At 70.8% G+C, this 112,855-nt stretch carries 102 protein-coding genes and 1 riboswitch (2 of these 103 running past the window's edge); of the genes, 44 read left to right on the plus strand and 58 right to left on the minus strand.

The window, feature by feature from the left end; genetic code table 11:
* Both ABZT93_RS16105 and ABZT93_RS16110 read right to left on the minus strand, forming a co-directional pair.
* A protein-coding gene (locus ABZT93_RS16105; protein ID WP_356104511.1) for an HSP90 family protein crosses the window boundary here: on the minus strand, positions 1-400 show its start. The gene continues 1,457 nt to the left of window position 1, outside the view; only the first 400 of its 1,857 coding nucleotides appear in the window; the start codon lies at positions 398-400; its stop codon lies beyond the left edge, outside the window.
* Between the two features lie 80 nt (positions 401-480).
* A complete protein-coding gene (locus tag ABZT93_RS16110) occupies positions 481-1,461 on the minus strand; it encodes a hypothetical protein (protein ID WP_356104513.1) in 981 nt (326 codons plus the stop codon).
* 331 nt (positions 1,462-1,792) lie between these two features.
* Here ABZT93_RS16110 and ABZT93_RS16115 point away from each other — a divergent pair, with 331 nt between their 5' ends.
* Complete coding sequence (locus ABZT93_RS16115) at positions 1,793-2,200, plus strand: RidA family protein (RefSeq protein ID WP_356104516.1); 408 nt, start codon at positions 1,793-1,795, stop codon at positions 2,198-2,200.
* A 33-nt stretch (positions 2,201-2,233) separates the two neighbouring features.
* Here ABZT93_RS16115 and ABZT93_RS16120 read toward each other — a convergent pair whose 3' ends face one another.
* From ABZT93_RS16120 to ABZT93_RS16140, 5 genes are all read right to left on the minus strand, one after another.
* Positions 2,234-3,970 carry a trehalase family glycosidase gene (locus ABZT93_RS16120; protein WP_356104517.1) on the minus strand — a complete coding sequence of 579 codons (1,737 nt, stop codon included), beginning with the start codon at positions 3,968-3,970 and terminating at the stop codon, positions 2,234-2,236.
* 66 nt (positions 3,971-4,036) lie between these two features.
* On the minus strand, positions 4,037-4,846 hold the full coding sequence (locus ABZT93_RS16125; protein WP_356104520.1) for a carbohydrate ABC transporter permease: 810 nt from the start codon (positions 4,844-4,846) through the stop codon (positions 4,037-4,039).
* On the minus strand, positions 4,843-5,796 hold the full coding sequence (locus ABZT93_RS16130; RefSeq protein ID WP_356104523.1) for a sugar ABC transporter permease: 954 nt from the start codon (positions 5,794-5,796) through the stop codon (positions 4,843-4,845). Before ABZT93_RS16130 ends, ABZT93_RS16125 begins: the two co-directional genes overlap by 4 nt.
* A gap of 20 nt (positions 5,797-5,816) precedes the next feature.
* On the minus strand, positions 5,817-7,064 hold the full coding sequence (locus ABZT93_RS16135; protein ID WP_356104526.1) for an extracellular solute-binding protein: 1,248 nt from the start codon (positions 7,062-7,064) through the stop codon (positions 5,817-5,819).
* Between the two features lie 134 nt (positions 7,065-7,198).
* Entirely contained in the window at positions 7,199-8,218 is a 1,020-nt protein-coding gene (locus tag ABZT93_RS16140; RefSeq protein WP_356104529.1) for a LacI family DNA-binding transcriptional regulator, read from the minus strand.
* A 395-nt stretch (positions 8,219-8,613) separates the two neighbouring features.
* Here ABZT93_RS16140 and ABZT93_RS16145 point away from each other — a divergent pair, with 395 nt between their 5' ends.
* Positions 8,614-12,213, plus strand: a complete 3,600-nt coding sequence (locus tag ABZT93_RS16145) for a LamG-like jellyroll fold domain-containing protein (RefSeq protein WP_356104829.1) — start codon at positions 8,614-8,616, stop codon at positions 12,211-12,213.
* Positions 12,214-12,264: 51 nt separating this feature from the next.
* Here ABZT93_RS16145 and ABZT93_RS16150 read toward each other — a convergent pair whose 3' ends face one another.
* From ABZT93_RS16150 to ABZT93_RS16180, 7 genes are all read right to left on the minus strand, one after another.
* Positions 12,265-14,070, minus strand: a complete 1,806-nt coding sequence (locus ABZT93_RS16150) for an RICIN domain-containing protein (protein WP_356104532.1) — start codon at positions 14,068-14,070, stop codon at positions 12,265-12,267.
* A gap of 32 nt (positions 14,071-14,102) precedes the next feature.
* Positions 14,103-16,226 (minus strand): beta-galactosidase, encoded by a 2,124-nt coding sequence (locus ABZT93_RS16155; RefSeq protein ID WP_356104535.1) that lies wholly within the window; start codon positions 16,224-16,226, stop codon positions 14,103-14,105.
* Positions 16,227-16,254: 28 nt separating this feature from the next.
* Entirely contained in the window at positions 16,255-17,178 is a 924-nt protein-coding gene (locus ABZT93_RS16160) for a carbohydrate ABC transporter permease (protein WP_356104537.1), read from the minus strand.
* Complete coding sequence (locus ABZT93_RS16165; protein ID WP_356104540.1) at positions 17,175-18,050, minus strand: sugar ABC transporter permease; 876 nt, start codon at positions 18,048-18,050, stop codon at positions 17,175-17,177. Before ABZT93_RS16165 ends, ABZT93_RS16160 begins: the two co-directional genes overlap by 4 nt.
* 1 nt (position 18,051) lies before the next feature.
* Entirely contained in the window at positions 18,052-19,437 is a 1,386-nt protein-coding gene (locus ABZT93_RS16170; RefSeq protein WP_356104543.1) for an extracellular solute-binding protein, read from the minus strand.
* Positions 19,438-19,692: 255 nt separating this feature from the next.
* Positions 19,693-20,790 (minus strand): LacI family DNA-binding transcriptional regulator, encoded by a 1,098-nt coding sequence (locus tag ABZT93_RS16175; protein WP_356104546.1) that lies wholly within the window; start codon positions 20,788-20,790, stop codon positions 19,693-19,695.
* A 464-nt stretch (positions 20,791-21,254) separates the two neighbouring features.
* A complete protein-coding gene (locus ABZT93_RS16180) occupies positions 21,255-22,859 on the minus strand; it encodes a metallophosphoesterase family protein (protein WP_356104549.1) in 1,605 nt (534 codons plus the stop codon).
* 270 nt (positions 22,860-23,129) lie between these two features.
* Here ABZT93_RS16180 and purU point away from each other — a divergent pair, with 270 nt between their 5' ends.
* Both purU and ABZT93_RS16190 read left to right on the plus strand, forming a co-directional pair.
* A complete protein-coding gene (purU, locus tag ABZT93_RS16185; protein WP_356104552.1) occupies positions 23,130-24,002 on the plus strand; it encodes a formyltetrahydrofolate deformylase in 873 nt (290 codons plus the stop codon).
* A gap of 32 nt (positions 24,003-24,034) precedes the next feature.
* Positions 24,035-24,826 carry an IclR family transcriptional regulator gene (locus tag ABZT93_RS16190; RefSeq protein WP_356104555.1) on the plus strand — a complete coding sequence of 264 codons (792 nt, stop codon included), beginning with the start codon at positions 24,035-24,037 and terminating at the stop codon, positions 24,824-24,826.
* A gap of 28 nt (positions 24,827-24,854) precedes the next feature.
* On the opposite strand, the gene ABZT93_RS16195 is transcribed toward ABZT93_RS16190, so the two are convergent.
* The 6 genes from ABZT93_RS16195 to betA all read right to left on the minus strand — a co-directional run bounded on the left by ABZT93_RS16195 (position 24,855) and on the right by betA (position 34,920).
* A complete protein-coding gene (locus tag ABZT93_RS16195) occupies positions 24,855-27,293 on the minus strand; it encodes an FAD-dependent oxidoreductase (RefSeq protein ID WP_356104557.1) in 2,439 nt (812 codons plus the stop codon).
* Positions 27,294-27,498: 205 nt separating this feature from the next.
* Entirely contained in the window at positions 27,499-28,464 is a 966-nt protein-coding gene (locus ABZT93_RS16200; RefSeq protein ID WP_356104560.1) for an ABC transporter substrate-binding protein, read from the minus strand.
* A gap of 13 nt (positions 28,465-28,477) precedes the next feature.
* Positions 28,478-30,487 carry an ABC transporter permease subunit gene (locus tag ABZT93_RS16205; protein WP_356104562.1) on the minus strand — a complete coding sequence of 670 codons (2,010 nt, stop codon included), beginning with the start codon at positions 30,485-30,487 and terminating at the stop codon, positions 28,478-28,480.
* Positions 30,487-31,575 (minus strand): glycine betaine/L-proline ABC transporter ATP-binding protein, encoded by a 1,089-nt coding sequence (locus ABZT93_RS16210; RefSeq protein ID WP_356104565.1) that lies wholly within the window; start codon positions 31,573-31,575, stop codon positions 30,487-30,489. Before ABZT93_RS16210 ends, ABZT93_RS16205 begins: the two co-directional genes overlap by 1 nt.
* A gap of 20 nt (positions 31,576-31,595) precedes the next feature.
* Positions 31,596-33,065, minus strand: a complete 1,470-nt coding sequence (locus ABZT93_RS16215) for an aldehyde dehydrogenase family protein (RefSeq protein ID WP_356104831.1) — start codon at positions 33,063-33,065, stop codon at positions 31,596-31,598.
* Between the two features lie 184 nt (positions 33,066-33,249).
* On the minus strand, positions 33,250-34,920 hold the full coding sequence (betA, locus tag ABZT93_RS16220) for a choline dehydrogenase (protein WP_356104567.1): 1,671 nt from the start codon (positions 34,918-34,920) through the stop codon (positions 33,250-33,252).
* Positions 34,921-35,128: 208 nt separating this feature from the next.
* Between betA and ABZT93_RS16225 the strand changes: the two genes are divergently transcribed.
* Positions 35,129-35,875, plus strand: coding sequence for an IclR family transcriptional regulator (locus ABZT93_RS16225; protein ID WP_037710113.1), 747 nt, complete (start codon positions 35,129-35,131; stop codon positions 35,873-35,875).
* On the opposite strand, the gene ABZT93_RS16230 is transcribed toward ABZT93_RS16225, so the two are convergent.
* From ABZT93_RS16230 to ABZT93_RS16270, 9 genes are all read right to left on the minus strand, one after another.
* Entirely contained in the window at positions 35,863-36,990 is a 1,128-nt protein-coding gene (locus ABZT93_RS16230) for an aromatic ring-hydroxylating dioxygenase subunit alpha (protein ID WP_356104570.1), read from the minus strand. The two genes, ABZT93_RS16225 and ABZT93_RS16230, sit on opposite strands and share 13 nt — an antisense overlap.
* A gap of 88 nt (positions 36,991-37,078) precedes the next feature.
* Positions 37,079-38,239, minus strand: coding sequence for an FAD-dependent oxidoreductase (locus ABZT93_RS16235; protein WP_356104572.1), 1,161 nt, complete (start codon positions 38,237-38,239; stop codon positions 37,079-37,081).
* Positions 38,236-38,598: a bifunctional 3-phenylpropionate/cinnamic acid dioxygenase ferredoxin subunit gene (locus tag ABZT93_RS16240; protein WP_037710117.1), complete on the minus strand. Its 363-nt coding sequence runs from the start codon at positions 38,596-38,598 to the stop codon at positions 38,236-38,238. Before ABZT93_RS16240 ends, ABZT93_RS16235 begins: the two co-directional genes overlap by 4 nt.
* A 160-nt stretch (positions 38,599-38,758) precedes the next feature.
* The gene (locus ABZT93_RS16245; protein ID WP_356104574.1) at positions 38,759-39,844 is read right to left on the minus strand and encodes an S-(hydroxymethyl)mycothiol dehydrogenase; all 1,086 of its coding nucleotides are present in this window, start codon (positions 39,842-39,844) and stop codon (positions 38,759-38,761) included.
* Positions 39,845-40,013: 169 nt separating this feature from the next.
* Complete coding sequence (locus tag ABZT93_RS16250) at positions 40,014-42,392, minus strand: excinuclease ABC subunit UvrA (protein WP_356104577.1); 2,379 nt, start codon at positions 42,390-42,392, stop codon at positions 40,014-40,016.
* 54 nt (positions 42,393-42,446) lie between these two features.
* On the minus strand, positions 42,447-42,794 hold the full coding sequence (locus ABZT93_RS16255; RefSeq protein WP_356104580.1) for a VOC family protein: 348 nt from the start codon (positions 42,792-42,794) through the stop codon (positions 42,447-42,449).
* A gap of 63 nt (positions 42,795-42,857) precedes the next feature.
* The gene (locus tag ABZT93_RS16260) at positions 42,858-43,448 is read right to left on the minus strand and encodes a TetR/AcrR family transcriptional regulator (protein WP_356104582.1); all 591 of its coding nucleotides are present in this window, start codon (positions 43,446-43,448) and stop codon (positions 42,858-42,860) included.
* Between the two features lie 24 nt (positions 43,449-43,472).
* Entirely contained in the window at positions 43,473-45,524 is a 2,052-nt protein-coding gene (locus ABZT93_RS16265) for a discoidin domain-containing protein (protein ID WP_356104584.1), read from the minus strand.
* Between the two features lie 157 nt (positions 45,525-45,681).
* The gene (locus ABZT93_RS16270; protein WP_356104587.1) at positions 45,682-47,313 is read right to left on the minus strand and encodes a cellulase family glycosylhydrolase; all 1,632 of its coding nucleotides are present in this window, start codon (positions 47,311-47,313) and stop codon (positions 45,682-45,684) included.
* Between the two features lie 176 nt (positions 47,314-47,489).
* On the opposite strand from ABZT93_RS16270, the gene ABZT93_RS16275 reads away from it, so the two are divergent.
* The 4 genes from ABZT93_RS16275 (at position 47,490) to ABZT93_RS16290 (ending at position 50,692) form a co-directional block, all read left to right on the plus strand.
* On the plus strand, positions 47,490-48,662 hold the full coding sequence (locus ABZT93_RS16275; RefSeq protein WP_356104589.1) for a bifunctional class I SAM-dependent methyltransferase/NUDIX hydrolase: 1,173 nt from the start codon (positions 47,490-47,492) through the stop codon (positions 48,660-48,662).
* Entirely contained in the window at positions 48,659-48,928 is a 270-nt protein-coding gene (locus ABZT93_RS16280; protein ID WP_356104592.1) for a hypothetical protein, read from the plus strand. The genes ABZT93_RS16275 and ABZT93_RS16280 overlap by 4 nt, the downstream gene beginning before the upstream one ends.
* A gap of 67 nt (positions 48,929-48,995) precedes the next feature.
* Entirely contained in the window at positions 48,996-49,382 is a 387-nt protein-coding gene (locus ABZT93_RS16285) for a DUF779 domain-containing protein (protein WP_356104595.1), read from the plus strand.
* Positions 49,383-49,453: 71 nt separating this feature from the next.
* On the plus strand, positions 49,454-50,692 hold the full coding sequence (locus ABZT93_RS16290; RefSeq protein WP_356104597.1) for a phosphodiester glycosidase family protein: 1,239 nt from the start codon (positions 49,454-49,456) through the stop codon (positions 50,690-50,692).
* Positions 50,693-50,694: 2 nt separating this feature from the next.
* Here the strand turns inward: ABZT93_RS16290 and ABZT93_RS16295 are convergent, their stop codons facing one another.
* From ABZT93_RS16295 to ABZT93_RS16315, 5 genes are all read right to left on the minus strand, one after another.
* On the minus strand, positions 50,695-50,889 hold the full coding sequence (locus tag ABZT93_RS16295) for a hypothetical protein (protein ID WP_356104600.1): 195 nt from the start codon (positions 50,887-50,889) through the stop codon (positions 50,695-50,697).
* A gap of 131 nt (positions 50,890-51,020) precedes the next feature.
* Positions 51,021-51,878: a phosphatidylinositol-specific phospholipase C/glycerophosphodiester phosphodiesterase family protein gene (locus ABZT93_RS16300; RefSeq protein ID WP_356104602.1), complete on the minus strand. Its 858-nt coding sequence runs from the start codon at positions 51,876-51,878 to the stop codon at positions 51,021-51,023.
* 181 nt (positions 51,879-52,059) lie between these two features.
* On the minus strand, positions 52,060-53,133 hold the full coding sequence (locus ABZT93_RS16305; RefSeq protein ID WP_356104605.1) for an acyl-CoA dehydrogenase family protein: 1,074 nt from the start codon (positions 53,131-53,133) through the stop codon (positions 52,060-52,062).
* Positions 53,130-54,311 carry an acyl-CoA dehydrogenase family protein gene (locus ABZT93_RS16310; protein ID WP_356104608.1) on the minus strand — a complete coding sequence of 394 codons (1,182 nt, stop codon included), beginning with the start codon at positions 54,309-54,311 and terminating at the stop codon, positions 53,130-53,132. The genes ABZT93_RS16305 and ABZT93_RS16310 overlap by 4 nt, the downstream gene beginning before the upstream one ends.
* Positions 54,308-55,276 (minus strand): NADPH:quinone oxidoreductase family protein, encoded by a 969-nt coding sequence (locus ABZT93_RS16315; RefSeq protein ID WP_356104610.1) that lies wholly within the window; start codon positions 55,274-55,276, stop codon positions 54,308-54,310. The genes ABZT93_RS16310 and ABZT93_RS16315 overlap by 4 nt, the downstream gene beginning before the upstream one ends.
* Before the next feature lie 234 nt (positions 55,277-55,510).
* On the opposite strand from ABZT93_RS16315, the gene ABZT93_RS16320 reads away from it, so the two are divergent.
* Positions 55,511-55,984, plus strand: a complete 474-nt coding sequence (locus tag ABZT93_RS16320; protein WP_356104612.1) for a DNA starvation/stationary phase protection protein — start codon at positions 55,511-55,513, stop codon at positions 55,982-55,984.
* A gap of 33 nt (positions 55,985-56,017) precedes the next feature.
* On the opposite strand, the gene ABZT93_RS16325 is transcribed toward ABZT93_RS16320, so the two are convergent.
* The 3 genes from ABZT93_RS16325 to ABZT93_RS16335 all read right to left on the minus strand — a co-directional run bounded on the left by ABZT93_RS16325 (position 56,018) and on the right by ABZT93_RS16335 (position 59,245).
* Positions 56,018-56,854 carry a prephenate dehydratase gene (locus ABZT93_RS16325; RefSeq protein ID WP_356104614.1) on the minus strand — a complete coding sequence of 279 codons (837 nt, stop codon included), beginning with the start codon at positions 56,852-56,854 and terminating at the stop codon, positions 56,018-56,020.
* A gap of 61 nt (positions 56,855-56,915) precedes the next feature.
* A complete protein-coding gene (locus tag ABZT93_RS16330) occupies positions 56,916-58,565 on the minus strand; it encodes a phospholipid carrier-dependent glycosyltransferase (RefSeq protein WP_356104617.1) in 1,650 nt (549 codons plus the stop codon).
* Between the two features lie 107 nt (positions 58,566-58,672).
* Positions 58,673-59,245: an XRE family transcriptional regulator gene (locus ABZT93_RS16335; protein ID WP_356104619.1), complete on the minus strand. Its 573-nt coding sequence runs from the start codon at positions 59,243-59,245 to the stop codon at positions 58,673-58,675.
* A 64-nt stretch (positions 59,246-59,309) separates the two neighbouring features.
* Here ABZT93_RS16335 and ABZT93_RS16340 point away from each other — a divergent pair, with 64 nt between their 5' ends.
* The 5 genes from ABZT93_RS16340 to ABZT93_RS16360 all read left to right on the plus strand — a co-directional run bounded on the left by ABZT93_RS16340 (position 59,310) and on the right by ABZT93_RS16360 (position 63,999).
* Positions 59,310-60,257: an NAD(P)/FAD-dependent oxidoreductase gene (locus tag ABZT93_RS16340; RefSeq protein WP_356104621.1), complete on the plus strand. Its 948-nt coding sequence runs from the start codon at positions 59,310-59,312 to the stop codon at positions 60,255-60,257.
* 29 nt (positions 60,258-60,286) lie between these two features.
* Positions 60,287-61,825 (plus strand): ATP-dependent DNA ligase, encoded by a 1,539-nt coding sequence (locus tag ABZT93_RS16345; protein ID WP_356104624.1) that lies wholly within the window; start codon positions 60,287-60,289, stop codon positions 61,823-61,825.
* Positions 61,822-62,280, plus strand: a complete 459-nt coding sequence (locus ABZT93_RS16350) for an NUDIX domain-containing protein (RefSeq protein ID WP_356104626.1) — start codon at positions 61,822-61,824, stop codon at positions 62,278-62,280. Before ABZT93_RS16345 ends, ABZT93_RS16350 begins: the two co-directional genes overlap by 4 nt.
* 71 nt (positions 62,281-62,351) lie before the next feature.
* A complete protein-coding gene (locus ABZT93_RS16355; protein WP_356104628.1) occupies positions 62,352-63,737 on the plus strand; it encodes an NADP-dependent succinic semialdehyde dehydrogenase in 1,386 nt (461 codons plus the stop codon).
* Positions 63,738-63,762: 25 nt separating this feature from the next.
* Positions 63,763-63,999, plus strand: a complete 237-nt coding sequence (locus ABZT93_RS16360) for a DUF6213 family protein (RefSeq protein WP_356104631.1) — start codon at positions 63,763-63,765, stop codon at positions 63,997-63,999.
* Between the two features lie 76 nt (positions 64,000-64,075).
* On the opposite strand, the gene ABZT93_RS16365 is transcribed toward ABZT93_RS16360, so the two are convergent.
* A complete protein-coding gene (locus ABZT93_RS16365) occupies positions 64,076-65,302 on the minus strand; it encodes an acyl-CoA dehydrogenase family protein (RefSeq protein ID WP_356104633.1) in 1,227 nt (408 codons plus the stop codon).
* 172 nt (positions 65,303-65,474) lie between these two features.
* Here ABZT93_RS16365 and ABZT93_RS16370 point away from each other — a divergent pair, with 172 nt between their 5' ends.
* Entirely contained in the window at positions 65,475-66,119 is a 645-nt protein-coding gene (locus tag ABZT93_RS16370) for a TetR family transcriptional regulator (RefSeq protein ID WP_356104635.1), read from the plus strand.
* Positions 66,120-66,174: 55 nt separating this feature from the next.
* On the opposite strand, the gene def is transcribed toward ABZT93_RS16370, so the two are convergent.
* Entirely contained in the window at positions 66,175-66,729 is a 555-nt protein-coding gene (def, locus tag ABZT93_RS16375) for a peptide deformylase (RefSeq protein ID WP_356104637.1), read from the minus strand.
* A gap of 112 nt (positions 66,730-66,841) precedes the next feature.
* On the opposite strand from def, the gene ABZT93_RS16380 reads away from it, so the two are divergent.
* The 4 genes from ABZT93_RS16380 to ABZT93_RS16395 all read left to right on the plus strand — a co-directional run bounded on the left by ABZT93_RS16380 (position 66,842) and on the right by ABZT93_RS16395 (position 71,112).
* The gene (locus tag ABZT93_RS16380; protein ID WP_356104640.1) at positions 66,842-68,080 is read left to right on the plus strand and encodes a MurT ligase domain-containing protein; all 1,239 of its coding nucleotides are present in this window, start codon (positions 66,842-66,844) and stop codon (positions 68,078-68,080) included.
* Positions 68,081-68,094: 14 nt separating this feature from the next.
* Positions 68,095-68,823, plus strand: a complete 729-nt coding sequence (locus tag ABZT93_RS16385) for a glutamine amidotransferase (RefSeq protein ID WP_356104643.1) — start codon at positions 68,095-68,097, stop codon at positions 68,821-68,823.
* Positions 68,824-69,020: 197 nt separating this feature from the next.
* A complete protein-coding gene (locus ABZT93_RS16390; protein ID WP_356104645.1) occupies positions 69,021-70,046 on the plus strand; it encodes a 6-phosphofructokinase in 1,026 nt (341 codons plus the stop codon).
* A 115-nt stretch (positions 70,047-70,161) separates the two neighbouring features.
* Positions 70,162-71,112, plus strand: a complete 951-nt coding sequence (locus tag ABZT93_RS16395) for a cytochrome c oxidase assembly protein (RefSeq protein ID WP_356104647.1) — start codon at positions 70,162-70,164, stop codon at positions 71,110-71,112.
* Between the two features lie 115 nt (positions 71,113-71,227).
* Here the strand turns inward: ABZT93_RS16395 and ABZT93_RS16400 are convergent, their stop codons facing one another.
* Entirely contained in the window at positions 71,228-71,548 is a 321-nt protein-coding gene (locus tag ABZT93_RS16400; protein WP_356104834.1) for a hypothetical protein, read from the minus strand.
* Between ABZT93_RS16400 and ABZT93_RS16405 the strand changes: the two genes are divergently transcribed.
* The 3 genes from ABZT93_RS16405 to ABZT93_RS16415 are packed head-to-tail and all read left to right on the plus strand — an operon-like array spanning position 71,432 to position 74,669.
* Positions 71,432-72,622 carry a DUF6777 domain-containing protein gene (locus ABZT93_RS16405; RefSeq protein WP_356104836.1) on the plus strand — a complete coding sequence of 397 codons (1,191 nt, stop codon included), beginning with the start codon at positions 71,432-71,434 and terminating at the stop codon, positions 72,620-72,622. The genes ABZT93_RS16400 and ABZT93_RS16405 overlap by 117 nt on opposite strands.
* Before the next feature lie 27 nt (positions 72,623-72,649).
* Positions 72,650-74,479, plus strand: a complete 1,830-nt coding sequence (locus ABZT93_RS16410; protein WP_356104649.1) for a protein kinase — start codon at positions 72,650-72,652, stop codon at positions 74,477-74,479.
* Between the two features lie 13 nt (positions 74,480-74,492).
* The gene (locus tag ABZT93_RS16415) at positions 74,493-74,669 is read left to right on the plus strand and encodes a hypothetical protein (protein WP_356104652.1); all 177 of its coding nucleotides are present in this window, start codon (positions 74,493-74,495) and stop codon (positions 74,667-74,669) included.
* 3 nt (positions 74,670-74,672) lie between these two features.
* Here ABZT93_RS16415 and ABZT93_RS16420 read toward each other — a convergent pair whose 3' ends face one another.
* The 4 genes from ABZT93_RS16420 to ABZT93_RS16435 are packed head-to-tail and all read right to left on the minus strand — an operon-like array spanning position 74,673 to position 78,712.
* Positions 74,673-75,878 (minus strand): histidine kinase, encoded by a 1,206-nt coding sequence (locus ABZT93_RS16420; protein ID WP_356104653.1) that lies wholly within the window; start codon positions 75,876-75,878, stop codon positions 74,673-74,675.
* 13 nt (positions 75,879-75,891) lie between these two features.
* Entirely contained in the window at positions 75,892-77,604 is a 1,713-nt protein-coding gene (locus ABZT93_RS16425) for a cation acetate symporter (protein WP_356104655.1), read from the minus strand.
* Positions 77,601-77,960 (minus strand): hypothetical protein, encoded by a 360-nt coding sequence (locus ABZT93_RS16430; RefSeq protein ID WP_031051946.1) that lies wholly within the window; start codon positions 77,958-77,960, stop codon positions 77,601-77,603. The genes ABZT93_RS16425 and ABZT93_RS16430 overlap by 4 nt, the downstream gene beginning before the upstream one ends.
* A gap of 2 nt (positions 77,961-77,962) precedes the next feature.
* Entirely contained in the window at positions 77,963-78,712 is a 750-nt protein-coding gene (locus ABZT93_RS16435) for a LytTR family DNA-binding domain-containing protein (RefSeq protein WP_356104658.1), read from the minus strand.
* 77 nt (positions 78,713-78,789) lie between these two features.
* On the opposite strand from ABZT93_RS16435, the gene ABZT93_RS16440 reads away from it, so the two are divergent.
* The 7 genes from ABZT93_RS16440 (at position 78,790) to ABZT93_RS16470 (ending at position 87,288) form a co-directional block, all read left to right on the plus strand.
* Positions 78,790-79,275, plus strand: coding sequence for an Lrp/AsnC family transcriptional regulator (locus tag ABZT93_RS16440; RefSeq protein WP_356104661.1), 486 nt, complete (start codon positions 78,790-78,792; stop codon positions 79,273-79,275).
* Positions 79,276-79,429: 154 nt separating this feature from the next.
* Positions 79,430-80,242, plus strand: a complete 813-nt coding sequence (ddaH, locus tag ABZT93_RS16445; RefSeq protein ID WP_356104663.1) for a dimethylargininase — start codon at positions 79,430-79,432, stop codon at positions 80,240-80,242.
* Positions 80,239-81,459 carry an ornithine--oxo-acid transaminase gene (gene rocD, locus ABZT93_RS16450; RefSeq protein ID WP_356104666.1) on the plus strand — a complete coding sequence of 407 codons (1,221 nt, stop codon included), beginning with the start codon at positions 80,239-80,241 and terminating at the stop codon, positions 81,457-81,459. The genes ddaH and rocD overlap by 4 nt, the downstream gene beginning before the upstream one ends.
* Before the next feature lie 105 nt (positions 81,460-81,564).
* Positions 81,565-84,009, plus strand: a complete 2,445-nt coding sequence (locus ABZT93_RS16455) for a SpoIIE family protein phosphatase (protein WP_356104669.1) — start codon at positions 81,565-81,567, stop codon at positions 84,007-84,009.
* 63 nt (positions 84,010-84,072) lie between these two features.
* Complete coding sequence (locus ABZT93_RS16460; protein WP_356104671.1) at positions 84,073-85,314, plus strand: SpoIIE family protein phosphatase; 1,242 nt, start codon at positions 84,073-84,075, stop codon at positions 85,312-85,314.
* 157 nt (positions 85,315-85,471) lie between these two features.
* Complete coding sequence (locus ABZT93_RS16465) at positions 85,472-86,191, plus strand: lysophospholipid acyltransferase family protein (RefSeq protein ID WP_356104673.1); 720 nt, start codon at positions 85,472-85,474, stop codon at positions 86,189-86,191.
* A 74-nt stretch (positions 86,192-86,265) separates the two neighbouring features.
* Positions 86,266-87,288 (plus strand): NAD(P)-dependent oxidoreductase, encoded by a 1,023-nt coding sequence (locus tag ABZT93_RS16470; RefSeq protein WP_356104838.1) that lies wholly within the window; start codon positions 86,266-86,268, stop codon positions 87,286-87,288.
* Positions 87,289-87,333: 45 nt separating this feature from the next.
* On the opposite strand, the gene ABZT93_RS16475 is transcribed toward ABZT93_RS16470, so the two are convergent.
* The 8 genes from ABZT93_RS16475 to ABZT93_RS16510 all read right to left on the minus strand — a co-directional run bounded on the left by ABZT93_RS16475 (position 87,334) and on the right by ABZT93_RS16510 (position 94,411).
* Positions 87,334-88,947, minus strand: a complete 1,614-nt coding sequence (locus tag ABZT93_RS16475; protein WP_356104675.1) for an alpha/beta hydrolase — start codon at positions 88,945-88,947, stop codon at positions 87,334-87,336.
* Between the two features lie 128 nt (positions 88,948-89,075).
* Positions 89,076-89,852: an urease accessory protein UreD gene (locus ABZT93_RS16480; RefSeq protein ID WP_356104677.1), complete on the minus strand. Its 777-nt coding sequence runs from the start codon at positions 89,850-89,852 to the stop codon at positions 89,076-89,078.
* On the minus strand, positions 89,840-90,517 hold the full coding sequence (gene ureG / locus ABZT93_RS16485) for an urease accessory protein UreG (protein ID WP_356104680.1): 678 nt from the start codon (positions 90,515-90,517) through the stop codon (positions 89,840-89,842). The genes ABZT93_RS16480 and ureG overlap by 13 nt, the downstream gene beginning before the upstream one ends.
* 106 nt (positions 90,518-90,623) lie before the next feature.
* Positions 90,624-91,298 (minus strand): urease accessory UreF family protein, encoded by a 675-nt coding sequence (locus ABZT93_RS16490; RefSeq protein ID WP_356104683.1) that lies wholly within the window; start codon positions 91,296-91,298, stop codon positions 90,624-90,626.
* A gap of 13 nt (positions 91,299-91,311) precedes the next feature.
* Entirely contained in the window at positions 91,312-93,033 is a 1,722-nt protein-coding gene (locus tag ABZT93_RS16495; RefSeq protein WP_356104687.1) for an urease subunit alpha, read from the minus strand.
* Positions 93,026-93,337: an urease subunit beta gene (locus tag ABZT93_RS16500; protein WP_190050893.1), complete on the minus strand. Its 312-nt coding sequence runs from the start codon at positions 93,335-93,337 to the stop codon at positions 93,026-93,028. The genes ABZT93_RS16495 and ABZT93_RS16500 overlap by 8 nt, the downstream gene beginning before the upstream one ends.
* Before the next feature lie 9 nt (positions 93,338-93,346).
* Complete coding sequence (locus ABZT93_RS16505; protein WP_010355509.1) at positions 93,347-93,649, minus strand: urease subunit gamma; 303 nt, start codon at positions 93,647-93,649, stop codon at positions 93,347-93,349.
* A gap of 132 nt (positions 93,650-93,781) precedes the next feature.
* On the minus strand, positions 93,782-94,411 hold the full coding sequence (locus tag ABZT93_RS16510; RefSeq protein WP_356104692.1) for a TetR/AcrR family transcriptional regulator: 630 nt from the start codon (positions 94,409-94,411) through the stop codon (positions 93,782-93,784).
* A 123-nt stretch (positions 94,412-94,534) separates the two neighbouring features.
* Here ABZT93_RS16510 and ABZT93_RS16515 point away from each other — a divergent pair, with 123 nt between their 5' ends.
* Entirely contained in the window at positions 94,535-95,521 is a 987-nt protein-coding gene (locus ABZT93_RS16515; protein ID WP_356104695.1) for an ABC transporter permease, read from the plus strand.
* Between the two features lie 72 nt (positions 95,522-95,593).
* Here ABZT93_RS16515 and ABZT93_RS16520 read toward each other — a convergent pair whose 3' ends face one another.
* Entirely contained in the window at positions 95,594-95,872 is a 279-nt protein-coding gene (locus ABZT93_RS16520; protein WP_356104697.1) for a type II toxin-antitoxin system Phd/YefM family antitoxin, read from the minus strand.
* Between the two features lie 73 nt (positions 95,873-95,945).
* Between ABZT93_RS16520 and ABZT93_RS16525 the strand changes: the two genes are divergently transcribed.
* The 3 genes from ABZT93_RS16525 (at position 95,946) to ABZT93_RS16535 (ending at position 97,929) form a co-directional block, all read left to right on the plus strand.
* A complete protein-coding gene (locus ABZT93_RS16525) occupies positions 95,946-96,581 on the plus strand; it encodes an ATP-dependent Clp protease proteolytic subunit (RefSeq protein WP_356104700.1) in 636 nt (211 codons plus the stop codon).
* A 7-nt stretch (positions 96,582-96,588) separates the two neighbouring features.
* Complete coding sequence (locus tag ABZT93_RS16530) at positions 96,589-96,894, plus strand: hypothetical protein (protein WP_356104702.1); 306 nt, start codon at positions 96,589-96,591, stop codon at positions 96,892-96,894.
* 346 nt (positions 96,895-97,240) lie between these two features.
* Positions 97,241-97,452: riboswitch (cyclic di-AMP (ydaO/yuaA leader) on the plus strand.
* A gap of 3 nt (positions 97,453-97,455) precedes the next feature.
* Positions 97,456-97,929, plus strand: coding sequence for a C40 family peptidase (locus ABZT93_RS16535; RefSeq protein ID WP_356104705.1), 474 nt, complete (start codon positions 97,456-97,458; stop codon positions 97,927-97,929).
* Between the two features lie 347 nt (positions 97,930-98,276).
* On the opposite strand, the gene ABZT93_RS16540 is transcribed toward ABZT93_RS16535, so the two are convergent.
* On the minus strand, positions 98,277-98,735 hold the full coding sequence (locus ABZT93_RS16540; RefSeq protein WP_356104707.1) for an ATP-binding protein: 459 nt from the start codon (positions 98,733-98,735) through the stop codon (positions 98,277-98,279).
* Between the two features lie 214 nt (positions 98,736-98,949).
* Here ABZT93_RS16540 and ABZT93_RS16545 point away from each other — a divergent pair, with 214 nt between their 5' ends.
* On the plus strand, positions 98,950-99,810 hold the full coding sequence (locus tag ABZT93_RS16545) for a helix-turn-helix transcriptional regulator (protein WP_356104709.1): 861 nt from the start codon (positions 98,950-98,952) through the stop codon (positions 99,808-99,810).
* A 9-nt stretch (positions 99,811-99,819) separates the two neighbouring features.
* Complete coding sequence (locus tag ABZT93_RS16550; RefSeq protein WP_031039795.1) at positions 99,820-100,041, plus strand: DUF397 domain-containing protein; 222 nt, start codon at positions 99,820-99,822, stop codon at positions 100,039-100,041.
* Between the two features lie 40 nt (positions 100,042-100,081).
* Here the strand turns inward: ABZT93_RS16550 and ABZT93_RS16555 are convergent, their stop codons facing one another.
* Positions 100,082-101,209, minus strand: coding sequence for an 8-amino-7-oxononanoate synthase (locus tag ABZT93_RS16555; protein ID WP_356104712.1), 1,128 nt, complete (start codon positions 101,207-101,209; stop codon positions 100,082-100,084).
* Positions 101,210-101,357: 148 nt separating this feature from the next.
* Here ABZT93_RS16555 and bioB point away from each other — a divergent pair, with 148 nt between their 5' ends.
* From bioB to bioD, 3 genes are read left to right on the plus strand one after another with little or no spacing between them, the layout of a single operon-like run.
* Positions 101,358-102,572: a biotin synthase BioB gene (gene bioB / locus ABZT93_RS16560; protein ID WP_356104715.1), complete on the plus strand. Its 1,215-nt coding sequence runs from the start codon at positions 101,358-101,360 to the stop codon at positions 102,570-102,572.
* Positions 102,565-103,851, plus strand: coding sequence for an adenosylmethionine--8-amino-7-oxononanoate transaminase (locus ABZT93_RS16565; RefSeq protein WP_356104717.1), 1,287 nt, complete (start codon positions 102,565-102,567; stop codon positions 103,849-103,851). The genes bioB and ABZT93_RS16565 overlap by 8 nt, the downstream gene beginning before the upstream one ends.
* Position 103,852: 1 nt before the next feature.
* Complete coding sequence (gene bioD, locus ABZT93_RS16570; protein WP_356104720.1) at positions 103,853-104,569, plus strand: dethiobiotin synthase; 717 nt, start codon at positions 103,853-103,855, stop codon at positions 104,567-104,569.
* Positions 104,570-104,619: 50 nt separating this feature from the next.
* Here the strand turns inward: bioD and ABZT93_RS16575 are convergent, their stop codons facing one another.
* Positions 104,620-106,842: a LuxR C-terminal-related transcriptional regulator gene (locus tag ABZT93_RS16575; RefSeq protein WP_356104840.1), complete on the minus strand. Its 2,223-nt coding sequence runs from the start codon at positions 106,840-106,842 to the stop codon at positions 104,620-104,622.
* Between the two features lie 118 nt (positions 106,843-106,960).
* Between ABZT93_RS16575 and ABZT93_RS16580 the strand changes: the two genes are divergently transcribed.
* Both ABZT93_RS16580 and ABZT93_RS16585 read left to right on the plus strand, forming a co-directional pair.
* A complete protein-coding gene (locus ABZT93_RS16580; protein WP_356104723.1) occupies positions 106,961-107,647 on the plus strand; it encodes a triacylglycerol lipase in 687 nt (228 codons plus the stop codon).
* 85 nt (positions 107,648-107,732) lie between these two features.
* Positions 107,733-108,422 (plus strand): class I SAM-dependent methyltransferase, encoded by a 690-nt coding sequence (locus ABZT93_RS16585; protein ID WP_356104726.1) that lies wholly within the window; start codon positions 107,733-107,735, stop codon positions 108,420-108,422.
* Here the strand turns inward: ABZT93_RS16585 and ABZT93_RS16590 are convergent, their stop codons facing one another.
* Both ABZT93_RS16590 and ABZT93_RS16595 read right to left on the minus strand, forming a co-directional pair.
* A complete protein-coding gene (locus ABZT93_RS16590; protein WP_356104728.1) occupies positions 108,423-108,797 on the minus strand; it encodes a fic family toxin-antitoxin system, toxin component in 375 nt (124 codons plus the stop codon).
* Positions 108,794-109,027, minus strand: a complete 234-nt coding sequence (locus ABZT93_RS16595; RefSeq protein WP_356104731.1) for an antitoxin — start codon at positions 109,025-109,027, stop codon at positions 108,794-108,796. Before ABZT93_RS16595 ends, ABZT93_RS16590 begins: the two co-directional genes overlap by 4 nt.
* A 159-nt stretch (positions 109,028-109,186) precedes the next feature.
* Between ABZT93_RS16595 and ABZT93_RS16600 the strand changes: the two genes are divergently transcribed.
* The 3 genes in view from ABZT93_RS16600 to ABZT93_RS16610 are tightly spaced (at most 49 nt apart) and all read left to right on the plus strand, a layout consistent with a single transcriptional unit that may run on beyond the window.
* Positions 109,187-109,990, plus strand: coding sequence for an ABC transporter ATP-binding protein (locus ABZT93_RS16600; RefSeq protein WP_356104735.1), 804 nt, complete (start codon positions 109,187-109,189; stop codon positions 109,988-109,990).
* 4 nt (positions 109,991-109,994) lie between these two features.
* Entirely contained in the window at positions 109,995-112,562 is a 2,568-nt protein-coding gene (locus ABZT93_RS16605; protein ID WP_356104738.1) for an FtsX-like permease family protein, read from the plus strand.
* 49 nt (positions 112,563-112,611) lie between these two features.
* A protein-coding gene (locus ABZT93_RS16610; protein WP_356104740.1) for an LLM class F420-dependent oxidoreductase crosses the window boundary here: on the plus strand, positions 112,612-112,855 show its beginning. It continues 662 nt past the right edge of the window; the window shows 244 of its 906 coding nt (coding positions 1-244); its start codon is at positions 112,612-112,614; the stop codon falls past the right edge of the window.

A 112,855-nucleotide genomic window follows, 5' to 3' on the forward strand; every position in this document is an offset into this window, starting at 1 on the left:
GGATCTCGTCCGCGACCAGGAAGCAGGAGAGCAGACCGATGCCGAACTGGCCGATGAAGTCCGCGCGTTGCTCGGCGATCCGCTCGGCCCGCTTGCTGCTGCGGCCGATGGTGGCGAGGAAGGTGTGCACGTCGGCCTCGGTGAGACCGACGCCGTCGTCCTCGACACGGACCACGGAGCCGTCGGCGTACAGGCGGATGCCGAACGCGTCGGCGGGGGCGCCCGGTTCGAGGCCGTGCCGGGCGGTCAGCGCGTCCACCGCGTTCTGGAGGAGCTCGCGCAGGTAGACCCGCGGGCTGGAGTAGAGGTGGTGGGAGAGGAGATCGACCAGGCCGCGCAGGTCCACTTGGAAGGTGCGGTCGGCGGTGGCGTGGTCGGCGGAGTCGTGACGCAGAGGCATGGGGCAGTCCGGGGAGAAGGGAACGGCGAGGGTGGACGATGGTCCGGCCGCGATGGGCGGGAACCGGGTGGCCTTCGAGCTCAGAAAGCCTTGCGGAAGCGTGCGTATGCCGTCTGGGGGTCCGCCATGAAGGCCCACGGCCACTCGGTGAAGACACCCTCCAGTTCGCGGAAGACATTGGAGGCCGTGCTGCTGCCCGCCAGCGACAGGGCCATGGCGAAGATGTTGTAGTCGCCCTGCCAGCCCAGGCGGCGCTCGTACGCGTGGTGAAGGATGCTGCGCTCCGCGGCCTCCCTCAACTCGGCTCGTATCTGGGGGTGTTGCAGGCAGTCACGGTCTTCCGACTCCACCCACTCCTCGATGTGGGCCATGGCGATCACACAGCCGAGGCGGTGTCCGTCGGGCGCGGCGGCGTAGGCCTTGCGGGCGAACGCCCGGGCCTGGCCCGGCTCACCGCCCCAGCGGGGCTGGAGCTGGGACACCCACTCGATGTGGGTCTCCAGGTCCAGCGGGTCGCGGCGCAGGGCTGCGTCGCGTCGGGTCTGATTGACCGCGGGGCCGAGCGACATACCGCGACCCGAGGTGAGGAGGCGGCGCCACGGGGTGATCCACTCGGGCCGCAGCTCGGCGGCTTCGAGCAGGTGCTCCTCGGCGATCTCCAGCCGCTCGTGGAAGATCCGCCACTGATCCCGCGTGACGTCCACGGCGCGGGCGGACGTACGGGCCTCCCAGCCCCAGCTGATGTGACGTGTCCCGGATATCAGCAGGGCCGTCGCCCGGTGCTCCTTGTCCTCCTCGACGGCCCGGCCGATCCAGTCCTGCACCCCGTCCAGGTCGGCGAGTTGGCCGAGCACCGCGTGGTCACGGCCGAGATCGAAGGGGGCCAGGGCCTCCTTGACCGCCTCCCAGTCACCGGCATCAGCCGCTTCCACCAGCGCGAGCACCCGTGTGTCCCCGAGGGCGCGCAGCGGGTACGTCCCGTTCTTCTGTCTGCGCGGGACGGGCAGGGCGTACGGATCCCCCGGTCTCTCCGCATCCCTGCCGAACAGCTTGCCGAACATGCCGCGCCCTCCCCTGGTCCCGCGTGATCGTCCGTGCAGCATAAACGGCCCCACTGACACCGCTTCCACAGAGTTTCCACCCGCGCTCCACCGGCGATCGCGGCCCCCACGCCGCCCCGGATCGCGGGGTGCGCTCTCCAGAACCCCCATGATCAACAGTCGGCAGGTCACAGATCCGCGTCCCTGACAGAGCTCTGAGCTGCTGGGTCACCATGGGGTTCCCCGGTCACGGAAAAGTGCGTTCTTCCTTGTCATCGGGGACTCTCCTACGGTTTCCCAGTAACCAGAAGAAACCACGGGCTCGTGATGCCCGCTCATGGAGGCACAGAAAATGGCCATCAGCTTGCTGAACCCCGTCGGACTGCCGGAGATCGACGTCTACCGGCAGGTGGCGGTCGCGTCCGGTACGAAGCTGGTCTTCGTCGCCGGGCAGGTCGCCTGGGACGCCGAGGGCCGCACCGTCGGTGCGGGTGACCTCGCCGCTCAGGTCGAGCAGAGCTACCTCAACGTGGGCACCGCCCTGGCCGCGGCCGGCGGTTCCTTCGACGACGTGGCGAAGCTGAACTTCCACGTCGTCGACTGGACGCCTGACAAGATGCCCCAGCTCCTGGAGGGGATCTCGCGGGCGGCCGCGAAACTGGGGGTCACGCCGGTCCCGCCGGCCACGCTGTTGGGCGTCGCGGCACTCGACGTCCCCGACCACCTGGTCGAGATCGAGGCCACCGCGGTCCTCGACTGAATCAGCGACCCGTCGCTGATTGACTGATCGCTCTCACCGGCCCTCTCGCTGTGCGTGGGCCTCGGTGAGGAGGAGGTAGGCCGCCGCCGTCCATGTGTAGGCGCGGTCGCGCAGGCCCGTTCCGGTCAGGGCGTCGAAGTTCTCCGCGAAGCCGTGCTTCTCGCACAGGGCGCGGAAGCGGGCGCTGATCTCGTCCGCCAGCCGGTGGTGGCCGCCGCGGCGCAGGCCGTCCTCGACGAGGATCGTGGCGGGGGCCCAGATCGGGCCGCGCCAGTAGCCGTCGGGGAGGTAGTGCGGCGAGGTCGGCAGCTCGGTGGCCAGGCCGTGCGGGGTCAGATGGGCCTCGATCCGGCCGGCCAGTACATCGCTGATGTCGTCCGGAAGATACTCGCCCAGCGCGATCGGCATCAGGTCGAGCAGGCCGGCCGTGCCCCAGGTGTCGCCGCTGTCGACGCCCTGGGCGACGAACCGGTCGCCCGTCCAGAGCTGGTCGAGCATCGCCTGCTGTGTCTCCTCGGCGGCCCGCGTCCACCGCCGGGCGTCCTCCGGTCTTTCCAGGTGCGCTGCCAGGTCGGCGAGTTCACGCAGTTGGAGGGTGAGGAAGGCGGCCAGGTCCGCGGTGACGACCACGCGTTCGGGGTCGAAGGTGGTGGCGTTGTCCCAGCCGCTGTCGTTGCCGTGCTGGTAGTGCGGCAGGGCGGCGCCGGGGGCGCGCCGGGCGGTGAGCCAGAACTCCGTCCAGCGTTCCAGCCTGTCGTAGGTCGCGGCCAGTTCGGCGCGGTCGGGGGGCGTGGGCAGCCTGCGTCGCAGATGGCCGAACGCCCAGCCGTGGATGGGCGGTTTGACGAAGTTACGGAGCACCTCGGAGTGGGTGACCGAGTCGGGCAGCGCCCCGGTGTCGTCCTGGTGGTCGAAGGGCAGCTGGAACTGGTCCCAGGCCAGTTCGGGGCAACCGGGGGCCAGGGCGAGGGCGTTGAAGCAGTGGTCCCAGCTCCAGACCTTGTCCATCCAGTGCTTGGACATCAGGACTCCTGCCCGGGCGACCAGTCCGGCCGGGCGTACGGTCGCCGACCACAGGACGTAGGCGGCGAGTTCGGCGGCCGGGGTGGCGGCGGAGCGCCACGGGGCCACGGTGTCGGCGAAGTCCGCGAAGGAGTTCCGCGCGGCCTCGACGACCTTGCCGAAGGCCGCCGTCGACCCGTACGGAGGGCGAGCGGTGTCGAGTTCCTCGACCGCGATCTCCCATCCGCCGTCCGCGTCGGCCGCGACGGTGACACCGCGGTCTGCACTGCCCAGCGCCTGACTGCCGAACACGTCGGCCACCGTGCCGGAGAGCAGGGTGATCCGGTAGCGGCTTCCGGTCTCGTACGAGGTGAACACGTAGGCGTCGGCGGCCGGTTCGCGGTAGAAGTACGTCCCGCTGAACGGGGTCAGCGTCCGGGCCGCCGCCGAGATCCGCAGCGGCGCACCGGCGCCGCGCAGTCGTACGGTGTCCGGCGTCTCGTAGGTGAGCTCCACGCGCCCGGCCGGGCCGGTCCAGGTGAGCAGGCCCGGTGTTGCCTCGATCTGGGTCTCGGCCCGCTCGCCCGTCGCGGGGTCCAGGGGGACGAGGCGCAGGACGGCGTGCATGCCGTTCTGGTGCGAGACGAGGTGGAGGTCCTCGGCGCGGGTCCTCTCCGCGAGCACGGGAGAGATGCCGAACCAGGAGCCGTGCGTGCTGAACGGGATGTCGTGGACGGAGAAGGCCGGGCCCAAGCGGTCGGCGGTCATGAAAGCGGCACTCGTTTCTCGAGCAGGGATCGTGGGGGATCGTCGGGGCTGGGTGGGCCGTGGACGTCAGCCCTTGACGGCGCCGGCCGTGACTCCGGCGGCGACGTAGCGCTGGGCGAGGACGAGGATGACGGCGGCCGGCAGGGAGGCGACGGCGGCGGTGGCCATGATGGCGTTCCACTGCTGGTTGTTGTTGCCGATGTAGTGGTAGATGCCGAGGGTGATCGGCTCGTGGGCGCCGCCGTTGACCAGGGTGCTGGCGAAGATGAAGTCGGACCAGGACCACAGGAACGCGAACAGCGACACGGTGACCACGGAGTTGCGGCTCATGGGCAGCACGACCGACCAGAAGGTGCGCAGGGGCCGGGCCCCGTCCATCTGTGCGGCCTGGAGGAGTTCGCCGGGGATGCCGGACATGAACGCGGTGAAGATGAGCACCGCGAAGGGCACGGCCAGGGTGGAGTCGGCGACGATCAGTCCGGGCACCGACTGGAGCAGTCCGAGCTGGAGGTAGATGGCGTAGAAGCCCATCGCCATGATGATGCCGGGGATCATCTGGGCGGCCAGCAGGACGAAGCTGAGGATTCCGCCGCCGCGCGGGCGCAGTTTGGCCAGGGCGAAGCCGGCGGGGGCGGCCAGGGCCACGGTCAGGACGACGGTGCCCAGGCCGATGACGAGGCTGGTGCCCAGGTAGGGCAGCTGCTGGTCGAGGACGGCCCGGTAGCCCTCCAGGGTGGGGTGGGCGGGGAACAGGTCAGGCGGGCTCTTGCGCATGTCCTGGTCGCGGGTGAGGGACACGTTGAGCATCCAGTACACCGGGAAGAGCATGATGCCGGTCAGCAGCAGACCGACGGCGGTCTTCAGCCCCTTGCTCATGACAGTGCCTGCTTTCGCTGGACCCGCACATAGAGCAGGCCGAAGACCAGGGCGGCGAGCACGAGCAGGTTGCCGACGGCGGCGCCGGGACCGAAGGCGGGCAGCAGGTTGCCGAAGCCGAGCTGGTAGGACCAGGTGGCGAAGGTGGTGGAGGAGTCGGCCGGGCCGCCCTTGGTCATGATCCAGATGATGTCGAAGACCTTGAGTGTGTAGACGAGGCCCAGCAGGAGGGTGATGGCGGAGACCGGGCGCAGCAGCGGGAAGGTGATGCTCCAAAAGCGCTGCCAGGCGTTGGCGCCGTCGAGGGCGGCCGCCTCGTGGAGGCTGGCGGGGATGGACTGCAGGCCGCTGTGGAGCACGACCAGGTTGAAGGGGACGCCGATCCAGATGTTCGCGATGATCACCGAGGCGAGCGACCAGGACGGCGACGTCAGCCAGTTGACCGGGGCGACGCCGACGGCGTGCAGGACGGCGTTGACGATGCCGGAATCGCTGTTGAGCATCCACGACCAGGTCGACGCCGACACGATCAGCGGCAGCAGCCACGGCACCAGGAACAGGGCCCGCAGGGTGGCGGAGAGCCGGAAGTGCTGGTGGAAGAAGACCGCCAGCGCCAGACCGATGGCGTACTGGAAGACCAGGCACACACCGGTGAACACCACGGTGTGCCACAGGGCCGGTGCGAAGGTCGGGTCGTCGAAGACCGTCCGGTAGTTCGCCAGGCCCGTGAACGGCGCGTCGCCCCGCACGAACGACCGCACGGTGTAGTTGCGCAGGCTCAGGTCGATGTTGCGGTACAGCGGATAGGCGTAGAACAGGACGAGGTAGAGGGTCACCGGGGCGAGGAAGGCCCAGGCGGCCCACTGCGGGGAGGCGGGACGGCGCCGCTCCTTGGGGGCGGCGCCTTCGGAGTCCGTCCGCGGGCGCGGTACTTGTGTCGTCTGAGTCATCAACTGGGACCGGACCATGCCTACTTGACGGCGGACTGGGCGTCGGTCAGCGCGTCCTTCGGGGACTTGGAGCCGCTGAGCGCGGACTGGACGGCCTTCCACATCTGCTCGGAGATCTTGGGGTACTTGGTGCCCAGGTCGTCGCTGGTGCGCCCCTTGGCGGCCTTGACCGCGGCGACCCACGGCTTCAGCTCGGCGTTCGCGGCCACCTGCTTGTCCTGGACCTCGGTGGTGGGGGCCACATAGGACAGGGTGGTGTCGGTGTCGTACAGGTTCTGGGTGCTGGTCAGGCAGGTCGCGAGCTTCTGGGAGGTGGTGTAGCGGCCGGTGTCGTCCTGGACCGGGAGGGTGACGAACTCGCCGCCGGTCGGGGCGGCCGCGCTGCCGCCCGAGGCGCCGGGTATCGGGAGCACGCCGTACTCGAAGCCGGCCTTCTTGGCGTTGGCCAGCTGCCAGGTGCCGTTCTCCGCGAAGGCGTAGTCGCCGGTCGCGAACTCCTGCCAGCTGGTCGTCTGGGTGTTGTTGAGCACCGAGTTGGGTGCGTAACCGCCCTTCACCCAGTTCTTCCACAGAGTGAGCGCCGACTCGCCCTGCCCGGAGTCGAGTTGGGTCAGTTTCGCGCCCGCGCCCCAGAACCACGGCAGGAACTGGAAGCTGCCCTCCTCGGTGCCGATCGCGGAGAACGTGATGCCCTTCTTGCCGGCCTTCTTCACCTTTTCCAGGGCCGCCGTCAGCGACGCCCAGTCCTTGACCGAGGCGACGTCCACGCCCGCGTCCTTCAGGACCTTCTTGTTGTAGTAGAGGGCCAGGGTGTTGGCGCCGATCGGGGTGCCGTACGTCTTGCCGCCCGACTGGCCGGCCGCGAGGAGGTTGGGGTCGACCTTCGAGGTGTCCAGCTTGTTGTCGTCGGTCGTGGTGAGGACGCCCGCCTCGGCCAGGGTCGAGACGACCGGGTTGTCGACGATGAGGATGTCCGGGGAGTTGCCCTGCTGGGCCGCCAGCAGGGCCTTGTTGGTCAGGTCGCTGGTGTCGAAGCCGGTCCGCTTGACCTTCACACCCGCCTGCGTGCCGCACTTGTCCAGCAGGTTCGTCCAGGCCGAGCCCTTGGCGAACTGCGGGTACGGGTCCCAGACGGTGTACGTCTTGCTGTCGGCGCCCTCGGTGCCGCTGCTGCCCGAGCCGGAGCCGCAGGCGGTGACACCGGTGGCGACGGCCAGGGAGACCAGGACCGCGGCGGTCGGACGGCGTCGTCCGGAGAAGCTGTTCATGGCGGGTTCCTTCGGTTCGGGGCATGCGGGTGCCGCGGCGGGGGGGTCGCGCGGAGCAGAGGGCACCGCGAACACGCCGTCGGGTACCGGGTGTTCGGGCGTGAAGCGGTGTGACGCGTGCTCGGGGGAGCTGATCAGGTCTGCGGGACCCCCGCGGGCCCGGTGCTGGCACGCAGTGAGATCGGTGGGGTGAGGAGGTGCTGCCGGGGCGGCGCGTCGGTGTGGTCCAGCCGCTCCACGAGCAGGTCGACGGCGAGCCGGCCCATCTCGGCCGCCGGTACGTCCGCCGCGGTGAGCTGCGGGGTCACCGTCTCCGCCCAGCGGTTGGCGACGACCCCGGTGACGGAGAAGTCGCGCGGCACATGGCGGCCCGCGTGTGCGAGCCCCCGGTAGAGACCGCCGAGTGCTGCCTCGTTCAGGGTGACCAGGGCCGTGGTGGCCGGGTCGTCGTGCAGGATCCGTTCCACGCAGGCCTGGCCCGCGGCGGCGTCGTCCGCGCAGCAGTACGTGCGGACCGTCAGCCCGCGTTCGGCCGCGGCCTTGGTGAAGCCGTCCAGGCCGCGGTGCGCGGACTCGTACCCGGTCCTCAGGAGCTGTTCGGGCCGGTTGACGAAGGCGACCCGGCGGTGGCCGAGGTCCGCGAGGTGATGGACGCAGGCCGCCGCCAGCGCGGTGTGGTCCAGGGCGACGTACCAGCTGTCCTCGGGGTGGGCGGTGCGGCCGATGGCGACGGCGGGGAAGCCGAGCGCGGCCAGGTGATCGGCCCGGTCGTCCTCCAGCCGGATCTCCATGAGGATCGCCCCGTCGACCCGCCGCTCCCCCAGCAGCCGCTGGAAGGAGCGGTCGCTGTCGACGCCGCTGGGCGACAGCAGCACGTCGTAGTCGTAGGCCGCGGCGGCCTCCACCACGCTGCCGATGAAGTCCAGCTGCATGCCCGTGTAGTGGTTCCCGGCGGGCGGGAAGACCAGACCGAGGGTGCTGGTCCGGCCGTTGGCCAGGGCGCGGGCGCTGGCGCTGGGCTGGTAGCCCAGTTCGTCGACGATCCGCTGGATCTTCCGGCGCGTGTCCTCCGAGACCGGGCGCTTGCCGCTCAGCGCGTAGGACACGGTGCTGCGCGAGACACCGGCCCGCCGGGCGATCTCACCGATGTTCACGGCGACTCCTTGGGACGGGCGACCGGCTTGTCGAACCGGTTCGCGTGGAAGTGAACGTAGGAACTGCCCGGGCGCCTGTCAATACTCTCGCCGTAATCGCCGACAGGGGCCGGGGGAGGGCGAGATCCCTGTGTCGAAGGGATTGCTGGCCCGATGTCCCGGTGCTAGCTTCGCCGAACCGGTTCGGCGCGGTCGCCCATCGCGGCACTCTCGCCGCGCGCCGTCGTAGAGCCGCCCCACCCCCTCCCCTACACACGCCTCCTCCCCCTGCACCCGCCTGGATCGAATCGGTTCGACGGCGACCCGAGGCGGGCCGACCCGCACCCGTTACGACGATTGAGGACGTATCCATGTCATCCGCTGACAGATCCACGCGCCGCCGGGCGCCGGCCGCCATGGCGCTGGCCCTCGGCGCGGGCCTGCTGGCCGCGCCCGCCGTGCCCGCGCACGCGGCGGAGACGCCTGGGCCCGCCGCCCGCTACACCTTCGATCAGGACGACCTGGCCTCCGGGAAGATCACGGACAGTTCCGGCAACGGTCTGACGGCGAGCCTGGTGAACGCCGCGACGGCCCAGTCCGTGGCGGGCACGGACGGCGGCAAGGCGCTGGCCCTGCCCGGCGGGGCCCCCACCTCCGACGGCGCCTACGTCCGTCTGCCCCGCGAGGTGGTCGGCGACGCGAGCGACCTGACCGTCTCCGCCCGGGTGAAGTGGAGCGGCGACAAGTCGTCCTGGCAACGGATCTTCGATCTGGGCACGGACACCACCAAGTACCTCTTCAGCACCCCGTACAACGGCAACGGGCTGTTCCAGACCTCCGTGACCACCGGCGGAGGCGGCGCCGAGACCCAGGTCCGCGGATACGCGGCGCTGCCCGCGGACGCGTGGCGGACGGTCACCGTCACCCTCGACACCTCCGCGGGCCGCCTCACCACCTATCTCGACGGCGTGGCGGTCTCCTCCGCCGCGACCGCCATCAAGGCCAAGGACCTGCTGAGCGGTTCGGCCACCGCCGCCGGCTACATAGGCAAGTCCCTCTACCCCGACCCGCTGCTCAAGGGCGCCGTCGACGACTTCGCCGTGTGGCACTCGGCGCTCAGTGCCGAGCAGGTGGCCGGCCTGGTCGGGGCGGTGCCGACCCTCCAGGACCTCTCGAAGACGTCCTTCGACGTCCGTACGACCGACGGGACCGCCCCGGCCCTCCCGGCCGCCGTCCGCGCCACCTTCTCCGACGGCTACGACCGTGACACGCCCGTCGTCTGGGACGCCGTACCGCCGGAGAAGTACGCCCGCCCGGGGACCTTCACGGTGGCCGGAACCGCGGCCGGACGGGCGGTGCAGGCGACCGTGACCGTCGTGCGTGAGGGGCAGCTCACCGTCGACCTCGGCTCGGACACCGGCGCGTTCCACGGCGGCGCCTCCGGCACGCTCTACGGCGTGTACGGGCCGGACGTCCCCACCAACAACCTCATCGAGGGCATGGGTCTGCGCACGGTCTCCACCAAGGCCCAGGACGGCCCGCAGCACCCCGGCGCCGACGCGCTGGACGTGGTCAAGCCGCTCGCCGACTCCACCGACGGCGATGTCTACATCTACATGACCGACATCCACCGCGGCTTCCCGTACGAGTGGCCCGGCAGCACCCCGCAGGAGAAGCTCAAGCTCTACGAGGAGAAGATCGGCAAGCAGGTCGACCAGGTCCTGAAGCTGCCGAAGCAGTACCAGGACAACATCGTCTTCGTGCCGTTCAACGAGCCCGAGGGCAACATGTTCGGCACCGGCGAGTGGAGCTACGACAAGGTCAGCTGGCTGAACGACCCGGCCGACTACTTCGCCGCCTGGGACTCCGCGTACCGGCTCATCAAGGGCAGGATGCCCGACGCGCGTATCGCCGGCCCCAACACCAGCGTCCTGTACGACCAGGTGAAGGGTTTCCTCACGCACACCCTGGCCGCGGGCACCCTCCCGGACGTGATCACCTGGCACGAGCTGAGCCACCCGGAGGCGGTGCGCGCGAGCGTCGCCAAGTACCGGGTGTGGGAGAAGGAGTTGTTCAAGGGCACCTCTCGTGAAGGCACCCGACTGCCCGTCAACATCAACGAGTACGCCTTCAACTACCACACCTCCGTCCCCGGCCAGATGATCCAGTGGGTCTCCGCGATCGAGGAGTCCAAGGTGGACGCCGACATCGCGTACTGGAACATCGACGGCAACCTCTCCGACTCCGCGGTGCAGTCGAACCGCGGCAACGGCCAGTGGTGGCTGCTGAACTCGTACGCCTCGATGAGCGGGCACACGGTGTCGGTGACCCCGCCGTTCCCGGGCGAGAACTACACCATGCAGGGCGTGGCCACGCTGGACGAGAAGAAGAAGCAGGCCCGGCTGATCTTCGGCGGCTCCACCGGCAAGGGGCACATCACCTTCGCGGGCGTCCCGAAGAAGCTCTTCGGCAGGAACGTGCACGCCTGGGTGCGGGAGATCGAGTGGAGCGGACAGGTCGGCGACAACTCCGGTCCGAAGCTGCTCACCGAGACGAACCTGAAGGTCGCGGACGACGGCACGGTCACCGTCGACTTCGGTGACGGCGCGCTGCCGAAGCTGAAGGAGTCCTCGGCGTACGAGATCGTCCTCAGCCCGGCCGGGAAGGCCGCGAAGACCCAGTCCCCGCCGGTGCGTTGGCAGGGCTCCTACGAGGCGGAGGACGCCGCCCACACCGGGTCCGGCTACTCGAAGAACGGCCCGGAGGGCTCCACCTCCGACGTGTCGAAGTTCTACACGTCCGGCGGCTACGACGTGGGCGGGCTGCGCACCGACTCGGACGTGACGCTCGACTTCACGGTGGACGTCCCCGAGGACGGCACCTACGACCTGAGCGTCTTCGCCAACTCCCTCAACACCTTCGACAAGGTGAAGGAGCAGGGCCCCACCAATGTCTTCCTGCGGGTGGACGGACAGGCCGGCAGCGAGCAGCAGCTGTATCTGCCGCTCGGCTACAAGTGGGTGGTGTGGGACCACACCGACACCAAGGTGAAGCTCACCAAGGGCAAGCACACCCTGACGCTCGCCGCGAAGAGCCTGGACGGCAAGCGCGTGACGAAGGGGGACGCGATCGTCGACCGCCTCACGCTGTCCCTGCCCAGTGCCTCGGCGGGCACACAGGTGTACGAGGGCGAGCTGGCCTGGCTCGGCGGAGGGGCACAGCCCGTCTACAACCTGCCGGGCTCGGGCTCGGGCGCGGCTCGGCTCGCCAAGGGCCAGAGCGCCACGTTCTGGGTCTACTCCCCCGCCGACCGTGAGGCCACCCTCGACGTCGAGACCCTCGGCGGTACCGGCGCCCGGCTCTCCGTCAACGGACACGACGTCCGGCGCCTGGCCAAGGACCGCAGCCGCGTCGCGGTCTCCCTCTCCGGTGGCGTGAACAAGGTGACGGTTACCGGCGGTTCGTCCACCACCCTCGTCGACCGTCTCACGGTCACGCCGAGCGAGGGCGCGCTGAAGGCCCGTACGTACGAGGCACAGGACGCCGTGCTCGCGGGCTCGGCCACACTCACCCCGCTCCCTCTGGCCACCGACGGCACGGCGATCACCGGCGTCGGCGGCGACCCGGGCAACACCAACACGGCCACGTTCACCGTCACCGCGGACCAGGCCGGCCTGTACGCGCTGCGGATCCGCTACTCCAACCCGGAGCAGTCGGAGGCCACCCACTACAACCCGGATCCGCTGGCCCGCCACGCCGACATCACCGTCAACGGCGGGGAGATGCGGCGGGTCGGCTTCCCGCACAGCTTCCACCAGGACAACTTCTGGGAGCTGACCGTCCCGGTCACCCTGAAGAAGGGACAGAACACGATCAGCTTCCGCTCCGAGGAGCTGCCGAACTTCGACGGCACGACGTACGCCTCGGACACCTTCCCCGGAGTGCTGCTCCGCTCCCGGTACGCGCCGCTGATCGACCGGATCGCCGTGGCGCCGTACGCGCGGGAGGTGCGGTGAGCTGAACCGTACCGGCGGCGCCTCGGGGCGCCGCCGGTACCCGGCCGGGGTTCAGCCGGCCGGGACGAGCCGCCAGTCCTGCGAGCCGTCGATGACGGAGTTCTGGAGGGTCAGCGGCGCTCCCGCGGACGCACCCGTCAGATACACGCTGGTGTTCTTGACCGCTTGGAACCTGTAGTAGCCGTCGGCCGTACTGACGAGGTTCCAGCTTCCCGTCGGGCTGTTGTCGACCCACTGGCCGATCCGCTGCCCGACGGTGGCGTTCCCCGTCCAGATGGCCGCCGCGCGGCCGCCCGACTTGTTGAGCAGGGTCGTGCCGCCGTTCGGCTCGGTCACCACGTGCCAGTACTGGGTGTCCTTGTTCGCCGGCGCGCCCGCGTTCTCCAGGTCGACGTCGGGCACGTCCCCGTTGCCGATGTTCGCGTCGTTGGTCTTGTTGCCGGTGCCGATCACCTGCCCGGTCTTCCGGTTCACCAGTTGGTAGTAGGTGCCCTGGGTGCGGCCCAGGTCGACCTCGGCGTAGGCGATCGTCGAGGTGTCCTGGTTGTTGAGGATCGCGATACGGCCGGTCCCGGCGACGTACTGGAGGTCGCGGCTGTAGCCCGCTCGCGAGGTGGTCTGGTATTCCTTCCACACCCCGGTGCTGCTGCCGCTGTCGTTGACCCAGACGTTGCCGCTGCCCGCCGCGTTGTAGACCAGGCGCCCGTCGGGAAGCCTGATGATCACCGGGCTGCCGCCGGTCGCGAGCGGGTGCGAAGCGGTGTCGACCGGCAGGGAGGTGACCGCGCCCGAGGAGCCGGAGCGGAACTTCAGCGGGTCGGTGGCGAGCGCGTACCGGACGTTCGCTCCGCCGCCCCAGTACTCGTACGTCAGCAGCCACTTGCCGTCGGACGTGGGGACGACGTTGGTCATGCCGGGCCGTCCGCCGCCGATCTCCGTCTTGCCGCCGCCCATGTCCTCGCTCAGTCCCGCGACGTCGACGACGGGTGAACTCCAGCTCGCGCTGGAGCCGTTCCAGGTCCGGTGGGCGAGGATCTGTCCGTGCGAATCGGTGGCGGTGGCGTTCGCGGGGTCCGGTATCGGGGCTCCGGTGGTGGGGTCGACGCCGAGGTAGTCGTTCTCGTCGGAGTAGAAGCAGACGAGTTGGCCGCTGTAGACCATCAGGTAGGGCTCCCAGAGGGGGTCCACCTGCTTGTTGGTGTTGGCGGCCGAGATGTTCTGGCCGACCGCGCCCGCGCTGCCACCCTGCCAGCCGCCGGTGGCGATGACGTTGACGACCTTCCAGGTTCTGCCCTCGTCGGTGCTGGAGTACAGGGCGATCGCCAGATCCTTGCGGTCGCCGTCGTTGGAGGGCGTCCAGTTCGGGTCGGCGGCCTTGTGCTCCTTGTAGTAGTAGTCGTCGCCCGACACGACACTCGCCAGCAGCAGGGTGCCGGCCTGCAGGTTTCCGACGGTCTGCGGGAGCGTGTAGAGGTACGCGTTGGTCCAGTTGCTGGTGTACTTCGCGTACTTGGGGTCGGTGGAGAGGTAGGCCGGGGCCTTCACCTCCGACAGCGGTTGCCACGACGTGCCGCGGTCGTCGCTCTTGTAGACCGGCAGGGTCTCTCCGTCGGCGCTTCCCGACTGCGGTACGACGGTCGCCTTCTCGAAGGTCGCGACCAGACGTCCGCTCGGCAGTTGCGCCGACTTGGGGTAGACGGCGCAGTTGCCCCGCCCCTTCAGGCAGGGTTCGCTGCCGAGCTGGTAGAGGATTCCTCCGGTCGGGTTGTACGCGTGCGCGCTGCTCAGGGGGATCGCCGCCAGCGCGGTTGCCGCGGCGAAGGTGCCCAGTGTCTGTCCCAGCCGTCTTCTCTGCATTGCCTCTCCTTTGAGGGTGCCCACGGGGGTGCTCAGCTGTTCGCGGTGACGAGCACGCGCACGTCCCAGGCGCCGAGCTCCAGTTCGGCTCCGGCGGTGACGGGGGCGTCGTTCAGGACGTCGGTCAGGTCCACGGGAGCGACGACACAGACCGGCTCCCAGCTCCAGTTGTGGACGATGTGCACGCGCCGCCCGTCGGACGCGGTGCCGGTCGTCGCGGTGACGGTGACCGGGAGGTCCTGCCAGCCGTGGCCGGCCGAGGGTGCCAGCCACTGCGCCAGTCCTCGGGCCAGGGCGCGGTCCGGGACCGTGCCGACGCAGGTGACGCGGCCCTCGCCGTGCCGACGGGTGGTGATCGCGGGCCAGTTCCCGAAGTGCGGGTGCCGGTAGCCGGCGAGCACCTCGGCGTCGGTGACGGTCAGGGCGTCGGCCCAGTGGGTCGCCGTCGCGCCCTCCGGCAGCTCCAGGGGGCCCACGGAGTGCACGGGGACGCCCCGCGCGAGGTTGCTGAACTCGTCGTACGACACCCCCGCGGCCTCGGTGAGGCGTCCCGGCGCCTTCTCGTGCCGGGCGCGGGCCTCGTGGTCGGCGTATCCGGTGCGCGGGCCGAGGACGAGGTGACCGCCGGCGTGGGCGTAGGCGGCGAGCCGGTCGAGGGTGGCGTCGTCGGCGATGTACAGCGCGGGGACGACCAGTACCGGGTGGCGGCGGGCGGTCTCTTCCGGTGTCGTGTCCTCGTGCAGTTGCCGGGCGTGCACGATCCGTACCTGGCGGCCGGACTCGAAGGCGCCACGGTAGAAGGGGTCGAAGATGCGGTGGTAGGCGGCCGGGTCGGGGTTGCCGTCGGGGGTGGCCAGCGGGGGGTGCTTCTGCATGAGCCACTTGCTGGGCGTCGAGTAGACCATCGTGACGTCGGCGTCCGGCTCGAGTCCGGCGACGAGCGAACCGGCCTTCGCGAACTCGGCGCCCAGGCGGGCGAGTTCGGCGTAGGTGCGGCCCGGCTGTCCGCTGTGCGGGAGGACTCCGCCCCAGTAGGTCTCGGCGCCGAAGCGCAGGGTCTGCCACTGCCAGTACTCGATCATCCGGGCGCCGCGGGCCACGTGCGCCCACGCGGCCTGGCGCCACTGGCCGTCGTAGCCGGGCCGGTTGTCCCAGGCGAAGCCGATGGAGTTCGCGTTGGTCTCGGTGACGAGGAAGGGCTCCTGGCGGGAGGAGAACATCCAGTCGGCGGTCTGGTACATCGACCAGACACCGGTGGTCTTCCAGCGCTGTTCGTGCTCGTCGGGTGTGGGGTCGGGCAGCAGGAGGCCGTCCTGCATGTCGTAGTACGGGTTGCCGGAGGCGATGTCGAGCCGGGCCGCCAGCTCGTCGTCCGCGACGCCCTGGCGGGTGTAGGAGATGCAGGTCGTGACGAACTGCCCGTCCAGCGCGTACTCGCGGACGATGTCCGCCTGCCAGCCGATGAACTCGGTGACCTGCCGGGCCTGGAACTCCCGCCAGGCCACGTCGTACTGGGGCTGTTCGTTGCCGTCCGGGGTCCACAGGTCGGCCCATGTGGACAGGCGGTGCGACCAGTAGACCAGCCCCCACTCGCGGTTGAGGGTCTCGACGTCGCCGTACGTGGCGCGCAGGTGGTCCACGAACCGCTGGAAGACGCCGTGGTTGTGGAAGAGGTGCAGGCCCGGTTCGTTGTCGACCTGCCAGCCGATGACCGCCGGGTGGTCGGCGTACCGGGCGACGATCTTCCGGATGATCCGCTCTGCATGGAAGCGGAACGCGGGGTGGGTGAAGTCCACCTCCTGCCGGGCGCCCCAGCCGATGCGCTCGCCGGTGCGCCGTTCGCCGGTGATCTCCGGGTACTGGCGGGCCAGCCACGGCGGCACGGCGTAGGTCGGGGTACCGAGGATGACGGAGATGCCCCGCTCGTGGGCGCCGTCGAGGACCGGCTGGAGCCAGTCGAGATCGAAGCGGCCGTTCTCGGGCTCCCAGGTCGACCAGACCGACTCGCCCACGCGGATCACGGTGAAGTTCGCCTCGGCCATGAGGTCGAGGTCGGTCTTCAGCCGTTCGTCGGGCCGCAGGCCGGGGTCGTAGTCGGGCGTGTACTCGTGGTAGTACGCGGCGCCGAACAGGACGTGGGCGGGCAGGACCGCCATCGTTGAACCTCCAGGAGAACAGGGGGAGTTACTGCTTGACGCTGCCGGTCGCCAGGCCGCTCTGCCAGTAGCGCTGGAGCACCAGGAAGGCGATGACGAGCGGCACGATCGAGATCAGGGAGCCGGTGACGACGAGCGGGAGCATGTCGCTGCCGGCGCCGGCGCCGCCGTTCTGGGCCTGCGCGGCCCAGGACGAGAGGCCGACCGTGACGGGGTACAGATTCGGGTCGTTGAGCATGATCAGCGGCAGGAAGTAGTTGTTCCAGGTCGCCACGAGCGTGAACAGCAGAACGGTCACCAGGCCGGGGGCCAGCAGTCTCAGGGCGATCCGGAAGAAGATCCGGGCCTCCCCCGCGCCGTCGATGCGGGCGGCCTCCAGGAGGCTGTCCGGGACGGCGTCGGCCGCGTAGACACGCATCAGGTAGAGGCCGAAGGGGTTGACCAGCGAGGGCAGGATGATCGCCCACGGGGTGTTGACCAGGCCGACCTTGGCGAACAGCAGATAGGTCGGGATCGCCAGGGCGGTCGCCGGGACCATGATGGCGCCGAGCACGAGGTTGAAGGCCAACCGGTCGCCGCGGAAGCGGAACTTGGCGAAGCCGTATCCGGCGGCTGCCGCGAGCAGGGCGGCGCCGAGCGCGCTGACGACCGCGTACAGGACGGTGTTGAGCAGCCAGTGCACGAAGACGCCGTCGTCCTGGGTGAAGGTCGCCTTGATGTTCGTCAGCAGCTGCGGGGCGTGCGAGAACCACAGGCCGAAGCTGTCGAACAGGTCCTGGGTGCTCTTGGTCGAGGCGACCAGCAGCCAGCACAGCGGGAGCAGGAAGTAGGCCAGGGCCGCGAGCATGGCGATCGTCAGCGGGGTGCTGCGGCGCCGGGCGGCGGGCCGGTGCCGTACGGGTGCGGCCGGGGCCTTCGCGGCCACCGGTGGCTGCCGCAGAGTGGTCGTCATGCGGACCTCCTGCGGTTCGCGGTCAGGAGTACGACGTAGGAGGCGATGACGATGACCAGGCCCAGGAGGAAGGAGACCGTCGCCGCGTAGTTGAGCTGGTCGCCGGTGAACGCGAGGGAGTAGGCGTAGAGATTGGCGGTGTAGGAGCTGCTGATGACGTCCGGGGCGATGGCCATCAGCAGCTTGGGCTCGTTGAACAGCTGGAAGCTGCCGATCACCGAGAACAGCAGGGTGAGGAGCAACGCCGGGCGCAGCGCGGGCAGTTTGATGGACCGGGCGATCCGCCAGGCGCCCGCCCCGTCCATGGCGGCCGCCTCGTACAGGTCGTGCGGGATGGTCCGCAGGGCCGCGTACAGGATGATCATGTTGTAGCCGACGAACTCCCAGGTCACGATGTTCGACAGGCTGCCCAGCATCCAGCCGCCGCTGAGGAAGTCCGGGGCCGGCAGGTCCAGTCTCCGGCTCAGTTGCGCGAAGGGGCCGAAGTCGGGGCCGTAGAGGTAGCCCCACATCAGGGCGGCGACCACGCTCGGGACGGCGTACGGCACGAAGATGCCGAGCCGGATCACGCGGGCCAGGCGCAGCAGGCCGCTGTCGAGGGCGAGGGCGAACGCCAGGGCCAGCAGCAGCATCAGCGGGACCTGGAGCAGGAAGAACAGGGCCACCCGGCCGACGCCGTGCAGGAGGAGGGGGTCCTTGAGGGCGGTGACGTAGTTGTCGAGACCGACGAAGACGGTGCCGCCGACCAGGCGTTGCTGGAAGAGGCTGAGGTAGGCGGCGTAGCCGAGCGGGGCGAGGAAGAGCAGCAGGAAGAGGATCAGGAAGGGGGCCACGAACAGCGGCCCGGCCCTCCTTGACCGAACGGCGGCCATTTCACGCTCCCTTGAGGGTGAAGCCCTGCTTCTTGGCGTATGTCGTCAGGCGCGACTGCCACTGACCGAGCGCGGCGGTCGTGTCGGACTTGTCGGCGAGGGACTTGCCGACGGTCTCGGTCCAGTCGGTGGCCGCCTGGTCGAGGAAGGGCGGCCACTGGAAGGAGGGCGAGACGGTGTCGCCGATGTCGGCGAAGACCTGGTTGACCTTCTGGCCGCCGTAGAACGCGGGCGCCTCTCCGGTGAAACTCGCGTCGGTGAGCAGGGACTTGGTGGCCGGGAAGAAGAACTGCTTGGTGGCGAACAACTTGGCGCTCGCCGGGTCGCTGTTGAGGAACTGGGCGAACTGGGCCGCCGCTATGGGGTTCTTGGTGGAGCGCATGGCCGCGGTGGTGGAGCCGCCCCAGTTGCCGGAGGCGGGCTTGGCGGCGTCCCACTGCGGCAGCGGGGCCGCGCGCCAGTTGCCCGCGGTGGACTTGGCCGAGCCGGACAGGAAGGCCGGGCCCCAGGCGGCGGTGAGCCAGGTGGCGTACTTGCCCTTGGTGAAGCCGGCGTACCAGGCGTCGACGAAGTCGGGGTCGGTGCTGATGACGCCCTCCTTCGCGAGCCCGCCCCAGTAGGCGGCGAGCTTCTTGGAGACGGCGTCGTCGACGTCGATGGTCAGGGTGCTCTTGCCGGAGGTGGCGTAGGGCTTGGCGCCCGCCTGCCACAACAGGCCGTGCCAGGCGGCGGGTTCGTTGGCCGCGAGGTTGGTGAGGTAGACGTCCGGGTCCGCCTTGTGGAGCTTGCGGGCCGCGTGGGCGAACTCGTCCCAGGTGGTGGGGACCTCGATGCCGTGCTTGTCGAAGATGTCCTTGCGGTAGAGCATCCCCATCGGGCCGGTGTCCTGGGGGATCGCCCAGACCTCGCCGTCGGGGCCGCTGACCTGTCCCCAGGTCCAGTCGACGAACTTGTCCTTGAGGGCCGAGGCGCCGTACGGGCTCAGGTTCAGCAGGCTGTCGGTGATGGTGAAGGTGGGGATGGCCTGGTACTCGATCTGCGCCAGGTCCGGGGCGCCGCTGCCGGCCTTCAGGGCGGTGCGCAGCTTGGTGTAGTGCGTGACGCCCTGACCGGCGTTGACGACCTTGACCTTGATCGCCGGGTACTTCTTCTCGAAGAGGGCGACCTCCTGCTGGATGTCCGGGACCCAGGTCCAGAAGGTCAGCTGGGTCGGCGTCTTCATCGCCTTGTCGATGTCGGCCTGGCCGACCGGCTTCGTGGAGCCGGCGGAACCACCCGAGTCACCGCCACCGCAGGCGGTGAGCGCGGCACCGAGGGACACCGCTCCGGTCGCGGCGAGGAACCGCCGACGGCTCATGGCGGACGTGGGTACGAAGTCTCTGGGCATGGTGAACTCCCGCCGAAAGGGCATAGGGACGGCACGCCTGGCGAGGGCGCGTCGTGAGGGTGGGAAGGAAGGGGTACGGCTCCGGCGTCGCTACCGGGGGTTCGGGCAGGTGACGCGGGGATCGGGACCGGCACGCGCGTGCTGTGTCGCGTGGCGGAGGCCCACGGTCGTGGAAGGCGGTTCGAAGGCGATGAGCACGGCTCGGGCTCATCTCCCGGCCCTCGGGAGGCTGTCTGTCGGACCGGGAAGCGTGGGTCAGTCGGTGGTGGTCGGGGGCGCGTGCGCCGAGTCGCGCGAACCGGAGGCCGGACGCGGCCCGTTCGTCGGCGGGGGTGCCGTGGAGGCACGTACGACGAGTTCGACCGGTGGGTCGGTCGCCGGTGCCGGCTCGGCATCCGGTTTCTCGATGGCCTGCACCAGGAGCCGGAGGCCTTCCTGAGCCACGGCGTCGAAGGGCTGGCGCACGGTGGTCAGCGGTGGGGTGACGTAGGCGGAGACGGGGATGTCGTCGAAGCCGACGACACTGACGTCCTCCGGCACGCGCAGGCCCGCTTCCAGGAGGGCGCGGATCAGGCCGACGGCCATGTCGTCGTTGGCGGCGAACACCGCGGTGACATCCCCGCCGGCGGCGAGTTCGTGGCCCGCCGTGTAGCCGGAGGAGGCCGACCAGTCGCCCTCGATGACGGGTGGCTGCGGCCTGTCCCGTGCCACGAGCGCCGACCGCCAGCCCTGGAGCCGGTCCCGGGCGGCGAACCACCGCTGCGGACCGGCCAGGTGATGGACCGTCGCGTGTCCGAGGTCCAGCAGGTGTTCGGTGGCCGCCCGGGCCAGTGTCTCGGCGCCGACACCCGCCGCCACGGCTCGTGAACCGCCGAAGGCGGCGGGCGCCCCGAGGACCAGGACCGGGACGTCCACACTCAGCGACACCGAGCCCTCGTCGATCGGTTCGGACACGACGATGCCGTCCACGCCCTGTTCGAGGAGTGACTCCACGGCCCCGGCGACGCCCGCCGGATCGCCCTCCAGTGTGTTGACGACCCGGAGTGCGTAGCCCGCGTCCCGCGCGGCCCGCTCGACGCCGATGAGCAGCGAGGCGGGACCGTACAGGGCGGTGCCGAGGGCGACCACGCCGATCGAACGGGTGCGTCCCGAGGCCAGGGCCCGGGCGGCGCCGTTCAGCCGGTAACCGAGTTCCTCCGCGGCCTGGAGCACCCGCTCACGTACATCGGCGGACACATACCGCTCGCCGTTGAAGACCCGGGAGACCGTCTTCTGCGAGACACCGGCCAGCCGGGCCACATCCACGGCGCGCGGCGCGCCGGGGCTGCTGCCCTGTCCTCCCACTGGCGTCATTGCTGTCTCCCGAAGTCCGGCGGCTCAGATCCTAGCCAGAGCGGTCGGTCGAGGGCTTGTCCGCCCTCTATGACTGCGCTGTCATGACTGCGCAGTCATATCTACGCAGTCGGCTGGGACGTGTCAAGGGTTCGCGCAGGATCGAGGAGGCGGCGGGGCGGTACGGCGACGAGGGGGACGGTCTTGCGGACGGAGTCCCGGTCGCGTGTCGGCGACGAGGTGGTCCGTCAACTCACCTGCGATGACACGTGGTTGGGTGACTGGGGACTCCGGGCCGTCGAGGTCGCCGTCGTGGTGGAGACGGTCCGGGCGGCGGGCAGCCACTTCGCGCTTCTCCCGGCGGACCTCGCCGCGAGGGCGACCGGGGCGGGGCACGCCGGACGCCCGGACGGGGTCGTCGTCCAGGCGTCCGGCGGCAGTGACGTCACCGCCGTCGGCACCAGCTCTGCGCCACTGAGGCGCCGCTACCCCTGGTGGCCGTCGGAGCGGCGGCGGTGCAGGGTGAACGTCTCGAAGACCGACAGCTCGCCGCCCGGCTTGTTCACGTTGTAGTAGGTCACGTGCATGCGGGTGGTGTCGCCCGCGTGCCGGCCGGGGTCGACGGTGAAGGCGGCGAAGCCGTAGGGGTGCTCGATGTCCCGGACCCCTGTCCAGATCGCCTGCTCCTTGGTGTACGTGGGCGTCCGCTTGCCGTTGGCGCCGGCCGTCGCCGACACCGAGGTGATCACCTTCGCCGTGCCGTCCTTGAAGAAGTTCTGGTTGGTGGTCCCCGAGACACCTCCGCCGCCGAGGATCATGTGCACGGTGCCCAGGCCGGTGTCGATGGAGTCCGTGGCCGCGGACACCGGGTTCGGGGTGAGCGTCTCGCTGCCGGTGACGACTCCGCGGACGGCCAGTGAGCGCTCGTAGTTGTGCTCGTGGCCGCACAGGACCAGGTCCACGCCGTACCTGTCGAACAGCGGGCCGTACTTCTGGCGCAGCCCCAGGTCGGCGCCGTTGGCGTCGGAGGAGCTGATCATGACCTGGTGCATCGCCACGACCACCCAGTCGATGTCGCGGGAGGACCGCGCCGCCTTCAGTTCCTTTTCCAGGAAGGCGAGTTGGCGGCCTGCGGAGTAGCCGCTGATGTAGAGGTCGCCGCCGTCCTGGAGGCAGTTGTCGTCATTCTGGAGGACGATCACTCGGACCGAGCCGACCGTGAACGCGTACCACAGGCCCGCGAGTTCGGCGTCCGTCTCGGTGGAGGGAAGGTCGAAGTAGGTCTGGTAGGCGCCGAGTCCGAGCGGGCCGTTGGCCTTCTCGATCTCGTGGTTGCCGGCCGCCGGCATCCAGGGGCGGAAGCGCGCCGAACGGGTGTTGTTGGTGAAGAAGTTGTTCCAGGTGCGCACGCGGTCGACGTCGAGGTTGGCATAGCACAGGTCGCCGTTGAGGAGGTGGAAGAGCGGGGCGACCTGCTCCACGCCGGTGACGATGTCCTTGGTCGCGGGGGTGGAGTTCGCGTCCAGGGCCGGGGTGCCGTTGGCCGCCCAGGTCACCTGGGGTGCGGACTGGTCGCCGAAGCTGGTGAAGGTGAACGGCCGTCGTCCGCGCGGCGCGGTGCGGAACGTACCGCTGTCGGGCGTGGCCCCCTCGTGCGTGGCGAGGTAGATGTACTCGGTGCCCGGCCTGAGCCGCTCCAGCCGGGCGTGGTGGACGTACACGGTGCGGCTGGACGTGCCGTCGACGTAGGTGACGGTCCGGGCCTTCGCGCTGGAGCCGAAGCCGTGCTCCAGGGTGCCGTAGCGCACCAGCGGCCCGGTCACCGGCCGGTCGGTGATCCACGAGACCGTCATCTGGGTGCGCGGGTCCGCGCCGAAGGTCAGGTGCAGTCCCTGGACCGGGGGTGCGCCGGACGAGTCCGCGGTGAGATGAAGCGCCGGGGCGGCCTGGGCCGTTCCCGCCCCGAGCAACGGGGTGACGGCGGCGCCCGCCCCCGCCGTACCGAACAGGCCCAGCGCGTGGCGCCGGCTGACCCCCTCGGAAGCCTGCGTCGACCCGTCCGACGTACCCGGACCTGGCTGTGCGGTCATGATGCCCTCCCTGGCTGACGACGACCGCACCCTGGCGTGCCTCGGCGGCACATGAGTGAACTCCGCGTTGCCAGATGGCCATCGAGCCGGAAGGGGCGGCCCGCGAGGGCAAATCTTGCCGCTGCCTTTGCCGGGGGCGGGCCGTCCGTTGACACCCACCGGATCGTGGGCCGCTTCCGCGGCGAACACTTGACCGGGAGCCGCATCAGCCGGGACCATGTTGCGTATCAGTCACACTGTTGCGTAATGCGCAGCCCTCGGGAGGACTCCGTGTCTCTTCGACCGCAACCCGACCGCGAGTTCGTCCTCACCCTGTCCTGCCCGGACCGCTCCGGTCTGGTCCACGCCGTCACCGGCTTCCTGGTCCGGCACTCCGGGAACATCCAGGAGAGCCAGCAGTTCGACGACCGGCTCCAGGACCGCTTCTTCATGCGCGTCCACTTCGACGTCTCGGACCCGAGCACCACCCTGGAGAAGCTGCGGACCGGCTTCGCGCCGGTCGGCGAGGCGTACCGGATCACCTGGCAGCTGCGGAACGCCTCCACCCCCACCCGCACCCTGATCATGGTGTCGAAGTTCGGCCACTGCCTGAACGACCTGCTCTTCCGGCAGCGCACCGGCGCGCTCGGCATCGAGGTGCCGGCCGTCGTCTCCAACCACCGGGACTTCGCACCGCTCGCCGAGAGCTACGGCATCCCCTTCCACCATGTGCCGGTGACCCCGGAGACGAAGGCGGACGCGGAGGCGCGGCTGCTCGACCTGGTCGACCGCCTGGACATCGACCTCGTCGTCCTCGCCCGCTACATGCAGATCCTCTCGAACGACCTGTGCAAACAGCTCGAAGGCCGGGCGATCAACATCCACCACTCGTTCCTGCCGAGCTTCAAGGGCGCGAGGCCCTACGTCCAGGCGCACGAGCGGGGCGTGAAGCTCGTCGGGGCCACGGCCCACTACGTCACCCCGGACCTCGACGAGGGGCCCATCATCGAGCAGGACGTGATCCGCGTGAACCACGCCCAGAGCGCCGAGAGTCTGGTCACCCTGGGGCGGGACGTGGAGGCGCAGGTCCTGGCCCGGGCCGTGGAGTGGCACAGCCAGAGCCGCGTCATGATCAACGGTCATCGCACGGTGGTCTTCCGCTGACCGGTATTGACCTGGTCGCATAAGGTTCCGCCATGAGCAACAACGGCACCGAGTCCGGGGGCACGTCCGGCGGCGGGGTGCAGTCCGTCGACCGGGCTGTCACCGTGCTGGAGATCCTCGCCCAGCGCGGCGAGGCAGGCGTCAGTGAAGTGGCCGAGGCGATCGACGTCCACAAGTCCACCGCGTTCCGTCTGCTCGGCGCGCTGGAGGCGCACGGGATGGTCGAGCAGGAGGGCGAGCGCGGGAAGTACCGCCTCGGCTTCGGCATCGTACGGCTGGCCGGGGCGGTCACCGGGCGCATCGACGTCACCCGGTACGGCCGCGGGATCTGCGAGCGCCTCGCCGACAAACTGGGCGAGACGATGAACATCGCGGTCCTGGAGTCCCACCATGTGATCAACCTGGACCAGGTGCGCGGCCGGTCCGCCATCACCGCGCAGAACTGGGTCGGCCGGCTGACGCCGATGCACTGCACGTCGAGCGGCAAGGTCCTGCTCGCCGATCTCACCGAGAAGCGCCGGGACGAACTGGTCGCCACGGCCGGGCTCGAACGGATGACGGCGCGCACGCTGACCTCCCGGCAGAAGCTGGAGGCGGAGCTGGTGCGAGTGCGCGAGCAGGGTTACGCCATGACGGTGGAGGAGTACGAGGAGGGCCTCAACGCCATGGCGGCGCCGGTGCGTTCGGCCGACGGCAAGGTCGTCGCCGCCCTCACCGCCTCGGGTCCCGCCTTCCGTCTCACCGAGGAGCGGATGCACGAGCTGGCACCGGTGCTGGTCGAGGGCGCCGACGAACTCAGCCGTCGGCTCGGCCACGTGGGCTGAGGGGCGCCGCCCTAGGGCGGCGCCCCTGCTAGCCCCGGAGCCGGGACATCGTCGGGTCGAACAGCGGTTCCTCGGCCACGACCGCCTCCACCCGCTGGTCGAAGTAACCGATGTGCAGCGCACGTCCGGTCACCGCGAGCTCCGCCGGCAGCCAGGCGTACGCGATGCCCTTGCCGATCGTGTGGCCGAAGGCCGCGCTGGTGACGTAGCCGACCGCGCGCCGCCCGTCGTACACCGGCTCCTTGCCCATCACTACGGCCCGCGGGTCCTCGATGGTCAGGCAGGTCAGCTTCCGGCGCACGTCGGCCTTGCGCCGCTCCAGTGCCGCCTTCCCGACGAAGTCCTCCTTGTCGGCCTTGACGGCGAAGGCGACCCCGGCCTCGTAGGGGTCGTGCTCGTAGGTCATGTCGGTGCCGAAGGAGCGGTATCCCTTCTCCAGGCGGAGGCTGTTGAAGGCGCCCCGCCCGGCGGCGATCCCGCCCAGCGGCCTGGCGGCCCGCCACAGCGTGTCCCACAGCTTCTGGCCGAGGTCGGCGGTGGTGTACAGCTCCCAGCCGAGCTCGCCGACGTACGACAGGCGCATGGCCGTCACCGGGACGGAACCGATGTGCGCGCGCTTGGCGCGGAAGTACTTCAGGCCCGTCGCCGAGAAGTCCTCGTCGGTGAGCGGCTGGAGGACGTCCCGGGCCAGCGGCCCCCACAGGCCGATGCAGCAGGTGCCCGGGGTGATGTCGCGGACCTGGACCGTGCCGTCGGCGGGGAGGTGGCGGGTGAACCAGTCGAGGTCGAGGTTGCCGTTGGCGCCGACCTGGAAGACGTCGGGGGCCAGCCGGGCGACGGTGATGTCACTGCGGATACCGCCGTCGTGGTCCAGGAGCAGGGTGTACGTCACCGAGCCGACGGACTTGGCGACCTTGCCGGTGCACAGCCGCTCCAGGAAGTCGGCCGCTCCCCGCCCGCTCACCTCCAGGCGCTTGAGGGCCGTCATGTCGTACATCGCGACGGTCTCGCGGGTGACCTGGGCCTCGGCACCCACGATCGGCGACCAGTACCGGGCGGCCCAGTCGTTGGGGGTGACGATGGAACGGCCTTCCACCAGGTGCGCGTTGGCCTCGTACCAGTGCGGTCGCTCCCAGCCGTTCGCCTCCAGGAAGAAGGCGCCGAGCTCCTGTTGGCGGGCGTGGAAGGGGGTGGTGCGGATCGGGCGCGGGTCGCCGGAGGGCTGCAGCGGGTGCAGGATGTCGTAGACCTCGACGAAGTTCTGGCAGTCGCGGGCGAGGACGTACTCCGGGGAGAGCTGGTGCGGCTCGAAGCGGTTGACGTCGCACTCGTGGAGGTCGAAGGAGGAGCAGTGGCCGTCGACCAGCCACTCGGCGACGGCCCGGCCGACACCGGCGGAGTGGGTGACCCAGACCGCCTCGGCGACCCAGAAGCCCTTGACGTCCGGGGACTCGCCGAGGAGGGGCAGGCCGTCGGTGGTGAAGGAGAACAGGCCGTTGATGCCCTCCTCGACCTTGGCCTCGCGGGTGGCGGGGAGCAGTGACTGCGTCTCGGTCCAGGCGTCCGCGAAGTCGTCCTCGGTGAACTTCAGGACCGAGGGCATCTCGTCCGCCTCGTCGACGGAGAGGATCTCGTCGGCGGTGATGGGCATGGGGCGGTGGCCGTAGTAGCCGATGCCGAGGGTGTCGTGACGGTCGCGGTAGTAGAGGTCGGCGTCCTGGTGGCGCAGGATCGGGCGCACCGCCTCCTCGGTCTGGCCCGCGAGCGCGGGGACCGGGCCGGTCCAGGCGAGCTGGTGGCCGAGCGGGGTGAGCGGGAGGTTCATGCCGACCATGCGGGCGATCCTGGGGCCCCAGATGCCGGCGCAGCACACGACGATGTCGGCTGTCAGATCACCCTGGTCGGTGCGGACGCCCGTGACCTCGCCGTCGGCCTGGAGCACGTCCAGGACCTCGTGGCGGGCCAGGAAGGTCACTCCGCGCTCGGTGGCCCGGCGGATCTGCGCCTCGACGGCGAGGACGGCCTTGGCGAGGCCGTCGGTGGGGATGTGGAGGCCGGCGAGGACCCGGTCGCGGTTGACCAGGGGGTGCTTGTCGACGCACTCGTCGGCGGTGAGGATCCGCGACTCGACGCCCCAGGCGGTGAGCCAGCCGTGCCGCCGGTGGAGCTCGGTGACGCGCTCCGGGGTGGTCGCCACCTCCAGGCCGCCGACCTGGAGGAAGCAGGGCTGCCCGTCGACGTCGAGGGAGCAGAACTTCTCGACGGTGTAGCGGGCCAGCTCGGTCATGGTCTTGGAGGAGTTGGCCTGGAAGACGAGGCCAGGGGCGTGCGAGGACGACCCTCCGGTGGCCGGGAGCGGGCCCTGGTCGACCACGGTCACCTCGGTCCAGCCTCGCGCGGAGATCTCGTCGGCGAGTGCCGCGCCGACGACGCCCGCTCCGATGATGACCACTCGGGGTCCCGCCATCGCCGCACCTCCGGTTAAGTTGCTTTGTACGCAACACGATTCAGGCTGCGCAACTCAATGTGCCTGTCGTGCGAGTGGGTGTCAAGAGGTCCCGTGACGCCGGGGAACGGCGCCGGAACGGCCCGGAAAACGGGAACGCCCGGTGGGCGCCGCGCTCTCTCGCGCGCCGCCCACCGGGCCTTCGTGACAGGGTTTCCCGACCGGCCTACTTGATCCAGGCGTCGACCTTGTCCCGGTTGGCGTCGACCCACTTCTTGGCCGCCGCGTCCGGTGTCATCTTGTCCACGGCGATGTACTTGGCCACGGTGTTCTGGTCGTCGTTGGTCCAGTTGAACTTCTTCACCAGGTCGTAGGCCGGGCTGCCCGACTTGCTGAACTTCGCGCTCACGATCTTGTCGAGGTCGTAGACGGGGTAGTCGCACGCGACCTTGGCCGGATCGGCGTCGCAGCCCGTCTTGTACGCGGGCAGGTCGACCTTGACCAGCGGCACCTCGGACAGGAACCACTGCGGCTCGTAGAAGTAGCCGATCACCCACTGCTTGTTCTTCTCGGCGTTGCGGTACGCCTGGATCAGCGCGGTCTCGCTGCCCGCGTACACCACCTTGAAGTCCAGCTTGAGGTTCTTCACCAGCGCCTCGTCGTTGGTGACGTACGAGGGGTCGCCGTCCAGGAGCTGGCCCTTGCCGCCGGACTCCGAGGTCTTGAACTTCGCGGCGTACTTGTTGAGGTTCTTCCAGTCCTTGATGTCCGGGTGGGCCTTGGCCAGCCACGGCGGCACGTACCAGCCGATGATGCCCTTGTTGCCGGTCGAGCCGGACTCCACGGCGGTCTTCTGCTGGGTGATGTACTTCTTCTTCAGGTCGTCGTGGCCCCAGTTCTCCAGGACGGCGTCGACCTCGCCGGTCCCGAAGCCCTGCCAGGCGATCTCCTCCTTGAGGTCCTTCTTGGTGACCTTGCACTTCAGATCGTGCTCGGCGACGTACGCGACGACCGCCGCGTCCGCCTCGTAGCCCACCCACGGGTTGACCGCGAGGTTGAAGGTGCCGCACTTGCCGGAGCTGCCCGAGCCGCCGGCCTCCGAGGAGTCACCGACCTTCGCGCCGCCGCAGGCCGTGAGGGTGAGGCCGAGGACGGCCAGGCCGGCCGCGCCGGCTCGCCAGTGTCTTGCCATCGTGTTGTGCTCCTCAGTTACTGGTGCGGCGAGCCGCTGCTTGAGTGATCCGGTCGAACATGACGCCGAGCAGGACGATGGCGACTCCGGCCGCCAGGCCCTTGCCGTACAGCTGTCCCTGCGAGAAGCCGGCCACCACGTCGTAGCCGAGGGCCCCGGCGCCGACCAGGCCGCCCACGACGACCATGGACAGCACATAGATCAGGCCCTGGTTGGTCGCGAGTGTCAGGGCGCTGCGGGCCATGGGCAGCTGGACCTTGGTGATGATCTGCCAGGTGTTGCACCCGGTGGAGGTGGCCGCCTCGACGGTGGTCGCGGGCACGGTCCGCACGCCGTCGGCGATGATCTTGATGGCCACCGGGGCCGCGTAGACGATCGCCGCGACGATCGCCGTGAACCGGGTCGCGCCGAACAGGGCGAGGAACGGCACGAGATAGACGAACGGCGGCATGACCTGCGCGGCGTCGAGGGTGGGCCGCACCAGCCGGTCCACCAGCGCGCTGCGCCCCATCCACACCCCGAAGACCATGCCGAGCAGCATGACCAGCACGGTCGCCACCATGGTCGAGGCCAGCGTGGTCATGCTGTCCGACCACAGGCCGGTGGCGACCAGGAGTCCCACGCACACGGCGGTGGTGATCCCGGCACGCCACCCGCCCAGCACCACGGCGAGCCCGATCAGGGCTGCGCCGACGAGCCACCACGGGGAGTCGGTCAGCAGCGTCTGGAACGGGTTGAGCAGCGCGTTGGTGAGGGCGTCACGGAAACCGTTGGTCAGCCCCGACAGGTTGTCCTGCGCCCAGGTGGTCACGTCATCGGCGGCCTTGGCGATGTTGCTGCCGGTGCTGCCCTGGCCGGGGAACTCGGCCGCCCACACGTACGTGTGCGAGAGATACACGAGTACGGCCGTCACCGCTCCCCCGGCGGCCAGCAGGTGCCGCCGCCACTTGAGCAGCGGGTTGCCGGACCGCCGGGCGGCCTCCGCGCGCCCGCTCGCCGCGGTGGTGACCCGGTCCAGGACGATGGCCATGACGACGATGGCGAGGCCCGCGTTGAAGGCCGTACCGACGTCGAGGGACTGGAGGGCCTGCACGACGGTCTTGCCGAGCCCGGGGGCGTCGATGAGAGCCGCGATGGTCACCATGGCCAGGGCGGCCATGATGGTCTGGTTGATGCCCATCACCACGGTCCGCTTGGACATCGGCAGCAGGACCTTCAGCAACGACTGTCTGCGGGTGGCACCCATGGAGGCGGCGGCCTCGACCGTCGTCGCGGGCACGGAACGGATGGCGTGCGCGGAGATGCGCATCGCCGGCGGTGCCGCGTAGATGACGGTGGTGATGGTGGCGGAGGCCCCGCCGATCAGGAAGAACAGGGTCAGCGGCGCCAGGTAGACGAAGGTGGGCATCGTCTGCATGAAGTCCAGGAACGGAGTGACGATCCGGTTGACCCGTGGGGACAGGCCCGCCCACACGCCCAGCGGGAGGGCGAACAGCAGCGCCACCAGGACCGCGGAGAGGGTCAGGGACAGGGTGTCCATGCTCTCCTGCCACAGCCCTTGGAGCCCGAGGAAGGTGAAGCCGGCCACGGCCAGCAGCGCGACCCGCCAGTTGGCCACCGCCCAGGAGACATAGCCGGCGAGGCCGACTACTCCGAGCCAGCCGATCTGCGGGAGCGGGCGGTCGCCGGAAGGCTGGGAGATGAGGTCCTGCACGAAGGTCACCAGGTTGTCGATGACCAGCCGGATCTCGTTGAAGCCGTACAGGAAGAGCGGGTTGGAGTTGCGGTTGGCGCCGATGGAGTCGTTGACGTCGTTGAGCCAGCGGTGCAGATCGGTGAGATCGGCCGCGGCCAGCGACAGGGTCTGCTTTCCGCGCAGTACGGCGAAGAGGACGAGCCAGACGACCAGGATCGCGGCGACCACCACGGACCGGCTGATCCTGCGTACGGGGGCGACGGGCGGAGGCGGTGCGGCCTGCCGCGTCTCCCCCGTGGCCTCGGGTTTCTCCATGGCGACGGTCATCACGCGTCGCCTTCCTGCCCGGCGACCACCGCGAGGATCTCCTCGTCGCCGACGATGCCGATCAACTTGCCGTTCTCGACGACCTTGACGGGCTTGTCGGCGGCGAGCACCGCGCGGGTGGCCTCCTTCACCACGACGTCGGGACCCAACTCGGGTCCGTCCAGGGGGTCTTGGGGGGTCGCCGGACGCATGATCCAGCGCAGGGTCAGCACATCGCCGCGCGGCACGTCCTTGACGAAGTCGCGTACGTAGTCGTCGGCGGGGGCGCCGACGAGTTCGTCGCCGGTGCCGCACTGGACCGTCTTGCCGTCCCGCATGATGAGGATCCGGTCGCCGAGCTTCAGCGCCTCGGAGAGGTCGTGGGTGATGAACACCATGGTCTTGCCGACCTCGTGGTGCAGCCGGATGACCTCGTTCTGCATGTCACGGCGGATCAGCGGGTCGAGCGCCGAGAAGGGCTCGTCAAAGAGGAGGACGTCCGGATCGCCCGCCAACGCCCTTGCCAGGCCCACGCGTTGCTGCATACCGCCGGAGAGCTGGTCGGGGTAGGAGTTCTCGTACCCGGACAGACCCACGAGTTCGACGACCTCCAGCGCACGCCTCATGCGCTCGGCCCGGCCCATGCCGCGGATCTCAAGGCCGAACGCCACGTTGTCGACGACGCGGCGGTGGGGCAGCAGACCGAAGTGCTGGAAGACCATGGAGAACTTGCTGCGCCGCAGTTCGCGCAGCCGCCGTTCGTCGGCGTCCCGGATGTCCTCGCCCTCGAAGACGATCTCACCGGCGGTGGGTTCTATCAGCCGGGTCAGACAGCGCACCAGGGTGGACTTGCCGGAGCCGGACAGCCCCATGACGACGAAGACCTCGCCGGGCGCGACGTCGAAGCTCACGTCGCGCACGGCGGCGGTACAGCCGGTGCGGTCCATGAGTTCGCGGCGGGTGAGCCCGCGCAGCTCCTCGGAGTCCGGTACCTGGTCCGCCTTCGGCCCGAACACCTTCCACAGCCCGCGTACGGATATGACGGGCGTGGGGGCCGCGTCCTCGGGGGTGCCGCGGCGCGGCGGCACCTCGGTCTGGGTTGGGGTCATGGTCGACCTCTTCTCGGCGTTCAGCCGCGGAACCAGTGCTGCGGCCGGGGTTGGATGTTCTGCCAGATGTGCTTGGGCTCGCGGTACTCGTCGAGGCCGGTCGGTCCCAGTTCCCGGCCCACTCCGGAATGCCCGAAGCCACCCCACTCGGCCTGCGGCACATAGGGGTGGTAGTCGTTGATCCACACCGTGCCGTGCCGCAGCCGGCGGGCGACCCGCTGGGCCTTCCCTGCGTCCTGCGTCCAGACCGCCCCGGCGAGGCCGTACTCGGTGTCGTTGGCGATGCGTACGGCGTCGTCCTCGTCGGTGAAGCGCTCGACGGTGAGGACGGGCCCGAAGGACTCCTCGTGCACCACCCGCATGTCCTGCCGGCACTCGTCGAGCACGGTGGGCGGGTAGTAGTGGCCGTCGGCGAGGGCCGGGTCGGCGGGCCGTTCGCCGCCGCAGCGCAGGACGGCGCCCTCGGCGACCCCCGCGGCGACGTAGGCCTCGACCTTCTCCAGGTGCTGCGCGGAGATCAGCGCCCCGGTCTCGGCGTCGGGGTCGAAGGGCCCGCCCAGGCGGATCCGCCGGGCTCGGCGGACCACCTCGTCGACGAAGCGGTCGTGCAGGGAGTCCTCGACGATCAGCCGGGCACCGGCCGAGCAGACCTGCCCGGAGTGCAGGAAGACGGCCGTGAGCGCGAAGTCCACGGCCGTCTCGAAGTCGGCGTCGGCGAAGACGACGTTGGGGTTCTTGCCGCCGAGTTCCAGCGCGACCTTCTTCACGGTCGCGGCGGCGGTGGCCATGATCCGTTTGCCGGTCTCCACGCCCCCGGTGAAGGAGACCATGTCGACGCGCGGGTCCTCGGTGAGCGGCGCGCCCACTTCGGGTCCGGTGCCGAGGACGAGGTTGGCGGCACCGGCGGGCAGTCCGGCCTCCTCCAGCGCCCGCATGAGCAGGACCGAGGTGGAGGGAGTGAGCTCGCTGGGCTTGAGGACGATCGTGTTGCCGGCGAGAAGGGCCGGGGCGACCTTCCAACTCGCTTGCAGAAGTGGGTAGTTCCAGGGTGTGATCAGTCCGCAGACCCCGATCGGCTCGTAGACCACGCGACTGACGGCGTCGTCCCGGCCGGTGTCGATCACACGGCCTGCGTCGGTGCCGCCGAGTCCGCCGTAGTAGCGAAGACAGGAGACGACGTCGGCGATGTCGTACTCGCTCTCCACCAGCCGCTTGCCGGTGTCCAGCGACTCGGCGCGGGCGAACTCCTTGGCGTCGCGCTCGATCAGGTCGGCGGTGCGCAGCAGCAGGGCGCCGCGGTCACGCTCGGGGGTGTGCGGCCAGGGCCCCGTGTCGAAGGCCCGGCGGGCGGCGGCGACGGCCGCTTCGGTGTCGGCGCGGGTGCCTTCCGCCACGGTCGCGGAAAGCGTGCCGTCGGCGGGGCAGCGGATCTCCCGGCGCCCCCCGGCCACCGGCTCCCGCCATTCACCGTCCACGTACAGGTCTGCCACGTCGGGAGCCCTTCGAGCGATTTCGTTGCGCATGACGCATCGTATTGCTTGTGGTGGAACACTCTGGAGACTGCGGCACCCCACGTCAAGGGGTTGGTGGATGACGGTTTGGGCACGCGGGCGCCTTGTGCGCAGCGCGGGCCCGGCCGGTTTCCGGTACAAGCGGCCCCGCGAAAAATCCGTGTTACCCGGCCTGCGTACGGGCGTCCCGGTGCCGGTAGTACACGGCCTCGGAAGGGGCGAGCGGCTGCTTGTCGAGGATGAGGTCGGCCGCCTTCTCCGCGATCATCATCACCGGCGCATAGATGTTGCCGTTGGTGACGTAGGGCATCACGGAGGCGTCGACGACCCGCAGTCCCTCGACCCCGTGCACACGCATGCTGGCGGGGTCCACGACGGCCATCTCGTCGGTGCCCATCTTGCAGGTGCAGGAGGGGTGCAGGGCGGTCTCGCCGTCCTTGGCGACCCAGTCGAGGATCTCCTCGTCGGTCGCGACGGACGGGCCGGGCGAGATCTCCCCGCCGTTGTAGGGGGCCAGAGCGGGCTGGTTGAGCAGTGCGCGGGCGACCCGGATCGCCTCGACCCACTCGCGGCGGTCCTGTTCGGTGGACAGGTAGTTGAAGCGCAGCGCCGGGTGCTCGCTCGGATCACTGCTCTTGATCTTCACGGAGCCGAGGGCGTCGGAGTACATGGGTCCCACGTGCACCTGATAGCCGTGGCCACCGGCGGGCACCGAGCCGTCGTAGCGGACCGCGATCGGCAGGAAGTGGAACATCAGGTTGGGGTAGTCGACCTCGTCGTTGCTGCGGGCGAACCCGCCGGCCTCGAAATGGTTGGTCGCCGCGGGGCCCTTGCGGAAGAGCCACTGCAGGCCGATGAAGGGGGCACGCCATTTCGCCAGGTACGGCTGCATGGAGACGGGCTGCTTGCAGGCGTACTGGATGTACACCTCCAGGTGGTCCTGGAGGTTCTCGCCGACGCCCGGCAGGTCGTGGACGACGTCGATGCCGAGGGCGCGCAGCTCCTCGGCGTTGCCGACGCCGGACAGCTGGAGCAGCTGCGGGGAGTTGATCGCGCCGCCGCAGAGGATGACCTCCTTGGCGCGGACCTGCTGGAGCGCGCCCTTGCCGCGCCGGTACTCGACGCCGACGGCCCGTTTGCCCTCGAACAGGACGCGGGTGACGAGGGCGCGGGTGGTGACCGTGAGGTTGGGACGCTTCCTGACGGGCTTCAGGTAGGCCTTGGAAGCGGAGAGCCTGCGACCGCGGTGGACGTTGCGGTCGAACTTGGCGAAGCCCTCCTGCCGGTAGCCGTTGACGTCGTCCGTGGGCGCGTACCCGGCCTCCTCGGTGGCCTTCTGGAAGGCGGTGAAGAGCGGGTTGGTGGCCGGGCCGCGCTCCAGGACGAGCGGGCCGTCATGGCCGCGGAACTCGTCGTCCGGGTCGGCCGCGAGGCAGTTCTCCATGCGCTTGAAGTACGGCAGACAGTGCGCGTAGTCCCAGGTCTCCATGCCTGGATCGGCGGCCCAGCGCTCGTAGTCCATGGGGTTGCCGCGCTGGAAGATCATGCCGTTGATGCTGCTGGAGCCGCCCAGCACCTTGCCGCGGGCGTGGTAGACGCGCCGACCGCCCATGTGCGGTTCGGGCTCGGACTCGTACTTCCAGTCGTAGAAGCGGCTGCCGATGGGATAGGTCAGCGCCGCGGGCATGTGGATGAAGACGTCCCACGGGTAGTCGGGCCGGCCGGCCTCCAGGACCAGCACCCGGTTGCCCGGGTCGGCGGAGAGCCGGTTGGCCAGTGCGCTGCCGGCCGATCCACCACCGACGATGACGAAGTCGTACTGCTGAGGAGCCATGATGCCTCGTCTCGCTCGCGCCGTAGATATGCGCGGCATGCTAGTACGAGTAGCGTGATACGCACCAGGTTGCGAAGCGCGCAACTTACACGACATATGCACGGGGTCCGCGAAACAGACTCACGCCGTTGTTGTTTACCCCCCGTATAGTTGCGTTGTGAGCAACTACAACCCGGATAACGAAACGACAGGGTCGTCGAGCGGCGGAGTGCAGTCCGTCGACCGGGCCATTCACGTCATGGAGATCCTGGCCCAGCGCGGCGAGGCCGGGGTCAGTGAGGTGGCCGCCGAGATCGACGTTCACAAGTCCACGGCGTTCCGGCTCCTCGGCGCCTTGGAAGCGCGCGGTCTGGTGGAACAGGCGGGTGAGCGCGGGAAGTACCGGCTCGGATTCGGCATCGTGCGCCTGGCCGGCGCGGTCACCGGACGCATCGACATCACCCAGCAGAGCCGCCCGGTCTGCGAGGACCTCGCCGAGGAGATCGGCGAGACCGTGAACCTCGCCGTGATGCAGGAGCGCTACGCGGTCAACCTCTACCAGGTGCGCGGCCCGGGTGCCGTCACCGCGCAGAACTGGGTCGGCCAGCTGACCCCGCTGCACGCCACGTCGAGCGGCAAGATCCTGCTGGCCCACCTGCCCGCCCAGGAGCGCGCCGCGCTGCTGACGGAAACCGGCCTGAAGAAGGTCACCCCGCGCACCATCACCGCGAAGACGAAGCTCGAGAAGAACCTCGCCGAGGCCCGGGAACGGGGTTACGCCTGGGCCCTGGAGGAGCTGGAGCTCGGCCTGCACGCCATGGCCGCGCCGGTCCGCGACCGGGACGGCGAGGTCATCGCGGCCCTCAGCGCCTCAGGGCCCGCGTACCGGCTCTCCGAGGAGCGCCTGCACGAACTCGCCCCGGTCCTGGTCAAGGGCGCCGAGGAGATCAGTCACCGGATGGGTTACCTGGGCTGAGCGCCCAGCCGGGCCTGGACCCAGTCGTGGAACTCGCCGATGTGGTGCTCGCTGGGGACCAGCACACCGCCCTTGGCGTACAGCCGTGAGCTCATGCCGGGCTGGGTGCGCTCGCAGGCGTCGAAGTCCTGCCGGTTGACCCGGTCGAACAGCTCCACCGAGCGGCTGACGTCCTTCCCGCTCTGCACGACGTGCGGCAGGTACAGCCAGTCGCACTCCACGACGGTGCGGTCCGCGGCGACCGGGTACATCCGGTGGAAGATCACATGGTCGGGCACGAGGTTGATGAACACCTGCGGCCGCACGGTGATCGCGTAGTACCGGCGGTCCTGGTCCGCGGAGACCCCCGGGATCCGGTCCAGCCCCTCCGAGCCGTCGACCGTGAAGCCCCTGACGTCCTCGCCGAACTCCGCGCCGTGCCCGACGTAGTACTGGGCCGCGTATCCGTCGGCGAACTCCGGGAGCACCTCGGTGAGTTCGGGATGGATCGTCGCGCAGTGGTAGCACTCCATGAAGTTCTCGACGATCAGCTTCCAGTTGGCCTTGACGTCGTAGACGATCCGCCGGCCGACCTCCAGCCCCCCGATGTCGTAGTGCTCGATCGACTCGGTGTCGCCGAGGCGCGCGACCACGTCCTGGACGACCTCCTCGAAGGGCGGCGGGTCCTCGGCGAGGCACACCCACACATAGCCGAGCCACTCGCGCACCGCCACGCTCGCCAGGCCGTACTCGGTGCGGCCCACGTCCGGCATCTTCGTCAGGTTCGGCGCGGCCACGAGCTTGCCCGTCAGGTCGTACGTCCAGGCGTGGTACGGGCATTGGAACGCCCGCTTCACCTCGCCCGACTCCTCGGTGCACAGCTTCGCGCCCCGATGACGGCAGACGTTGAAGTAGGCGCGCACCGAGCCGTCCCGCGCACGCGTGATCAGGATGCTCTCCCGGCCCACCTCCACGGTCCTGAAAGCACCGGGTTTCGGCAGGTCGGAGGCGCGGACGGCGCAGAACCACATCGCTTCGAAGATGCGCTCCTGCTCCTGGGCGAAGAGCCCGGGATCGGTGTAGGAGACGCCGGGAAGGGTGGCGATCAGGCTGTCCGGCAGGCTGGTCGAGGTCACAGTGCACTCCTCGGGGAACGTCGTGGGCCGGTGATGCACGCCGGGAAGAGCGGACGGCGTTCTGGACGGAGCGGCAGCGGCTTTGCTGTCAGGCCGCTGCGGCGAGCTGCTTGCGCCAGCGCGTGAACAACCGCGGCTGGTTCATCCCGAGGACGGCGACCGGATGCCCGGAACGCCGGTAGACGGCCAGGACGTTGTGCTCGTCCCGGGCGCCCTCCTCGATGGTCACGCTGTCGGCGGCGGTCGCGTGACCGGCGAACTGGATCTTCACGCCGTACTGGTCGGACCAGAAGTACGGCGGCCTCTGCGCACTCGGTTCCACCGCGCCGCCCGCCAGCAGCGCGGTGACGGCCGCCTCGGGCCGCTCCCGGGCGCCGGTCCAGTGCTCGACGCGGCGGTGCAGGCCCGCGCGCGGGTCGTACCAGGAGGCGCAGTCCCCGACGGCGACCACCCCGGCCAGGCCGGTGCGGCCGTCGGCGCCGCAGGTGACGCCGTCGCCGAGGGTGAGGCCCGAGCCCGCGAGCCACTCGACGCACGGGCGCGCGCCGACCCCCACGACCACGATGTCGGCGGGCAGGCTGCGGCCGTCCTCCAGCAGGACGGCCTCGACCCGGCTCCCGCCGCGCAATCCCTTGACGCCGACCCCGCACAGCAGCCGTACACCGTGGTCCGCGTGGAGGGCGGAGACGATCCCGCCCATGGTCTCGCCGAGCGGTCCCGCCAGCGGGGTGGGCGCCGCCTCCACGACGGTCACGTCGAGTCCGAGGGCGTACGCGGTGGAGGCGACCTCGGCGCCGATGAAGCCGCCTCCGATCACCACCAGCCGTCCCCCGAGGGTCAGTTCGTCGCGCAGGGCGCGGGCGTCGTCCAGGGTGCGCAGGGTGTGCACCCCGGCCAGGGCGTCCGTGCCGGGCAGGGTCCGGGCGGCGGCGCCGGTCGCGATGACGACGCCGTCCGCCCTTACCTCGCTGCCGTCGGCGAGCCGTACGGCGCGCTGCGGGCCGTCGAGAGCGACGGCGCGGACGCCGAGCAGCCACTCGGCCCGCAGGTCCTCGTCGTCCGGCTCCAGCGCGAGATCGCTCTCGGCCAGGGAACCGGCCAGGAACTCCTTGGACAACGGGGGCCTGTCGTACGGGCGGTGGAACTCGTCGCCGATGACGACGAGCCGCCCGTCGTAGCCCTGTCTGCGCAGCGAGCGCGCCGCCGACAGACCGGCGAGCGAGGCGCCGACCACGGCGACCGTCCTCACGCGGGTCCGCCGGCGAGCCGGGCCGCCACACAGGGCGGCAGGTTGGGGGCGTCCAGGGACAACCGGACGTAGATCATGCCGTCCTCGACGTGGACCTCGTGCGTGCGGACCGGACGCTTGGCCGGCGGAGCGTCGACGGCGCCCGTCCGCAGGTCGAACTTCGAGGCGTGCAGCGGGCATTCGACCTCGCAGCCCTCCAGCCAGCCGTCGGCGAGCGAGGCGTCCTGATGGGTGCAGGTGTCGTCGATGGCGAAGACCTCGCCGTCGTCGGTGTGGAACACCGAGACCGGCGGATCGATGTCGAGCCGGTAGGCCTCGCCTCGGGGAAGATCCACGAGACGGCACGCGGGAATCATCATGACACCTCGGTGCGTATAGCGAAACGGATTGCGTTGAACGCAACGTCAGTTTGAGGGCGGCCACAAACCCTTGTCAAGGCGTCCAGAGACCGGACCCGCGTGGAAACAAATGTTGCTCCATATGCAACATCGATCACGATGAGAAACGCGGCGCGCGCTCTCACAGGACCACCACGGAGCGCAGCACCTCGCCGCGGTGCATCTTCTCGAAGGCCTTCTCCACGTCCCCGAGGCCGATGGTCTCGGAGACGAACGCGTCCAGGTCGAAGCGCCCGCCCAGGTAGAGGTCGATGAGCGCCGGGAAGTCCCGGGAGGGCAGACAGTCGCCGTACCAGCTGGACTTCAGGGCACCGCCGCGTCCGAAGACATCGAGCAGGGGCAGTTCCAGCTTCATCTCGGGGGTGGGCACACCGACCAGGACGACGGTGCCGGCGAGGTCGCGGGCGTAGAAGGCCTGCCGGTACGTCTCGGGGCGGCCGACCGCCTCCACGACCACGTCGGCACCGAAGCCGCCGGTCAGTTCGCGCACCGCCGCCACGACGTCCGTGGCCGAGCCGTCGACGGTGTGGGTGGCACCCATCGCCGTGGCCCGCTCCAGCTTGCGCGGGTCGACGTCGACGGCGATGACCTTGGTCGCGCCGGCGAGCCGCGCCCCCGCGACGGCGGCCATGCCGACCCCGCCGCAGCCGATGACGGCGACGGAGTCCCCGCGGCCGACGGCGCCGGTGTTCACGGCCGCGCCGAAGCCGGCCATGACACCGCAGCCGAGCAGTCCCGCGGCGGTCGCCGGGGCCGCCGGGTCCACCTTGGTGCACTGCCCGGCGGCGACCAGGGTCTTCTCCGCGAAGGCACCGATGCCGAGGGCGGGCGAGAGCGGGGTGCCGTCGAGCAGGGTCATCGGCTGGGTCGCGTTGTGGGTGTCGAAGCAGTACCAGGGCTTGCCCTTGCTGCACGCGCGGCACGTGCCGCACACCGCGCGCCAGTTGAGGATGACGAAGTCGCCCGGCTCGACGCCGGTGACGCCCTCCCCCACGGCTTCGACGCGACCGGCCGCCTCATGGCCCAGCAGGAAGGGGAAGTCGTCGTTGATCCCGCCCTCCCGGTAGTGGAGGTCGGTGTGGCAGACCCCGCACGCCTCCACCTTCACCAGCGCCTCGCCGGGGCCCGGGTCGGGGACGACGATCGTCTCGACGGTGACGGGGGCACCCTTCGCCCGGGCGACGACAGCACGAACCTCATGAGCCATGGGTCACTCCTCCGACTGCACTCTCGGTTGCCTCATTCGCGACGCGTATCGCTATGCGCAACTGAGCATCGACGAGGGTGAGCCATGGGTCAAGAGGTCGGTTCCGGCCGGGCGGCAGGCGGGGGCACGGGCCGCCCCCGGACCCACCGCCCCCGGCCGGATCCCGCCGTCACTCCCCCACGTAAGCCGCCAGATGCTCCGCCGTGAGGGTGCCCCCCGTGGCGACGAGCTCCGCGGGAGTCCCCTCGAACACGATCCGTCCGCCGTCGTGGCCCGCGCCCGGGCCGAGGTCGATGATCCAGTCGGCGTGGGCCATGACCGCCTGGTGGTGCTCGACCACGATGACGGACTTGCCGGAGTCGACGAGCCGGTCGAGCAGGCCGAGGAGTTGCTCGACGTCGGCGAGGTGGAGGCCGGTGGTCGGCTCGTCGAGGATGAACACGCCGCCCTTGTCCCCCATGTGGGTCGCCAGCTTCAGCCGCTGCCGCTCACCACCGGACAGCGTGGTGAGCGGCTGGCCGAGGGTGAGATAGCCGAGCCCGACGTCCGAGAGCCGCTCCAGGATCCTGTGCGCGGCCGGCGTACGCGCCTCACCGGTGCTGAAGAACTCCTCCGCCTCCGTCACCGGCATCGCGAGCACCTCGCTGATGTCCCGCCCGCCGAGGTGGTACTCCAGCACGGAGGCCTGGAACCGCTTCCCCTCGCACTCCTCACAGGTGGTCGCGACCCCGGCCATCATCGCGAGGTCGGTGTAGACGACCCCGACGCCGTTGCAGGTGGGGCAGGCGCCCTCGGAGTTGGCGCTGAACAGCGCCGGCTTCACACCGTTGACCTTCGCGAACGCCTTGCGGATCGGTTCGAGCAGTCCGGTGTACGTCGCCGGGTTGCTGCGCCGGGAGCCGCGGATGGCGCCCTGGTCGACGGAGACGACCCCCTCCGTGACCGGGATCGACCCGTGCACCAGCGAGCTCTTGCCGGACCCGGCGACCCCGGTGATCACGGTCAGCACCCCGAGCGGGATGTCGACGTCGACGTCCTGGAGGTTGTGCGTGCTCGCGCCCCGGATCTCCAGCGCGCCGGTGGCCTTGCGGACCGTGTCCTTGAGCCCGGCCCGGTCGTCGAAGTGGCGCCCGGTGACGGTGCCGCTGGTCCGCAGCCCCTCCACGGTCCCCTCGAAACAGACCGAGCCGCCCGCCGTACCGGCACCCGGGCCGAGGTCCACGACGTGGTCCGCGATCACGATCGTCTCCGGCTTGTGCTCCACGACGAGGACCGTGTTGCCCTTGTCCCGCAGGCGCAGCAGCAGGTTGTTCATGCGCTGGATGTCATGGGGGTGCAGCCCGATCGTCGGCTCGTCGAAGACATAGGTGACGTCGGTGAGCGAGGAGCCGAGGTGGCGGATCATCTTGGTGCGCTGCGCCTCGCCGCCGGACAGGGTGCCCGAGGACCGGTCGAGGGAGAGATAGCCGAGCCCGATCTCCACGAACGAGTCGAGGGTCTCCCCCAGCGCCGTCAGCAGCGGCCCGACCGAGGGTTCCTTGAGCGCGCGGACCCACTCGGCGAGGTCGCTGATCTGCATCGCGCAGGCGTCGGCGATGCTGACCCCCTTGATCTTCGAGGACCGGGCGCCCTCGCTCAGCCGGGTGCCCTCGCACTCGGGGCAGACCATGAAGGTGATCGCGCGGTCCACGAACTCGCGGATGTGCGGCTGCATCGACTCGCGGTCCTTGGCGAGCATCGACTTCTGGATCCGCGGGACGAGACCCTCGTAGGTCATGTTGATGCCCGCGATCTTCATCCGGGTCGGCTCGCGGTACAGGAAGTCCTGGAGCTCGCGCTTGGTGAACCTCCGGATCGGCTTGTCCGCGTCGAAGAAGCCGGACTCGCTGTAGAGGCGGTAGTTCCAGCCGCCGGCCTTGTAGCCGGGGATGGTCATGGCGCCCTCGTTCAGCGACTTGGAGTCGTCGTAGAGCTGGGTGAGGTCGATGTCGTTGACCGTGCCCCGGCCCTCGCAGCGCGGGCACATGCCGCCGACGATGCTGAAACTGCGGCGCTCCTTCACGGTCTGACCGCCACGCTCCATGGTCACCGCGCCCGCCCCGCTGATGGAGGCGACGTTGAAGGAGAACGCCTTGGGCGAGCCGATGTGCGGGGTGCCGAGTCTGCTGAACAGGATCCGCAGCATCGCGTTGGTGTCGGTGACGGTGCCGACGGTGGAGCGCGGGTCGCCGCCGAGGCGCTGCTGGTCGACGGTGATGGCGGTGGTCAGGCCGTCGAGGACGTCCACCTCGGGGCGCCCCAGGGTCGGCATGAAGCCCTGCACGAAGGCGCTGTAGGTCTCGTTGATCAGCCGCTGCGACTCGGCGGCGATGGTGTCGAACACCAGCGAGCTCTTGCCGGAGCCGGAGACTCCGGTGAAGACCGTGAGCCGGCGCTTCGGGATCTCGATGCTGACGTCCTTGAGGTTGTTCTCGCGCGCACCGTGCACGCGGATCAGGTCATGGCTGTCAGCGGCGTGCGGCGCGTCGGTCCGCGGGGCCTTGCTCATGGTGACTGGTCCTCCCGTTTCGACAACTTCGAACACTATGTCGACGCGTACGCCTCAGCGCAGCTCCTGGACGCGGATCAGGTTGCCCGCGGGGTCGAGGAAGGCGCAGTCCCGGACGCCGTACGACTGCTCGATCGGCTCCTGGATCACCTCGGCGCGGGACTGGAGCCGCTCGAAGACGGCGTCGAGGCCGGGGGTGGCGAGCAGGAGCTCGGGGTCGTCGCCCGCCGGGCGCAGCACGACCGAGGCACCGGCCCGGCCCGCGGGGCCGACGGTGATCCACCGCCTCCTGTCGCGGCCCACGTCACCGTGTACCTCGAAGCCCAGGACGTCCCGGTAGAAGGCCAGCGAGGCCTCCGGGTCGTCGTGCGGGAGGAAGCTCGCCCGAATCGTGAGGTCCATGACCGTCACGCTAGCGACGGCCCCCGGCCCGCGCTTCTCGAATCCTGACCGTCCTGACCGGTCTCAGCGCACCAGCCCCGCGATGTGTGCCGTGACGGTGTCGAGGATGTCCGACCAGGCGGCCGCGTCGCCGAGGACGAGGTAGTTCAGGGTGAGCCCGTCGGTCATGGCCGCGAGATAGCGGGCCAGGACGGAGACCGGCACCCGCAGCTCCAGGTCCATGTCCCCCCGGAGCTGCTCGATGAGCTCGGCGTACGCCTCGCCGTACAGCTCGTACTGGCGTCTAGCCAGGTGCTCGAATCCCGGCTCGCGCAGGGCGTACTGGGTGAGCTCGTAGGTGAGCATGTGCGCCTCGGGGTTGGCGCGGACATGGTCCCAGTACGCCCGGAAACCGGCGGCGACGGTCTCCTCCAGGGTGTCCTTGGGACGCAGCGCATCCTGGACCACGGTCACCGAGTGATCGGTGAGCGTGGTGATCACGGCCTCGATCAGGGCCTGCTTTGAGTCGAAGCAGTAGTGGAAGACGCTGAGGGACACGCCGGCCTCGGCGGCGATGGACCGGGTCGTCGTCTTCGCGACGCCGTCCCGGGCCATCGCCCTGATCGCCGCTTCCGTCAGCTGTCTGCGCCGCTCGGCCGACGGCATGCGTGCCATACGTGTCCCCCGCTGTCGTGTCGGTCAGCCGCTGTGGACGCCCACCTCGTACAGCGAGTATCCCCAGTCGGTGCCGCGGGCGAGACCGTGGACGCGGACGTAACGGGCCGGTGTGCCCGCGAACTTCGCCGTGTCGAGTCCGCCGTCACCGGCGGTCGTCGACCAGGCGGTCGTCCAGTTCGTGCCGTCCGTGGAGAGCTCGATCCGGTACGACTTCCCGTACGCCCGCTCCCAGCGGAGCGTGACCTTGGAGACCAGGTTGGTGGCGCCCAGGTCGACCTGCCACCACTGGTCGTCGCTCCAGTCACTGGCCCAGCGGGTGGAGTCGTCACCGTCCACCGCGCGGCCCGGCTGGTAGCTGGTGAACGGGTTGGACTCCGACGAACTCGCCGTCGCCGCCCTGCCGCCCGCGAGGTTCACGGACGCCTGGTGCTGCTCGGCGGCGCCCCAGGTGTCCAGGTAGGACTCGGCGCCCCGGAACAGGTCGTCGACCACGCCCTGGCCACCGACGAGCCGGATGTCCTCGATCCAGTCCGGGATCATGCCGACATGGGCGGCCCCGTCGGTGTTGAAGTCGAAGGTGCGCTGCCCGGACGTCTGCTTGTCGATGACCGATCCGCCGTCGACGCTCTTGAAGGGGTACGTCACCTTGTTCGCGGCGTCCGCTCCGCGCGGTGCGGGGTGGTCGCCGATGCCGTTGAAGTCGGTGCCGTAGCCGTAGCCGACGTTGTACTTGTCGCGCAGCGCGTCGGTGCGCTTCGCCTCCGCGGCGAATCCCTCGGAGCCGTGCATGTACTGGGCGACGAAACCGCCCAACGAGTACACGCGCTCGGTCCAGTTGAGGTCCATCCAGCTGTGCGAGGAGAGCACGCCCGGGTAGTTGGCGGCCTCGAAGATGTCGAGGACCTGGCCGGTGGCCTTGACGCTCATGTGGTCGATCTCGAGCATCATCTTGCGTTTCATCATGCCGCGCACGGCGTACTCGCCGAGATCGGTGAGCCCGCGGACGTTGCACTGCGCGGCCTTGTCGTACTCCGGGACCTCGGTGCCGGCCGGCAGGTCGTTCTCCGCCTCGGAGGTCGCCGTACCGATGGGGTTGTCGTGCTGCGGGCCCTTGCAGGTCTCGGTCTTCCAGAAGGTGCCGGTGGACAGGAACTGCCCGACGTTGATGGCGGTTCCGAGGCCGCCCTCGTCGAAGCGGACACCGCACAGGGCGTTGTCGAACTTGTGGCACAGGAACATCGAGCGCACGCCCAGCCCGTACAGCTCGTCGAGTCCCTTGTCGATGTCCGCCTTGCTGCACTGCCCGATGTCGAGGATCTGCTTGCAGCCGAACGGCTCGGAGGTCTCGACGCCGAGGACGACCGCCAACTTGCCCTGCTGGATGACCTGTCGGGCCTGCGCACTGTCGGTGACGATCCGGAACCAGCCCTTTCCGGTGCCGCCGTACATCTTGTCGACGAAGGCCTGGAGGTCGTACGTCATCCTGGCCTGCAGGCGGATCGAGGTCATCTCGTCACAACTGCGGTCCTTGAACGGGTAGACGGAGCAGATCATGCCGTTGGTGACGAGGTCGTTGACGAGCACCCGCTGGCCGCCGCGCCAGGCCCGCTCCACCCAGGCGTAGTAGTTCGCCTGGTGGGTCATCGAGTCGTACGCCGGCCAGTCCTTGAAGGTCGGCCAGCCGACGGGGTCGTGCTTGCCGTCGCCGCCGTGGGTGATGTAGTCGAAGAGCGCGAGGCTGCCGTCGGGGTAGTGCTCGGGGCAGTCCTTGAGCGCGTCGGCGACTCCGGACTCGGAGAACACCTTGCCGCAGATCAGCCGCCCGCCGAAGGCCTCGTTGGAGAAGAGGTGGTTGTGGGCGTCGATGAACCCCCGCACCTCGCCCGCGGAGTTGGTGCCGGTGAAGGGCGCTCCGGTGACGTCGACCTGGACGTCGGGGGTGGGCCTGGCCGTCGGTGTCCACCAGTCGGTGGCCGCCGAACTCTGGGTGGGGCCGAGGATCGTGGCCAGCACCAGGAGGAGCAGGGTGGTGACGGTGATGTTCTTGCGTCTGCGGCAGGTGCGTCCGGCCATGGCCCACGTCCCTCGGTCGGCGGGATGCGCCGTCGACCGAGGGCGTTTTGACTGCCCTTGGAGTTGTCATGACCGGCGCAATAGATGCGTCGAGGATCGCGACCGAGCGCGTTCCGAGTCAAGAGTCCGGGACAGTTGACCTGATACCTGGGGTCCATCAACCGTTCACGCAGGCCGCTCCGTTGAGAGTGAAAGCGGTCGGAGCGGTGTTCGTGGCGCCCTTGCTGCCGATGAACCCGAGCGTGACCGAACCTCCGGCCGCGATGGTGTCGGTGTAGGAGGCCGGGGTGACGGTCACCGAACCGCCGCTCTGCGCGGCCGTCCCGCCCCACATGTTGGAGACGGTCTGCCCGTTGGCGAAGGTGAAGCCGAGCTTCCAGCCGCTGACCGCGGCGGTACCGGTGTTGCTGATGACGATCTCGCCCTGGAAGCCACCCTGCCACTCGCCGACCACGCGGTAGCCGACGGAACAGCTCCCGGCGGGCGTGGTGGCGGTGGTGACGCTCACCGTCGCCGAGCGGGCCGACCGGTTCCCGGCCGCGTCACGGGCGTAGACGGCGAACGAATAGGCCGTGTCGGCGGTCAGGCCGGTCACGGTCACCGAGTTCGCCGTCGAGGCAGCGACCTTCGTCTCGGTTCCTCCGCTGATCCGCACGACGTCGTACCCGGCGATGCCAACGTTGTCAGAGGACGCGGTCCAGGACAGGTGGGCCGAGGTCGCCGTCACCGCGGAGGCGGTCGGTGCGCCGGGGGCGGTGGGGGCCTGGGTGTCACCGGAACCGCCGCCGAATACCGTCGCCTCCTTGGCGGTCTGCGCGATGCCGTTGGCTCCGTTGAAGATGCGCTTGCCCCACGACGTCATCTGCGCCGGGTCGAAGTTGAGGACCAGGTCGAGGATCGGGTCGGTGTTGCCGCTCCAGGACCAGGCCAGATAACCGATGTGGAGCTGTTCGGCGGTGGCCATCATGGTGTCCTCGTCCGGATCGCCCCACTGATCGGCGGGGCCGCCGAACTCCCCGATCACGATGGGCAGTTTGGCGCTCACGAAGGCGTTCAGGTAGTCGGTGACCTCCGCCGCGGTGTCGAAGACGCTGTACATGTGGATCGAGAAGATCAGGTTGCCGGTGGTGTCGGCGGCGTACACGGACTGGGCGTTGGTGCGCATGACCTGCTGCCAGTCCTGGCCCCAGTTGGGCGCGTCCACCATGATCGTGTGCTGGAGGCCGGCATTGCGGAGCTTCTGGATCGCGGCGATCGTCGGAGCGGTCCAGCCGGCCGGGTCGGTGTTGCCCCAGGGCTCGTTGCCGATGTTGATGACGATGTAGTCCTCCTGGCCGGCCAGGACACTCTTCAGACCGATCCAGTAGTCGGCGGCCTGGTCGAGGGTGCCGGCAGCGCTGTCCTCGCCGTAGCCGGTGGTGTCGTGCACCTCAAGGACGCAGATGAGCCGGTTGGCCTTGCACTGCGCGACGACATTGGCCACGTCCGAGGCGGTGTTGGCGGTCCAGCGGTGGCCGTCCGCGAGGACCACGCGGACGGTGTTGGCGCCCTGCGCCTTGATGTCGGCCAGCGAGCCGAGCTCGTTGGGGTACCAGGTGTGGGCGTGGTTGACGCCGCGCATGACGAAGTCGTTGCCGTTGCGCTCCACCAGGCGGCCGTTGCTGATGTGCAGACCGGTGGCGGCGGCATGGGCGCCCGCGTTCTCGGCGGCCTGGGCCGTGCCAGGACAGAGGGCGCCGAGCACCACCAGTCCGAGGAGGGCCGCCAGCCGGGCCAGGAAGGTGCTCAAGGGGCTCTTTCTCGTTCTTCTCACTGCGGCTCCAGAGGTGGGTGAGGCAGATGGAAGGAGTATGGGAGCGCTCCCATGGAAGCCAATACGTCAAGTACACGTCAAGATGCGCGACGGCAAAGGGTCGTGACCGCGCATAGGGTTCCGAGCCTCGACCACCGCACCTGGGAGGCACGTTGACCACACGACCCCTCGACCCCCACTCGGTCAACGCCGAGGCCTGGCATGCCTACGGCGACCACCACCTGCGGCGCGGCACCGTGCTGCCGGACCTGGAGAGGTTCGACTGGGGCCTCCGGGACACCGGGCCGGGGGCCGGGATCCTCGGCGAGCTCGCCGGGCGGCGCGTGCTGGACCTCGGCTGTGGCACGGGCCGGCACGCGGCGCACCTCGTCCGCGTGCACGGCGCCTCGGTGGACGCGGTCGACTCGTCGCCGACACAGCACGAACGGGCCCTCGCCCGCTTCGGCTCCCTGCCCGGCCTGCGTCTGATCCGGGCTGACGCCGTCGACCACCTCGGCTCGGCGGAACCGTACGACGTCGTGTACTCCGTCAACGCGGTGCCGTACCTCGACCCCCGCAGACTGCTGCCCGCCCTCGCCGGGGCGCTGCGGCCCGGCGGGACACTGTGCTTCACCGTGCTGCACACCAACTCGCGCGGTGAAGGCCCCTCCTCCGCAATCGAGCCCCGGTCCGAGACCCTGCGGCTCGCCGGAGGCGGGGAGGTCGGTGTCCGGATGTGGGTGCTCGCCCCCGAGCTCTGGACGGACCTGCTCGGCGAGCACGGGCTGCGGGTCGAGGGCGTCGACGTCCTCGACGCCCCGGAGGAGGGCAACCACGCCTCCTACCGGATCTTCCGGGCGACCCGTCCCATCCGGGTCTCCTCCCGCGAGCGCACCAACCGGGGGCCGGTCCCGCACGCGGCGATCGGGGTCGGCGCCATCCTGCACGGCCCGCGCGGACTGCTCCTCGGCCGGCACCGACGCGGCACCTGGGAGCTGCCCGGTGGCACGGTGGAGCCCGGAGAGTCGCCGGCGGAGACGGTAGTGCGCGAACTCCGCGAGGAGACCGGGATCGAGGCCCGCCCGGCCGACGTCCGGCTGCTGGGCACCCTCCTCGACGATGTCCACGGCGTGGTGCGGATGACGGTGGCCAGTCAGGTCACCGCCTGGCGGGGCGAGCCCTCGGACCAGCCCGGCGAACGCGTCGGCGACTGGCGCTGGTTCCCCCTGGACCGGCTTCCGGAGAACCTGTTCGTGTGCAGCGCCCAGGGCCTGACCGCCTGGCGCCCGGAGCTGCCGATCGACCGTACTCGGGCGCACTTCACGCCGTACGCCGGCCCCAGATGAAGGCGGAAGACACCATGGAGCTCAAGGATGTGCTGGCCGACTGGCTCGACTATGACGTCGCGGCGTTCCGACTCGGTGTCTTTCTGGGCGTCTTTCCGCGTGACCAGAAGTTCTCCTCGGTGAAGCGGATGTTCTGGGTGGACGGGTATCCGCTGGGCGACATGCTGGTGGACCTCCTGGACCGGATGGCGCAGGCCGGAGTTCTGCTCAAGGACGAGGAGGACGCGCGGTACAAGTGGAACCCGGCGCCCATCGACCTGTCCTGAGGCCCGCCGCCCGAGTACCGGACCGTGCAACCCCCTCGCAACCTTCCCCGTGCTGCACTCGACGACCATGGACGAGGATTCCGCACGTGCCGTGTCCGACGAGGTGGCGCGCGTCGAGGTCACGCCCGCTGCCGCCGAGCTGCTGCGCCGGTTGCGCGAGGCGCACGGGCCGCTGATGTTCCATCAGTCGGGCGGCTGCTGCGACGGCAGCGCGCCGATGTGCTACCCGGAGGGCGAGTTCCGCACCGGCGGCTCGGACGTGCTGCTCGCCGAGCTGGACGTGCCGGGGGTCGAGGAACCGGTGACGTTCTGGATGTCGAGGAGCCAGTACGCGGTGTGGGCCCACACCCGGCTGATCGTCGATGTCGTCGCGGGCCGGGGCAGCGGATTCTCTCTCGAGGCACCCGAGGGGGTGCGTTTCCTCATCCGTTCGCGTGTGGTCGGCGCCGAGTAGCCCCTCGGGCCACCGTCGTCTGGTGCACTTCCCTGAGTTCCGGCACAGTTGACGCGACCTCAGGGAGAGCTGTGACGCACCGTCAAAGACGTTTCGGCGCAGGTAGACCGGTACTGACGTTTCTCGCGGCACTCGGCACGCTGGCCGGTGCGGCCCTGGTGGGGGCGGCACCGGCCGGCGCCGCGCCGGGGTGGACACCCCTCGCGACGGGCGTGCAGTACGAGCAGTTCGACATCTCCGCGGCCGCGGGGGTGGCGCACGCCCATGTGATCCGTGCGGACCTGGGCGAACCGGGGGTGCGGGTGGAGCTGCTGTATCCGGGGGCGGTGGCCGCGCGGGCCACGGTGTCCCGGCTGGCCACCGCGCAGGGCGCCCTCGCGGGGGTGAACGGCGACTTCTTCAACATCTCGGAGACCCAGCACCCCGGCGTCGAGGCCACCGGCGCGAGCGTGGGCCCGGCGATCGCGCAGGGACGCGCGCTCAAGGCGGCGGTGCCGGCCGGCCAGCGCTTCGGACCCGCGCTGCCGCCCGGCACGAGCACCACGGACGTGTTCGGCGTGGGCACCGACCGTCGGGCCCGCCTCGACGACCTGGCGCTCGACGGGTCGGTGCGGACGCCCGAGGGGCAACTGCCGCTCGGCGGGCTGAACCAGTACGCGCTGCCCGTCGGTTCGGTCGGCGCGTTCACCTCGGACTGGGGCGGCGCGTCCCGGGTGCGGGCGACCTGCGGGACGGACACGGACCGGGCCGCGCCGTGCAGCACGGACACCTACGAGGTGACGGTCCGCGACGGGCAGGTCGTCGCCGCGGCCGACACCCCTGGCAGCGGGCCGGTCGCCGACGGCACCACCGTGCTCGTGGGCCGGGAGGCGGGCGCGCAGCACCTGCGGAAGCTCTCGGTCGGCTCGGCGGTGACCGTGCAGCACCGACTGGTCGCGGCCTCGGCGGGAGTCGCGTACCGCTTCGCGCTCGGGGGCTATCCGGTGCTCGACGACGGCAGCCCGCTGCCCGGCCTCGACGACACGACGTCGGCCGTGCGCACGGCCGTGGGCATCGCGGACGGCGGACAGCGGCTCTATCTTCTCGCGCTGGACGGGTCGCCCGCCTATCGCAGCGGGCTGACGATCGCCGAAGTCGCCGACGCCATGCGGAGGTTGGGCTCGGTCGACGCCTTCAGCCTGGACGGCGGGGGTTCCACGACGATGGCCGCCCGTACGCCGGGCACCGGCGCGGTCGCCGCACTCAACCACCCCTCGGGCGGCGCCGAACGGCCCGTACCGAACGGCATCGGGGTCTTCTCCACCGGCTGAGTTCAGGGGCGCAGACTGCTGACGATGTCCGCGGTCGCCGTCATGCCGCTGTGGATGGTGGGCGCGATGCTCGTGCCGGCGAGACAGAAGCCGAGCAGCGCGCACACCAGCGCGTGGGAGACCTTGAGTCCACCGCTGCGCAGGAAGATCACCGCCAGGATCAGCAGCAGCACCAGCACAGAAAGGGAAATCACCATGGACAGCCTCCTCCGCCACGCCGCCCGGTCCCGTTCACGGCGTTCGGCCGCAAGTGTGGCGTAGCGGAGGGTTCGTCCGGGCGGCTGAAGTGTCCTCCGAACGAGTGGTGTCCGTGCTCGCTGGAAGGCGCCTAGCGGTGGGTGTCCAGGAAGGTCTCGAGGCCTGCCAGGTCGTCGGTGTTGAAGTAGTCGACGTCGGCGGCGAGGAGCTCGGTCCACAGCGCGTCCCGGGCGGGCCCGGCGAGGTCCGGGGTGGCCCAGAAGCGCACCTTCTGCCCTCGCGCGTGGGCCTGCTGGACGATGCTGCGCAGTTTCTGCCGCTCTGCGTCGGGGAAGCCGCCCTCGCCGAGCCAGGTGAAGTTGAGCGTCCAGTTGTCGCTGATCAGCGGGATGAGGGAGGCGGGCGCCGCGCTGCCGAGGTCGGTGAGCCGGCCGTCGTAGAAGGCCCGGCGTACGGTCTGGGCCTCCATCGGGATGCGGGCGGCTCGGTCGCCGGAGATCACTGCGGTCACGGGGCCGGGGACGACCTTGCCGTGGACGTAGGTCGTGAACAGGTGCCGGTAGCGCCGCAGATGGCGGTCGAGTTCGAGGTAGGTCGAGGAGCCCTCGGTCTTGATGTCGACGAGCAGCTGGAGCGGGTGGCGGTGACCTCGGTACACGGAGCCGTGGTTGGCCTTGACGATCCCGGCCAGCGGGTCGAGGTAGAGGGACTCCAGGGTGCGCGTCGGGTCGAGGTCGTCCACGGTATGGCCGACGAGCAGTTGGTCGCCGACGAGGAAGATGTCGGCCTCGACGCTGCCGAAACGGTGGTCGAGGGCGTCGAGGAGGGGGCGCGGGTGCTCGTAGTCGTTGTGGGCGTGCGCGCGCCACAGCGGACGGGGGCGGTGCTTGCGGCCGTCGGCCCACGCGCTGCCGACGGGCGGGGCGACGGTCGCCGCGACCGCGGCACCGAGGGTCGTGAGGGCTCTGCGACGGGTGATGAGGGCCATGTTCTGCCTCCCTGTGGGGCGGGTCGGAACCACAGGGAGTATGGGGCCCTTCGGCCCTCAATGGACCTGTACGTGCCAGGAGTTGGCCGGACTGCCGCCGCCCGTTCACTCCTTGCGCGCAGGCGCACGGAAAAGCCCGCCCCAGGTGGGGCGGGCTTCACCGGCGTTCACCCGGTGACGCTCAGGGCGCCTGCAGGTCGACGAGTTCGGCCAGCCGGGCACGGTGCGCGCCCGCCGAGCCGTAGGCGATCGAGTCGGCCTTGGCCCGCTTGAGATACAGGTGGATCGGGTGCTCCCACGTCATGCCGATACCGGCGTGCAGCTGGAGCGCCTCCTCGGCGGCGTGCACGGCGACGGACGCCGAGTAGGCCTGCGCGACGGCGACCGCCACGTCGGCGTCCTCACCCGTCGCGAGCGCGTCGGCGGCGTTGCGGGCGGCGGCACGGAGGTTGACGACCTCCAGCCACAGCTGGGCGAGCCGGTGCTTGAGCGCCTGGAAGCCGCCGACGGGCCGGTTGAACTGCTTGCGCTCCTTGAGGTAGCGCACGGTCTCGGTCAATGTCCATTCGGCGAGCCCGAGTTGCTCGGAGGCGAGCAGTCCGGCCCCGGCCCGCAGGGCGCGGTGCACGGCGAGTTCGGCGTCACCCAGCAGGCGCCCCCGCGCCCCGTCGAGGGTGACGGTCGCGACCGGCCTGGTCAGGTCGAAGGAGACCTGCGGGGTGACGGTGGCGGCGGAGGCGTCCACCGCGTACAGCCCACCGTCGTCCGCGGGCACGAGCAGCACGTCGGCCGCCTGCGCGTCCGCGATCGCCGTCAACTCCCCGTGCAGGGCACCGCCTTCGTGGCGTACGACCTTGTAGGCGCCGCCCGGCGCGACGTTCAGCGCAACGGCGAGCGCGCCGATCCTCCGCCCTTCCGCGAGCTCGGTGAGCAGGTCGCCGGCGTCGCAGGCGAGCAGGGCCTCGGTGGCGACGACCGCGCTGGTGAGGTAGGGAACGGGAGCGACCGCGCGGCCCAACTCCTCCAGGACGACGGCGGCTTCGCGGTGCGAGGCGCCCTGGCCGCCCTTGTCCTCCGGGACCAGGAGTCCCGCGAGGCCCATGCCGTCGGCGAGGGCCTTCCAGGCGGCGAGGTCGTGCGGGGTGTCGGACTCGGTGCGGGCGATCACGCCAGGGGCGTCGCAGTGGTCGGCGAGCAGGTCCCGTACGGCGGCCCGCAGCGCCTCTTCCTCCTCCGAGTACAGCAGGTCGCTCATCGGGCCAGGTCCTTCCAGGCGACGTCCTTGTCGGTGCGCGGCTCGGCCGGGAGGCCCAGGACGCGCTCGGCGACGATGTTCAGCAGGACCTCGCTGGTCCCGCCCTCGATGCTGTTGCCCTTGGAGCGCAGATAGCGGTAACCGGCGTCCCGGCCGGTGAAGTCCACCAGCTCGGGCCGGCGCATGGTCCAGTCGTCGTACAACAGGCCCTCCTCGCCGCGCAGTTCGACCTCCAGGCCGCTGATCTCCTGGTTGAGGCGGGCGAAGGCGAGCTTCATGCCGGCGCCCTCGGGCCCTGGCTGTCCGGCGACGAGCTGCTGGCGCAGGCGCTCCGCGGTGAGGCGGGCGACCTCGGAGTCGACCCAGAGCTTCAGCAGGCGCTGGTGCAGGTCCTGGGTGCGCAGTTCGGGGCGCTCGCGCCAGGTCTTCGAGACCGGGCCGATCATGCCGCCCTCGCGGGGCAGTCGCATGCCTCCGATGGCGACGCGCTCGTTGTTCAGCGTGGTCTGCGCGACCCGCCAGCCGTCGCCGATCTCGCCGAGGCGGCGGGAGTCGGGGATGCGGACGTCGGTGAGGAAGACCTCGTTGAACTCGGCCTCGCCGGTGATCTGCCGCAGCGGGCGGACATCGACACCCGGGTCGGTCATGTCGCAGAGGAAGTACGTGATGCCCGCGTGCTTGGGCACGTCCGGGTCGGTGCGGGCGATGAGGATGGCCCAGCGGGAGTTGTGGGCGCCTGACGTCCACACCTTCTGCCCGTTGACCACCCAGACGTCGCCCTCCCGCACGGCCCGGGTCCCGAGGGCGGCGAGGTCGGACCCGGCGCCGGGCTCGCTGAACAGCTGGCACCAGACCTCCTCCCCCACCCAAAGAGGCCGCAGATAGCGCTGCTTCTGCTCCTCGGTGCCGTACCTGAGGATGGTCGGGGCGGCCATGCCGAGGCCGATGCCGTTGCGCCGCGGGTCGTTGTCAGGGGCGCCCGCGGCCTCCAGCTCGGCGTCCACGACGACCTGGAGGGAGCGGGGCGCGTTCAGTCCGCCGAGGCCCTCCGGGTAGTGCACCCAGGCGAGCCCCGCGTCGAAGCGGGCCTTGAGGAAGTCGAGCCGGTCCGTGCTCGCGGGCGGATGTGCGGCCAGCAACTCGGCGGTGCGGCGCTTGAGTTCGGCTGCGTCGGTCATGCCTGTGCTCCCGTGGGTACGACGGCGATCCGGCCCGTGGTCACCCCGTCGCCGAGGCGCTGCACGGCGTCCGCGGCCCCGGCGAGCGGCACCCGCTCGCTGATCAGCGGCTTGATCGCGCCCCGGGCGGCCAGTTCGGTGAGCTGCTCGTGGCAGTGCTGGACCAGCTTCGGGTTCTTGGTGTTGTACAGACCCCAGTGCAGGCCGAGGATCGCGTAGTTCTTCACCAGGGCGTGGTTGAGGCCGGGGCTCGGGATGCTCCCGCTGGCGAAGCCGACGACCACGATCCGCCCCTCGAAGGCGACGACCTTGGTCGACTGCGTGTAGGCCTCACCGCCCACGGGGTCGTAGATCACGTCCGCGCCCCGGCCCCCGGTGGCCTCCTTCACGGCGGCGACGACGTCCTCGCTCCGCCGGTCCACGACCACGTCACACCCGAGCTCCCGGGCCACGGCGGCCTTGTCGGCACCGCCGACGACCCCGATGACGGTGGCCCCGGCCGCCTTGCCGAGCTGCACGGCCGCGCTGCCGACCCCTCCGGCGGCAGCGTGGACGAGCAGCGTCTCCCCGGCTTCCAGGCGGGCCCGCCGGTGCAGACCGAACCAGCCCGTCTGGTAGCCGATGTGCAGCGCGGCGGCCTCTGCGTCGTCCAGCGAGTCCGGGGCGGACAGCAGCGCGGCGGCGTCGGCGACGGCGTACTCGGCGAAACCGCCGTGCGGCAGCGCGGGGTTGGCGATCACGCGCCGGCCGTCCTCGGTCTCGCCGCAGATCTCCACGCCGGGTGTGAAGGGCAGCGGCGGGCGGACCTGGTAGTGGCCGCGGCACATCAGCACGTCGGGGAAGTTGATGTTCGCGGCGCGCACCTTCAGCAGGACCTGGCCGTCGCCGGGCACGGGCCGCGCCACCTCCGCGAGGCGCATCACCTCGCTCGGCTCGCCGTTCTCGTGCACTTGCCAAGCCTGCATGGGGGGCCTCCACGGGACTGCGTCGTCATGCCGGGGTCTGACCGGGGTCCTCCGCATACTAAGCGGTCGCTTGCCGATCAGGGAACAGTCCGCGGGGGAAAGTGTCGGCACGCACACCGAAGGGACCGCGCAGCGGTTGCACGACCCGGTGAGGCCTGAACAGGGTGACAGGGACGAGTCGGGCACCCGTGCCCCAGGACGGCCCCCGACGATCACCGGAAAGGACCCGCACCCATGACGGTCATCAACAGCCCGCTGCCGGAGAAGGAACGCAAGATCGCGGGCGGCGCCCTCCAGGCGACCCTGGTCGATCTGCTCGACCTCTCCCTGGTCGCGAAGCAGGCGCACTGGAACCTGTACGGGCCGCGCTTCCGGTCCATCCACCTCCAGCTCGACGAGGTCGTCACCACGGCACGCGAGTACGCCGACACGGTGGCCGAGCGGGCCGCGGCGCTGGGAGTGAGCCCGGACGGACGGGCCGCGACGGTCGCGGCCACCAGCGGAGTACCGGAGTTCTCACCCGGTTGGACGAAGGACGTGGACGCCGTCGGCGCGCTGGTGCGGGCCTTCGCCGCGGTGGTCGAGCGGGTGCGGGAGCGCATCGAGCGGACCGGTGCGGCGGACGCCGTGACCCAGGACCTGCTGATCGGCCTCACCGCCGACCTGGAGAAGCAGAGCTGGATGTTCCAGGCCGAGCACCAGGGCTGAACGGCCCCGGCGCGTCCTGACGCCGCGACGGTGTCAGTGCTCCAGCCGGTGCGGGTGGGCCGGGTACACACCGAGGATGCGTACCTCGGTGGAGAAGAACCGCAGTTCGTGCAGGGCGAGGGCGACATGCGGCTCGTCGGGGTGGCCCTCGACCTCGACGTAGAAGCGGCTGGCGTTCAGGCCCGCGCCGATCTGATAGCTCTCGATCTTCGTGAGGTTCACCCCGCTGGTGGCGAACCCGCCGAGCGCCTTAAACAGGGCGCTGGGGATGTTGCGCACGGAGAAGAACAGGCTCGTCATCGTCGGCGCCCCGGTGTCCGGGGCCGACACGGCCTCCCGGGACAGGACGACGAACCGGGTGGTGTTGTCGGGGTCGTCCTCGACCCCGGAGCGCAGCACGTCGAGGCCGTACAGTCCGGCCGCGGCAGGTGGGGCGAGCGCCGCGTGCCGGGGGTCCGCCAGTTCGGCCACCTCGCGGGCCGCTCCGGCCGTGTCGTCGGTGACGAGGGTGCGCCAGCCGCCCTCCCGCAGCACCTTGCGGCACTGCCCGAGCGCGTGCACATGACTGCGTACGCACTCCACCTGGTCCGGTGTCGCCCCGGGCACGCCCATCAGGTCGAAGCGGATGGCCAGGAAGTGCTCGGCGATGATGAACAGCCCCGACTCGGGCAGCAGATGGTGCACGTCCGCCACCCGGCCGGCCGCGGAGTTGTCCACCGGGATCACCGCGACGTCGGCGGTGCCGAGCGTCACCGCTTCCAGCGCCTGCTCGAAACCCGTGCAGGGCTGCTCGGCGCAGCCGGGGTACAGGGTGTGCGCGGCGGTCGCCGAGTTGGATCCGGGTTCACCTTGGTAAGCGACGGTCGTCACTGGGCTCGGTCTCTTGTCGTCGGGCGGCGGAAGCTCCGTAACGTATCAGGAACCGCCGCCCTCAGATCCAGGTGTCCAGCCACATCCTGGAGTACCAGTCGGCGTACGGGATGGTCTCCCCGGTGTAGAGCGGGAAGAAGTAGACGAAGTTCCAGACGATGAGCAGGACGAGGGTGCCCGCGGCCACCGCGCCCTGGGTGCGCCGTCTGCGGCCGGACCCCGGTGGCCCCAGGATCGCGCCCACCGTCATCGCCACGGCCAGGCACAGGTACGGCACGAAGACCACCGCGTAGAAGGAGAAGACCGTACGGTCCTGGTACAGGAACCAGGGCAGGTACCCGGCGCCCACCGCGCACAGGACGGCCCCGGCCCGCCAGTCGCGGCGCAGGGCCCAGCGGAAGATCAGGTAGAGCAGGGCGGCGCAGGCCGACCACCACAGGAGCGGGGTGCCGAGGGCGAGGACCGTCCGGGAGCAGTCGACCGCCGTGCTGCAGCCGTCCCGGCCAGGTTCCGGCGACTGGTAGTCGAACAGCACGGGGCGGCCCTGAACCAGCCAACTCCAGGGGTTGGACTCGTACTTGTGCGGGGTGTGCAGCCCCACGTTGAAGCGGTACACCCCTTGCTCGTAGTGCCACAGGCTGCGCAGCGGGGCGGGGATCCATGACCAGGTGCCGCCGCGGCCGTCGGCCCAGTGGCGGTCGTAGCCGTCGTCGGACAGGAACCAGCCGGTCCAGGTCGCCAGATAGGTCAGCACGGCGACCGGCACCAGGGACAGCAGGGACCCGCCGAGATCCTTGTTCAGCACCGCCAGGTAGGGGCGGGAGGAACCGGCCACGCGGCGGGAGCCGACGTCCCACAGCACGGTCAGGACGACGAAGAAGACCAGGACGTACAGGCCGTTCCACTTGGTGGAGGCCGCCAGCCCGAGGAAGACGCCCGCCGCGAGCCGCCAGGGACGCGGTCCGGTTCCGGCGTGGTCAGCGGTGTGTTCGTCCGGGCGCGCGCGGCCGTCCTCGCCGACCGGCAGGGCGGCCGCCAGCCGGGCCCGGGCGTGGTCCCGGTCGACCAGCAGGCAGCCGAACGCCGCCAGGACGAAGAACATCACCACGAGGTCCAGCAGGGCGGTGCGGCTCATCACCACATGCAGACCGTCCACCGCGAGCAGCGCGCCGGCCAGGCAGCCCAGCGGGGTCGAGCGGAACAGCCGACGTCCGACGCGGCACAGCATGAGCACCGACAGGGTGCCCAGGGCCGCCGTCATGAAGCGCCAGCCGAACGGGGTGAGGCCGAACATCCACTCGCCGAGGGCGATCACCCACTTGCCCGTGGGCGGGTGGGCGACGAACGCCCCGGTGTCGGAGAGCGGGACGATCTGGGGGTGGGCGAGGATCTGCGGGTCGGCGATCTTGCGGTCCGGCCAGGTGCCCTCGTAGCCGAGCCGCAGCAGGGACCACGCGTCCTTGGCGTAGTAGGTCTCGTCGAAGATCACGGCCCGCGGCCGGCCGAGGTGCCAGAAGCGGATCGCCCCGGCCAGGCCGGCGACCAGCACCGGCCCCAGCCAGTCCCACACCGACGCCTTCGGGAACCGCGGAACGAGACGCTCACGGACGCCGGTCACCGGGCGGGCCGTGTAGCCGAACCGGCGAAGGCGCTCCTGCCAGTCCCGGGGTTGTGTCGTCGGACTGCTGTCGACGACAGGGGAACAGGTCACGTCACTGCTCGTCACCGGGCGACCTGCCGTGCCGCGAGGTGTGCCGGAGGCAATATCTCGTGCATCCGGTGAACTTACCCGGGACGTCGTCCAGTTGTCTCAGTTCCTCACGCCTTCCGGGGCCGCGCCCGTACGTGCATCCGCTCGCCCTGCGGACCGAAGAGACTCAGGAACTCCGCCGGCCCCTCCCCCGTCGACCCGAACCAGTGCGGCACCCGGGTGTCGAACTCCGCCGCCTCCCCCGCCGTCATCACCACGTCATGGTCGCCCAGCACCACCCTCAGCCGCCCCGCCAGTACGTACAGCCACTCGTAGCCCTCGTGGGTGCGCGGTTCCGGCTCCTCCTCGCGGCGCGGCACCAGCACCTTGAAGGCCTGGAGTCCGCCGGGCTGCCGGGTGAGCGGCCAGAAGGTGCGCCCGTGCCGTTCGAGCGGCGCGGAGCGCACCCGGGGATCGCCGACCGGCGGGGCGCCGACGAGTTCGTCCAGCGGCACCTGGTGGGCCTGGGCGATCGGCAGCAGCAGTTCCAGGCTGGGCTTGCGCAGGCCGGACTCCAGCCGGGAGAGCGTGCTCACGGAGATGCCGGTGGTCTCCGAGAGGGCCGCGAGGGTCACCTCCCGGTCCTTGCGCAGCCGCCTGAGCCTGGGTCCCACTTCGGCGAGAACGTCGTCGGTACTCATACCCGTATTGCAGAATCGGCAAAGTCGTTTGTCAATCCCGCGTCCGCGGAGCGACCGTGTCGGCATGACGGAGACATACGGCGAGACATACGGCGAGACGTACGAAGTGATCGTTGTCGGTGGCGGCGCGGCAGGCCTGTCCGCCGCCCTGGTCCTCGGCCGGGCCCGGCGCCGCACCCTGCTCGTCGACGCGGGCGAACCGCGCAACGCGCCCGCCGCCCACATGCACGGCTTCCTCACCCGGGACGGCATGCCACCCGCCGAGTTCCTGGCGGTCGGCCGCGAGGAGATCAAGGGGTACGGCGTCGAGCTGGTCCGCGACCGGGTGGTCGAGGTCGCCCCGGGCTTCGCCGTGACCCTGGCGGGCGGACGCGTGGTCCGGGCCCGTCGCCTGGTCCTCGCGACCGGCCTCGAGGACGAGCTCCCCGACGTGCCCGGCGTCGCCGAGCGCTTCGGCAAGGACGTCCTGCACTGCCCGTACTGCCACGGCTGGGAGGTCCGCGACCAGGCCTTCGGTGTGCTCGCCACGAGCCCGCTCAGCGTGCACCAGGCGCTGATGGTCTCCCAGTGGTCGAAGGACGTGACCTTGTTCCTGCACAGGGTCACCGAGTCCGAGCTCCCGGACGACGACCTGCGCAGGCTGGCCGCGGCCGGTGTCCGGGTGGTGCCGGGCGAGGTCGCCGGGCTGGTCGTGACGGACGACCGGATCACCGCCGTACGCCTCGCCGACGGCACGGATCACGCGCGTGAGGTCGTCTTCACCGCGCCCCGGGCCGTCCCGCGGAACGACCTGCTGGAGCGGCTCGGAGCCGAGTTCCAGGAGACGCCTTTCGGCAGGTACCCCGTGGTGGACGGGAACTGGCAGACCACTGTGCCCGGCGTGTACGCCGTGGGCAACGCGGCCGGCTTCGGCGAGCAGGTGATCAACGCGGCGAGCGCCGGGTACCGGGCGGCCGCCACGATCAACGGTGAGCTGCTGATGAGCGACCTCGACGCGGCTGCCGGGGTGTAGACCGACCGCCTCCGGTACACCCTGGAGGCATGTTGCTTGCCCGGCTTGCACAGGTGTCCCAGGACGTCGCCGCGACCTCGGCGCGCTCGAAGAAGATCGCGCTCCTCTCCGAGCTTTTCCGGGACGCCGAGGCGGACGACGTCCCGATCGTCATCCCGTATCTGGCGGGACGGCTCCCGCAGGGCCGGCTCGGCGTCGGCTGGAAGGTGCTGAGCCGCCCGGTCGCCCCGGCCGCGGAGCCGACCCTGACCGTACGCGCGGTGGACGCCCTCTTCAGCGAGCTGGGCAAGGTGGCAGGCGCGGGGTCGCAGACCGAACGCGCCCGACTGGTGGGTGAGTTGATGGGCGCGGCCACAGAGGACGAGCAGCGGTTCCTGTTCGGGCTGATCAGCGGGGAGGTACGGCAGGGCGCGCTGGACGCGGTCGCCACGGAGGGGCTCGCCCAGGCGACGCAGGCGCCTCCCGCCGAGGTACGTCGTGCCGTGATGCTCGCGGGCTCCCTCCAGACGGTGGCCGAGGCCCTGCTCACCGACGGCGCGCCCGCCCTGGACCGCTTCCGCCTCACCGTCGGCCGCCCGGTGATGCCGATGCTGGCGCACAGCGCCTCCTCGGTGGCCGAGGCGGTCGAGAAGCTGGGCACCTGTGCGGTCGAGGAGAAGCTGGACGGTATCCGCGTCCAGATCCACCGGGACGGCGATGTCGTACGGCTGTACACGCGCACCCTCGACGACATCACCGACCGGCTGCCCGAACTGACGGCCGCCGCGCTGGAGTTGAGGGGCGAGCGGTTCATCCTGGACGGCGAGGTGATCGCCTTCGACGAGGCCGGGCGCCCCCGTTCCTTCCAGGAGACCGCGGGCCGGGTCGGCTCCCGCGTGGACGTGACGACGGCCGCCGAGGCGGTCCCCGTCGCCCCCGTCTTCTTCGACGCCCTGTCCGTCGACGACCGCGACCTGCTGGACCTGCCCTTCGCCGAACGGCACGCGGAGCTGGCCCGGTTGGTGCCCGAGCCGATGCGGGTCCGGCGCACGCTGGTGTCCGGGCCCGAGGACGTGGGGGCGGCCGAGGAGTTCCTCGCCGAGACCCTGGAACGCGGCCACGAGGGCGTTGTCGTGAAGTCCCTCGACGCCCCGTACAGCGCGGGCCGGCGCGGTGCGTCCTGGCTGAAGGTCAAGCCCGTGCACACCCTCGACCTGGTGGTGCTGGCCGCCGAGTGGGGCCATGGGCGCCGCACCGGCAAGCTCTCCAACCTGCACCTCGGCGCCCGTACCGCCGACGGCGGCTTCGCCATGCTCGGCAAGACCTTCAAGGGCATGACCGACGCGATGCTCACCTGGCAGACCGAGCGGCTCCAGGAACTGGCGGTGGACAGCAGCGGTTACGTGGTGACCGTACGGCCCGAACTCGTCGTCGAGATCGCCTACGACGGCCTCCAGCGGTCGACCCGCTATCCCGCCGGTGTCACCCTCCGCTTCGCCCGCGTGGTCCGCTACCGCGAGGACAAGCGGCCCGAGGAGGCCGACACCGTGGAGACACTCCTGGCCGCGCATCCCGAGGTGAGGCCATGAGGACGAGCGCGGGGCTGCTGTTGTACCGGCACACCGGCGACAGCCTGGAGGTGTTGCTGGGCCATATGGGCGGTCCGTTCTTCGCGCGGCGGGACGCCGGGGCGTGGACGGTTCCGAAGGGTGAGTACGAGCCCGGGGAGCCCGCCTGGGACGCGGCCCGCCGGGAGTTCCAGGAGGAGCTCGGGCTGCCGCCGCCGGACGGGGAGGCCGTACCTCTGGGCGAGGTGCGGCAGACGAACGGCAAGGTCGTCACGGCGTGGGCGATCGCGGCCGACCTCGATCCGGCGGCCGTGGTGCCGGGGACGTTCAGCATGGAGTGGCCGCCGAAGTCGGGTCGGACACAGGAATTCCCCGAGCTGGACCGCGTCGAGTGGTTCGGCCTGGACCGGGCCCGGGCCGTGATCGTCAAGGCGCAGGCCGCGTTTCTCGACCGGCTGGCTGAGCACTCGGCCTGACGTCCACGCGTTGCGGTCGCCCCCGCGGCGCGGGAAGGTCGAAGCACAGTCAGCTCTTCAGGAGGTCGGTCATGCCCATCGCGACGGTGAACCCGGCGAACGGCGAGACGCTCAAGACGTACGAGGCCATGGGCGAGGAGGAGATCGAACGCAGGCTCCAGCTCGCCGAGGCGACGTTCCGCACCTACCGCACGACGTCCTTCGCGGACCGCGCCCGTCTTCTGAACCGGGCCGCCGAGCTCCTCGACGACGCCCAGCAGGACATCGCCCGGGTCATGACCACCGAGATGGGCAAGCCGGTCAAGCAGGCCCGCGCGGAGGCCGCCAAGTGCGCCAAGGCGATGCGCTGGTACGCCGAGCGCGCCGAGTCGCTGCTGGCCGACGAGGAGCCCGCGGAATACGACGTCAAGGACTCGGGCGCCTCCCGCGCCCTGGTCCGCTACCGGCCGCTCGGGCCCGTGCTCGCGGTGATGCCGTGGAACTTCCCGCTGTGGCAGGTGATCCGCTTCGCCGCGCCCGCGTTGATGGCGGGCAACGTCGGCCTGCTCAAGCACGCCTCGAACGTGCCGCAGACCGCCCTGTTCCTGGAGGACCTCTTCCACCAGGCGGGGTTCCCGGAGGGCTGCTTCCAGACCCTGCTCGTCGGGTCCGGCGCGATCGACGAGATCCTGCGCGACGAGCGCGTCAAGGCGGCCACGCTCACGGGGAGCGAGCCCGCGGGGCGGGCGGTCGCCTCGACCGCCGGCGACATGGTGAAGAAGACCGTGCTGGAGCTCGGCGGCAGCGACCCGTACATCGTCATGCCGTCCGCGGACGTCGACCGGGCCGCCGAGATCGCGGTGACCGCACGTGTGCAGAACAACGGACAGTCCTGCATCGCCGCCAAGCGGTTCATCGTGCACACGGACGTCTACGACCGTTTCGCCGAGCGGTTCGCCGAGGGCATGAAGGCCCTCAAGGTCGGCGATCCGCTGGAGGAGGACACCGAGGTCGGGCCGCTGTCGAGCGAGCAGGGGCGGGCCGACCTGGAGGAACTGGTCGACGACGCCAGGCGCGGCGGGGCGAGTGTGCTGTGCGGCGGACAGCGGCCCGAGGGTCCCGGCTGGTACTACCCGCCGACCGTCGTCGCGGACGTCACCCGCGAGATGCGCATCCACCGCGAGGAGACCTTCGGTCCGGTGGCCACGCTGTACCGGGCCGCCGACCTCGACGAGGCGGTGCTGATCGCCAACGACTCGTCGTTCGGGCTGAGTTCCAACGTCTGGACCCGGGACGACGCCGACGTCGACCGGTTCGTACGGGACCTGGAGGCCGGCGGGGTGTACGTCAACGGGATGACCGCCTCGCATCCCGCGTTCCCGTTCGGCGGAGTGAAGCGATCCGGGTACGGGCGTGAGCTGTCCGGGCACGGAATCAGGGAGTTCTGCAACATCACGACGGTTTGGCACGGAGCGTGACACTTGCGCGGCTAACATCCCGGGTGTGAACCGCGAAGTGACTCTGCCTCTGATCGTCGATGACCGCGGGACCCTGCAAGTCGCCGCCGCCGACGTGAGCAAGCTGCTCCGCAGTCTCGGCGGGCGGTGGCTGCACCTGGTCGAGGCCGGGGCGGAGGGGCTGGACGAGGATACGGTCGCCGCGCTGACGATCGAGCTGGCGAAGCTGGCCGACCGGATCGATGTGGCGTGCATCGCGCACAGTAGCGGTGGGGCGCCGTAAGGACTGCTCGTTCACTGCCGTGTGCGGCTTCGCCGACCCGGCGGACGGGTCGGCGAAGACATGTTTTCCGACGTCGTCAGCGGATGGACATGCCGGACAGGGTCCGGGCGATGACCAGTCGCTGGATCTCGCTGGTGCCCTCGAAGATCGTGTAGATCGCCGCGTCACGGTGCATGCGCTCCACCGGGTACTCCCGGGTGTAGCCGTTGCCGCCCAGGATCTGGACCGCCTGCGCGGTGACCTTCTTCGCCGTCTCACTCGCGAACAGCTTGGACATCGAGCCCTCGGCCGCCGTGAACTGCTTCCCGTTGATCGCCATCCAGGAGGCACGCCAGACCAGGAGACGGGCCGCGTCGATGGAGGTCCGCATGTCCGCGAGCTGGAAGGCCACGCCCTGGTTGTCGATGATCGGCCGCCCGAACTGCTCGCGCGTCTTGGCGTAGTCGAGGGCGACCTCGTACGCGGCCCGGGCGGTGCCCACGGCCATCGCGCCCACGGCGGGCCGCGAGGCCTCGAACGTGGCCATCGCCGCGTTCTTCACCCTCTCGCCGCCGCTCTTCGCCCGCTCCCGGGCCCGGGCGAGGCGCTGGTCGAGCTTCTCCTTGCCGCCGAGGAGGCAGGAACCGGGCACCCGCACGTTCTCCAGCACGACCTCGGCGGTGTGCGAGGCGCGGATGCCGTGCTTCTTGAACTTCTGGCCCTGGGACAGCCCCTGCGTGTTCGGCGGCACGATGAAGGACGCGTGGCCCTTGGAGCCGAGCTCCGGGTCGACGACCGCGACGACGACGTGGACGTTGGCGATGCCGCCGTTGGTCGCCCAGGTCTTGGTGCCGTTGAGCACCCACTCGTCCTTGGCTTCGTCGTACACGGCACGGGTGCGCATGGAGGCCACGTCGGAGCCGGCGTCCGGCTCGGAGGAGCAGAACGCGGCGACCTTGACGTCGTTCGCGTCGCCGTACATCTGGGGAATCCAGGTGCCGATCTGTTCCTCGGTTCCGTTGGCGAGAACGCCCACGGCGGCCAGTCCGGTGCCTACGATCGACAGGGCGATGCCCGCGTCGCCCCAGAACAGCTCCTCCATCGCCATCGGGATACCGAGCCCGGTGGGGTCGAAGTACTGCTGGGCGTAGAAGTCGAGGGAGTAGATGCCTACCTTCGCGGCCTCCTGGATGACCGGCCAGGGAGTCTCCTCACGCTCGTCCCATTCGGCGGCCGCGGGGCGGATGACGTCGGCGGCGAAGCCGTGCAGCCAGTCCCGGACCTCCTTCTGTTCGTCGTTGAGCTCCATGGTGAACTCGGCCATGTCCCCTCCAGCGGCGACGCACGTGCATGTTACTTGCGGTAACCCGAGTCTGTTACCCACGGGTAGGAAAAGTCAACTCCCGATGACCAGTCAGCAGCCTGTTCGATGTCAATCGCCTGTCGGGTGTTAGTTTGCGCAGGCGTTACCGATTCAGCACGGGTGGGGAGAGCTCATGGACACCACACAGCGGACCGATCAGCAGCGGTCCGCCGACCGCCGTCGGCGCGAGCTGCTGGAGGCCGCGGACAGAGTGGTGCTGCGCGACGGGCCGCAGGCCTCTATGAACGCCATCGCCGCGGAGGCCGGCATCACCAAGCCGATCCTGTATCGGCACTTCGGTGACAAGGGAGGACTCTACGCCGCGCTCGCCAAGCGGCACACCGACGCGCTGCTGGACTCGCTGCGGGCGGCGCTGGACGCTCCCGCGGACCGGCGTGAGCGGGTCGAGGCCACGTTGGACACCTACCTGGCGGCGATCGAGGCCCGGCCTCAGGTGTACCGATTCCTGATGCACCCCTCCGAGGGGGGCCAGGTCGGGGATCAGGGGTTCGATGTCGGTAAGCATTCCGCGCCCTTGTTGCGCAGGATGGGTGAAGAGTTGGGGCAGGTCATCGAGGAACGGCTGGATCTGGGGCCCGGCAGTCAGCTGCTTGCCCGGGTGTGGGGGCACGGGGTGGTCGGGATGATGTACGCGGCGGGTGACTGGTGGCTCGGGGAGCGGCCTTGTTCTCGGGCCGAGTTGGTGCGGAGCATGGCGGACCTGTTGTGGGGGCGGCTCGCTGCCGCGGGGGACAAGGTGGGAGGTCCGGGGTTCTGATCGTTGAATCCCGGGTGCGGGGCCGTGGGGGCTGGTCGCGCAGTTCCCCGCGCCCCTACGTGGGTTCACCCGCCCGGCGCCAAGGGGCCCGCCGCACCTCTCGCATCAACTTGCGGTGACGCCATCCCTTCACGTGGTCCGCGTAGACCTTGCCTGCCAAGTGGTCGCACTCGTGCTGAAGGCAGCGGGCGAAAAACCCTGTCCCATGGACCGTGATCGGCTCACCCGTCATCGTGAACCCCTCCACCACCGCGTGGTCGTGGCGCTCCGTCCCCGCCTCCAGGCCCGGCAGGGACAGGCAGCCTTCGGGGCCCCTGAGCACCACACCGTCCGCCTCCACCAGGCGTGGGTTGACCACATGCCCCAGGTGGCGGACCTCCTCGTCGTCCGGGCAGTCGTACACGAACACGCTCAGGGGGACGCCCACTTGGTTCGCCGCGAGGCCCACTCCCTCGTACGCGTACATCGTCGCGAACAGGTCCTCCACGAGCGTCGCCAGTTCCGGGCCGAAGTCCGATACGTCCTCGCAGGGTTCGTGCAGCACGGGGCTGCCGAGGAGGGTGAGGGGCCGGACCCGGCCACGGGTGCCCGGAATGGAGCCGTTTCGCATGGCCGCAAGGGTACGGCGATTCGGGAGTGCCTAAGGATCTCGATAGGCTGAGGTCCACACCACGTGGCCGGAGGCTGAGGCGCGGCGCGTACGCAAGGAGGATCGAGATCTGATGACAGGCAACTCGGACCCGCTCTCGCCGCGGGCCAAGCTGGCCGTGACGGCGGGCAAGGCCGTCGCGGCGGCATCCCGAGCCGCGGGCCGCGGCAGTGGTTCGGTCATCGGCGGCAAGGTGGCCCTCAAACTCGACCCCGACCTCCTCGCCCGGCTCGCCCAGCACCTGGACGTCGTCCTCGTCTCGGCGACCAACGGAAAGACCACCACGACCCGTCTGATCGCGGAGGCGCTCGGTGCCGCCGGGCCCGTCGTCTCCAACGCCCTCGGCGCCAACATGCCGGCCGGCATCACCTCGGCGCTCGCCGGTGGTTCGGACGCCCGGTTCGGGGTCATCGAGGTCGACGAGAAGTACCTCGCGGGCGTGGCCCGGGACACCGACCCCAAGTGCATCGCCCTGCTGAACCTCTCCCGCGACCAGCTCGACCGCGCCGCCGAGACCCGCATGCTCGCCGAGAACTGGCGCGAGGGGCTGGCGGGTTCGAAGGCCGTCGTCGTCGCCAACGCCGACGACCCGCTCGTCGTGTGGGCCGCCTCGTCCTCCCCCAACGTCATCTGGGTCGCCGCCGGACAGATGTGGAAGGACGACGCCTGGTCGTGCCCGTCCTGCGGTGGGGTGATGCAGCGGCCGGGCGACGACTGGTTCTGCGGCGAGTGCGGGTTCCGCCGGCCCACGCCCAGCTGGGCGCTCTCCGGTGACCACGTCCTCGACCCGCACGGGTCCGCCTGGCCGATCCACCTCCAGCTGCCCGGCCGCGCCAACAAGGCCAACGCGGCTTCCTCCGCCGCCGTGGCCGCCGTCTTCGGCGTGCCGCCGCAGGTCGCGCTGGAACGCATGTACCAGGTGCAGGCCGTCGCGGGGCGTTACGACGTCGTCCAGTTCCAGCAGCGCGACCTGCGCCTGCTGCTCGCGAAGAACCCGGCGGGCTGGCTCGAGACGTTCAGCCTGATCGACCCGCCGCCGACCCCGGTGATCCTCTCCGTCAACGCCCGCGGCGCCGACGGCACCGACACCTCCTGGCTGTGGGACGTCGACTACACCCGGCTCACCGGCCACCCGATCTGCGTGATCGGCGACCGCAAGCTCGACCTCGCGGTGCGCCTGGAGGTCGCGAACCAGAACTTCCAGGTCTGCGACAACCTCGACCAGGCCGTGTCGATGAGCCCTCCGGGCCGCATCGAGGTCATCGCGAACTACACCGCCTTCCAGGACCTGCGCCGCCGCGTCGGCAACTGACTCAGGGGACTTTTGTGAGCGACAACCAACTGCGGATCGTCTGGATCTACCCCGACCTGCTCAGCACCTACGGGGACCAGGGCAACGCCCTCGTCATCGAGCGCCGGGCCCGCCAGCGCGGCCTCGACGTGGCCCGCCTGGACGTGCGCAGCGATCAGGCGATCCCGACCTCCGGCGACATCTACCTGATCGGCGGCGGCGAGGACCGGCCCCAGCGGCTGGCGGCCGAGCGGCTGCGCCGGGACGGCGGTCTGCACCGGGCCGTGGGCAACGGCGCGATCGTCTTCTCGGTGTGTGCCGGCTACCAGATCCTCGGCCACGAGTTCATCAACGACCTCGGCCAGCGCGAGCCCGGCCTCGGCCTGCTCGACGTGGTCTCCGTGCGCGGCGAGGGCGCGCGCTGTGTCGGTGACGTGCTCGCCGACATCGACCCGCGCCTAGGCCTGCCCCCGCTGACCGGCTTCGAGAACCACCAGGGCGTCACCCACCTCGGCCCCACCGCCCGCCCGTTCGCCAACGTCAAGCTGGGCAACGGCAACGGCACCGGGGACGGCACGGAGGGGGCGTACAACGACACGGTCTTCGGCACGTACATGCACGGACCCGTGCTCGCGCGCAACCCGCTGATCGCGGACCTGCTGCTGAAGCTGGCCCTCGACGTGAACGCGCTGCCGCCGACCGACGACCGCTGGTACGAGGCCCTGCGCAACGAACGCATCGCGGCCGCGCAGCAGCCCGCCTGAGCAGAGCGTCCACCTCGATTCCAGCCGGCTGTCACCGGCCCGTCTGACGAGGTGTCCGCACAGGTGAGCGGACTCGTCCAGTAGGCGGACGCGTGCTTCGGCCCCGCCCCCTCCTGCCGCTAGGGTGGCGGGGTTCGAGCCGGACAGCGTGGTCCGGACCCGTGCCACGTTCACTCGCTGAGAAGGTTCCCGCGGCTATGCGCATTGGTGTCCTCACGTCCGGCGGCGACTGCCCCGGCCTGAACGCCGTCATCCGGTCCGTCGTGCACCGTGCCGTCGCCGACCACGGCGACGAGGTCATCGGCTTCCGGGACGGCTGGAAGGGCCTCCTGGAATGCGACTACCTCAAGCTCGACCTCGACGCGGTGAACGGCATCCTGGCCCGCGGCGGCACGATCCTCGGCTCCTCCCGGGTCCAGCCCTCCCATCTGCGGGACGGCGTGGAGCGGGCCAAGGGACATGTCGAGGAGCTCGGACTCGACGCGATCATTCCCATCGGCGGTGAGGGCACGCTCAAGGCGGCCCGGCTGATGTCGGACGCCGGTCTGCCGATCGTGGGCGTGCCGAAGACGATCGACAACGACATCGCGGTCACGGACGTCACCTTCGGGTTCGACACGGCCGTCGGGGTCGCGACCGAGGCGCTCGACCGGCTCAAGACCACCGCCGAGTCCCACCAGCGGGTGCTCGTCGTCGAGGTCATGGGACGGCACACCGGGTGGATAGCGCTGCACTCCGGGATGGCGGCGGGCGCCCACGCCATCGTCGTGCCCGAGCGGCCCTTCGACATCGAGGAGCTGGCCCGGCGGGTCGGGGAGCGCTTCGCGGCGGGGAAGCGGTTCGCGATCGTCGTCGCGGCCGAAGGGGCCAAGCCGGCGCCCGGTTCCATGGACTTCGACGAGGGCGCCAAGGACATCTACGGGCACGAGCGCTTCGCCGGGATCGCCCGCCAGCTGTCGATCGAGCTGGAGGAGCGGCTGGGGAAGGAAGCCCGGCCGGTCATCCTCGGGCATGTGCAGCGCGGCGGTACGCCGACCGCGTACGACCGGGTGCTCGCCACCCGGTTCGGCTGGCACGCGGTGGAGGCCGTGCACCGTGGGGAGTTCGGTCACATGACCGCTCTGCGGGGGACCGACATCGTGATGGTGCCGCTGGCGGAGGCCGTGGAGACGTTGAAGACGGTGCCGGAGGACCGGTACGCGGAAGCGGAGTGCGTGCTCTAGATCAGGTCGTACGGCAGTGAGGAGTCCGCCCCCCGGTCGCAGCCGCGGCCGGGGGCGGTTCTAGTCTGTGTGGCGGACAGACTCGTACAACCCCCACGAATCAGGAGCCGCCGCGATGGACCACAGCGGGCACGGCATGACGCACGATCTGCCGCCGTTCACGCTGGGCCGAGGGCTGCAGTGGTCGGCCGACCCCTTCTTCCTCGTCGCCTGCCTCCTCGCGCTCGGCCTCTACGCCTGGGGAGTCGTGCGGCTGCGGCGGCGGGGGGACGCGTGGTCCGTGGGGCGGACCGTCTCCTACGTGGCCGGTGTGCTGACCATCGGGCTGATGATGTGCACGAGGCTGAACGACTACGGCATGGTCATGTTCAGCGTGCACATGGTGCAGCACATGGTGATCAGCATGCTGTCGCCGATCCTCATCCTGCTCGGCGCCCCGGTCACTCTGGCCCTTCGGGCGGTGCCCGTCGCGGGCAAGGGGCGCAAGGGGCCCCGTGAGCTGCTGCTCGCGCTGTTGCACAGCCGGTACATGCGGATCATCACGCATCCGGCGTTCACCATTCCGCTGTTCATCGCGAGCCTGTACGGCCTCTACTTCACGCCGATCTTCGACTTCCTGATGGGGTCGAAGACCGGGCACGTCGCGATGATGGTGCACTTCCTCGCCGTAGGCGTCGTCTTCTTCTGGCCGATCATCGGCGTCGACCCGGGGCCGCACCGGCCCGGGTATCTGATGCGGATGCTGGAGCTGTTCGCCGGGATGCCGTTCCATGCGTTCTTCGGCATCGCGCTGATGATGGCGTCGGAGCCCATGGTGGAGACGTTCAAGCATCCGCCCGCCTCGCTCGGCATCGACGCGCTCTCCGACCAGAACTACGCCGGCGGTATCGCCTGGGCGTTCAGCGAGATCCCCTCCGTACTGGTCCTGATCGCCCTGCTGTTCCAGTGGTACGGCTCCGAACAGCGACAGGCCAAGCGCAGCGACCGGGCCGCGGACCGGGACGGCGACAAGGAACTCGAGGCGTACAACGCATATTTGGCCTCATTGAGCACCCACGAGCGTTAAAGGCTTCGCCTTTCCGAAGCATTCAGTAGCATGAAGCGCGTTGGGGGAACCGCCAGGGGGAGCGGTCATGACACTTCGCGCATTTATGCACAGGATCGCCGTACTGGCGATTTTCTCACTGCTGCTGAGCGGTTGTGAGAAGGGAAATCCACTGACGGTGGTCAAGGCGGTCGCCGTCGGCGTGCCCTCGCTCGCGCCGTTCTTCGAGGAGAACAGCGGACTGGGCGAGGACGCCGCCACCGTGCGGGCGCAGCCCGTACGAGGAAGTCTTCAGCAGGGGGACACACCCGGTCTGTACGGCGGCAGCAAGAAGCCGACCATCTGTGACGTCGCACGACTCGAACGATTCCTCACCGACCCCAGGAATCACGCCAAGGCACAGGCATGGGCAGGCGTGCTGGACATCGGCACGGACGAGATACCGGAATATCTCGATCGGCTCACACCGGTTCTGTTGCGTCACGACACTCTCGTCGTGAACCACGACTACAAAAAGGAAAAGGCCGTCCCGTACAACTCCTTGCTCCAGGCGGGAATCGCGATTCTCGTGGATGAACAAGGGCTTCCGGCTGTGAAGTGCTCGTGTGGAAATCCACTGCGGCCCTTCAAGGGTGACACCAGCCGGATTTCCGTCCGGTTCGAGGACGGCAACAAGAAGTGGGCGGGATACGAACGTGAGTCCGTGGTGGCCGTGAAACCGGCGCCGCGGAAACTGGAACGGGTCGCTCTCGTCGACGTCCAGGAGCCCGCCCGTGGCATCAACCGCCCGGTCGGCACCACCGGCGCGAAGGACACCGCCTTCGACGCGAGGAAGCGAGGCAGGGTGCCGGACCTGGCGGGGACGACTTTCGCCCAGGCCGACCGGGAGCTGGTCGACGCCGGGCTGGCGGCCGGGTACGCCGGTCAGGACGCGCCTTCCGGGGACGCGAAGGTCACGGCGACCGATCCACCCGCGGGGACGGAGGTGCCGTTCGGACGGTACGTGATGCTGACCGTGGCCGAGGGCGGCACGAGTGCCTCCGGCGGGGGGACCGGGCCGACCACCACTCCCCCGCCGCCGTCCTCGAAGGCACCGCCGCCTTCCGAAGCATCGGGTTCGTCGGGATCATCGGGTTCGTCGGGTTCATCGGGTTCATCGGGTTCATCGGGTTCATCGGGTTCATCGGGTTCTTCCAGCGGGCGGCCCGGGGTGTCCGCTTCGAAGCCGCCGTCGTCGTCACCGCCGCCGTCGAGTACGGCTCCCCGCTCACCGTCGCCCGAGAAGTCGAGCAGTCGGCCGAGCCCGCCGCCCTCGACCGGATCGCCCCCGACCAGCGCCCCGGTGACCAGCAGTGCGCCCGCTTCGCCACCGACGACGACCAGCGCGCCCGTCACGAACCGGCCGGCGACCAGCGAGCCCGCGACCACGCGGCCCGCCACCTCACAGCCGGCCACCAGCGAGCCCCCGACCGGCCGGCCCGCGACCAGTGAGCCCGCCACCGACGGGCCGAGCAGCGCCGTCGCCACCTAGCGTCCCGCAGAACCGGAGGGGCACCGGATGCCTTCAGGATCACCGACGTCGGGAGTGGGCCGGGTCATCGCCGGCCGGTATCTGCTGCTGAACCCGCTCGGCAGCGGCGGCATGGGCCATGTCTGGCTCGCCCACGACCAGAGACTCGCCTGCGAGGTCGCGCTCAAGGAGATCGTGTTCCGTGACGCGGTGGAGGCAGGGCATGAGCGGGAGGCCCGGGTGGCGCGGGCTCGCGCGGAAGCCCGGCACGCGGCGGGGCTGCGCGGCCACCCGCACGTGGTGACCGTGCACGACGTGCTGGAGCACGAGGGGCTGCCGTGGATCGTCATGGAGTACGTCGCGGACGCCGTGGACCTGCGCGACCTGGTCGAGACCCGCGGACCGCTCGCCCCGGCGGAGTGCGCCCGCGTCGGCCTCGCCGTGCTCGACGCGCTGACCGCCGGGCACCAGCGGGGTGTGCTGCACCGGGACGTGAAGCCGGCGAACATCCTGCTGGCGCCGGACCGCTCGGGATCGCCGTACGGACGCGTCCTGCTCACCGACTACGGCATCTCCCTGCAGCCGGACGCCGGGGAGACCCGGTACACGCTGGCGTCGGTGCTGGTGGGCACGGCGGGCTATCTGGCGCCGGAGCGGGCCACGGGCGGCACGCCCACCCCGGCCGCCGACCTATTCTCCCTCGGCTGCACGCTGTACCACGCGGTGGAGGGCGTGGGTCCCTTCGAACGGGAGTCGCATCTCGCCGAGGTGACCGCGGTGGTCATGGAGGAGCCGCGGCCCGCCGTGCGCGCCGGTGCGCTGGGCCCCGTACTCCGGGCGCTGCTCGCCAAGGACCCCGGGCAGCGGCTGTCGGCGGCGGAGGCGGAGGCCGCGCTGTCGCGGATCGTGACGCCCGAGGCCGAGCCGTACGTCCGGACGCAGAGCGACCTCGGTTCCCAGCCGCCCTGGGCGGCTGTACAGGCGCCGCCGCCTCCGGACGGACACCGGCCGCCCCCCGAGGCGCTTCCGGCTCAGGGTGGCCATCGGCGGGAGCGCTCGCACGCCCTGCGGGCCGTTCTCGCCTGTGGTCTCGGGCTGCTCCTGGCCCTGGGCGGTGTGTGGTACGCCATGGCCGACCGGTCCTCGGACGGGGGCGGACCGCAGGGCGCGCGGCAGCCGTACGGGGAGACGGTCGGGCTCACGAAACCGCTGCGGGACGGCGACTGCCTGATCGCCGACTGGCCGGGTTCGGAGCGGTTCCGGGGGACGCCCCGGCTGCGGCTGGACCCCACGTGCGGCACAGCCCCGGACGGCCAGGTGACGGCCTTCGTCGCGGCCGCCTCGGCGGACGAGGCACGGCGGACGGGGGCGGCGCGGTGCGAGAAGCGGACCCGGGAGATCCGGGGCCGGCTGGCGGACGTCCGCAGCGAGGCCGTCGTACCGACCGAGGGCGGATTCGTGGCCGCGGGACGGCGTACCGCGTGTCTGGTGCTGGGCGGGAACGGGCCGCTGTACGGGCCGGTCGGCAGCCGTCGCAGGATGGGCTCGGGGTTCGCGGACACGGCGACCATGCAGCGACGGGACTGTCTGGACGTGCGCACCAACCGGGACGCCCGGCTGGTCTCCTGCCAGGGCTCCTACGACGAGCAGGTGCTCGGATTCACCCGACTGGCCCCCGACGTCACACTGTCCGAGGCGCGGACCGAGTCGGACACGGCGTGCGCGCGGGACGTGCCGCCGGGCGACTACGGCTTCGATCCGTCCGTGTACACGGCGGGCTCCTGGACCAGTGAGGGGCCCTGGAAGAACGGCACACATTTTGTCGTGTGCACCGTACGCAGGCAGAACGGGGGCACCATGGAGGGGGACGAATCCTGAGGAGGGTGTTGCGATGCCCGGTACCGGTTCCACGGATGGCTCGACCCGGACGATGGGGGTGCTCACCGTCGGCGCTCTCGTCGCGGTGACCGCCTACACGGTGGCGCTCGGCAGCAACGGCTGGCTGTGGTTCGGCTGGGTCGTGCTGGGCCTGATCACTCTCGGCATGGTGGCCACCCGCAGCACCTGACGTTCAGCCGTCCGTGAGACGGCCCGCCGAGTGCACGCCCGGCTGGTACTTGGGCAGCCGGGCGGTGATCTTCATGCCCGCGCCGACGGCGGTCTCGATGACGAGGCCGTAGGAGTCCCCGTACACCTGGCGGAGCCGGTCGTCGACGTTGGACAGGCCGATACCGCCCGAGGGGCTGACCTCGCCCGCGAGGATACGGCGGAGCAGGACCGGGTCCATGCCGGCGCCGTCGTCCTCGATGACGACGAGGGCCTCGGCGCCCGCGTCCTGGGCGGTGATCTGGAGCCGGCATTTCTCGGTCTTGCCCTCCAGACCGTGCTTGATGGCGTTCTCGACCAGGGGCTGAAGGCACAGGAACGGCAGGGTGACCGGCAGTACCTCCGGGGCGATCTGGAGGGTGACGGAGAGGCGGTCGCCGAAGCGTGCCCTGACGAGCGCCAAGTAGTGGTCGATGGCGTGGAGTTCGTCGGCGAGGGTGGTGAAGTCGCCGTGCCTGCGGAACGAGTAGCGGGTGAAGTCGGCGAACTCGAGGAGCAGTTCGCGGGCGCGCTCGGGGTCGGTGCGGACGAACGAGGCGATCACCGCGAGCGAGTTGAAGATGAAGTGCGGGGAGATCTGGGCCCGAAGTGCCTTGATCTCGGCCTCGATCAGCCGGGTGCGGGACTGGTCGAGGTCGGCCAGTTCCAGCTGGACGCTGACCCAGCGGGCGACCTCCCCGGCAGCGCGGACCAGGACCGCGGACTCGCGCGGCGCGCAGGCGACCAGGGCGCCGTGGACACGGTCGTCGACGGTCAGCGGGGCGACCATCGCCCAGCGGACCGGGCAGTCGGGGGCGTCGCAGGTGAGCGGGAAGGCCTCGCCGCGGCCGGTCTCCAGGGGGCCCGCGAGGCGTTCCATGATCTCGGTGCGGTGATGGCTGCCCACACCGTCCCAGACCAGGACCTGCTTCCGGTCGGTGAGGCACAGCGCGTCCGTGCCGAGCAGCGAGCGCAGTCTGCGGGCCGACTTGCGGGCGGTCTCCTCCGTCAGCCCGGCCCGCAGCGGGGGCGCCGCCAGGGAGGCGGTGTGCAGGGTCTCGAAGGTGGCGTGTTCGACGGGGGTGCCGAGGCCGCCCAGGGTCTGCGGGCGGGCCGTGCGCCGGCCCAGCCAGAAGCCGGCGGCCAGCAGCGGGAGGATCGCCACGCACAGGCCGGCCAGGAATCCGCTCATGCCGTCACCCGCCTCATGCCTTTACCTCCGCCCACAGCTCCTCCGGCAGATGGAAGCGGGCCAGGATCGCCGCCGTGCCCGCGGGTACCCGGCCCGCGGTGGCCAGGGACACCAGCACCATGGTGAGGAAGCCGAGCGGCACCGACCAGAGCGCGGGCCAGGCGAGCAGGGAGTGCAGGGTTCCTGTCGCCGGGAGTCCCGCCATGGTCGCGGCCACGGCCAGGAAGGCGGAGCCGCCGCCGACCAGCATGCCCGCGGCGGCGCCGGGCGGGGTCAGCCGCCGCCACCAGATGCCGAGCACGAGCAGCGGGCAGAAGGAGGACGCGGAGACGGCGAAGGCGAGCCCGACCGCGTCGGCGACGGGCAGTCCGCCGACCAGGACGCTCGCGGCGAGCGGGGCGCACATCGCGAGGACCGTGCCGAGCCGGAAGTGCCGTACGCCGCGCGAGGGCAGGACGTCCTGGGTGAGCACGCCCGCTACGGCCATGGTGAGCCCGGAGGCCGTGGACAGGAACGCGGCGAAGGCGCCGCCCGCCACCAGCGCGCCCAGCAGGTCGCCGCCGAGGCCGCCGATCATGCGCTCCGGGAGCAGGAGGACGGCCGCGTCGGCGTCGCCGGTGAGGGTGAGTTCGGGGGCGTACAGGCGGCCGAGGGCGCCGTAGACCGGGGGCAGGAGGTAGAAGCAGCCGATCAGGCCGAGGACGGCGACCGTGGTGCGGCGGGCGGCGACGCCGTGCGGGCTGGTGTAGAAGCGGACGACGACGTGCGGCAGGCCCATGGTGCCGAGGAAGGTGGCGAGGATCAGTCCGTACGTGGCGTACAGGGGCCGTTCCTCGCGGCCCGCGGCCAGGGAGGTCGACATGCCGTCGCTGGTGCCGCGGTCGGCGGCGGGGACGGTGGTGCCCTTGGTGAAGGTGAGGCGGGTGCCCCGTTCGATGTGGTGGGTGCCGACGGAGAGTTCGAACTTCTGGTCGTCGTGTGTGCGGCCGTCGACCGTGCCGGTGACGGTGACGGTCAGGGGGCGCTCCAGCTTGAGGTCGAGGGTGGAGTCGACGCGGACGACGCGTTGTTCGCGGAAGGTGGCCGGTTCGTCGAAGGCGTGGCTGGGGGCACCGTCGCCCTGCCAGGCGAGGATGAGGAAGAGGGCGGGGACGAGCAGGGCGGTGAGTTTGAGCCAGTACTGGAAGGCCTGCACGAAGGTGATGCTGCGCATGCCGCCCGCGGCGACGGTAGCGACGACGACGGCGGCGACGATCACTCCGCCGAGCCACTGGGGTGCCCCGGTGAGGACCGTCAACGTCAGCCCGGCGCCCTGGAGTTGGGGCAGCAGGTAGAGCCAGCCGACGCCGACGACGAAGGCGCCCGCGAGCCGCCTGACGGCCTGCGAGGCGAGCCGGGCCTCGGCGAAGTCGGGGAGGGTGTAGGCGCCGGAGCGGCGCAGCGGGGCGGCGACGAAGAGGAGCAGGACGAGATAGCCGGCCGTGTAGCCGACCGGGTACCAGAGCATGTCGGGGCCCTGGACGAGGACCAGCCCGGCGATGCCGAGGAAGGAGGCGGCGGAGAGGTACTCGCCGCTGATGGCGGCGGCGTTGAGGCGGGGGCCGACGGTGCGCGAGGCGACGTAGAAGTCGGAGGTGGTGCGGGAGATGCGCAGGCCGAAGGCGCCGACGAGGACGGTGGCGACGACGACCAGCGCGACGGCCGGTACCGAGTAGCTGGAGTTCATCGGTCCTCGACCAGCCGTACGAAGTCCCGTTCGTTGCGCTCGGCCCGGCGCACGTACCAGCGGGCCAGCAGGACCATCGGGACGTACAGGCCGAAGCCGAGGACGCCCCATTCGAGGCGGTGGGCGTCGGGCATGGCCGCGAAGAGCAGCGGGAGCGGGCCGATGAGCAGTCCGAGGAAGGCGAACACCGCGAGGGCGGCCCGGAGTTGGGTGCGCATCAGGGAGCGGACGTAGGTGTGGCCGAGGGTGGTCTGTTCGTCGATCTCGGTGCGGGGCCGGTAGTAGCCGGAGGCGGGGCGGCCGCGGCGGGGCGGGCCGGTGACGACGACGCGCCGCTCGACCGGGTCCTGAGGCATGGCTACGGCCTCCTCATCAGCAGGTCCCGCAGCTCGCGCGTGTGGCGGCGGCTGACCTGGAGTTCCTCGCCGCCGACGAGGACGCTCACCGTGCCCGCGTCCAGGCGGAGTTCGCCGACGTGGCGCAGGGCTACGAGATGGCGGCGGTGGATGCGGACGAAACCGCGGGAGCGCCAGCGCTCCTCCAGCGTGGACAGCGGGATCCGTACGAGGTGGCTGCCCCGGTCGGTGTGCAGCCGGGCGTAGTCGCCCTGGGCCTCGACGTGGGTGATGTCGTCGACGGCGATGAACCGGGTCACTCCGCCGAGTTCGACGGGTATGTGGTCGGGGTCGGGTTCGTGCACGGGGATGCGGGGGGCGGCGTCGAGGCGTTCGGCGGCGCGGCGGACGGCCTCCGCGAGGCGTTCCTTGCGGACCGGTTTGAGGACGTAGTCGACGGCCTTGAGGTCGAAGGCCTGGACGGCGAAGTCCTCGTGGGCGGTGACGAACACGACGAGCGGCGGCTTGGCGAAGCCGGTGAGCAGCCGGGCCAGGTCGAGGCCGTCGAGGCCGGGCATGTTGATGTCGAGGAAGACGACGTCGATCGCCTCGGGCCCGTGCGGCCCGGACTCCAGCGCGCGGTTGATGCGACGCAGCGCCTCGGTGGCGTCACCGGCGCCCTCCACGCTGCCGATCCGGGGGTCGGCGTTCAGCAGGTAGAGCAGTTCCTCCAGCGAGGGGCGTTCGTCGTCGACAGCCAGGGCGCGCAGCATGACCCCGGAGTCTAGGAGTAATTCGTACGACTGGACACGTGCGGAGATGCGGACGCCCCGCTGGATACAGTGCCGACATGAACAGCAGGACCCCCGCGTTCGACGAGCTCGACCGGAAGATCATCACCGCCCTGATGGCGAACGCCAGGACTTCCTTCGCGGAGATCGGTTCGGCGATCGGGCTGTCCTCCACGGCGGTGAAGCGGCGGGTGGACCGGCTGCGGGAGACCGGGGTGATCACCGGGTTCACGGCCACGGTGGAGCCGTCGGCGCTGGGCTGGCGCACGGAGGCGTACGTGGAGGTGTACTGCGAGGGCGCGGCCCCGCCGCGGCGGCTCGCGGAGGTGGTCCGCAACCATCCGGAGATCACCGCGGCGATGACGGTGACCGGCGGCGCGGACGCCCTGCTGCATGTGCGGGCGCGGGACGTGGAGCACTTCGAGGAGGTGCTGGAACGCATCCGCGTGGAGCCGTTCATCCGGAAGACGATCAGCGTGATGGTGCTGTCCCACCTCATCCCGGAAAGCCCCGAGGCGGGGGCGACCCAGCCTGCTCCCGAATAAACGTCCGCGGACGCAGCAGTCATGCGTCATGTCCGTCGAATACGCAGTGTTCCTGCGCCGACACGCAATTGTCGTTGCTTGTCGTGCGTGACCGTCACTTCCTACCTTGGTGTCAACCCTCAGTACACACCGCAGGAAGCGGAGGAACCCCTCTGTGTCCGACTCCCGTGTGCCGCGCCGACGGCGTTTCCTCGTCTGCGAACCCAGACACTTCGCCGTGCAGTACGCGATCAATCCCTGGATGCATCCCGACACCCATGTGGATGTGGACCTCGCGCAGGAGCAGTGGCGGACACTGATCCGCGCCTATGAGGCCCACGGTCACAGCGTCGACGCCGTGGAACCGGTCCCCGGTCTCCCGGACATGGTCTTCGCCGCGAACTCGGCGGTCGTCGTCGGCGGCCGCGTCTTCGGCTCCCTCTTCCACGCGCCGGAGCGGCGCCCCGAGTCCACGCACTACGACCTGTGGTTCAAGAAGGCGGGCTTCGACGTCCAGCGCCCCCAGGCGGTCTGCGAGGGCGAGGGTGATCTCGTCTGGACGGGCCGGTACGTGCTGGCGGGCACCGGGTTCCGCACGACCCGGGAGGCGCACCGCGAGGTGCAGGAGTTCTTCGGCCACCCGGTGATCAGCCTGACGCTGGTGGACCCGCACTTCTACCACCTGGACACCGCGCTGTTCGTCCTGGACGAGAACAACATCGCCTATTACCCGGAGGCCTTTTCGCCGGGCAGCCGCGAGGTACTCGCACAGCTGTACCCGGACGCGGTGCTCGCGACCCATGACGACGCGATGGCGTTCGGTCTGAACTCCGTGTCCGACGGCCGGCACGTCTTCATCGCCCCGCAGGCCGAGGCCCTCGCCCTGCGCCTCGACGACCACGGCTATGTCCCCGTCCCCGTCGACCTGTCCGAGCTCCACAAGGCCGGCGGCGGCATCAAGTGCTGCACCCAGGAGATCCGCTCATGACCGCACCCGTAGGCACGCGTTCCTCCGCCGATCTCATCCGCGCCGAGGAGCCGGTCCTCGCGCACAACTACCATCCGCTGCCCGTGGTCGTCGCCCGGGCCGAGGGGACCTGGGTGGAGGACGTGGAGGGCCGCCGCTACCTCGACATGCTGGCCGGGTACTCCGCGCTGAACTTCGGCCACCGCCACCCGGCGCTGATCGAGGCGGCCCACCGGCAGCTGGACCGCCTGACCCTCACCTCCCGGGCCTTCCACAACGACCGGCTCGCCGAGTTCGCGGAGCGCCTGGCCGAGCTGACCGGCCTGGACATGGTGCTGCCGATGAACACCGGCGCGGAGGCGGTGGAGAGCGGCATCAAGGTGGCCCGCAAGTGGGCGTACGACGTCAAGGGCGTCCCCGCCGACCGGGCGACGATCGTGGTGGCGGCGGAGAACTTCCACGGCCGTACGACGACGATCGTGTCGTTCTCCACGGACGAGACGGCGAGGTCGGGCTTCGGCCCCTTCACCCCGGGCTTCCGGATCGTGCCGTACAACGACCTGGCGGCCCTGGAAGCGGCGATCGACGAGACCACGGCCGCGGTGCTCCTGGAGCCCATCCAGGGCGAGGCGGGCGTGGTCATCCCGGACGAGGGCTATCTGACCGGCGTCCGCGAGCTCACCCGTCGCAAGGGCTGCCTGTTCGTCGCGGACGAGATCCAGTCGGGGCTCGGCCGCACGGGCCGCACGCTGGCCGTCGAGCACGAGGGGGTCGTCCCGGACGTCCTGCTGCTGGGCAAGGCCCTGGGCGGCGGCATCGTCCCGGTCTCCGCGGTGGTCGCCCGCCGTGACGTCCTCGGTGTGCTGCGCCCGGGCGAACACGGCTCGACCTTCGGCGGCAACCCGCTGGCGGCGGCGGTGGGCACGGCGGTGGTCGAACTGCTGGAGACGGGCGAGTTCCAGCGCCGGGCGGCCGAGCTCGGCGTACTCCTGCGGGACGGTCTGACCGGGCTGGTCGGCAAGGGAGTCGTCGGTTTCCGGGCGCGGGGCCTGTGGGCAGGCGTGGACATCGACCCGGGGATCGGCACGGGCCGAGAGGTCAGCAAGCTCCTGATGCACGAGGGAATCCTGGTCAAGGACACCCACGGCTCGACGATCAGGCTGGCGCCTCCGCTGACGATCACGGCGGAGGAACTGCGTGAGGCCCTGGGAGTACTGGAAGGGGTACTCAAGCGCTGACCTACACAGCGGCGCGCGGGGCTGCGTCGATGTGCGTTCCCGACCTACCGGGTGAAGATGATGCGAAGAGGTGATAGACCACTCTCAGCGACAGAGAGGCCGTCCGTGGGCGCTCAGGAGGAGCACGACACCACCCGGCACCGGTTCGACGTGGCCGATGCCGCTCCCCTGCTGCTCGACGCCCACGGCACGGTGACCGGCTGGACCAGGGACGCCGAGCGCCTGCTGGACTACGCCGCCTCCGAGGCCGTAGGACGAAGCGTCGCGGCCCTGCTCACCCCCGAGGACGCCCGTCGGCTGCCGGAGATCACCGCACGCTGCCGGGCCGACGGGAGCTGGGCGGGGCTGCTGACCGCTCGGCACAAACACGGCCGACCGATCCGGATGATGGTCCGGATCACGGTGGCGGACGATCCCGACGACTCCGACGGTTCCACCCGCTGGCTGGTCCTGCTGTCCGAGATGGCGCAGGCACCCGGCTGGGACATGAGCCGCGAGATGCTGGAGCAGATGGTCACCCGCTCCCCCATCGGCATCGCGGTCGTGGACACGGATCTGCGCTGTGTGTGGTCCAACCCCGCGCTGGAACAGTTCGGCAGTGGTCCGGCACAACGGCGGTTGGGGCTGCGGTTCGCGGAGATCCAGCCGGGGCTCGACGCCGAGGCGATCGAGGCGCAGATGCGGCACGTGCTGGAGACCGGCGAGCGGGTCGTGGAGTACGAGCACGTCGGGCAGGTCCGCTCCGCCCCGCACCGCGAGACCGCGCACACGATGTCGTTCACCCGGCTCGACGACGCCCGGGGCCGACCGATGGGCGTCTACTACACGGTCGTCGACATCACCGAGCGGCACCGGGCCCGGCAGCGGCTCGCCCTGCTCGACCGGGCCGGCGAGTACATCGGCCGCAGCCTGGACATCCGGCGCACCGCGCAGGAACTGGCCGACGTGGCCGTACCGGCACTGGCCGACTACATCACCGTGGACCTGCTGGAGCCGGTGCTGCGAGGAGCGGAGCCCGCCGCACAGGTGACGCTGCTGCGGGCCGGGCAGCAGTCGGTGAACGAGGGCGTCCCCGAGGCCGTCGTGGAGGTCGGAGAAGTGGCCGCCTACCGGCCGGGGTCACCCCCGCTGCGGTGTCTGGCCGAGGGCACGCCCTGGCGGGAGGAGCGGCTGGACCCGCTGGCCGCGGAGTGGGCGACCGACATACCCGGCGGGCGGCAGGCCACGTTCCTGGAGCTGGGCCTGCACAGCGCGATGGTCGTGCCGATCCGCGCGCGGGGCGTCACCCTGGGCGTCACCACCTTCTTCCGCCGGCGCCGCCAGGAACCCTTCGACGAGGGCGACCTGAACCTGGCCGAGGATCTCGTGTCCAGGGCCGCCGTCTGTGTGGACAACGCCTGGCGCTACACCCGTGAACGCGAGGCCGCGCTCGTCCTCCAGCGCAGCCTTCTCCCGCACCGGCTGCCCGAGCAGGACGCCGTGGAGGTGACCGCCTGTTACCGGCCCGCCGACGAGCTGACGGGCCTGGGCGGGGACTGGTACGACCTCATCCCGCTCTCCGGTGCTCGGGTCGCGCTCGTGGTCGGCGAGGCGCCCGGGCACGGAATCGGCGCCGCCGCGGCGATGGGCCGGTTGCGGACCGCCGTACGAACCCTGGCGGCGCTGGATCTGCCTCCCGAGGAGGTGCTGGGTCACCTGGACGACCTGGTCGCCAGGGCGGCACGTGAGGAGGGCTTGGGACCGGAGTCGGAGGACACCGACAGCGCCCGGGGCTCGGGATGCGTGTACGTCGTCTACGACCCGGTCGACGGGCAGTGCACGATGGCAACCGCCGGGCATCCCGCGCCCGCCGTGATCATGCCCGACGGCACGGTCGCCTTCGTGGACCTTCCGCAGGGGCCCTCGCTCGGCATGGGCGGTCCACCCTTCGAGTCGGTCGAGCTGGCCCTGCCCACGGGCAGCACCCTGGCGCTGCACACCGACGGGCTGCTCGCCCGTGGCGAGGAGTGGGCCGTGGACGCGGGCCGGAACCGGCTGCGGCAGGCTCTGGAGAGGGCCGCGCCGCCCTCGCTCGACCTGCGCTGCCGCGCGGTGGTCGACGCCCTGGCCCCGGACCGGCCGCACGACGACGTGGCGCTGCTCATGGCCCGCACCCGGCTGCTGGGGCCCGACCAGGTCGCGGACTGGGACGTGCCCGTCGATCCGGCCCGGGTCGCCGAGGCCCGCAAGACGGCGTCCCGGCAGCTGACGGAGTGGGGCCTGGAGGAGTTCGCCTTCACCACGGAACTGGTGGTCAGCGAACTGGTCACCAACGCCATCCGGCACGCCGTCGGTCCGATCCGGCTCCGGCTGATCCGGGAGCGGTCCCTCATCTGCGAGGTGTTCGACAGCGGGGACACCGCGCCCCATCTGCGCCACCCGCGCACCACCGACGAGGGCGGCCGGGGGCTGCTGCTGGTCTCCCAGTTCGCCCGGCGCTGGGGCACCCGGTTCGTGCCCGAGGGAAAGATCATCTGGGCCGAGCAGTCCCTCACGGAGCCGCCGGACTGACTCCGGTCCCGTACCCCGCATACCGTGGGAAAATGGTGCGATCCCGGCGGGGAGGCGGCAGCCATGAGCGACCCATCCAGCGACACCGACTCCATCGACTACGCAGCCGTGTTCCAGGCCCTGCCCGGCATGGTCGCGCTGCTCACGCCGGACCTGGTGTACGCGGACGTCAACGAGGAGTTCCTGCGCATGGCCGGGCGCCGGCGCGAGGAGCTCGTGGGCCGCTATCTCTTCGACGTCTTCCCGGACAATCCGAACGACCCCGCGTCGACCGGCATGCGCAATCTGGCCGCCTCCCTGCGCCGGGTGCTGGAGACCGGGGAGCGCGACTCCATGGCCCTCCAGCGGTACGACGTCGAGGTGCCGGGCCGGCCCGGGGTGTGGGAGGAGCGCTACTGGAGCCCCTGCAACGCCCCGGTGCTCGGCACGGACGGCGAGGTCCGGCTGCTCGTGCACCGGGTCGAGGAGGTCACCGAGCTGATCCGGGCCCGCGGCCCAGGCGAAGGGCGGGACCTCGTCCTGGAGGCCGAGCTGTACACCCGCGCCCGTGAACTCCAGGAGGTCAACGAGCGCTTGCGGCGGGCCCACGCCCGCGACCGGGAGGTCGCGCTGGCCCTCCAGGAGGCCATGCTGCCCACCTGCCGGCAGACGCTGCACCACAGGGCCGCCGTGCGTTACCGGCCCGCGGTCGGCGCACTGAACGTGTGCGGGGACTGGTACGACATCGTCGACCTGGTGGGCGGCCGCCGCGTCGGCGTCTCGGTCGGTGACGTGGTGGGACACGGTCTCGCGGCCGCCGGGGTGATGGGCCAGCTGCGCAGCGCCCTGAGCGCCGCCTCCCGGGTGGCCGAGGGCCCGGCCCAGGCCCTGGACGTGCTCGGCCGGTACGCCCATGTCGTCGACGGCGCCGAGTCCGCCACCGCGGTCACCACCTTCATCGACCTCGACCACGGGACCCTCACCTACAGCAGCGCAGGGCACCCGCCGCCGATGCTGGTGCACCCCGACGGCCGGGTGGAGTGCCTGGACAAGGCGACCGACCCGCCGCTCGACGCCCGCCCCGACCCGACGCGCCGGCCGCAGGCCGCGACCACCTTCACCAGCGGCGCCACCCTCGCCCTGTACACCGACGGCCTGGTGGAGCGGCGCAGCGAGGACATCGACACCGGACTCGCCCGGCTCGCCGACTCCCTCGCCCGGCACCGTGAGGACGACCCCGAGACCCTCGCCGACGCGGTCCTCCTGGAGCTCCTCCCGCCCGGGGGTGCCACGGACGACACGGCGCTGGTCATCGTGCGGCTGTGAAAGCCGTCGGGCGGCGGACGCGGTCGCCACCGTAGGCCGCTTCGCGGCCCTGTTCCAGCCGTCGCGCCCTGCGCCTACACTGACAGCCCCGCCTCACGCCGGTTGACCAGCCAGAACGCGGAGTTGAGCCGTCCGCCCGACCGAGGAGCGCCCCCTCTTGTTCTACTACCTGCTCAAATACGTGCTGTTGGGGCCGTTGCTGAGACTGGTCTTCCGGCCCCGGATAGAGGGCCTGGAGCACGTCCCGGAGTCGGGTGCGGCCATCGTCGCGGGAAATCACCTGTCCTTCTCCGACCACTTCCTGATGCCCGCGGTGCTCAAGCGGCGCATCACCTTCCTGGCGAAGGCCGAGTACTTCACCGGCCCGGGCGTCAAGGGCCGACTGACCGCGTTCTTCTTCCGCAGCGCCGGGCAGATCCCGGTCGACCGGTCCGGCAAGGAGGCGGGCCAGGCCGCCATCCGCGAGGGCCTCGGCGTGCTGCGCAAGGACGAACTGCTCGGCATCTACCCGGAGGGCACCCGCTCCCACGACGGCCGCCTCTACAAGGGCAAGGTCGGGGTCGCGGTGATGGCTCTCAAGGCGCAGGTCCCGGTCATCCCGTGCGCGATGATCGGCACCTTCGAGGCCCAGCCGCCCGGCAAGGTCATCCCCAACGTCCATCCCGTGGTGATCCGCTTCGGCAAGCCGCTGGACTTCTCCCGCTACGCCGGGATGGAGAACGAGAAGGCGATCCTGCGGGCCATCACCGACGAGATCATGTACGCCATCCTGAAGCTGTCCGACCAGGAGTACGTCGACCAGTACGCGGCCGTGGTGAAGGCGGAGGAGGCTGCCGCGGCGAAGGAGCGCAAGTTCCCGCGACTGCCGTTGAGTTGAGCTCTGCCGTCGGCAGAACCCCCTGGAGGAACCGGGCGCGAGCGCCGTACGGTCGCCGCATGACACGACATGCTGTGGTGGTCGGAGCGACGGGACAGATCGGGCGGGTGGCCGTGGGCGCGCTGGCCGGGGACGGCTGGGAGGTGACGGCCGTGTCCCGGGGCGGCGGACGGGACGAGAGCTGGCCCGCGCAGGTGCGTACCGCGCGGGCCGACCGGGCGGACGACGCCGCCCTGGCCGCCGCGGTGGGCGACGGCTGCGAGGTCCTGGTGGACATGGTCGCCTACGGACCCGCCCACGCACGGCAGTTGGTGTCGCTGGCCGACCGCGTGGGCTCGGCCGTGGTGATCTCCAGCATCTCGGTGTACGAGGACGACAAGGGCCGGGGCTTCGACACCCAGGGCGAACCGGACGGCTTCCCGGAGTACCCGGTGCCCCTGACCGAGGACCAGCGGACCGTCACCCCGGGGGACACCTCGTACAGCACCCGCAAGGCCGGGCTCGAGCGTGAACTCCTCGCGGCCGGGGAGCGGTTGCCCACCACGCTGCTGCGGGCCGGGGCGATCCACGGACCGCACTGCCTCACGCCGCGCGAGCTCTACTTCGTCAAGCGCAACCTGGACGGCCGGACCCGGCGCGTTCTCCCCTTCGGCGGCAGGAGCCGTTTCCACCCCGCGAGCGTCCACAACATCGCGGAGCTGATCCGGCTGGCGGCCGCACGGCCGGGCACACGGGCCCTGAACGCCGTGGATCCGGACGCCCCGACGGTGGCGGAGATCGCCGCCGCGATCGACGCCGTGATGGGCGTGGAAACGGAGACGGTCCTGCTGGACGGGCCGCCGCCGTCGCCGACCGTGGGCGACACCCCGTGGTCGGTGCCGGTACCGGTCGTCTGCGACATGTCCGCCGCCGAACGGGAGTTGGGCTACCGGGCGGTGGTGCGGTACGCGGACCGGCTGCCGGAGACCGTCGCCTGGATCGAGAAGCACCTGTCCGGACGGGACTGGCGGGAGGCGTACCCGAAGATGTTCCAGACCTACGGGGACCTCTTCGACTACGCGGCGGAGGACGCGTTCGTCGGCTCGCTCGGGGCATGAGAAAAGGCGGCCGGTGGCTCCGGCCGCCTTGTCCCGTGGTACGTGCTACGGCTTCGGCGTGGCGTGCGGGGTGCAGGTCACGTCGGCCGTGTCGAGCTTGCCGGTGAGCAGGTAGGCGTCGACCCGCGGGTTGATGCAGGGGTTGACCAGGCCGGTCACACCGTGGGAGCCCGCGTCCTTCTCGGTGATCAGGCGGGAGCCCTTGAAGCGCTTGTGCAGTTCGACGCCGCCGTCGTACGGGGTGGCCGCGTCACGCTCGGACTGCACGATCAGCACGCCGGGAAGGCCCTTGCCGGTTTTGACGTTCACCGGGGTCTGCTGCTTGACCGGCCAGGTGGCGCAGGGCAGGTTCAGCCAGGCGTTGGCCCAGGTCATGAACGGGTACTTCTTGTGCAGCGCGGTGTTGTCGCGGTCCCACTTCTTCCAGCTGGTGGGCCACTTGGCGTCGGTGCACTCGACGGCCGTGTAGACGGCGTTGCCGTTCTCCGAGGAGATGTTGCCCGCGGTGTCCGTGAGGTCCGGGGCGGCCGCGTCGACGAGCGCCTGGGTGTCACCGGCGAAGTACTTGCTGAACACCGTCGCGACCGGCACCCACGAGGAGTCGTAGTACGGGGCGCTCTGGAAGAAGCCGATCAGCTCGGCCGGCCCCACGACCCCGCCGATGGGGTTCTTCTTGGCGGTGGCCCGCAGTTCGAGCCACTTGGCCTCGACCGCGGCCCGGGTGGTGCCGAGGTGGAAGGCGGCGTCGTTGGCGGCGACCCAGTCCTCCCAGTCCTTCCAGCGGCCCTCGAAGGCGATGTCCTGGTCGAGGTTGGCCTCGTACCAGATCTTCTCCCGCGACGGGTTGACCACGCTGTCGACGATCATGCGGCGCACGTGGCCCGGGTACATCGTGCCGTAGACGGCGCCGATGTAGGTGCCGTAGGAGACGCCCAGGTAGTTGAGCTTCTTCTCGCCGAGCGCGGCGCGGATGACGTCCAGGTCGCGCACGGTGTTGGGCGTGGTCATCTGCTGGAGCATCGCCTTGCCGGTGCGCTCGGCGCAGCCTTCGGCGTACTCACGGGCCAGCTTGCGCTGGGCGCGCTTGTCGGCCTCGCTGTCCGGCACCGGGTCCATCTTGGGCGCCTTCACGAACTCCTGCGGGTCCATGCAGGAGATGGGCGCCGAGTGGCCGACGCCGCGCGGGTCGAAGCCCACGAAGTCGTAGGCCTTGGCCACGTTGGCCCAGATCGGGTTCTTGTTCGTGACCCGGAGCGGGAAGCGCATGCCCGAGCCACCCGGTCCGCCCGGGTTGTAGACGAGGGCGCCCTGGCGCTCCGCCTGGGTGCCGGTGTTGCCGATGTGGTCGACGGCGAGCTTGATCTGCTTGCCGTTCGGCTTCGCGTAGTCCAGCGGCACGCTGACCCAGCCGCACTGGACCGGCTTCGCGATCCCCCAGTCGGCGGGGCAGTCCGCCCAGTCGATGCCGGCCTTCGCGGCGCGGGCGGCGGCGATCGCGGCGCCCGCGGCCTCGCGGTCCTGTCCGTGCCGGGCCGTCCTGTCGGACGTGTTGGCGCCGGACGCCGGTGCCGCGACGGCACCGGATATCAGTGTGGCCGTGATGAGCACGCCGGCCGAACCGAGTGCCGTCGTGCGCCACTTCGGTCGCGTCTCCCTCAAGAGGGACCCCTCCCCGTACGTCGTTTCGATTCGTACGGGGATCCTCGTGGTTGTGAAGTGACTGTGCACAGGGTTTGTTGGGGTTCTTTGCCAATCCGATAAACGGAAGAACCTGTTCGCTCGGCGGACTAGGGGTCCAGCGCCGCCAGCGCCGCGTCCAGCACCCGGCGCAACAGCAGAGCGTCCGGGGCCACGGCGGTGACCAGCGCGGCGGGTCCGGCGAGGGGCACGACGGCGGCGCCCTCGCCGAGCACCTGCGCCGACACCGGCTCGTCGGCGAACTCCGGCCGTACGACAAGGAGCTGGCCGACCGCCCGGTGCCCCGCGAGCACGGCCGGACCGTCCCAGCCGCCCGGCGCCCCGGGACCGCAGGCCAGCTCCTGATCGAGCACGGTCCGTCCCGCGACCCGCAGCACGAGCCGGCTGGTGAGCCGCCCGGGCTCCTCCCCCACCCGCCCGAGGACCTGCTCCTCCCGCAGCACGAGCCGGGCCGACGCCCCGAGGTCGATCCGCGTGCCGACATACAGGTCGCTGCCGCCCGCGCAGATCAACTGCTCGGGCAGCCAGCGCAGTTCGCCTCCGTCAGCGACGGTGAGCCGTACGTCGTAGCGGGCCTCGCCCTTGGTCTGCCCCGGCAGGGCGATGGTGGCGGCGGCCGATCCGACACGCAGCCGGGCGCCTTCGCGAACGTCGGCCGCCACGGTGAAGTGGTCCCCGCCGAGGGGCCCGCTCATCGCGCCGACGAGCATGATCCGCGTCTCCGCACCGCTCCCGCGGGTCCGCCGCAGCGCCAGCGGCCCGTCGCTCTCCAGCACGGGAAGGGTCGTGCCGCCGCGCCCGTCGTCGCGCGCGACCATCCGGGCGGTGGCCCGCACGCCGGTCACGGCCGCGGTCACGCCGTCCACGCGGCGAGCCGCGTCCGCACCCACTCGGCGACGGCGGTGACGCCGGCCTCGCTGCGGAGGGACTGGAAGACGACGGGGAGTTCGGCGCGCTGGGCCTTGGCGTCGGCGGCCATCCGCGCGAGGTCGGAGCCGACGTACGGGGCCAGGTCGGTCTTGTTGACGATGAGCAGGTCGGCGGTGGTGACGCCGGGGCCGCCCTTGCGCGGGATGTCGTCTCCGCCGGCCACGTCGATGACGAAGATCTGGGCGTCCACCAGGCCCTTGGAGAAGGTGGCGGTGAGATTGTCGCCGCCGCTCTCCACGAGGATCAGGTCCAGGGGGCCGACCTCGTCCTCCAGGTCCTCGACCGCTTCCAGGTTGGCGGAGATGTCGTCCCTGATCGCGGTGTGCGGGCAGGCGCCGGTCTCCACGGCGGTGATCCGCTCGGGGGGCAGCACGGCTTCCCTGAGCAGGAACTCGGCGTCCTCGCGGGTGTAGATGTCGTTGGTGACGACGGCGAGGGACAGCTCGTCGCGCAGGGCTCGGCAGAGGGCGGCGACGGTGGCGGTCTTGCCGGAGCCCACGGGGCCGCCGAGGCCGATACGCAGGGCTCTGCGGGAGCCGTCTTTGCGGTGGGCGTCGGCACTTAGCGCTGTGGGGCCGTCGTGAGAGTGGTCGAGGTGCATGTGCGGCTCCTGTAGGGGTTCAAAGGTTCGTGGCCGGGTGCGGGTGTGGGGGGCTGGTCGCGCAGTTCCCCGCGCCCCTCAAAGACGGTGGGTGGCCTGCGGCTCGCTACGATGCGAACAGGCGTACTGGCCATGCCGCATGCAGTTCCGCCCCGATCTCCAGCAACGGAGCGGACGCCGACGGCAATGCGTCGACACCCTCCTCGACCGCTCTCCACGCCGCCTCCACCGCCTGAGCCGCGACCCGGTCCAACTCCGGCGTCAGCCGGGCCAGTACGGCTGTCGCGTCGAAGGGGTCCAGGCTCAGCAGGCGGACCGTCGCGCTCGCCGGGCCGCTCACGCTCTCGTACGCCGCGCAGTAGGCGGCGTCCACGGGCTCCAGGCCCGCCGCGCGTGCCGCCAGGCCCAGCACCACCGGCTGGTGGGCTCCCTTGGGGAACTGCCGTGCCAGCGCGTCGAGTTCCGGGGACGGCCAGGTCGCCCGGGCGGCCCGCATCAGCTGGCGGCCCAGTTTGCGGGCGGCGCCCCGCAGGGCGGGGGACGGCGTGCGGGCGTCCGCCGCCTCGTCCAACTGCCGTGGATCCAGACCGAGTACGGCCGCTGCGGCCAGCGCCGAGGACACCAGGCCTGTCGTGAGCAGCCGTCCGCGGCAGAAGGACTCCAGGCTCTCCGCTCCGGTGATGCGCCCCGCCTTGACGGCTTCCTCCGCCCCGCCGGAGTGCGCGTGCCCTCCGGCGGGGAACCGGCCGTCGGCCAGGACGAGAAGTGCGGCCCGTGACATCACAACCCCGCCATCAGAAGAGGAAGTAACGCTGGGCCATGGGCAGTTCGGCCGCCGGTGTGGCCTCCACCAGCTCCCCGTCGATGTGCACGGCGAAGCTGTCGGGGTCGACGCGGACGTCGGGCCGGGCGTCGTTCTCCCGCATGTCGGCCTTGGTGACCCCGCGCGTCGACTCGGTCGCCACGAACCGCTTCCCGAGCTGGAGCCGCTCCGGCAGTCCGTCCTCGATGGCCAGGGGCGCCACGAAGTTGAAGGAGTTCGCGGCGGGGGCCCGCCCGATCGCCCCGTACATCGGCCGGGGAAGGATCGGCTGCGGGGTCGGGATGGACGCGTTCGCGTCGCCCATCTGCGCGTAGGCGATCTGCCCGCCCTTGATCACCAGATGCGGCTTGACCCCGAAGAACGCGGGCTCCCACAGCACCAGGTCGGCCAGCTTGCCCGTCTCCACGGAACCCACCTCGTGCGCGAGTCCCTGGGCGACGGCGGGGTTGATCGTGTACTTGGCGACATAGCGCCGTACCCGGTGGTTGTCCGCCTGCCCGTCACCCGGCAGCGCACCTCGGCGCCGCTTCATGACGTGCGCGGTCTGCCAGGTCCGCATGATGACCTCGCCGACGCGTCCCATGGCCTGGGCGTCGGAGGAGATGATCGAGATGGCGCCCAGGTCGTGCAGGATGTCCTCGGCGCCGATGGTCGTGGGGCGGATGCGGGACTCGGCGAAGGCGAGGTCCTCCGGCACCGCCGCGTTGAGGTGGTGGCACACCATCAGCATGTCGAGGTGTTCCTCGGCGGTGTTGACGGTGAAGGGCCGGGTCGGGTTGGTCGAGCTCGGCAGCACGTGCGGCTGGGAGACCACGGTCATGATGTCCGGCGCGTGCCCGCCGCCCGCACCCTCGGTGTGGTAGGCGTGGATGCCCCGGCCGGCGATCGCGGCGAGCGTGTCGCCGACGAATCCGGCCTCGTTCAGGGTGTCCGTGTGGATGGCGACCTGGATGCCGGTCCGCTCGGCGACCGTCAGCGAGGCGTCGATGACGGCCGGGGTCGAGCCCCAGTCCTCATGCAGCTTGAGGCCGAGCGCGCCCCCGCGGATCTGGGACAGCATCGCCTCGTGGGAGACGGTGTTGCCCTTGCCGAGGAAGCCGATGTTGAGCGGGTACTGCTCCATCGCCTCCAGCATCCGGGCGAGATGCCAGGGGCCGGGGGTGACGGTGGTGGCCTTGGAGCCCTCGGCGGGGCCGGTGCCGCCGCCGACCAGGGTGGTGACTCCCGCGGACAGCGCCTCGTCGGCGATCTGCGGGCAGATGAAGTGGACGTGCGCGTCGACGCCACCGGCGGTGAGGATCCGGCCGTTGCCCGCGATGATCTCGGTCTCGGGGCCGATCACCAGGTCGGGGTGCACCCCGTCCATGGTGTCGGGGTTGCCCGCCTTGCCGATCCCGGTGATCCGGCCGTCGCGGATGCCGACGTCGGCCTTGACAACACCCCAGTGGTCGACGACGACCGCGCCCGTGATGACCGTGTCGGGGGTGCCGTCTGCGCGCGTAGCACGCGACTGTCCCATCGACTCACGGATGACCTTGCCGCCGCCGAACACGGCCTCGTCACCGGCGAGCCCGGGACCGCCGCTGCGGTCCTCCTCGACCTCGATCAGCAGATCGGTGTCGGCGAGCCGGATGCGGTCGCCGGTGGTGGGGCCGAACAGGTCGGCGTAGGCGGCACGAGAGATCTCAGGCATCGAGGGCACCTCCGGTCTCCCCGCGCAGGCCCGGCACCACGCGGGCACCGGTGAGCGGGACGAGTTCCACGTCGACCGGGATCCCGGGCTCGAAGCGCACGGCGGTGCCGGCGGCGACGTTCAGCCGCTTGCCGCGCGCCGCGGCGCGGTCGAACTCCAGGCCGGGGTTGGCCTCGGCGAAGTGGTAGTGGGAGCCGACCTGGACGGGCCGGTCGGCGGCGTTGAGGACGGTCAGCCGGGTGACCTCACGGCCCTCGTTGTAGGCAATCGGCCCGTCGGCGAAGAGGATCTCTCCGGGAATCATTGGGGCCCCTCAGACGATCGGGTCGTGGACGGTGACGAGCTTGGTGCCGTCCGGGAAGGTCGCCTCGACCTGGACGTCGTGGATCATCTCGGGGATGCCCTCCATGACGTCGTCCCGGGTGAGCAGCTTGCGCCCGGAGGCCATGAGTTCGGCGACGGTACGGCCGTCACGCGCGCCTTCGAGGATGTGCGACGTGATGAGGGCGACCGCCTCGGGGTGGTTGAGCTTGAGCCCACGGGCCCGGCGCTTCTCGGCCACGTCGGCCGCCACATGGATGAGCAGCCTCTCTTGCTCGTGCGGGGTCAGTTGCACGTCCCACCTCACAGTCCTCGCTCCGGACCGTGCGGGGTCCGGCTGCCGCAGCCCCGGGGCAAAGTCCCTGGTGGCGTGGATCCGCAGGCTAGTTGGATCCGGTTTCAGGCACGTTAACCGAGCTGTGATCCGTCAGCGCGTGCCGGCTTCCTCCCGCACGCTCATCAGCGCCCGCAGACCGTCACTCAGGACCTCGGCGGGCGTCGGCCCGAACAGCGCCTGCTGCGCGAGGAAGCCCATGGCGGCCGCCATCATCGTGCGGGCCACGTGCTCCGGGGGTACGTCCGGGCGCATCGTCCCGGCGTCCTGGTACGCCCCGACGATCCGCGTCCAGGTCTCGCGCACGGCGCCGTAGCCCTCGCGCAGGACGGTGGCGAGCTCCTCGTTGCGGAGGGTCTCGGTCCACACCTGGACGACCAGACGCGGGAACGCCGGACGCCCGTCGACGGTCACGGACTCCTTGGTGGCGAGGACGCGGCCGAGCACCGACGCCACCAGGACGTCCGGAGGCGGGAGCGGGCTGCTGCGGGCGGCTTCCTCGAAACCCTCGTGGACCTGGCCGAGCACCTCCCCGACGATCGCGCCGATGAGTTCCTCCTTGCCGCTGAAGTAGCGGTACACGGCCCCGGCCGAGAGGTCGACCTCCCTCAGGACGTCCTGCATGGACGTGGCGTGGAAGCCGTTGCGGGCGAAGCAGACCGCCGCACCGTCGAGGATCTGCCGACGCCTGGCGTCGAGGTGTGCCTGGGATACGCGAGCCATGGCGCCAAAATAAAACGAACATTCCTTCTTGACAAGGTGCGACGACGGCGAGACGGTGGCGTGGAACCTAAAACGAACGATCCTTCTTTTTACGGGGCTGCTTCGGCTCCGGAGAGGACCACCATGTCCACCCGTCGCCTGATCGCGGTCGTCGTCCTCGTGCCCCTGCTCGCCACCGTGGCTCTGTGGGCCTTCGCCTGGCCCGCCGCCCGCACCGCCCCGCGTGACCTGCCGCTCGGCGTGGCCGGGCCGGCCGCCGCGACCGCACAGGTGGAGAAACAGCTGCGGCAGCACGAGGGCGCCTTCGAGATCCACCGCTATGCCGACGAGAGGGCCGCGCGGGCGGCGATCGAGGAGCGGACCGTATACGGCGCGGTCGTCGTCACCGCACAGGGCCCCGAGCTGCTCACCGCGTCGGCCGCGAGCCCGGTCGTGGCCCAGCTCCTCCAGCAGGCGGTGACCCGGCAGGCCGCGGCGAGCGGCGGCGAGGTGAGGACGGTGGACGTCGTCCCGGCCCCGGCGTCCGACCCGAGGGGTGCGGCCCTGAGTTCCTCCGTGCTGCCGCTGGCACTGAGCGGCATCATCGCGGGCGCGCTCGTGACCCTGCTCGGACTGAGCGGTCTGCGTGCCGTGACCGCGCTGGTCCTCTGCGCCGCGCTGGTGGGCGTCATCGCGGCCACCCTTGCCCACAGCTGGCTCGGCGCCCTCACCGGGAACTGGTGGGCGGAGGCGGGAACACTCGCCCTGGCGACGCTGGCCGTGAGCGGGGCCGTCGCGGGACTCGCCGCCCTGGCCGGGCAGGCGGGGATCGGCGCCGCCGCGTTCCTGGTGATGTTCCTCGGCAACCCGTTCTCCGGTGCCGCCTCCGCCCCGCAGTTGCTGCCCGAGCCGGTCGGCACGATCGGCCAGTGGCTGCCGCCGGGCGCGAGCGCGACCCTGCTGCGCTCGGTGTCCTTCTTCGACGGCGCGGCGGCGACCGGGCCCGCCCTGACGCTCACCTGGTGGGCCGTGCTGGGCCTGGGTGCCGTACTGGTGGGGAACGCACTGAAGTCGCGGGCGAGGAACGCCGTATCCGCCGCCGACGACCGCGAACTCGCCCCCGTCGGCTGACCACCCGCTCCCCCTTGCCCCTGCCCCCGGCCGCGACGGCGACCGGGGGCTCACACGTCTCCGCGGGGGCCTCTACGCGGGCCCGGCCCCCCGGTGATGCGCGGCGATGCCGAACCGCTGCTGTTCGCGAGGAGCGGACGCGACCTCCCGCACGGTGGAGACCGCGCTGATCACCGGCTCCTCGACGGGCTCCTGCAACTCCTCCAGCCGTTCGAGGTCAGCGGCGGAGACCAGGGCGACCAGCGGCTTTCCATGCCGTGTGACGACGACACGCTCGCCGCCGTACACCACCCGGTTGATCAGGTCGGCGAGTTCAGCCCTGGCTTGCGTCACCGGAATCTCGTAGGCCATACCCCCATCATAACGTCACGTACGTCCTGTACATTTTTTACAGACAGCTGTCCGCAGCGAGGAGGGGTACGCCATGACCCGACCGACCGCCCGTTACGTCCTGCCCGAGTTCCATGAGCGCACGAGCTCCGGGCAGAAGACGATGGATCCGTACTCGAAGCTGCTGGAGGAGCGGATCGTCTTCCTCGGGACGCGGATCGACGACACCTCGGCGAACGATCTGATGGCGCAGTTCATGTACCTCGAGTACCAGGACCCGGACCGGGACATCTCGCTGTACATCAACTCCCCCGGCGGCTCGTTCAGCGCGATGTCGGCGATCTACGACACGATGCAGTACGTCAGCTGCGACGTGGAGACCACGTGTCTCGGGCAGGCCGGCTCTTCCGCGGCAGTGCTGCTGGCGGCGGGCACCCCGGGCAAGCGGTCGGTACTGCCGGGCGCCCGGGTGGTGATCCACCAGCCCGCACTGAGCGAGCCGGTGCAGGGACAGGCCAGCGATCTGGCCATCCAGGCGGACGAGTTGCTCCGGGTGCGGGCCCGCCTGGAGGAGATGCTCGTCCGACACACCGGGCGCAGCCCCGAGCAGGTGAGCGCCGACATCGAGCGGGACAAGATCCTGGACGCGCAGGGCGCCCTGGACTACGGCCTGGCGGACGCGATCGTCCCGAGCCGCAAGTCCTCGCGCACCGCTCCGGGCGCGAGGTGAGTCGCACATGGTGCCGGACCTGCCACCGCTGCCCGCGCTCACACGCGCCGAGGGCGAGCTGATCGACCGTTATCTCGACGTGGTCGACCTGCTGGGCCGGATCAACCCGGCCCGGCGCGAGGACACCTACGGCGGACTGCGCGCGGCGCAGGCGCTGGTGAGCAGGGCCGCCGAACTGCGCGACGCGCTGGTGCTGATGCACGGCCGCGGAGAGCGCGAACTGCACGCGGAGACGCTGGCGCGGGCCCTACGGGTCCTGGACGGAGAGCGGCGTACGGCCAGGGTCACGGTGCCGTCCGAGCCCGGCAATTGACGCATTGACGCATTGACAGTGCCTCCGGATGTTCCCCGGGTCTGACGGGGCGTCCGGGGCGCGGTTGAAACGGACCAAAAGACGTACCGCCGTTTGCAGGAGGCGCGGCTCCTTTTTCGCGACCGTCCAGCTTGCGCAACGCGCGTGGTTCAGGTGCGGAATGAGGAGTTTCTGTGCTGGTCGAGGGGGCCGTGGACCCCTGGACGCCCCTTCGAGCGCTCAGGTGTCCACCCGAACGGGTGAGTGGTGAGTAACAACACAAATCCCCGGTTCCATTGGGTTTTTGGGACATCCGTGCGCCAAGATCCCTGACTGACGACAAGCCCCCGCCGCAGCGGCGGGGCGATCCGGGCGGACGCCGAGTCCTGCCGCCGCCCGGATGACCGGTCGACAGGAGTGGATCGGCAGGAGTGGAGGACCCAAGCACGACGGGTCGCCGGAACGGTCACGCCATGACCGGGCCGAGCAGCCCTTGGGGTGAAGCCGCGTCAGCGGCCGGGCAACTTCGCCAGCCCGAATCCGACAGGTCATCCTTCACAGGCGGCTGACGAAGGGTTGCGCATGACTGCGCTCAATCGTGTCCCGTCGCTGATGGTCCGGGCCGGTACGGCCTCGGCCTTCGCCATCGCCGCAGTGGGCGGCTCCGTCGTGGTCCCGGGCGTCGCAGCCGACGCCGCCGCCGCGACACCGGCGACGCAGGCGCTCAAGGTAGCGGCCTCGAAGAAGGGCTCGCCGTACAAGTACGGCGCCACCGGGCCGCGCCGCTTCGACTGCTCAGGGCTCACGCTGTACTCGTTCAAGAAGGCGGGCAAGAAGCTCCCGCGCACGGCGGCCCAGCAGTACAACAAGACCCGCCACATCGGCGCGGGCAGCCGCAAGGCCGGCGACCTGGTGTTCTTCCACTCGGGTTCGAACGTCTACCACGTCGGCATCTACGCCGGGAAGGGAAAGATCTGGCACGCCCCGAAGACCGGGGACGTGGTGAGGCTGCAGAAGATCTGGACGAAGAGCGTCTGGTACGGCCGGGTCAAGTGACACCCCCGAGGGGGCGGCGGCGACCTGACCTCCCGCCGTCCCCTCGGGCTCCCGGGGGCGCGTGACGCGACCTGCTGGAGCGCGCGCCGACCGCAACTCAGGCGAGTCCCCTGCCCCTTCCGGCACGCCACATACACCTGTAGTGGCTGCTCCTCCGACTGGTCCGACGAGCGGGACCGGCCGAGGAACACAGATCGACCCCTGTGCGTCCGGGCTTCTTGTCCGACGCAGCGCGAGGTGACCAGGCCGCGAGCAACGGCCCGGCCAGGAGCCTCGCCCCACAGCCGTCCACGGGCCTGCGCCGACTCCGGCGACGTCCGGGGCCGCCCCAGCCGGTCCGACCTCTCCTACGGCTCCTGCTGCCCCGCCGCGGTGACCGGCTCCGCGGGGACCGTCCACGGGAGTTCGATGGAGACGGTCTTGCCGCCCTCCCCGGTGGGCCTGACTCTCAGCCTGCCGCCGTACTCGGCGGCGAGCCAGCGGATGATCACCATGCCCCGCCCGTTGTCCTGCTGAACCGCGGCCGGCAGCCGCTTGGGAAAGCGCGGGTGGCTGTCGGTGACCCCGATGCGCAGTTGTTCGTCACGGTCCAGCGCGATGTCCACCGTGAAGGTGGGTGACTGCCCGAACGTGTGCTGTACGGCGTTGGTGGCGAGTTCGGAGACGATGAGCCGGACGGTCTCGGCGGCATCCGTGGTGGACGGCAGCCCCCACTCCGCCAGTGTGCTGAGGACATAGGTGCGGGCCGCGGAGACCGAGGCGGGTTCGCTCGGCAGAGTGACGGATGCTTCCAGGTGGTCTGCCATGGCGACGTCGTCCCTTTCCCACGGGACCGGAGTCCGACACGGTGCGGATGGTTCGAGTACGGTCCCGGACTGGTGGTTCATCGCCAGAGTGCCATCACCGGGGCTGCGACGGGTGCCGATCCACCAAGATGTGCATATATCTGTCGCTCGAAGCGGTGAACTCTGCGACGCGAGACCGTATTTGGGCGGCTCGTAAGGAGTAAGGAGTAGCGCCATGCAGCACGGCCCCGCGGTGCGCCGGCGAAAACTGGGCGCCGAACTGCGTGCATTGCGCGCGAGTGCGGGGCTCACCAGCGGTGAGGCGGCCCGGCTCGTGGGCTGGCACCAGTCGAAGGTGAGCCGCATCGAGACCGGGGCGAGCGGGGTGAAACCGGACGATGTGCGGTTACTTCTCGACGCCTATCGCGTGGGGGACGCGAATCTGCGGGAGCTGTTGCTGGTATTGGCGGGCTCCGACGAGAACGGCGGCCGGCACCACTGGTGGCACGCGTACCGGGGTGTCCTGCCACCGACGTACCGGGACTTCATCAGTCTGGAGTCCCAGGCGAGCGCGATGCGCACGCTGGAGACCTCGGTCGTGCCCGGGTTGCTCCAGACGCCCGAGTACGCACGCGCGGTGACCCGGGCCGCGGTGGAGGGACTCGACGACGAACGTCTCGATGCGCTGGTCGAGGTCCGGCTGGCCCGGCAGGACATCCTTCGGGCGCAGCCGCCCCTGGAGTTGAGCGCGGTCCTGGACGAGGCGGTGCTGCGGCGGGAGGTCGGCGGTCCCGAGGTGATGGCCCGTCAGCGCCAGAGGCTCCTGGAGGCGGCCCGGCTGCCTCAAGTGCGGCTGCAGGTACTGCCGTTCACTGCCGGGGCGCATGTGGGTATCACCGGGCCTTTCGTAATCTTCTCATTTCCGCGCACTTCTGATCTGGATGTGGTTGTTCTCGACCACTTGACGAGTAGCCTCTACCTCGAGCGGAAAGAAGACCTCCAGGCCTACACCGAGGCCTTCAACACCCTTCGGATCCACGCCCTTTCGCCCGAGGACTCGTTGGATTACCTCGCCGGGATGGGTGACGGCGCGTAAGGAGGCACCATGTCTGCACTGCCTCGGAACGTAATCTCCAGTACCCGACTGCCCGAAGTGCGCTGGCTGCGCAGCAGCTACAGCACCGGGGCCAACAACTGCGTAGAGACAGCGAGGCCGTCGGCCGGGCCGTGTGCCGGGCTGCTCGCCGTACGCGACTCCAAGGACCCGGACGGACCCGCGCTGCTCTTCTCCCCCGAGAGCTGGGCGGGCTTCGTCCGCGCGTTCTGACCGGTTCGGTCCGTCGGGCGCACGACCGTGTCACGCCGACTCATGGTCGTGTCCCGCCGATCACCCGTACAGCGCGTTCGATCTGCTCCTCGGACAGGTCCGCACGGGCGGTCAGCCTGAGCCGTGAGATGCCGTCGGGCACGGAAGGGGGCCGGAAGCAGCCCACGAAGAGCCCGGCGGCACGGCAGTCGGCCGCCCACTGAACGGCCTCCTCCGGGGAGGGTGCGCGCACCGAGACCACCGCGGCGTCCGGACGTACCGCCTCCAGACCCGCGGCGGTCAGGCGTGCGTGCAGTCCGGTCGCCACCTCGCGCGCGCGTGCGGCCCGCTCGGGCTCACGGCCGAGCAGCCGCAGGGCCGCGAGGGCGGCTCCCGCCGCGGCGGGGGCCAGACCGGTGTCGAAGATGAACGTCCGTGCCGCGTTGACCAGGTGTTCGATGACCCGTGCGGGGCCGAGGACGGCGCCGCCCTGGCTGCCGAGCGACTTGGACAGCGTGACCGTGACGACCACGTCGTCGGCGCCCGCGAGCCCCGCCGCCTGCGGGGCCCCGCGGCCGCCGGCGCCGAGCACGCCCAGGCCGTGGGCGTCGTCGACGACCAGGCCCGCACCGTGCTCCCGGCATGCCTCGGCGAGGCCGGCCAGGGGCGCCGCGTCGCCGTCGACGGAGAAGACCGTGTCGGACACCGCGACGGCGGGCCCGTCGTGGGTGCCGAGCGCCTTGCGCACCGCGTCCGGGTCGGCGTGCGCGACGACCTGGGTCGTACCGCGGGCCAGCCGGCAGCCGTCGATGAGCGAGGCGTGGTTGCCCGCGTCGGAGACGATCAGCGAGCCGTGCGGCGCGAGCGCGGTGACGGCGGCCAGGTTCGCCGCGTATCCGGAGGAGAAGACGAGCGCCGCCTCGAAGCCGCAGAATTCGGCCAGTTCGCGCTCGAGTTCGGTGTGCAGCTCGGTGGTGCCGGTGACGAGCCGGGAGCCGGTGGCGCCGCCGCCCCAGGTCCGCGCGGCCGCCGCGGCGCCCGCCACGACCTCGGGATGGCGGGCGAGACCCAGGTAGTCGTTGCTCGCGAGATCGAGCAGCGGCGAGTCGGCCGGACGCGGCCGCAGGGTCCGTACGAGCCCGGCCTCGCGGCGCGCCAGCGCCTGCTCGTCGATCCAGCCGAACGCCATGGGTCCTCCGGGGCATTTGTAGACAACGGACAGACCCTAGCGGCAGCAAACGCTACCCACGGTGTGGCAATACCCACACGTCAATGCGGGTGTGTTGTGCGATCCCTACCTTGGCCCTGGGCGGGTCCGTAGGACAGGATCGGCTCTCATGGACCTGTTGAACACGCTGGTGGACAAGGGGCTTCGGCGCGAGCTGCCGACCCGCGAGGAGGCGCTGGCCGTGCTGGCCACCTCCGACGACGACCTGCTCGACGTGGTGGCCGCGGCCGGAAAGGTGCGCCGGCACTGGTTCGGACGGCGGGTGAAACTCAACTATCTCGTCAACCTGAAGTCCGGACTGTGCCCCGAGGACTGCTCCTACTGCTCCCAGCGGCTGGGCGCCGACACCGGCATCCTGAAGTACACCTGGCTCAAGCCCGACCAGGCCTCCCAGGCGGCGGCGGCCGGTCTGGCGGGGGGCGCCAAGCGGGTCTGCCTGGTGGCGTCCGGGCGCGGCCCGACCGACCGTGACGTGGACCGGGTCGCGGGCACCATCAAGGCCATCAAGGAGCAGAACGAGGGCGTCGAGGTGTGCGCATGCCTCGGTCTGCTCTCCGACGGCCAGGCCGAGCGGCTGCGCGAGGCGGGCGCGGACGCCTACAACCACAACCTGAACACGTCCGAGGCGACCTACGGCGACATCACGACCACGCACACCTACGCCGACCGCGTCGACACCGTGAACAAGGCGCACGCGGCCGGTCTGTCCGCCTGCTCGGGTCTGATCGCGGGCATGGGCGAGAGCGACGAGGACCTGGTCGACGTCGTCTACTCGCTGCGCGAGCTGGACCCCGACTCGGTTCCCGTCAACTTCCTGATCCCGGTCGAGGGCACCCCGCTGGCCAAGGAGTGGAACCTCACCCCGCAGCGCTGTCTGCGCATCCTGGCGATGGTCCGCTTCGTCTGCCCGGACGTCGAGGTCCGCATCGCGGGCGGCCGCGAGGTCCATCTGCGCACCATGCAGCCCCTCGCCCTCAACCTCGCCAACTCGATCTTCCTCGGCGACTACCTCACCACCGAGGGCCAGGCCGGCAAGGCCGACCTGGAGATGATCGCGGACGCCGGCTTCGAGGTGGAGGGCGCGGGCGAGGTGACACTGCCCGAACACCGGGTGTCGACAGGGGGCGGCTGCGGCTCCCACGAGAGTGCCGGGTGCGGCTCTCACGACAGTGCCGGCTGCGGCTCGCACGAGGGCGGCGGTGTCTGCGGTACGGCGGTCCCGGCCACGCCGGCCACGCCGGCCACGCCGGCCAACGAGGCCCGGACCGACCTGGTCGCCGTGCGCCGCCGGGGCGCCGGAACCGACCTCGCGCCCAATGCCTGATCTGCCCGTCCTGTCCGTGACGGAGCTGCTGGCGCTCGACCGGCGGCACGTGTGGCATCCGTACGGTCCGATGCCGGGCCGGGTCGACCCGCTCGTCGTGGAGTCGGCGAGCGGGGTGCGGCTGCGGCTCGCTGAGGGCCCGGAACTGGTCGACGGCATGTCCTCCTGGTGGTCGGCGATCCACGGCTACAACCACCCGGTGCTGAACGAGGCCGCGCACGAGCAGCTCGGGCGGATGAGCCATGTGATGTTCGGCGGGCTCACCCACGAGCCCGCCGTCCGACTCGCGAAGCTCCTTGTCGATATGTCTCCTGATGGTCTGGAGCATGTCTTCCTCGCCGACTCGGGTTCGGTGTCGGTCGAGGTCGCGGTGAAGATGTGCCTGCAGTACTGGCGCTCGCTGGGCCGTCCGGGCAAGCAGCGGCTGCTGACCTGGCGCGGCGGCTACCACGGCGACACCTGGCAGCCCATGTCGGTGTGCGACCCGGAGGGCGGGATGCACGAGCTGTGGTCCGGGGTGCTGCCCCGCCAGGTGTTCGTGGACGCGCCCCCGGCCGAGTTCGAGGAGTCGTACGCCGATCAGCTGCGCGCGGCGATCGAACGGCACGCGGACGAGCTGGCCGCGGTGATCGTGGAGCCGGTGGTGCAGGGCGCGGGCGGGATGCGGTTCCACTCCCCCGCGTATCTGCGGGTGCTGCGCGAGGCGTGCGACGCGCACGACGTGCTGCTGGTGTTCGACGAGATCGCCACCGGGTTCGGCCGCACGGGCGCCCTGTTCGCGGCGGAGCACGCGGCGGTGACGCCGGACGTGATGTGCGTGGGCAAGGCGCTGACCGGCGGCTATCTGACGATGGCGGCGACCCTGTGCACACCTCGGGTGGCCGACGGGATCTCGCGGGGCGAGGTCCCGGTGCTGGCCCACGGCCCCACCTTCATGGGCAACCCCCTCGCGGCCTCCGTCGCCTGCGCGTCGATCGGGCTGCTGCTCGGGCAGGACTGGCTCGCGGAGGTCAAGCGCATCGAGGCGGGGCTGCGGGACGGGCTGGAACCGGCGCGCGAGCTGCCGGGTGTGAAGGACGTCCGGGTGCTCGGTGCCATCGGGGTCGTACAGCTGGACCACGAGGTCGACATGAAGGCCGCGACCGAGGCCGCCGTGCGCGAGGGCGTGTGGCTGCGGCCGTTCCGCGACCTCGTCTACACGATGCCGCCCTACGTCACGGGAGACGAGGACGTGGCACGGATCACGCGTGCGGTGTGTGCCGCCGCGCTGGAGGGATGACATGCCGGTACTGGTGATCACGGGGACGGGCACGGAGGTCGGCAAGACGGTCACCACGGCCGCCGTCGCCGCCGCGGCGCTCGCCGCCGGGCAGACGGTCGCCGTCCTGAAGGCCGCGCAGACCGGCGTACGGCCGGACGAGCCCGGGGACGCCGAGGAGGTGGCCCGGCTCGCGGGCTCGGTGACGAGGGCCGAACTCGCCCGCTTTCCCGAGCCGTTGGCCCCGGCGACGGCCGCACGGCGGGCCGGTCTGCGGCCGGTGCGTCCCGCCGAGGTCGCGGAGGCCGCCGCCAAACTGGCCACCGAGCACGATCTGGTGCTGGTGGAGGGGGCGGGCGGGCTGCTCGTGCGCTTCGACGACGAGGGCGGGACCCTGGCCGACGCGGCGGCGCTGCTGCGGGCGCCGGTCCTGGTGGTGGCGTCGGCGGGCCTGGGCACGCTGAACACCACCGACCTGACGGCCCGTGAACTCAGCCGCCGCGGCCTTGACTTGGCGGGGGTGGTGATCGGCAGCTGGCCCGACTCCCCCGACCTCGCCTCGCGTTGCAACCTCGCCGACCTGCCGGACGTCTCCGGGTCTCCGCTGCTGGGCGCCCTGCCCGCCGGTGCGGGTGGGCTGGCGCCCGCCGACTTCCGCGCCGCGGCGCCGGGTTGGCTGGCTCCGCGACTGGACGGGACGTGGGACGCGGAGGCGTTCGGGGCGCGCGAGGCGCCCTGAGGAATCCCGGGACACCTCGCCGGAGCTGCGCGAGGTGCTCTGAAGGACCTCTAAGGCACCTCGCTGTCCGCGATGAGCCGCACCAGGTCGATCCGTGAGCGGATGCCCAACCGGGTGAAGACGCCCCGCAGATGGTGGTCGATCGTGCGGGGGCTCAGCGCCAGGCGGGCCGCGATCTCGCGGTTGGTGGCGCCCTCGGCGACCATGCGGGCGACCAGCAACTGCTGGGCCGTGAGGCGTGCGGTGGGATTCACGGCGTGGGTCGGGGCGGCGGGGGCGCCGAGCGCGCGGAGTTCGGCGCGGGCCCGGGCCGCGCAGTGGGGTGCTCCGAAGTGATCGAAGGCCTCCAGGGCGCTGCGGAGGCGGTCGCGTGCCTCCGTGCGGTGGCGCAATCGGCGCAGGGCGCTGCCGAACAGCAGCTCCGTGCGGGCGCGTTCGAAGTCGCGGGTGCCGTGCGCGTGGAGCTCGAGGGCGGTGCGGTAGTGCTCGACGGCCTCCTCGCCAGGGGCCAGCAGGGCTCGGCAGCGGGCACTGAGGGCGAGATCGTCGGGGCTGTCCACGGCCGTCGCCCAGCGGTGGTAGTCGGCGTGGGCGCCGCGCGCGATCCGGGTGTCGTCGGTGCGGACGGCGGCCTCGACGTAGTGCGGGGTGGCCAGGTGCCGGATGGCCCGGTGTCCGTGGCCGGGCCCGAACCCGGCGAGGGCGCGCAGCCGGGCCGCCGCGCCGACGAAGCGGCCGTCGGTGAGGTCGAGGAAGGCGAGCGCCCACTGGGCGAGGGCGGCCGGCAGGCCGAGTCCACGGGCGAGGGCGTACGAGCGCGCGGCGGCGGCGCGTGCACGGCAGGTGTCGGCGTCTCCGGTGATCGCCGCGAACATGGCGAGGGCGGCCTGGAGATGGCAGGCGCCGTTGTCCTGTCCGGTGGCGTACGACTGGTGCAGGGCCTCCGTCGCGGCGGCCTGTCCGGCCTGGGGGCGGCCGGTCCAGAAGTCGGCGTAGGCGCGGAACTCCATGGCCTGTGCCATGACGGCGATCGCGCCCCGGGTGCGGGCGGAGGCGGCGGCCCGGAGGGTCGCGGTGGCGGCGCGGGTGTGGTCGCCGAGCATCAGAGCCGCGATGCCGGCGTGCACGAGGAGGGTGGGGTCGCCGCCGGGGCCGCAGCGTCCGGCCGCCGCCTCCAGGAGGTCGCGGGCGTCCTCGTAGCGCCCCTCGAAGGCGGCCGCGAGTCCGCCGAGCGTGCCGGGCGGTGCGATCCCGAGCCGTCCGGCGACCCGGGCGGCCTCCCGGCAGCGGCGCAGGTCACCGGTGTAGACGGCGGCTTCGGTGGCGCGGGCGAGGAGGTGGGTGGCGGGGTCGGCGGACACCCCGGCGTCCCGTGCGGTGCCCCCTGCCTCTGGAGACTCGTTCCCTCCCCCGGGTCTCGCGCGGTGCGCCGCTGCCCCCAGGAGCGCGTCGAACGCCTCCGTGGCGTTGCCCGCGCGCAGCGCGAACAGACCCGAGAGGGCGTCGTCGGCCGTACCGTCGGCCGCGAGACGGCGGGCCCGGTCGCCGTCGCCGGCCTGCCAGGCGTCGGCGGCGGCACGTGTCACCAGACGGGAGCGTTCCGGCAGATCCGGGCAGAGCGTGGCGGCCCGCTCCAACAAGGCCCGCGCCAGATCGAGTTGGCCGGTGCCGCGGGCCTTGTCCGCGGAACCGCGCAGCTCCGCCGCGAGCCGTCCGCTCGGACCGAGCGCGCCCGCGCCGCGGTGCCAGGACCGGCGGGGGGTCTCGCCGTCGCCGCGCAGCACGCGGGCCAGCAGGCGGTGGACGGCACGGCGGTCGGCCGAGGAACCGGACTCGTACGCCGCGATCCTGGTCCAGGCGTCCCGGAAGACGACTCCGCCCGCCCCCGAGTGCGCCACGCCGACCGCCTCCGCGCTCTCCAGCGGGCGGGTGTCGAGGCGGGCGGCGGTGACCGCGCGGGGGAAGGCGTGGGTGGCGACCGGGTACTGGTCGGCGGCCGCGAGGAGCAGGAGGAGGCGGGTGTCGTCGGGCAGGGCCCGGATCTCCGCGCGTAGCGCGCGCAGTAGGGCCGGGGCGAGGTCGACGGGGTCGGTGGGGAGCGGGTCCAGACCGGCCGACTGGCGGTCGGTCAGCAGCGTCACGAGCTCGGCGGCGGCCCGCAGATCGCCGTAAACGGAATGCAGCAGCCGCACCCTGACGCCCTCGGGTAGGGCCGGGATCACGGGCTGGGGTGGCGAAGTGCGGGTCGGATGCGGAGGGTTCACCGGAGTCACCACACAACTCACGTTACTGGCGAGTTAATTGACACGTAAAGACCGGCGACTTCACCGATGCGCCGCGCGTAGAACCGCGCTGACACTCCTGACAACCCCACCCGTTTCAGGAGGCATCATGCAGCGCTTCGGGCGTCGCATCGCCGCGGCCGCCACGGCCGTGGTCACTTCTCTCCTTCTGGCACTCTCCTTCGCCGCGGTCCCCGCTCACGCGGCGACCCACAACCCGATCGTGTTCGTGCACGGGCTCAGCAGTGACGCGAGCAGCTGGGACGACTGGATCGCCGACTTCAAGGCGGACGGTTACACCGCGTCCGAGCTCGACGCCTGGTCGTACAGCTGGTCGCAGTCGAACGTGACCACCGCCCAGCAGTTGGCCACCGAGGTCCAGCGGGTCCTCAAGGCGACCGGCGCCTCGAAGGTCGACCTGGTCACCCACTCGATGGGCGCGCTGAGCGCCCGCTACTACCTGAAGAACCTCGGCGGCACGGCGTACGTGGACGACTTCGTCTCGGCCGCCGGCGTCAACCACGGGACGACCACGGCCTCCTGGTGCTCGTGGCTCTACACCTCGTGCGCGGAGATGTACACCGGCAGCTCCTTCCTCACGGCCCTCAACTCCGGCGACGAGACGCCGGGCGGTGTCACCTACGCCAGCTACTGGTCCAACTGCGACGACGCGCTCACCCCGGACACCACGGCGATCCTGACCGGCGCGACCAATGTCGAGGTCGGGTGCGTCTCGCACACCGACATGAACAACGACCACGGCGTCTACGAGCAGGTGCGCGACTTCGTGCGGTAGGCGCCCGCGGGGTGCGACGGGGTCCCGCGGGGGACAATCGCAGTGAGGCACGTCCTGTGAGGCACGTCCTGTGAGGGAGGCTGCCATGGCGCTGCGGTCCGCCGGTTCCGGCAAGGTGTCCCGGGACCCCGTCCACCATCCGCTGTTCGCCCGGTACTACGCCAGGCTCAGCGTCGCCGCCGAGACCGGGCTGGGCATGGCCCGGATGCGGGAGCGGCTGCTCGCCGGGCTGTCCGGGCGGGTGATCGAGATCGGCGCGGGCAACGGCCTGAACTTCTCGCACTATCCCGGCGCGGTCTCCGAGGTCGTGGCGATCGAACCGGAGCGCCGGCTGCGGCAGTTGGCGGTGGAGGCCGCCCTGCGCTCGGAGGTGCCGGTCGACGTGGTGCCCGGGGCCGCGGAGGCGCTGCCCGTCAAGAGCGAGGCCTTCGACGCCGTGGTGATCTCGCTGGTGCTGTGCAGTGTGCGCGATGTGCCGCGTGCGCTCGGCGAGGTGCGCCGGGTGCTGCGGCCCGGCGGGGTCGTGCGGTTCTTCGAGCACGGCAGGGGCGGCGGCCCGGCGATGCGCTTCACCCAGCGCGCCCTGGACCGGACGGTGTGGCCCCCGCTGAGCGGCGGCTGCCATCTGGCCCGCGACCCGGTCGAGGCCCTCCGGGAGGCCGGGTTCGAGCTCGGTCCCTACCGGCGGGTGTCGATGCCGGAGAAGGGACCGACGCTGCCTACGTCCTTCTGTGTGCTGGGCACCGCCTGGCGGCCGTCGCCGGAGGCGGGCTGATCACAGGGTCCATCTGCGCAGCTCGCGCGCGATGTCGTGCACCGAGGCGTCGCCCTTCTTGGCCACCTTGGCGAGGTCCCGGACCAGTTCGGGCGAGGTGACGACCCTCAGTCCGCTCGCGACGAGGTAGGCGTACCCGACCGCACAGGCGAAGAGCGCGTTGGTGCGCTCCAACGCCGGGACGTGGATGAGGAGTTGCAGCAGCGAGGCGGCACGCAGATGCGGGCTGTCGTAGACGGGGATGTCGAAGATCTCGGCCTGGTGCCGTGCCACGGCGGCCACCAGGGCGCCCCAGTCGGTGACCTGGGGATCGCCCGGGGTCTTCTGCTCCGCGAGCATCAGGAGCCAGGCGAGATCGATGTGCAGATCGCTCAACGATCCTCGTGTTCCTTGCCGTCCTTGCCGAACTCCTCCGTGAACACGGATTCGTACTGCTTCATGAAGTCGGCGGCGGCCTCCACGAAGGCCTGACCCGCCTCGCCGGTGTCTTTCATGACCAGTTCCTCGATGTAGCGGTTGACGCTCACGCCGCGGGCGAGGGCACGTTCACGGGCGGCGCGGGCGGTGCCCTCGTCCACCCGCACGTTCAACTGAGTCTTCGCCATACCTCGAAGCTAGCGCCGAAGTGCTAGCACTGGCAAGAGGGGCCTCCGGGGTCACCATGTGCCCCTTACACGGGTATCAGGGGCCCAACCTGGGGTGGAGGCCGCCTCGACCGGAAGGGGGATATCGGGTGTGGGGCGGATCACACTACCCTCGGCCTCATGGCAACTGCTGCGGAGGAAGCCCCGGACACCGCCCCGGCCGACGCGATCGCGGCCCGCGCCCGCGGTCTGACCAAGGCGTACGGCTCGGGCGAGACGGCCGTGCTCGCCCTGGACTCGGTGGACGTGGACATCGCTCGGGGCCGCTTCACCGCGGTCATGGGGCCCTCGGGCTCCGGGAAGTCCACGCTGATGCACTGCCTGGCGGGCCTCGACAACGTCTCGGCCGGTCAGGTCTGGCTCGGCAACACCGAGATCACGGGACTCAAGGAGCGCGAGCTGACCCGGCTGCGCCGGGACCGGATCGGGTTCATGTTCCAGTCGTTCAACCTGATCCCCACACTGAACGCGGCCGAGAACATCACCCTGCCCATGGACATCGCGGGCAAGAAGCCCGACGAGAAGTGGCTGGACCAGGTCATCGACACCCTGGGCCTCAGGGACCGCCTGAAGCACCGGCCCTCGCAGCTCTCGGGTGGTCAGCAGCAGCGCGTCGCGTGCGCCCGCGCGCTCGCCTCCCGGCCCGAGCTGATCTTCGCGGACGAGCCGACCGGCAACCTCGACTCACGGGCGGGCCTGGAGGTCCTCGGGTTCCTGCGCGAGGCCGTCGACCAGCTCGGGCAGACCGTCGTCATGGTCACCCACGACCCGGGCGCCGCAGCCCACTCCGACCTGGTGCTCTTCCTCGGGGACGGGCGGATCGTGGACCGTATGGAGCGGCCCACGGCTGAGGCCGTGCTGGAGCGCATGAAGCGCTTCGACGGGATCCGCGGTCAGTTCGACGCCGACCCCGACGAGGGATGACCCCGTGCTGAAGGCGACGCTCCGCAGTTTCCTCGCCCACAAGGGGCGGCTGCTGCTCTCCGCGCTGGCCGTGGTCCTGTCCGTCGCGTTCGTCTCGGGCAGCCTGATCTTCTCCGACACCCTGAGCCGCACCTTCGACCGGCTCTTCGCCTCGACCGCGCCCGACCTCACGATCAGTCCCAAAGAGGACCTCAGCGAGGCCATCCCGTCCGGCACCACGGTCACCCTGCCGGCCGCGCTCGCGGACCGGGTCGCCCGGGTCGACGGGGTCGGTGCCGCGCGCTTCGACGCCGAGGACGACGGCATCACCGTCGCCGACTCCGAGAACGAGTCGGTGGGCTCGACCACCGGCGCCCCCACCATCGGCACCGACTGGAACCCGACCTCGCGCAGCCCGGTGAAGCTCACCTCCGGCCACGCCCCGCACGGCCCGGCCGAGGCCCTGCTCGACTCGGAGACCGCCGACCGCAAGGACCTGCGCATCGGCGACCCGCTCACCGTCATCGCGGGGCCCGGCTCGTTCAAGGTGCGGATCGTCGGCATCGCCACCTTCACCACCACCAACCCCGGTGCCACCCTGCTGTTCCTCGACCCGCCGACCGCACAGACGAAGCTCCTCGGCTCCTCGAAGGCCGCCACCAGCATCTCGGTCGACGCCGCCGAGGGCGTCAGCAACGACCAGCTCAAGCAGCGCGTGGCCGCCGCACTCGGCACGGGCACCTACGAGTACCGGACCGCCGACGAGCAGGCGAAGTCGGACATCGACCAACTGGGCGGCTTCCTCGACGTCATCAAGTACGTCATGCTCGGCTTCGCGGGCATCGCCGTCCTGGTGGGCATCTTCCTGATCGTCAACACCTTCTCGATGCTGATCGCCCAACGCACCCGTGAACTGGGCCTCCTGCGCGCGCTCGGCGCCGACCGGCGCCAGGTCCGACGCTCGGTGCTCACCGAGGCCACCCTGCTCGGCCTGGTCGGCTCCACCGTCGGACTCGGCACGGGCATCGGGCTCGCCGTCGGACTCATCGCCCTCATGAACGCCTTCGGCATGAACATCGAGACCGGCGAGATGGTCATCGGCTGGGGCACACCCGTGGCGGCGTACGTCGTCGGTGTGGGCGTCACCTTCGTCGCGGCCTATCTCCCGGCCCGGCGCGCGGCGGGCGTCTCCCCCATGGCGGCCCTCTCGGACGCCGAGATCGCCGGGATCGGAAAGCCGCTGCGCGTGCGGGCGATCGTGGGCGGGATCGTCGGCGCGGCGGGCGCGGCCGCGCTGCTGGGGTGTGTCACCTCGTCGAGGACGGCGTCCGCGGCCTCCTTGCTCGGCCTCGGTGTCGTCCTGACGCTCCTCGCCACCGTGATCGCGGGCCCGCTGCTGGTGCGGCCGGTCATCCGGGTGCTGGGCGGAGCCTTCCCGGTCCTCTTCGGCCCGGTCGGGCGGATGAGCCAGCGCAACGCCCTGCGCAACCCCCGCCGCACCGGCGCCACCGCTGCCGCCCTCATGGTCGGCCTCGCCCTGGTCGGCGGGATGTCCGTGGCCAGCGCCTCCATGTCCAAGTCCTTCGACGACCAGATCGACAAGACGCTGGGCGCCGACTTCGTCGTGCAGAACGGCAACTTCCTGCCGTTCCCCCAGGAGGTCACCGACGCGGTGCGCAGGACCGAGGGCGCCGGGCTCGTCGTACGGTCGAGGTTCGCCCCCGTCGCCGTACGCCTGCCGGACGGCAAGCGCGTGGAGACCACCGCCGCCGGGTACGACCCGCAGCTCGACGAGGTCGCCCACATCACCTACGCGCAGGGCGACACCGCCGCCGCGCTCGCCTCCGGGCACCTGGCCATGGACGTGGACTTCGCGCGCGACCACGAGGTGAAGGTGGGCAGCAGGATCCCCGTCGAGTTCCAGGGCGGGCGCCGCACCGACCTGACCGTGGGCGCCCTCACCGACCAGGACTCGGCGGACGGGTTCGGGACGCAGGGCGGCATCTACTTCGGTCTGGGCACGCTGGAGCGGTTCGCACCGGGCGGCCAGGACTCCGCGCTGTACGTGAACGCCGCCTCCGGCACCGGCGCCGACCGGTTGCGGGCCGCTCTGGAGAAGACCCTCGATCCGTATCCGCAGGTCCAGGTGCGCGACCTCGCGGACTACAAGGACCTGGTCCACGACCAGATCGCCGTCCTGCTCTACCTCGTGTACGCGCTGCTCGGGCTCGCGATCGTCATCGCGGTGCTCGGCGTGGTCAACACGCTCGCCCTGTCCGTCGTGGAGCGCACCCGGGAGATCGGGCTGCTGCGCGCCATCGGGCTCGCCCGGCGTCAGTTGCGGCGGATGATCCGGCTGGAGTCGGTGGTGATCGCCGTGTTCGGGGCGGTCCTCGGGCTGGCGCTAGGGCTGGTGTGGGGGGTGTGCACCCAGCAGGTGCTGGCGCTCCAGGGCATGAACGCGCTGGCGATCCCCTGGGGCACGATCGTCGCGGTCGTCGTCGGCTCGGCGGTGGTGGGCATCGTGGCGGCGCTGCTGCCGGCCTTGCGTGCATCGCGCATGAACGTACTGGCGGCGATCGCGCACGAGTGATGCAATCACGGGGCAGAAAACTCAAGTCGCTTATCGCTGAGGAGAGTTCATGCCCCGCCCCGATCAGTTCCGCCCGTTTCGCTTCGCCGTCAACCTGACCGCCGCCGCAACCGACGCCGACTGGCGCGCCAAGTGCCGACAGGCCGAGGAACTCGGTTACGACGTGATCCTGGTCCCCGACCATCTCGGCAAGGTCGCGCCCTTTCCCGCGCTGGTCGCGGCGGCGCAGGTCACCGAGCGACCGCGGCTCGGCACGTTCGTCCTCAACGCGGGCTTCTGGAACCCCACGCTGC

Source organism: Streptomyces sp. NPDC005303, assembly GCF_040607335.1.
GTDB lineage: Bacteria > Actinomycetota > Actinomycetes > Streptomycetales > Streptomycetaceae > Streptomyces.

Coding starts and splice junctions, on each gene's coding strand:
- ABZT93_RS16390 (WP_356104645.1), top strand. CDS start 69,021: ATGCGCATTGGTGTCCTCACGTCCGGCGGCGACTGCCCCGGCCTGAAC.
- ABZT93_RS16295 (WP_356104600.1), bottom strand. CDS start 50,889: ATGGTGATTTCCCTTTCTGTGCTGGTGCTGCTGCTGATCCTGGCGGTG.
- ABZT93_RS16170 (WP_356104543.1), bottom strand. CDS start 19,437: ATGCCCAGAGACTTCGTACCCACGTCCGCCATGAGCCGTCGGCGGTTC.
- ABZT93_RS16565 (WP_356104717.1), top strand. CDS start 102,565: ATGCCTGATCTGCCCGTCCTGTCCGTGACGGAGCTGCTGGCGCTCGAC.
- ABZT93_RS16370 (WP_356104635.1), top strand. CDS start 65,475: ATGGACACCACACAGCGGACCGATCAGCAGCGGTCCGCCGACCGCCGT.
- ABZT93_RS16535 (WP_356104705.1), top strand. CDS start 97,456: ATGACTGCGCTCAATCGTGTCCCGTCGCTGATGGTCCGGGCCGGTACG.
- ABZT93_RS16265 (WP_356104584.1), bottom strand. CDS start 45,524: ATGGCCGGACGCACCTGCCGCAGACGCAAGAACATCACCGTCACCACC.
- betA (WP_356104567.1), bottom strand. CDS start 34,920: ATGGCTCCTCAGCAGTACGACTTCGTCATCGTCGGTGGTGGATCGGCC.
- ABZT93_RS16240 (WP_037710117.1), bottom strand. CDS start 38,598: ATGATGATTCCCGCGTGCCGTCTCGTGGATCTTCCCCGAGGCGAGGCC.
- ABZT93_RS16195 (WP_356104557.1), bottom strand. CDS start 27,293: ATGGCGGGACCCCGAGTGGTCATCATCGGAGCGGGCGTCGTCGGCGCG.
- ABZT93_RS16460 (WP_356104671.1), top strand. CDS start 84,073: ATGAGCGACCCATCCAGCGACACCGACTCCATCGACTACGCAGCCGTG.
- ABZT93_RS16305 (WP_356104605.1), bottom strand. CDS start 53,133: ATGAGCGACCTGCTGTACTCGGAGGAGGAAGAGGCGCTGCGGGCCGCC.
- ABZT93_RS16555 (WP_356104712.1), bottom strand. CDS start 101,209: ATGGCGTTCGGCTGGATCGACGAGCAGGCGCTGGCGCGCCGCGAGGCC.
- ABZT93_RS16435 (WP_356104658.1), bottom strand. CDS start 78,712: ATGCTGCGCGCCCTGGCTGTCGACGACGAACGCCCCTCGCTGGAGGAA.
- ABZT93_RS16285 (WP_356104595.1), top strand. CDS start 48,996: ATGGACGAGGATTCCGCACGTGCCGTGTCCGACGAGGTGGCGCGCGTC.
- ABZT93_RS16310 (WP_356104608.1), bottom strand. CDS start 54,311: ATGACCGACGCAGCCGAACTCAAGCGCCGCACCGCCGAGTTGCTGGCC.
- ABZT93_RS16600 (WP_356104735.1), top strand. CDS start 109,187: ATGGCAACTGCTGCGGAGGAAGCCCCGGACACCGCCCCGGCCGACGCG.
- ABZT93_RS16510 (WP_356104692.1), bottom strand. CDS start 94,411: ATGGCTCGCGTATCCCAGGCACACCTCGACGCCAGGCGTCGGCAGATC.
- rocD (WP_356104666.1), top strand. CDS start 80,239: ATGACCGCACCCGTAGGCACGCGTTCCTCCGCCGATCTCATCCGCGCC.
- ABZT93_RS16425 (WP_356104655.1), bottom strand. CDS start 77,604: ATGAACTCCAGCTACTCGGTACCGGCCGTCGCGCTGGTCGTCGTCGCC.
- ABZT93_RS16380 (WP_356104640.1), top strand. CDS start 66,842: ATGACAGGCAACTCGGACCCGCTCTCGCCGCGGGCCAAGCTGGCCGTG.
- ABZT93_RS16135 (WP_356104526.1), bottom strand. CDS start 7,064: ATGAACAGCTTCTCCGGACGACGCCGTCCGACCGCCGCGGTCCTGGTC.
- ABZT93_RS16545 (WP_356104709.1), top strand. CDS start 98,950: ATGCAGCACGGCCCCGCGGTGCGCCGGCGAAAACTGGGCGCCGAACTG.
- ABZT93_RS16255 (WP_356104580.1), bottom strand. CDS start 42,794: ATGGACCTCACGATTCGGGCGAGCTTCCTCCCGCACGACGACCCGGAG.
- bioD (WP_356104720.1), top strand. CDS start 103,853: ATGCCGGTACTGGTGATCACGGGGACGGGCACGGAGGTCGGCAAGACG.
- bioB (WP_356104715.1), top strand. CDS start 101,358: ATGGACCTGTTGAACACGCTGGTGGACAAGGGGCTTCGGCGCGAGCTG.
- ABZT93_RS16110 (WP_356104513.1), bottom strand. CDS start 1,461: ATGTTCGGCAAGCTGTTCGGCAGGGATGCGGAGAGACCGGGGGATCCG.
- ABZT93_RS16580 (WP_356104723.1), top strand. CDS start 106,961: ATGCAGCGCTTCGGGCGTCGCATCGCCGCGGCCGCCACGGCCGTGGTC.
- ABZT93_RS16420 (WP_356104653.1), bottom strand. CDS start 75,878: ATGAGCGGATTCCTGGCCGGCCTGTGCGTGGCGATCCTCCCGCTGCTG.
- ABZT93_RS16345 (WP_356104624.1), top strand. CDS start 60,287: ATGTTGCTTGCCCGGCTTGCACAGGTGTCCCAGGACGTCGCCGCGACC.
- ABZT93_RS16440 (WP_356104661.1), top strand. CDS start 78,790: ATGAACAGCAGGACCCCCGCGTTCGACGAGCTCGACCGGAAGATCATC.
- ABZT93_RS16160 (WP_356104537.1), bottom strand. CDS start 17,178: ATGACGACCACTCTGCGGCAGCCACCGGTGGCCGCGAAGGCCCCGGCC.
- ABZT93_RS16120 (WP_356104517.1), bottom strand. CDS start 3,970: ATGACCGCCGACCGCTTGGGCCCGGCCTTCTCCGTCCACGACATCCCG.
- ABZT93_RS16280 (WP_356104592.1), top strand. CDS start 48,659: ATGAAGGCGGAAGACACCATGGAGCTCAAGGATGTGCTGGCCGACTGG.
- ABZT93_RS16335 (WP_356104619.1), bottom strand. CDS start 59,245: ATGAGTACCGACGACGTTCTCGCCGAAGTGGGACCCAGGCTCAGGCGG.
- ABZT93_RS16530 (WP_356104702.1), top strand. CDS start 96,589: ATGGTGCCGGACCTGCCACCGCTGCCCGCGCTCACACGCGCCGAGGGC.
- ABZT93_RS16520 (WP_356104697.1), bottom strand. CDS start 95,872: ATGGCCTACGAGATTCCGGTGACGCAAGCCAGGGCTGAACTCGCCGAC.
- ABZT93_RS16180 (WP_356104549.1), bottom strand. CDS start 22,859: ATGACCGCACAGCCAGGTCCGGGTACGTCGGACGGGTCGACGCAGGCT.
- ABZT93_RS16260 (WP_356104582.1), bottom strand. CDS start 43,448: ATGGCACGCATGCCGTCGGCCGAGCGGCGCAGACAGCTGACGGAAGCG.
- ABZT93_RS16150 (WP_356104532.1), bottom strand. CDS start 14,070: ATGCAGAGAAGACGGCTGGGACAGACACTGGGCACCTTCGCCGCGGCA.
- ABZT93_RS16395 (WP_356104647.1), top strand. CDS start 70,162: ATGGACCACAGCGGGCACGGCATGACGCACGATCTGCCGCCGTTCACG.
- ABZT93_RS16300 (WP_356104602.1), bottom strand. CDS start 51,878: ATGGCCCTCATCACCCGTCGCAGAGCCCTCACGACCCTCGGTGCCGCG.
- ABZT93_RS16355 (WP_356104628.1), top strand. CDS start 62,352: ATGCCCATCGCGACGGTGAACCCGGCGAACGGCGAGACGCTCAAGACG.
- ABZT93_RS16175 (WP_356104546.1), bottom strand. CDS start 20,790: ATGACGCCAGTGGGAGGACAGGGCAGCAGCCCCGGCGCGCCGCGCGCC.
- ABZT93_RS16200 (WP_356104560.1), bottom strand. CDS start 28,464: ATGGCAAGACACTGGCGAGCCGGCGCGGCCGGCCTGGCCGTCCTCGGC.
- ABZT93_RS16165 (WP_356104540.1), bottom strand. CDS start 18,050: ATGGCCGCCGTTCGGTCAAGGAGGGCCGGGCCGCTGTTCGTGGCCCCC.
- ABZT93_RS16145 (WP_356104829.1), top strand. CDS start 8,614: ATGGCGCTGGCCCTCGGCGCGGGCCTGCTGGCCGCGCCCGCCGTGCCC.
- ABZT93_RS16250 (WP_356104577.1), bottom strand. CDS start 42,392: ATGAGCAAGGCCCCGCGGACCGACGCGCCGCACGCCGCTGACAGCCAT.
- ABZT93_RS16495 (WP_356104687.1), bottom strand. CDS start 93,033: ATGCCTGAGATCTCTCGTGCCGCCTACGCCGACCTGTTCGGCCCCACC.
- ABZT93_RS16350 (WP_356104626.1), top strand. CDS start 61,822: ATGAGGACGAGCGCGGGGCTGCTGTTGTACCGGCACACCGGCGACAGC.
- ABZT93_RS16515 (WP_356104695.1), top strand. CDS start 94,535: ATGTCCACCCGTCGCCTGATCGCGGTCGTCGTCCTCGTGCCCCTGCTC.
- ABZT93_RS16190 (WP_356104555.1), top strand. CDS start 24,035: ATGAGCAACAACGGCACCGAGTCCGGGGGCACGTCCGGCGGCGGGGTG.
- ABZT93_RS16365 (WP_356104633.1), bottom strand. CDS start 65,302: ATGGCCGAGTTCACCATGGAGCTCAACGACGAACAGAAGGAGGTCCGG.
- ABZT93_RS16125 (WP_356104520.1), bottom strand. CDS start 4,846: ATGAGCAAGGGGCTGAAGACCGCCGTCGGTCTGCTGCTGACCGGCATC.
- ABZT93_RS16315 (WP_356104610.1), bottom strand. CDS start 55,276: ATGCAGGCTTGGCAAGTGCACGAGAACGGCGAGCCGAGCGAGGTGATG.
- ABZT93_RS16595 (WP_356104731.1), bottom strand. CDS start 109,027: ATGGCGAAGACTCAGTTGAACGTGCGGGTGGACGAGGGCACCGCCCGC.
- ABZT93_RS16155 (WP_356104535.1), bottom strand. CDS start 16,226: ATGGCGGTCCTGCCCGCCCACGTCCTGTTCGGCGCCGCGTACTACCAC.
- ABZT93_RS16415 (WP_356104652.1), top strand. CDS start 74,493: ATGCCCGGTACCGGTTCCACGGATGGCTCGACCCGGACGATGGGGGTG.
- ABZT93_RS16540 (WP_356104707.1), bottom strand. CDS start 98,735: ATGGCAGACCACCTGGAAGCATCCGTCACTCTGCCGAGCGAACCCGCC.
- ABZT93_RS16585 (WP_356104726.1), top strand. CDS start 107,733: ATGGCGCTGCGGTCCGCCGGTTCCGGCAAGGTGTCCCGGGACCCCGTC.
- ABZT93_RS16500 (WP_190050893.1), bottom strand. CDS start 93,337: ATGATTCCCGGAGAGATCCTCTTCGCCGACGGGCCGATTGCCTACAAC.
- ABZT93_RS16490 (WP_356104683.1), bottom strand. CDS start 91,298: ATGTCACGGGCCGCACTTCTCGTCCTGGCCGACGGCCGGTTCCCCGCC.
- ABZT93_RS16550 (WP_031039795.1), top strand. CDS start 99,820: ATGTCTGCACTGCCTCGGAACGTAATCTCCAGTACCCGACTGCCCGAA.
- ABZT93_RS16340 (WP_356104621.1), top strand. CDS start 59,310: ATGACGGAGACATACGGCGAGACATACGGCGAGACGTACGAAGTGATC.
- ABZT93_RS16320 (WP_356104612.1), top strand. CDS start 55,511: ATGACGGTCATCAACAGCCCGCTGCCGGAGAAGGAACGCAAGATCGCG.
- ABZT93_RS16430 (WP_031051946.1), bottom strand. CDS start 77,960: ATGCCTCAGGACCCGGTCGAGCGGCGCGTCGTCGTCACCGGCCCGCCC.
- ABZT93_RS16115 (WP_356104516.1), top strand. CDS start 1,793: ATGGCCATCAGCTTGCTGAACCCCGTCGGACTGCCGGAGATCGACGTC.
- ABZT93_RS16210 (WP_356104565.1), bottom strand. CDS start 31,575: ATGACCCCAACCCAGACCGAGGTGCCGCCGCGCCGCGGCACCCCCGAG.
- def (WP_356104637.1), bottom strand. CDS start 66,729: ATGCGAAACGGCTCCATTCCGGGCACCCGTGGCCGGGTCCGGCCCCTC.
- ABZT93_RS16525 (WP_356104700.1), top strand. CDS start 95,946: ATGACCCGACCGACCGCCCGTTACGTCCTGCCCGAGTTCCATGAGCGC.
- ABZT93_RS16245 (WP_356104574.1), bottom strand. CDS start 39,844: ATGGCTCATGAGGTTCGTGCTGTCGTCGCCCGGGCGAAGGGTGCCCCC.
- ABZT93_RS16130 (WP_356104523.1), bottom strand. CDS start 5,796: ATGACTCAGACGACACAAGTACCGCGCCCGCGGACGGACTCCGAAGGC.
- ureG (WP_356104680.1), bottom strand. CDS start 90,517: ATGCACCTCGACCACTCTCACGACGGCCCCACAGCGCTAAGTGCCGAC.
- ABZT93_RS16205 (WP_356104562.1), bottom strand. CDS start 30,487: ATGACCGTCGCCATGGAGAAACCCGAGGCCACGGGGGAGACGCGGCAG.
- ABZT93_RS16410 (WP_356104649.1), top strand. CDS start 72,650: ATGCCTTCAGGATCACCGACGTCGGGAGTGGGCCGGGTCATCGCCGGC.